The organism is Vibrio sp. T20, from assembly GCF_007858795.1.
GTDB lineage: Bacteria > Pseudomonadota > Gammaproteobacteria > Enterobacterales > Vibrionaceae > Vibrio > Vibrio satsumensis.
Genome location: NZ_VFEB01000252.1, coordinates 57,672 through 173,014 on the forward strand (window position 1 = coordinate 57,672; position 115,343 = coordinate 173,014).

The window sequence follows — 115,343 nt, forward strand, 5'->3', positions numbered from 1 at the left end:
CCAGCACCATGCTCATTTCATTAAGTTCACCAGACATGGTGACATCTAAAATCCAACTATCTCCTACGACCCCTCTGTGCTCACAGATGTATGAAGAATCGATAACGGTAAGGTCTCTTACAAATAGGTTCAAGTTGAACTCCTTAATACTTTAATGAGATACGGGAGGCTGAATAATGTTCAGCAGGCACTTCGTCTCATTGGTGTCTAGATAAAATAGGACGGGCAGGATGTTACAACGAGCTTATAAAGTCCACCTTTTTACACCCTCTTCCGATAAAAGAACAAACTACATACAATTTCCGCTAAAACATAGACCAGCCTGATGCGAATAGCCATAAACCGAGTGGGGGAGTGCCTGGCGCTTCACGACACATTTTGCTTTAGCCAAAGGCGCGGCGACACACCCGTAACATGTTGAAAGGCACGTGAGAATCCTGAGTAGCTGTTGTAACCCACTTCATCAGCGACCCAATTGATCGGCTTATTTTGCAATAACAGAGATTGAGCCACTGATACTCGCCACTTTTGCACATAATCTCCCGGCGTTTCACTCACTTCTCGTTTAAATGCTTCAATAAACTGAGTACGAGACATCGCGGCCAATGACGCCATTTCGGCAATCGAGTAATGACGAGCGGGTAATCGATGAATGGCCGTCACTACAAAAGCCAATCGAGGGTGTGCAAGAGCCGAGAAAACACCGCTATCAATTTTCTGTTGCTCAATAAGATGACGAAAAATCAAAGCCATCAAAGCGTCACTCAACTTGTCCATTAAGTACTGCTGCCCCGACGATTCTTGGCTCGACTCGTTAGATAACACTTCGATCACTGGCATTAAGTTAGGTGCGTCCACAAACGGAATCACTATCACATCAGGAAGCGCAGACAACAATGGGTTCATCTGTCCTGAGCGATACTCTACGTTCGCACATACGACCTCCGCGCCGTCTCCCACACCTTCAATCGCATGTGGTGTGCTATTCGGCAGATAAACAATACAAGGTTGCGACAGTTGCCTGTGTTCCGTGTGAGCACTAGACAAGCTCAACTCCCCCGCACTCAGTACATGAAGGTGCCCCTCTTTACCTTGTTGCGCGTTAAATGACGACACCCCACACAAGTTCCCTGAATAGAAAACGCCTGTACGTATCGAGAAGTGTTCCATTAATTGTGAAAGCAGATCCATGCACCCTCCGAACGATTCGCTTAGTTTTTAGTTCTTTTGTCCCTCTATAGACCGGACGAGTGAGCTAATTTATTTCATACAAGTTAACTAATACTGACAAGGAACTTGATATGTCACATTTGAAATCGACCAGCCAAAAAATCACTCTAATGACCGCGTTATTAGGTGCCAGCTTTTCCATCATGGCAGCCGACCTTGATATGAGCGTCGACAGCAATGACCTCGCGATTAAAGGTTATGACCCTGTTGCTTACTTTGCCAATGAAGGACCAGTAAAAGGTACATCAGAGTTCACAGCGACCTATAAGAATGCGATCTATAACTTTGCGAACAGTGAAAACAGAGATGAATTTCGAGCCAATCCAGAAGCCTATGCTCCTCAATATGGCGGTTACTGCGCATTTGGTGTGGCAATGGGTAAGAAGTTTGAAACTGACCCTCTCGCTTGGAAGGTGGAAGATGGGAAGTTGTACTTGAACTTAGACAAATCGGTTCAGAAACGCTGGTTAGAGAATACCCAAGAATTCATCCAAGATGCCGACAGCAATTGGACCACTATAAAAACGGTTGAAGCCTATAAGCTCTAGATAAATTGCCACTACCCTCCCTTCTATAAACGGAAGACCTCTGTCTTCCGCTTTTCCCAATATCAAATAACCATATTCAATACGCAGCATCTTACGACGCGAATCCAACCTATTTTTATTCTATAATCATGGAAGATAAGCTTTTCATTTCATGGAAGAATAATGATATTACCTAGGATTTTGGTACTTGGACTCTGTCTATTTTCAGCCCTCTCTTATGCGACTCCGTGGCAGTTCGTCAAAAGTGAAAATGGCATCACCATTCATAAGCGCAATCATGGGAATGGTCTTGTTGAAGTTCGAGCCCAAATGCAGGTCGAGACGAGCTACTCAGGTTTTCTCTTATTGTTGGAAGACAGCGATAACGTGCCGAATTGGATCGACAATGTGTCGCACAGTGAAGTATTAATGCAGATCTCTAGTAATGAGAATATCGTCTATACCCAGTTCAAAGCTCCTTGGCCAGCTCGTGACCGTGATATGGTGACGTATTCGAAATATGAAGTAGAAGACGGTCAATTCACCTTAACCATTAAAGATGCATCCAATTACTTGGCTAAAGAGTCTGGGTATATTCGAATCAACGAGGTCGATGCGCTTTGGGTTTTACAGCCTCTAACCAATGGCCTGACTCACATCACTTATACGGCATATGCGAATGCGGGCGGTATCCTGCCTGACTGGTTAATGAACCGCTTATCAGCTAATAACGCATTCAGTACCTTCAAAAAGCTTAAAGACCAGCTTCCAAAGTACCAAGGGCAACAGCACCCTAATCTCGACAAATAACTCAACATCAGGTTTGGCTGCAGTTGTAGAACGGTTAATTTCGTCTCGCTAGGTCACGCGCAAGAATCAATGCTAAACCAAAGATCTGAAGAAAGAGCGCGATATTTTTATAGAGGGTCATCTGCTCTTCAAGAGCTTGGAGGAGTTCAGATAAGGTTAGATTATCAAGGTAGAAGTCATCGATGCGTATGCGTTGCGATTGCTGAGCTTGGTTAATCAGCATCATGATCTGAGAAAGGTTTTCGACAGTAATCTCTGGAACTTCGCCACTGACCCACGCACCAAGCTGACCGCGCCTCGCTTCTTCTAATTCCGGCGTCACCGCCGAACTTGAAGAAGTACTAATATCCATGTGCAGCAACATAGATTCACGCTTACGTTCTAAGGTTTCAATCGTATTCCAAGCCAACTGAATCGAGTAGACATTGCCCTGTTGGCGCTCTCGATACTGGGCTTGTTCAACCACCATTTTGTCGAGCACTAGGCTCGACACAACAATGGCCAGAATATTCAGCACTAAACCTGTTAATACAATCATCCATGGTGGAGGGAGGCGTAGCGCCATGCTTGTCCTTACATAAGCTTATCAAACGGGAGATAAATCAAGTTTAGAACAACTAAAGACACCATGCTGGCAAAGGTCAAATACATGCCTTGCTTTCTTCCCTTCAGGCTACGAACAAGAATGCTTTTTCCATGAATAATACGACCAGCAACAAAAGCAATACCAATAACGTGAATCAGCCATACATTGGCGCCGTTGAACTCTAGCAACGCCATCAGTATCACGGTAATCGGAATATAGTCCATTGCGTTACTTTGAGCGGAACGAGCCACTTGTAACGATTCAACACCACCATCTGCGTGTGCTACTTGATTCTTTCTTCTTTGCTTAATCACTTCAATGGAAAGCCATAACATGACTAACGTAAGCAACGAAGCATATAACGCTGTAACCATTATCATTTCCTACTGGTTAGTTTATTCGGCGGACTACCTCAACGTATCTGTATTCAGAAAACAAGGAGCATTCACGCCCGCACATGTGTAAGAGATCTCTCACAACAAACGTAAGAGATTACAATCAAGCTTCGCAGAAAAATCCTAGATTACAAACCCAAGCCCTTGTTTTGTATGAGTCCGCACAGTTTTGCTTAGCTTTGCCTTCAGATTATTTACTTGAGGTAGATTGTCGGAGAAGCCTCCAGAGTGTTTAATATACATGTCGACAGGGAGTTGGCAGGAACAGGAAAAAGCCTAATGGATTAGGTATCTTCAGGACGAAGATTTGATGACTTCGGATGAGTTATCAGCAAGGAAGTTATACTCTAGGATAGAGTCACTTATCAGGATGATGAGTTAGTAAGGACACCGCTAGGACGGCGATGAATTGGATAGGTTAAAGGATTTAGCCAAGTCAAGGAACGATGCAGGGAGCATGCGTTACCTTATTGAAAAATAAGTAACAACGTTAGTAGCAGGATGGCTACGAAAAAGAACAGAACCCGTTTGGTGAAAGCCAAACGGGTTTTCCTTTTTCTAAAGCTTATAAAGATTCAGAAATCGGGCTATAGGATGATGTTCATCAAGAACATCGCGCCAAATGCGTTCAGTACCGAAATCGCGATCATCACTGGGATGTAACGACCTTCAGTTCCGATTGGCCCCATGATACGGCCCATGTATTGCACTTGAGAACCCATCAGGTAGATAGCTGGCGCCAAAATAGCAATGTGGTTGCCGTTCAAGATGCCTTGGTCAAACAACGTGATAACCACACCTACTGCGCCACCCATCGACATCCACGCGCCAATCAACACCGCTGCCGCTTCACCTGGTAAACCAAATACCGCCATGATTGGAGCAAATACGCTGCCCATCAGATCCAACGCGCCCGTAATCTGCAATGCCTTGATAATCACAAACGCCATCAGAACATTTGGCACGGTCGAGGTGGTCGCAATAACCCAGCCTTTCTTGGCACCTTCAACGAAAATATCAGTAACCATAGGTTTCTTTGCTTTAACTTCGCTCATTATGCTACTTCCTCTTCCAGTTTTTGTTCTTTGTCTGATTTTGGTTTGTCTTCTTTGCCTTCAGTAATATTTAGGTAAATGCGGAATAGGTTCGCGCCAACAAACTTGAAGATGAACATCACTGCCACAGCAAGACCAATTGACGAGGTTACTGCCAAAGAGCCATCCATCGCGGTTAGAGTGAACAACACGGCACCCGACGAGAAGAAGTTAACGATCGCGGCACCCGCGGTGAACTGGAACATCGTAAAGACATCGGTTTCACGCTTAGTTAAATGCCCTTCGTCTTTTAGCTGACGCGTCATCGCTGCACCCGCATCAGTACTTTGCAGAGAAGCAATCAATGCCAAGCCAGAGTTACCCGGAATACCCATCAGAGGGCGAAGTAGAGGTGTCAGCAGTTTGCGAGCCGCATCCAGCGCACCATAGTGCTCAAGTACGTTGATCATACCCAGTGCAAACATCACGGTCGGAATAAGTGTCAAAGCAAAAATGAAACCGTCGCGAGCACCACTACCACCTTTACCACGCAATGACGTCGTTGCCGCTTGAATACCATCAGCCGTTTCACTCACATCGTAAGCGACCTTACCGAATGAACCGTTGAGCGTTGTAAAATCGAACACTCCATACCATTCATTGGACTGCATTAAGCCTGAAAAGAACACAATCGCGAATGCGAGTGCGATATAGCTACCGATCGTGACTTTACGATCGGTTTTGGTTGGATTCGTCATAAGGACCTCTATACATCTCGTTTATGTGGAACAGAACACGTATAGATAGTGCAAACTAATGAGCAAAAGGTTAATGACCAAAATCAAATAGCGTATCGGTTTGAATAAAAGAAGCACAACAACATATAAAACTGTGACTTGGATTTAAAAGCAGGACCATACGCTAAATAAATTAGAATATTTCACATACAAAACTAAACAAACCTTGCTTCAACACCGCAACCAAAAACGCACACAATCAACACACAACTCTGGCTTCTAGTGAGAGTTTTTACCTAATCAGATCTCTGATAATGATGTAAGTGATCTCTTACATGGTGTTTTGTTTAATTTTAATTCAATTATAATACAGAGACTTAAAGAGTGAGTTCGCTTCCAAAGTGCAACCGTTTGCCCTTAGTTGATTGAGTTTTGAGCCTAGCGAAAACGGTGAGCCCGTTTATAAAGAATTTGAGCTTGATTCGAAATTTCAGCCCTCAGAGGTGCTATAGACTTCGCGCAGCCAATATTGAAGGAAAACGGTGATTACAATGGAAATGAGAACGCTTAAATATCAAGTAATGGGCAAGGGCATGTGGATCACTGCAACGGTATCTCGCGCAGTAGCGGACAAACTGGCGCTGGAATACCAATCCTACGGCTGGCCTGTTGAAGTATGTGCTGCAGAACAAACACTGACGTTTGATCTCAATGCTGCATAATATTGGCAATTTCGAATAAGCTCTATCGGCAGTGAATCCGGTAGGGCTTTTTCTTTAGGCTTTGAGTTCTCAAGACAGTAATTTTGAGCATGTAAGACCATATTTCGTTCACATCACAGTCTATTGCTTTCACTATAATCTATTGAATTATTAAGATATCTATCACACTCCACATGGTTATTTAGGTCTACGCTTTTACGCGTGTTAATAACTTATTAACTTTGGAGCGTAATTCATGTTAGGTATCCAGCTTCCTGCTGTTCTCTTTTTATTCTTCTTTTCTTCAGTAACAAGTGCGGCTACCTCTCAGTTAGGAGAGCCTCTCAAGCTAACTAACTCATTTGTCGGCTACCTATCACTGACCATTTTCGTTATCGCCTACATTGTGGTAATGATGGAAGAGTACCTAAAGCTCCGAAAATCCAAGCCAGTGCTACTTGCGGCTGGCCTGATTTGGATAATCATTGGTTTTACCTACCAAGAACACAACCTCGTTGAAGTCGCTAAACAAGCGCTCGAACACAACTTACTTGAATACGCCGAGCTATTACTTTTCCTACTCGTCGCTATGACTTACATCAGCGCCATGGAAGAGAGAAGACTGTTTGATGCGTTGCAAGCGTGGATGGTCGGCAAAGGCTTTAACTTCCGATCTCTGTTCTGGCTAACCGGTATTCTGGCCTTCTTTATCTCACCTATCGCAGACAACCTCACGACAGCTCTATTGATGTGTGCCGTGGTTCTGAAAGTCGCAGGATCCAACCCTAAATTCGTTAACTTGGCCTGTGTAAATATCGTAATAGCCGCTAACGCTGGCGGCGCATTCAGCCCATTCGGCGACATCACAACACTGATGGTGTGGCAAGCTGGTTATGTGAGCTTCAGTGAGTTCATTCCTTTATTTATTCCTTCAGTGATGAATTACCTCGTCCCTGCACTGATCATGTCTTACTTTGTTCCAACAACCCAACCCGATACGGTGCATCAACACGTTGAATTAAAACGTGGTGCAAGACGCATCGTGTTCTTGTTCATCATGACGATAGCCACTGCGGTTGCTTTCCATGCCGTACTCCACTTCCCTCCGGTCATGGGGATGATGATGGGGCTGGCGTATCTACAGTTCTTTGGGTATTTCTTGCGTAAGACCTTACCTAATTCACTGGCCAAGAAAAAAGCGGTGGCGATTGCCAATAATGATGAGGGGGCATTAAAGAGACTCGGTTCTGTTGTGCCATTTGATGTATTTCGAAGAGTGTCGCATGCCGAATGGGACACGCTGTTGTTCTTCTACGGTGTGGTGATGTGTGTCGGTGGTTTGAGTCTGCTTGGATACTTGGAACTTGCCTCTGGCGTGATGTATAGCCAATGGGATCCTATTTGGGCCAATATCATGGTGGGGATCTTATCTGCGATTGTCGACAACATTCCGGTGATGTTTGCCGTGTTATCCATGGAGCCGCAAATGTCGATGGGCAACTGGCTACTGATCACCTTAACTGCAGGCGTTGGCGGCAGCTTGTTATCTATTGGTAGTGCAGCAGGTGTCGCATTAATGGGAGCGGCACATGGTAAATACACCTTTTTTGGCCACTTGAAATGGATGCCAGTAATCATGATTGGATATGCCGTCAGTATCGCCGCCCACTTATGGCTAAATGGTGGGCTTTTCTAATTCGATGCTCCTTTCAAAGGTTGTTCAACACGTGTCCAGACGTTGCTTAACTGCATTGCTGGACACCGATTGCAGGTTAGCACCTCGCCTTCGTGTTGTATTCGCATTACCAGTCCAGAATCTGATCGGCTATTCGCTGAATTCAACTTAATGTTGAGCAAATCACCTTCGACACTATAGGTTCGAGTCACGGAATTATCCGTTGTTTGATAAGTCACTTGCCCAGATTCAAAAACTAGAAAACTGTCATTATCTGCGTTCTCATACATACCTTTGAACAGAACAAGCTGTGGTACTTCGAAGGGACGACTGGTATCGGTTAAACAACCGGCTAGCAATAGCGCGCTACTGCAGCCAATTATCAGAGAGTGATGGCTATTCATTTGGGCATCCTTGCCTAGAGAACATAGTCAAAGAATATGCAACCAAATCGACATTTTCCAGAAAGCGTTGATTTTAATGCAAAGTCACATTTTAAGAACCACTAGCCTTCACCATTGAGTAGTACGTGATCTTCAGCCAGCATCGCGACAGGCTCGTTGCCAAATCGCTTACTAGTCTTGATCTCTGCCCTCTATCACCAATAAGCGCTGTTTGCGTTCTACACCACCCGCATAACCCGTCAGCTTGCCATTTTTGCCAATCACACGGTGACACGGCACAATCACAGAAACCGGATTTTTACCATTCGCTAAGCCAACAGCACGAACGGCTTTCGGATTACCTATCGCATCAGCCAGTTGTGCATAGCTCCAAGTCTCTCCATAAGGAATGGTCGTCAGCGCCTGCCAAACCGACTGCTGAAATGGCGTGCCCTTGGCTGCGATAGGCACAGAAAATTGGATAGTTTCACCTGAGAAATAGCGATTAAGCTGCTCGATTGCCACTACAAAGATCGGAAAGCTATCATCTTGAACACCTAACTGTTCCGGCTTAGTGGTGTGTGTTTCAAACCACAGGCCTAGCAACCCTTGATCGTTCGCCTGTAAAGTCACGGTTCCCAATGGACTCTCATAATAAGTAAATCGGTTAGCCATAATATCTCCTAGCTTGGTATTTCAGATGTTTGTGGATTGCTGATGTTCGTGGATAGCTATTTCTATTAAGACTGATTCCAACAGTGGAACGTCGCGTAACTACCCCAAGGCGAAACACTCTCTATATTGATGGTGGGGCGATGCTCAATAAACTTCTTCACCACTAAATCGCCAACCAACAGATGGTTAGGCTCACTTAAACCACGAAGCAGTGCATATTGAATCGTCCAAGGCCCAATGCCTTTTAGCGCAATCCATTTAGAAGGATGCTCAGCTTCATTGTCGACCATGTATTCAGCAAAACGCTTTAAGGTCTCTTTGCGGCTTCCCGGCATTCTCAAGAAGCTCAAATCAGCCTTCGCTATCTGTTGCGGCATGGGAAAGCTAACCTCCTCATGTGCTTCAGAAAGCTCTTTGACCAATAAATTGAGCTGACCAATTGCAGCGGTTACCGAGACTTGCTGCCCCAAAATCGCTCTCACTCCGGCTTCCCAAGCACTCCACACGCCAGGAATACGGATACCACTCTTAGCGACCAAGTTAGGATCGATCGTCGCAAAGAAAGTCTCGACCTTTACAATATCGACATCAAGATCGAACATACGTCGGATATTCGTAATCAAACTTCTTAATTGGCTTATATCATCCAACTCAAACTCAATATCTAAGCGGTTCTCTTTGGCTAAAGTCGCCTTGAACCACCCCTTCGCTCCGTTCACATTCACCGTGCGCTTATAACAATCTTCGCCAACCTCTTCTAAGCCTTCAATCATTCTTCGTCGATAAAAACCCAACAAGTGCTTCCAGTCTAAAGGCCCATTAAAACCAAGCTGAATATGATTACTCAGTGTGTCACTTGGCTTCGTTCGTCGAATTTGGCTCGGCGAAAGCTGCAACTCTTTTTGGAAAGCATCGTTAAAGCGACGTGTGCTATTAAAGCCACTCGCAAAGCCGACATCAGTAATGCTCATACTGCTGGTATGTAGCAACTGTTTGGCGAACATCAATTGGCTATAAAGGCTGTACTGCTTGGGTGACACACCGATGTAATTGTTGAATAAGGTCCGTAAGTAACGATCGGAAATACCTAACCGCGTTGCAAGGTCAACGATAGATCTTGAATTCAGCGCGCCGTTATCAATCAACTGCATCGCACGTAAAAAAGTGGTTTCAACGCCCTTCCATGCCGGAGAGAAAGGCGCACTGTCTGGTCGGCAACGCAAACAAGGACGATACCCCGCTTTCAATGCTTGAGCTTGATGAGAAAAATATTCGACGTTTTCTTCTTTGGGCGGGCTTGCTGGGCAAATCGGACGACAAAAAATCCCTGTCGTTTTCACTGCTGTAAAAAACATACCATCAAAGCGAGCATCTCGCGCATATCGAGCCAAATGGCACTGCTCACTCGTTAAGGTACTATTGTGATGAATATTTTTCGACATTCTGTGCTCTTCCCATTTGCCATAGCTTTTGTTCCTATAACTAAAAGTTTACCGTGAACCAGCATCATCGCTAGCCACTTTCGGAAGCGAAGGTTAGATAAATCACAAAAAAGGGTTTTAATTTTATTCAATTCGACTAAATTTAATCTTGAGAAGAAATTCTTCTCACAACGTCAACGATAGGTACTTAGCACACCAAGATGCAGAGACCGATCGAATATAAAAAGGAAAAGGCTATGGTTCTACACACATGTCGTATTGTTTTATCAAACCAACAGGTTCTCACCAGTCAATCAGTCGAGCAATCTCTGAGCTTTCTTGAAGACAAAGCGGACAACGGGATTTCTATGATTGAGATTGACGCAACGGATGGCCACACAATCCATTCGTACATGTCACACTCTCTCGAAGAGTCTATTGAGAATCTAATGAACCTATAAGTGTGTTAACACTATAGAGCCTTTAAATAGGGCTAGGTATACCAGGCTTAAACGATTTTATTTGAATTAGAAACGATCTCTAATTCAAAAAAGAAGTACATCTCTGGTTTAAAACAAAAATGGCTCCCAACTATACAACTAGTTAGGAGCCATTTTTTTATCTCGTCAACAAAGCATATTGCTGGCTGCGCGTGCTATTACTCTGGCGTCTGTTCAGCGGCTTGTTGCAGCGTGTAAGCGGTCGATGGGTCAATCTCATTAACCAATTTCTCAACCTGCATGATCGCATCCACCGAGGTGCTGCTTTTGCGGTAGCTCAGATAAATTGGGCGATACCAGTCTTCAACCCCTTTCACCTTGTGCAGCTGACCCGAATCGATAAAAGGTTCGACTAGAGAAACCGGAAGATACGCACTACCGCCTTTCTCTAAAATGAAATCGAGGGCAATACGCGCTGTAGAGGTACGAAGATAAGGTGCCGGAACTTTAGGGTGACGTTCTGCGTGTTCTGAACCGAAGCGCGTTCCCCAATCAACATACACATATTTATGTTGGAATACCGATTCCAGATCATCTTGCTGTGTTGATACTAACACCAAAACCAAATCAGCCACTTTTTTACAGTTCAGCTCTTCCGCTTTGATCTGATCGAACGCGAACGCCATATCTAAAGTTCGTTCTAACAAGTTTCGGTTCAGTTGCTCGCGTCCCATCACCTCTGCCATAAAGCCGTAACCACCAAAAGAGTCGGTCACCACACTTAAACAGTTTTGTAGATACGCATCCCAAATATTCGGCGTGCCACCCAGCGTTAACTGCAAGGCTTTACCACTCTCTAACGACAGCTCAAATTTGGCTTGTTGTAGGGTGGACACCATCACTTCGGCATAACCAATCAAACGTTCACCGGAAGATGTGAGTTTAATGTTATTGCGATCACGAATGAAGAGTTGAGTATCAAAATAGCCTTCAAGCTGTTTGATCCGCGCACTCACCGCCGCTTGTGTTAAATACAAGTTTTCAGCTGCACGCCCAAAATGGCGCACCCTTGCAACCTCAAGAAAGGTTCTAAATACTTTCACATCCATCAAATACATCTCTGTAATAAATCTGCTAACTAGCCGATCTAGGATTGTTTATCGTAAAGGCAAAAACGTTTTGTTTCCTATTTTAGCCTTTTAACAATATTTTCGCGTGAACAATAAACACTAATTTCTATCTAACCACATTACTGAGGCTGATATGTCTGAGACCGAATTCCGACACGGAAAAAAACGTTTTTATGACACCATTAAATTCCCACGAGGGTTCGCTAAGTCGGGTGATTTTACTCTTTCAGAAGAGGAAATCCTAACCTTGTTTGGTGACACTATGCTTGCACTTGAAACTGGTGAACTAGCACCAATCAATGCAGAAGAAAAACACTTCATTAAAGTGTTATCTCACCCTCATAAGGCAAAGTCCAAGTTAGAGCGTGTTTGGTTGAAGTACATTCAACTGGCTCGTGGACGCCGTCGCTTTCATACCCTAAACGGCTGCAAACGCGGTGAAGTGCCTAGGGAAGAATACGAAAGTGAGTTAGTGTTAGAAGATTAGTAAAACCGCTCAAAGTGATTCCTCATCACTTTGGGCTTTTTTTGCCTTCGAACACACATCTTCATTGTAATTGATAAGTTTAGCCAAACTGTCCATTTTTACCAATATTTATATATAATTCATAGTGATAGCGTGAATAAAACACGGCTCTTTCTCAATATCCTAGGGATTCATCCCAATGATATTCATCGTTCTTTATCCCGCTCCCGTCTTTTATCACGATAGCACCTCATTGCCATCATTATTTTCTAGCCTCAACTATACTTTCAAAGCTTGTTAATACGCCGAAGTATATCAAAACCTCAATACCTATTAATACGTAGAAACACCGTCCCTTTCAGGCGCTGAATTAGATCAATATTGCTCTATATGACAAACGTATTAATCTTGTTTAACGTAACTAAATATCCATACAATAATTGTGCAATTTTGATAGTTCCAGTCACACATATGACGAAAAAAGCAAAAACTTGACCTAAAACAATAGCGGAACTCGACAACTTATTTTATAATGCGAATTAATGTTTCAGAACACTATAAAATTTTATTTCTAGGGGCAAAATCAATGAGACTTATTCCATTAAGCAACAAAGCAAAAGTAGGTAAATGGGCTGCTCGTCATATCGCAGATTCTATTAACAAATTCGCGCCAACTGCTGAGCGTCCATTTGTACTAGGTCTTCCTACTGGTAGCACACCTCTAACTACTTACGCTGAGCTAATTGAACTTTACAAAGCTGGCGAAGTTAGCTTCAAGCACGTTGTAACATTCAACATGGATGAGTACGTTGGTATCGACCCTAACCACCCAGAGTCTTACCGCACTTTCATGCACGAGAACTTCTTCAACCACGTTGATATCCAAGCAGAAAACATCAACCTGCTAGACGGTCAAGCTGAAGACATCGATGCGCACTGTGCAGCATACGAAGAGAAAATCCGTTCATACGGCAAAATCAACCTGTTCATGGGCGGCGTAGGCATCGACGGTCACATCGCATTCAACGAACCTGGTTCTTCTCTATCTTCACGCACTCGTATCAAAACGTTAACTGAAGACACTCGTATCGCGAACTCTCGTTTCTTCGATGGCGACATCAACCAAGTTCCTAAATACGCACTAACTATCGGTGTTGCTACTCTTCTAGATTCAGAAGAAGTAATGATCCTTTCTCTAGGCCACAACAAAGCTCAAGCGCTTCAAATGGCTATCGAAGGCTCTGTAAACCACATGTGGACTGTTACAGCTCTACAGATGCACCGTAAAGCGATCATCGTTGCTGATGAGCCAGCTCAACAAGAGCTAAAAGTTAAGACTCTACGTTACTTCCAAGAGCTAGAAGCTGAGAACATCCAAGACCTATAATCTCAGGTTTTGTTGAAACAAAAAGCCACATAATGTGGCTTTTTTTGTACCTGAAATTCGCGGTCAAGGTACAAAACTACCCAGCGATTAAAACAAAAGGTGCAGATAGTAATCGACATAAGAATCATCAATTCGTGTCATGCTTAGCTCGAAAGAAATAGTAGAGCTGGAGTGAATACAAAAAAGCGATTTCTCAAGCTAGAGAAACCGCCATCAATTTAAGTTTGGAATGAAACAAACGAGCAAATGCAAGATATGTATGTGAAGGCTCGACACAGTGAACGAAGAATAGAAAGCTAAGAACTCAGCGCGTTATCTCGGCACAAGGTAGTGATAATGTCAGTGATAGCTAAAACGATCGTCGACTTCACTTTTTGATTATGTCGCCCCAAAAACATTTCAAGCATTGGACCAGACATGGTCTCCACCATCTCCGCATCATATTCAATTGGCATAATACGCTGAATCGCGTGTACCTTATTAAGCTCAAATATAATGTCGACTTCTGTGAAACTGGTGTCGTCACCCTGTATTTTCGCCCACTCTTTCAAGGTAACGAAAACCTCTAAATCGTCATAAAGCTCTTTACTGATGACACCAAGCCCTAATAGTAGCTTAGCGCGAATCATAATCTCGCCTAACGGGCCACCGCTGTTAAGAAGAGGTTCTACAACAAACTTAATTGCAGTATCGTCTTTCTTGAAGATATTCTTTAATACGGCATCTACCGTGTCATCCAATGCATCGTAAGCAGCCATTAGGCAGGCGCCAGCACTCTCAGCTTCTGATAGGGCTTCAAGTAATTCAGTTTCATGGCTAGTTTGTATTGGCATAACGGCTCGGCAATAAGAAAGTGCCACCGGGGTGGCACTTTGATGATTTATCATTTCAATGCTAGATAAGCTTGTTCCGCTAGTTTAACAACTTCTGAGTCGATATTCAGCTCAGAATAATGCGCTAATGTCTCAGCAAAACCTTTTTCTGCGAACATTGCCTGAAGTTCAACCGCTTGAGGGTCATCTTCATTCTTATAGTGGAACGCAGCTGCGATCGCTTTTACAAGGTGCGCATTAGGAAGACCGTATTCTAGCGTACCGTTCAATGGCTTGACTAGACGATCTTGTGGGCTCAGCTTACGAATAGGCTGACGGCCAACACGGTCAACTTCATCACGTAGGAACGGGTTAGCAAAACGACCAAGAATTTTCTGGATGTATGCCGCGTGCGCTTCAGGATCAAAGCCGTAGCGCTTAATCAGAACAGCACCGCTTTCTTCCATCGTTGCTGTTACTTCAGCGCGGATTTTGTCGTCTTCGATAGCATCTTTGATTGTCTCGTGACCCGCAAGCACACCAAGGTATGCCGTTACCAAGTGACCTGTGTTCAGCGTGAACAGTTTACGCTCAACGAACGCCATTAGGTTATCAGTGCATTCCATACCAGGGATGTTTGGAATATCACCTTTGAATTGTGTTTGGTCTACGATCCACTCGCTGAACGTTTCAACCGTTACTGCAAGAGGGTCTGTTTCGCCCGCTTCTGCAGGTGGAACAATGCGGTCAACCGCAGAATCAACAAAGCCAATGTGCTCTTCAGTGAACGCTTTCATTTCATCAGAAAGGTGCTCTAGAACCGCTGCTTTTAGTTGGCTAGTACCGCGAACCATGTTCTCTGCCGCGATGATGTTCATTGGCGCCGTGTTGTTTGCTGCTGCACGCTTTTCGATACCTTGAGCAATAGATTTAGAAATGATTTTAAGAACCGTTGGGCCAACTGCTGTCGTCACAATGTCAGACTCAGCAATGCAATCTACCACAGCGCTTGTTGCTGAGTTTACTGCTGTCACGTTTTTAACGGTTTCAACAACGCACTCTTCACCAACAATCTTCACTGGGTATTCTTGGCGTTCAATTAACGCGTTAACAACCGTTTCATTTACGTCAGCAAAAGTAACCTTCATACCAGCGTCAGAAAGAAGTTTACCAATGAAACCACGACCGATATTACCTGCACCAAAATGTAACGCTTTCATAATTTTGACCTTATAAATATTTGAATCTAGATAGCTAACTGCTCAACAACATGCCTGATGATTAACTAGAGACATTAAGCAGTAAGCTATTCAGACTGAATCTTGTTAAGACAGATTTAGACCGAAAATGAGGCCAGTAGGGGGATACCGGCCTCCTTCACTTAGGAGCTTGACTAGAGCTTTTTAGTTTCCGTTGAGAATACGTAGAACATCAGCAGGGTTTGTTGTGTTCTGTAGGCATTCCACAGCGTCTTCATCATCAAGTGAATTGGTAATAGCCATCAGCACCATGTTGTGCTCATCGCCTTGTGCGGCAATACCGATAACCATCTTCGCGATATCGTCTTCATCTTCGCCCCACTGAATACCTTCAGGGTACTGACAGAATACGATGCCGGTTTTTTGTACGTACTGTTTTGCTTCGATTGTGCCGTGTGGTACTGCGATAGACTCACCTAGATAGGTAGACACAAGCTCTTCACGAGCAAACATGCCGTCTACGTATTCTGGAGATACGTTGCCCAGTTTGACCAGTTGCTCACCAGCGAACTTGATTGCGTCTTCTTTTTGAGTCGCTTTAAGGCCAAGGAAGATGCTGTCATTAGTCAGTGCAAGCTTGTTGCCTTCTTGTGCTGGAGCCGCTGCAGGAGCCGGAGCTTCTACTTTTGCTTCACCACTTTGAGCGTCGGTAAGCTCTGTAACTAGCTGGTCGTATACACCGCCGTCTAGGAAGTTGCTTAGAGACATGTGCATTGCACCTGGTACGGTGTTACGAGCACGGTCTGTTAAGTCTTTATGCGTGATAACAATTTGCGAATCAGCTGGTAGGTTGTTGATTGCGTAGTTGGTTACCGTGATATTTAGGCCCGCTGCATCTACTTTCTTACGCAGTAGACCAGCACCCATTGCACTTGAACCCATACCCGCATCACACGCTACGTATACTGCTTTCACGTCAGCTAGGTTGATGTCTGCACCCGTTGCTGCACCTTTAGAAGACGCTTTCATGTCTTTCATTTGCGCTGATGCTTTCTCTAGTGAATCTTCCTCATCATCTTGCGCTGATGTTTTAAGAAGGATTGACGCTACAACAAACGATACTGCCGTTGCTGCGATAACCGATAGAATCACGCCGATGTAAGAGCCTTTTGGTGTCATCAACAGAATCGCGAAGATAGAACCAGGAGACGCTGGAGAGATTAGGCCAGAGCTGAACATTACGTTAGTGAATACACCAGCCATACCACCTGCGATTACCGCTAGGATTAGACGTGGGTTCATTAGAACGTATGGGAAGTAAATTTCGTGGATACCACCTAGGAAGTGGATGATAGATGCACCCGCAGCAGATTGCTTCGCACTGCCTTTACCAAATACCATGTAAGCAAGTAGTAGACCTAGACCAGGACCTGGGTTCGCTTCAATTAGGAAGAAGATAGAACGACCGATCTCTTCAGACTGCTGAATACCTAGTGGAGAGAAAATACCATGGTTGATTGCATTGTTTAGGAATAGGATTTTCGCCGGTTCTACAAAGATAGAAGCAAGAGGTAGTGCACCCGCTTCAACCATCACGTTAACGCCAGCTGCTAAACCAGAAGACAGAACTTTCACAGCAGGACCAATCACGATGAACGCGATGATCGCGCAGATCATGCCGATGATACCAGCAGAGAAGTTGTTCACTAGCATTTCGAAACCACTCTTCACTTTACCGTGAATAGCTTCATCGAATTTCTTGATTGCGATACCACCTAGTGGACCTACAATCATTGCACCCATGAACATCGGGATGTCAGTACCAACGATAACACCCATTGTTGTGATGGCACCCACTACCGCACCACGGTCACCACCAACCATTTTACCACCGGTGTAACCAATCAATAGTGGCAGCAAGTAAGTAATCATAGGGCCAACCATTGATGCTAACGTTTCGTTAGGCCACCAACCTGTTGGGATGAATAGTGCTGTAATGAAACCCCACGCAATGAATGCGCCGATGTTTGGCATTACCATATTGGATAAGAAACGACCAAAATTTTGAACCTTGATCTTCGCTTCTGGTGATAACATAGGTAGAACCCCGTAGTGTATTGGTTGGTCAAATGACCGAAAATGTGTGCTCAAAAGTTGATTGAAATGTATCACAACATTTCCAAAATGCACCCCAAGCCAATTTTCGTGATAGCAATCACACACAAAAAACACTTAGGGGTTACTGGGAACGATTTAGATCACAAAAACGCCATGAATTAAAATTACAAAGCAAAATTAACGATAATAAATCTCATCTACACAAGATCTAGATCACACTTATGGATTCAACCATCAAAAATAATTAGTGATACGGATCACACTTAATGAAAGGCACACCTTAAAAACTATAAACCATGTATGAAAGAACGCCATTCCAAGTGTGTTTTCTATGCACCCAGATGAATTTATCTTGTTATTTTGTAATTTAATTACAAAAACAGATTAATGCCTGTTTTTCAAAATTCTGATTTTCCTAGCGCCCAAACTTCAAAATACATGAACAATGAAGGAGCGAAATTGCGTAAAATAGATGTGTTATTCTAGTAATCAGTTCCTTTGTAATTCCTATCCCAACGTTATCCAGTAGCCCAATAACGACTTAAGAGAAGACTATGTCAGACAAGATCTCCACATCGGCTCTCGCTAAACAGAGAGATATAGACGCTAAAACTCTATTCAGTGACCTAAAAACGGCCGGCTATATCGTACGTTCAGAAGACCGCTGGGTGCTGACCGAACGAGGGGAAAGCTTTGGTGGGGAATATGTCAAACACAAAAAGTTTGGTGTCTTCATTGTATGGCCAGAGAAACTGCTCATCGACTTGGACACCTTCTCAGGGCAAACACTAACCGCAACTCAGCTCGGCAATGCCTTTCAACTCAGCGCAAAGAAAATCAACTTACTGCTCAATGAGCTTGGTTGGATCACAAGAGAAGAAGACGGTTGGCACGTTACCTCGACAGGTTTAAAGGCCGGTGGTGAACAGAGAGAAGATAAAGCCACACAAAACTTATTCGTGGTGTGGCACGATTCATTGGTTCGCAATAAACGTTTGAAGCAGTCTGTTGTTGAATTCCTAGGGCATGATGCTGAAAGCCACTCGACCGATGTGTCATTCTCCAGTTTTCGTCAGAAATTCGAGGCGAAGCACCGAAGCTTAGATGGGCATTATGTTCGATCAAAGGGAGAGCTGATCATCGATAACTGGCTTTATATGGCAGGAGTGGTTCATGCGTACGAGCGACCGCTTCCGATATCAAAAGAAGTGATCAGCGATTTTTATCTACCAAGTGGCAAAGTGTACATCCAGTTTTGGGGAACCGATTCCGCGCCAATCGCCGAAGATAAACGTGAAACTACGAGAAAAATCTATGAAGAGCATGGTTTTGGCTTAATCGAAATCACGCCAGAAGATATCCCAAATCTAGACAGCGTACTTCCACCATTATTGCGTCAATATGGCATCAAGGCGTACTAAACGACTGAATCTAGACAATTCAAACCTATTAAGATCACACTTATCGAATCATTATGGACATTATTAACCATAGTGATTTGATATGTTCGCTATTTTTCCCGAGTAACTCTTCTATTATCTTACACCCATCGACTTGAGCTACCGCAGATACTCGATTTCTTGGGGCATGTTCGATAGCCATTTAAGCGTTCAGCCTTTTAGAGGCTGACTGTTCTAGAAACGACTTCTATAGAGATCTAGCCTAAATGCGTTATCCGTTTATTGTTGACGTTACCGAACATAAAACCCTACAACATTTATATTGATAGATATTAGGATTCAACATGACTCATCCAATCATTTCAGATCTAAACACTCGCTACACAGCTAAAAAATACGATGCAGAAAAGCGCATCTCTGCGGAAGACATGGAAGTAATCAAAGAAGCACTTCGTTTGTCAGCTTCTTCTATCAACTCTCAGCCTTGGAAATTCATCATCATTGAGAGCGACGAAGCAAAACAACGTTTCCACAACACTTTCGAGAACATGTTCCAGTTTAACCAACCACATGCGAAAGAAGCGTCACACACAATCCTGTTCGCTCACGATCCTAAGTACACTAAAGAGAAATTCGCGAAACGCGCAGATACGGAAGTAAGCTCTGGTCACCTACCTGCTGAAATGTATGAACAGTTTTTAGGTGCTTACGCATTCGCAGAAATGAACACTGACGAAACAGGTTTCAACGGTAACTGGACTAAATCTCAAGTGTACATTGCACTGGGTAACACACTGCACACACTTGCTCGCCTTGGTATCGCTTCAACTCCAATGGAAGGTGTAGACGCGGCTATGATCAGCGAAGAGTTTGCTGATGAGCTAGAAGGCCACGTTGTTGATGTAGCACTAGCTATCGGTTACCACAAAGACGGCGAAGACTACAACCACGGTAAACCAAAAGCGCGTTTAGCTCTTGATGAAGTCGTGACTACGCTTTAAAAACTAACAAATAAATTGCACTGCTTTATTTGGCCAGACTCTTGTCTGGCCTTTTTTATGCGCGTCTTTTGGCTATTAATCAGCATTGAAAACCACCCGAGTCAAATGGACACTTTAGAATCATATTAATCACAATGCCAAGGATGTCATAAAGACACAAAAACAAGCTCGAGAATTAAACAAACCATTCAAAAACAACACCTTAAAAACATGGCACGACTAGTGCAATGATGACCTTAGATATTTCAATAAGGTATTATCATTATGACTATTCACGTTAAATCAAATGTTCACTGGGTCGGCGTCCATGATTGGGAAACCGAACACTTCCATGGTAAGGAATACCACATGAACAAAGGTACTAGCTATAACTCGTACCTGATCCGTGAAGAGAGGACTGTACTTGTCGATACTGTCGATCATCGCTTTACAGAGCAATTCCTTGCAAACCTTGAGATGGAAATCGACATCAACGAGATCGACTACATCATTTGTCAGCATGCCGAAGAAGACCACTCAGGCGCACTCTCTGCGCTACTGGCTAAAATTCCGAATACACCGGTTTATTGTACTGAAGCTGGAGTGAACTCCATTGTTGGCCACCACCACCAACCAGACTGGAACTTCAGAACCGTAAAAACTGGTGACACTCTTGATGTCGGTAACGGAAAACAACTTATCTTCGTAGAGATGAAAATGCTGCACTGGCCAGACTCAATGGCGACTTACTTAACCAGTGATGAAATCCTGTTTAGTAACGACGCTTTCGGCCAGCACTACTGTGACGAGAACCTATTCAACGACCAACTAGACCAAGTTGAACTGCATGAACAGTGCCTGCGTTACTTCTCGAATATCCTGACGCCGTTTGCGCCGCTGGTTAAAGCAAAGATTGAAGAAGTGCTGAGCTTAGGCGTACCGATCGATGTGATTGCTACTTCTCACGGCTGTATTTGGCGCGACAACGCGACTCAAATCGTTGAGCAATATTACGAGTGGTCTAAGGCCTACAAAGAAGATCGTATTACCATTGTCTACGACACCATGTCGAACAACACTCGTATGATGGCTGATGCTATCGCAAAGGGTATCCGCAAAGGCAGCCCAGAAACGGCAATCAAAGTGTTCAATATTTCTAAGCACGATAAAAATGACATCCTTGCCAATGTCTTCCGCTCAAAAGGCGTGCTCGTTGGTTCATCGACCATGAACAATGTGATGATGCCGCAGATCGCAGCCTTACTTGAAGAGATACACGGATTACGCTTTGCAGGTAAAAGAGCAGCAGCCTTCGGGTCTTCAGGTTGGACTGGTGGCGCTGTAAAACGCATTGATGCTCGCCTACGTGAAGCGAACTTCGAGGTTAGTGCACCACAACACATCCACTGGAAACCAGACACAGATGCCCTTCGTCAATGCATTGATTACGGCATGACACTGGCCGAGGTTTGGCGTGTAGAAGCAGACGAAGTAAGCGCACCGAAACAAGTATCACGCAATGTAACACAGCTTGAAACCACACCTGCACCTGCAGAAAACACTGCCGAACTCAAAGACACGACAGAGCAGGAAACAGAAGTAGCTCAAGATAACTCAGTACACACGGCAGACTGCACGTGCTGGCGTTGTACAGTGTGTGAATGGGTATACGACCCACAATTAGGTGAACCGTACCAAGGTGTTGAACCAGGAACACCATGGGCACAAGTACCTGACGACTTCCTTTGCCCTGAGTGTCATTTAGGCAAAGAAGTATTTGTGGAGAAGTAACATGTCGAACATTGTGATTGTGGGTGGTGGTTTCGCTGCCCTACAAACTATCAAGATGGTACGTAAACTCGACCAAGATATCGCGATCACCATGATCACGGCGGACTCGGGGGTTGAGTACAGTAAGCCGAACCTTTCGCATGCGTTCAGTCGGGAACAAACGCCCGAAACACTCACCGTACATAATGCTCAGCAGTTAGCTGAGCAGTATAACGTGGTTATTAAAACTAAAGCGCTCGTTAGCGAAATAGATATCGAGCAACAGTATATTCGTGTCGATGGCCAACCAATCCACTACACAAAGTTAGTGTTAGCAACGGGGGCCACACCATTTATTCCACCAGCAAAAGGGCTAAAACGCAGCTCGACTATTACGCTCAATAGCCTGGAGGAGTTTGAGAAGCACAAAGCGCAGATCGATGATGCACAGCGTGTCGCTGTGATTGGTGGCGGCCTGATCGGAGTCGAGCTTGCCTTTGACCTCCAAACAGCAGGGAAAGATGTCACGATCATCGAGCCCGCGAGTTACTTGCTAAACAGTCTTGTGCCGCCTTTCGTTTCTCTCGAACTGGAAAGAGAGCTGACAAAAGCAGGAGTCACCGTTGAAACCGATTCTGCAGTGTGTAGAGCAACTTATCTGCCTGATGGCGTCAGGCTGCAAACCACCTCTTCTCGCTTGATACGAACTGATATCGTGATTGCAGCAGCAGGGCTAAGACCAAACATAGCTTTAGCAACACAAGCGGGAATAGATGTAAACAAAGGGATTGTGGTCGATACCACCATGAGAACTAGTGCCGAGAATGTGTATGCGATCGGTGACTGCGCCGAAATCGAAGGTCGTGTGATGGCTTATCTGCAGCCCGCTATTTTGTCTGCAAACGTATTGGCTAAGCAGCTGACTATAGGTAAAGGAGAACTCAAAGTGGGTGAAGCAAATCTCAGCTTGCCTCATATCATCACCAAGGTGAAAACACCGAGTTATCCTATTCAGCTGGCAGGGCGCAATATTCACACAGCTCAGAGCTGGGAAACTCGATTCGATCCTAAAGGCATTGTCGCCAAAGGCTTCAATGAAGATAACCAGTTGGTTGGATTCATTGTCACAGGAGAGCACATCAAGGCTGCATTTCCTTTACTAAAGGAGTTGCAAATAAGTTCACCAGCATAAGTACAAAGGTGTAAAAGCAGTCGACGCATTACATAGATCGGCTATATTCAACACAAAAATGCACATCAAATTCGGGAAAATTTGATGCTTATACTAGAGCAACTCGAGTATAAGCAAGCAATAAAAAAGCCAGTCAACAGACTGGCTTTCTTGTATTCATCTTAGTGCGATGAGCTTATCGCACTTAAGCAAAGGCGAACATTAACCGATAAACGAGATATACCCTTGCAGGATGATCAAGTTAACAATATCAATGAAGAACGCGCCAACAATTGGCACCACCATGAAGGCTTGTGGCGATGGTCCGTATCGATTCACCAAAGAGCCCATGTTCATTACCGCTGTTGGTGTTGCACCTAGGCCGAAACCACAGTGACCACCCGCCATAACCGCTGCGTCGTAGTTAGAACCCATTACTTTGAACGTCACAAAGTAAGAGAAGATACCTAACACAACCGCCTGAACCGCAAGGATAGCCAAGAACGGAATCGCAAGATCAAAGATGTTCCAAAGCTTAAGGCTCATTAGCGCCATTGCTAGGAATAGTGACAATGACACCGTACCAAGAATATCGACCGTTTCGCTGTCAGTCTTATGCAGCTTAGTCACTTCAAACACGTTAGTGATGAACACACCGATAAACAACGCGTAAACGAAGTCAGGAATCATCAACCAAGAAATTTCAAAAGTCGCCACCCACTGCTCTAGGTACCTCGCACCCGTGATACAGATAAGAAGGATGAACAACACTTCAATCACCTTCTTCGCCGTCACTTTGTCTTCTTCATACTCGTTGTAAGTAACAAGTTCAGGGAAGCGTTCGTGCGTTTGCGTGCCAGTGCCGTACTCAGATTCAAGCTGGTTTTTGTCAATCAGCTTTTGCGCCACTGGGCTACCGATAATACCACCGATGATCAAGCCAAAGGTCGCTGAAGCCATTGCGATTTCTAACGTATTTGCAATGCCAAACGTGTCTGCAAAAGTTTGAGACCAAGCCGCGCCTGTGCCATGGCCACCCGAAAGCGTGATAGAGCCAGCAATCAAACCCATCAAGGGTTCAAGGCCTAGTGCCGTTGCTAAGGTTACGCCTACACCGTTTTGGATAATGATGTAGACCGACGCCACCCCTAAAAATAGGAAGACTTTGGCACCACCTTTCATCAGCTGCGTGTAGTTAGCCGCAAGGCCGACCGTTGCAAAGAACATCAACATGAAGGTGTTCTGCAAGGGCAAAGAAAACTCAAGATCAAGGCCATTAAAGTGCAGGGCTGTAATAGCAAAAGCGACAATCAAGCCGCCGACAATGGGCTCTGGGATGTTGTACTTTTTGAGAACCGGAAGCTTTGCATTGACGAAATGACCTAGAAACAAAACACTAATCGCGATTAGGAAGGATTCTAGTGGTCCAATTGAAATTAATTGATTCATATAACCTCTATTTTTTTACGTTCTCATCTTCCTTAATGAGTCTAGTTTTATCTGTAATTATTTGTGCTGCTCTACCTATATTTATTGCAAACTGGAGAGAAATTGTGGATTAGAAAACGAACACATTACTGCGGTCGCTTAGTGCCATGTTAGTAGCACGTTAACTTTTATAGGAGATAAAAGGATTTGTGACAACAATCACCTCCAAAAAGTTAAAAACGGCGTGAGTATTTTTGCCGTTGATTCTGCTTTTTCAATACCTAAAAAAGCAAAAAGGAGCTATTGCTAGCTCCTCTTTCATCACCATCGCTGGTAATTAGAATTTTTTCGGTGCGTAACCAGTCATAACCTCAATGCGAAGCTCTTTACCGATCTTTGTCATTGGGTGAACAATTACAAGCCCTTTTACAGACTTCTTAAGTTTGCCCATATCCGCTTGCTCAGCCTTAGTAATCTCGCGGCTAAATGGCATATCAATCAGAGATTTACGCTCTTGATTCACATCGTAGCTTTCTTTGTGTTTAAGCTGGGCAATTTTCTTAGTTAGCTTCTTAATCTCTTCCTCGAACTGACGAACAACAGGACGATCATTACGAGTTTTAGCAGCATCTAACTTGTGGCGACACTTGTCTAGACGGTTGTTAATTTGTTGAAGTTCGTTTTTAACACTCATAATAATTTCCTAAGATTTAACAAGCCAATTCGGATTGGGGCGCGGAGTATAGCACAAGGGTTCTGTTGAACCGAAATTTATCTGTTAATTACCAACAAAACCGAATCACACGAACACCACTCATTCAGCTCACCTATTCTTTATGACGAATATCTAAACGGTTTTTTATTGATAGGATAGCGCCTACTTCAAAAATTGCAGTCCTCGATGCATCAAAATTCCGTCTAAACTTATACTCTAACGTAGTAACTAACTCAGGGTACACAGCTTGGGGTATCCACTCCTGCAACGACTCTGATTCGTAGCGTAATCACAAGGATAGCCGATGACATTATTGAAAAGAACATTGACCTGTAGCCTAGCCCTGAGTTCAATGTTTGCCGCAACTTATGCATCTAGTGAACAAACAGCCCAAAGTAACTTAATCGTCGAATACTTTGCACCGAAAAATGCCGAAGAAGAGCAGCTCAAACGCGAGATTCAAAGCAGTGGCGTTAATGACACCGTGATTGAACTATCAAGCCAACTCTTCATGTTTGAAAAGCCGTTAACCATTAAATATGGCGGGGAGGAAGGACCGCTCTACGATCCACAAACCCATCAAGTGCTGATCCCTTACCGCTTTTACGCTGAGTCACTCAATTACTTTGAGCAGAACCAATATGAAAAAGAGTATGGTAAATCTGCGCAAACCGGCGCTATTGATACCTTGCTACACACCCTGCTACACGAAGCTGGGCATGCTTATATTGAAGACCAAAAGATTGCCATCTTGGGCAAAGAGGAAGATGCGGTAGACAACCTAGCAACCATCCTATTACTTAACTATGTGGAACATGGCGCCGATGCCGCGATCAGCGCAGCAGACATGTTCGCTTTCGAGTCAGAAGACCGCCCGGAGTATTACGACTTAGGGGAATACATCGACGAGCACAGTTTCGATCTGCAGCGTTACTTCTCCACGTTATGCTTGGTGTATGGCAGCGACCCCGATGCTTATAAAAACTTGCTCGATGAAGTGGAAAACGACTATTTGAAAGATAGGAAAGAGTTCTGTGTCGAGCACTTTGACGTGATCAATGAAAATTGGCATCAGTATTTAAAAGAGAGTGACGATACTTAGATGCTTAGATGCTTAGAGGTTAGTGTCGAGAACGAGACAAAACGGCTTTGGCATCAAATTCCAAAGCCGTAACCCGATAGGTTGGCTTAAGTCTTACGTGTTAAGAGTTAAGAGTTAAGAGTTTAAACCCTAGACCTTCACTTTATATTTCAGATCTTGAGCTTCATCGCCCGTCATGCCTCGAAATCCCCAGCAGTGCGATGGCTGTTCCTTAATGGTGATTTCGATATCAATTGGAGAGATAGCTAACTGCTTCTCTATCTCAGAAAATATCTTCTTGATTAAGCGCTTTTTGGTGTTTACCGCCCGACCTTCCATCATGTTGATCTCAATGACGGTATAGGCTTCTGTTCTTCCTTCCGGGTAAAAGAAGTCATCTCGTTCCAATGGCACAAATCGATGTGCTCGCTTGTCATCGGGTAAACCCATCTCACTGTTCAAGCACTGCTGCAACACATTAGAGAGCTGCAACTTAATTGGATTTAAGCACTCTTTGATACCATAAATAACAATCATGACCATTCCTTTGATGCAATGTTAGGTATAGAAGAACGTCAGATAGAAGCATCGTCTTGCGACCACCCATTCGCTTACTATTTGTACACATATTACCTAATGACGCGTATGAGAAAAGGTAAAAACAATGAATTTATGAACAGGTGCAACAAAATACCTATCCCTTTGTAAACATAAGCCGAAGCGAATTGATCGAACACCACCCTCCCCGCGTATATCTTCTCAAATCACATTTGAACTAAGGAGTGCTATGTGCCGAATTCACCGAGGAAGACCACGCCGACAGACGCCGAACTAGAAACACCCATAGAGTCTTCTCTCGAGCTCGCTGTGTTTCCTCTCCCTATCTTCCTTCTCCCCGGAGGCAGACAAAGACTGCGCATTTTTGAGCCAAAGTATCTCGCGATGGTCGCTCACGCAGCGCAGAGCGATGGTTTCATTATCTCCACTCAAGACAACTCGAACCCTGATCATCTCAGTTCTTGGGGAACAAAGGTGAACATCGTCGACTTCAATATGTCGGATGACCAGATATTGGAAATTGATGTCGAAGGCGAAAAGTTGGTGCAACTTCATGACTCGTTTCGAGACAATGATGACTTAATTAAAAGCAAGTTCAGCTTGTTGCCCCACTGGCCAGCCCATGAATATCAAGTGCCAAACGTGTTTACCGCATTTTTGGTTCAGTTGTTTCGCGACCACGATTCGATAAGAACACTCTATCCCACTCCAGATTTCGAGAGTCCTCAATGGATCTGTGCACGATTGCTCGAAATGATGCCTATCCCATTGGAAAAGAAAACAGAATTTACTGAGCCTGCTAGTTTTCCGTCTCTAGTTCCTTTTTTGAATCAAATCATCACGGGGCAATAAGCATTTTTCTTCACTATAATTTTGTATAGTGGAAATTAATTTAAATTTAAGTGATCCCGACCTTCAACTTACACGTAGTGCCTCTCAAATTCGCATGATGGTTATTTACTATGCAAGTCGAAAGTAGAAGTTCAGGGAAAGGCAAGGAGCATGTCATTATCCCAGACAAAAAAACAACGACCGAATCCAAAGTTCCAGCAGAGCTTTCAAGCTGGTTGATCTTGGTTGGTACAGACAGAGACAAGCAGGCATTTACCTGTTTGTTCAAGTTCTTTGCTCCCAAGATAAAGCGTTTCGGAATTAGCAAGTTAGGTGGTGAAGCTGCTGCAAACGAGCTAGTTCAAGACACCATGACCAACGTTTGGAAGAAAGCTCATCTGTATAAAGAAGACAAAGGCGCTGCGACGACTTGGGTCTACACGGTCATGCGAAACGCTGCTTTTGATATGTTGCGCAAAGTAAAAGCAAAGGCTGAACAAACAATCGCAGACGACATCTGGCCTATCGACGCGATGGTTGCGGAATCTCAGAGTGATCAATTACCGTTTGGCGATCATTTGATGAGCCGACACGTAATGACCCAAATAGAGAAGCTGCCTCTGGCCCAGAAAACTATTGTCAAAGGTGTTTACTTTCAAGAGCTCTCTCAAGAGCAACTCGCTCAGCAACTTGGCGTCCCACTTGGAACCGTGAAATCACGTCTAAGACTTGCTTTAGCCAAACTTAAGGTTCATATGGGGGAACAAAGTCATGATTAAACATCACCCAAATGCTGAAATTTTGAAAGATTTTGTCGATGGCACGCTCGCAGACTCTGTTTCTTTGATTGTTTCTAGTCACGTAGAACTGTGTGAACACTGCCAACAGCAAGTTAAGCAGCTTACCGCTGAAGCGGCGAATAACGTATTCGACGCGGATTCAGTATTTTCAAGCGATGACCTAAATAGCTTCTCAATGGACGATATGGGCTTTGATTTCGACGCGATTGATCAAATCACTGCTGATTTATCTCAAGCAGTGGAAGTTGAGTCAAAGGTAGAACAAGTTACCGTTGCAGACACCACATTCACTATCCCTCGCGCTCTAAATTCAGTGGCGAGAAAAGACTGGATGAACCTAGGCAAAATTTCACGCGCAAGACTCGACTTTGATGACGAAGCACATCACACAAGTTTGCTGCATATCGATAAAGACGGACAAGTGCCTTGCCATACTCACAGAGGTTTCGAGATCACGCTTCTTTTAGAGGGTAGCTTCGAAGACGAGATGGGGGTCTACAACAAAGGCGACTTCATCTGGCTAGATGGCAATCATACTCACCAACCGGCTACTAAAGAAGGATGTGTGTGTTTAACGGTTTCAAGTGATGCCTTGTACTTCACTAAAGGCGTGAGTCAACTGTTCAATCCATTAGGTAAATACATTTATTAGATTGAGTACATTTACTTGACGCGTCAAGTTGGCTAGGTAGAAAAATAATAACCTAACTAAAGCAACGCGAAATAAGTAATAAACCACATAACATAAGAATAACGATGAGCAATGAACGTGAGGATTTGACCAATGGATAAGAAAATAAAAATAGGCATCAGTGCATGTGTCGCCGGTCATAAAGTTCGGTTCGATACCGGACACAAACGTTCTCGCTTCTGCACAGACGATCTTGCAGATTATGTAGAACTTGAGCCGGTATGCCCTGAAATGGGAGTTGGACTGCCAACGCCTCGCCCAACTATTCGTCAGACACGGATGTTAGACGATATCATTCACGTCTCCCGTCCAGACGGTTCTGGTGATGTAACCCAGGAGCTGATCGAATTCGGTCAAAACTACTCGAAGAACAACCAGCACATTGCTGGATTCATTGTTTGCCAAAAGAGCCCAACTTGCGGCATGGAGCGAGTGAAAGTGTACCACCACCATGGTCGCGGCTCTGAATCGACTGGCGTAGGCATGTTTACCCAACAAATTATGGACGCTAATCCGTTACTTCCCGTTGAAGAAAACGGCCGCCTTAACGATCCCATTTTGCGTGAAAACTTCATGACTCGAGTATTCACTTACCAAAAATGGCTCGATCTTGTGGATGAAGGTGTAACAAAGCACAAGCTGATCCTATTCCATAGTGCACACAAGTACTTGGTAATGTGTCACCACGTTGAGAGTTACAAAAGCTTAGGCAAACTGTTAGCGGGTAATGAGTTAGAGATTGACGAATTGGCGGCTCAATACATCGAAGGCTTGATGACGGCGTTATCGCATCACGCCAATAGAGGCAGTCACGCCAATACTCTGCATCACTTACAAGGTTACTTTAAGAAGCAATTGAGCAGCACGCACAAGCAAGAGCTCACCAATCAGATTGCATCATTTAGAGAGGGCGTAATTCCACTGCTAGTGCCCCTAACGTTGATAAACCACTACCTAATGGAATACCCAAACGAGTACTTGGAGTCACAGGTTTACCTAAACCCTCACCCACAAGAACTTAAACTGAGATACGGATATTGAGCAACATTCTATGGATAAGACGAGACCTGAGGATTCACGATAACCCAGCGCTCGTCGCGGCAGTTGAAAACGGCGTGTCTATCGCCGTTTTTATTTCAACACCACAGCAATGGCAGCAACACCACCTTGCACCAATCAAAGCCGATTTCATCTATCGTCACCTAAAACAGCTCGAATCCCAGCTCGCTAAGTTTGGGATTTCATTACTGCACCTCAAAGCCAGCGATTTTGATGACCAAGCCCGACAGCTCATCGAATTATACGAACAACTTGATGCGAAGTGCGTATATGCAAATTCAGAGCCTGAGGTAGATGAACAAACTCGCGATAAAAAGCTGATAACAAGCGGCCTAAACCTGAAGATAAGCGACTGTGACGTTATGCTGCCATTAGGTAGCGTGCTGAATAAACAGGGCGAAATGTTCAAAGTCTTTACGCCCTTTAAGAACGCGTGGCTAAAAGAAGTTCAGGCGAAAGGCATCACCTGTAGCCCTGCTCTTGTCGCACCCGCTAAGCTTCAACAAACACAGCGTCAACAAACTCAACGTTCACAAGAAGAGCTTTCTAACGACTTAAGAGCTTTAAGAATCTCCGCTGAGTATGATTTCGACTTTCCTCATGTTGATTCCAGCCGTTGGCCATTAAGCCAAGAAGTGCTGGGCAATGTGATACCTAACTTCCTAGCCAACAAGGTCAACAACTATGCGCGCCTGAGAGACATTCCCTCGGTCAAAGGCACGTCTGGTCTTTCGCCATATTTGGCTATCGGCGCAGTCAGCCCTCGTTGGTTAGCGATTCAATTGATTCAGCAACAGCCTGACTTATTATTTGATACTCAGTTGCCAGCCTTTTCTTGGCTCAATGAGTTGATTTGGCGAGATTTTTATAAGCATTTGATGTTCCATCATCCTAAACTGGTTAAAGGTGCGAACTTTCAACAGAAATACAACGGCTTAGATTGGTATCACGACAACCCGAGCTTCAAGGCGTGGTGCGAAGGAAAAACAGGCTACCCATTAGTTGATGCAGCGATGCGTCAATTGGTTGAGACAGGCTGGATGCACAACAGGCTCAGAATGGTGGTGGCAAGCTTCCTAACCAAGCACCTGCTGATCGATTGGCGTTGGGGCGAACGTTTCTTTATGTCGCACCTTATCGATGGTGATTTCAGCGCGAATAATGGCGGTTGGCAATGGGCTTCAAGTACTGGCTGTGATGCTCAACCCTACTTTCGAATTTTCAATCCGATCACACAGAGTGAAAAGTTTGATCCGAAAGGAATTTTTATTCGTAAGTACATACCAGAGCTGCAAAATATTCCTGACAAGCATGTGCATTTTCCACATGATTACATTGCAAAAAACGGAATTAACAGCGAATACTGGCAACCCATCGTTGAGCACAAAGAAGCACGATTGAGAGCCTTAGCCTTCTTCAAATAATTAGAGCGAATATTATGGATAACTCTCTATGGCTTGATAACTTTATCAACATGTATCGAGAACTCGGAACCGACAATTTCGACGTGCTTAAGACGGTTTATCACCCTGATATCGAATTCCAAGATCCGCTGCATCATGTCAGCGGAATTGCGTCGCTTACCCACTACTTCGAGAATCTCTACACTCAGGTAACGAGCTGTTACTTTCATATCGAACACACTTTCGAAGCGAACGACGAAGCTTCGGTTTACTGGACGATGCAATTTGCTCACAAGCAATTAAATGGGCAAAAGCCGATCGAAGTACAAGGACACAGTCATCTCAAGATGCTCGACGGTCAAGTGATCTACCACAGAGATTACCTCGACGTCGGTTCTATGTTGTACGAACACATTCCAGTACTGGGCTGCGCGATTAAATCCATCAAAAAGAGAGCGAGCAGATAATGCGTATTATGATTACAGGCGCGACTTCAGGTATCGGCCAATCACTCGCTATCGATTACGCTCAACAAGGGCATCAGGTGATTGCTTGTGGCCGTAACTCAGACAAGCTGCAAGCATTAGTTGATTCTCACGAGACAGACATCGTGCATTCATCAATTACACCGCTCTGTTTCGATCTGACCGATTACCACAACTTCCCAGAAATTGACCAAGACAAGCCGCTCGATCTACTGATTCTAAACGCGGGTGATTGTGAGTACATCGACGACCCAGTGAATTTTGATGCCGAGCTTTTCGAGCGCGTCATCAACATAAACTTAATTTCAATTGGCTACGCCCTTAAAGCCTGGTTAAAAAACATCAAGCCCGGCGGCCGTTTGGTTTTAGTAAGCTCCAGCGCCAGCTTTTTACCTTTGCCAAGAGCCGAGGCTTATGGCGCTTCAAAGGCAGCCCTCACCTACTTAGGCAGAACACTGTCGGTTGATCTGGCCGAGCACAATATTCATGTCTCAATTGTGCACCCAGGCTTTGTTGAAACGCCATTAACCGAGCGAAATACTTTCTCTATGCCTATGATTATTAGTAGTGAGGCCGCAACTCAGCGAATCGTAAATGGTATTGCTCAAGGAAAGAGTGAAATCGATTTCCCAAGACGATTCATCATGTTGATGAAGCTACTAAGAATGCTTCCAACTCCAGTTTGGCAAAAACTCGCTTCAAGGATGGTATAACAATGAAGAAAATCGCCATTATTGGGTCAGGTATCTCTGGACTCACTTGCGCACACATATTAGATAAGCACCACGATGTGACCGTATTCGAAAAAAACGATTATGTTGGGGGCCACACCGCCACCGTTGATATTGAACATCAAGGCTCGGCGTTTTCGATAGATACCGGTTTCATCGTATTCAATGATCGAACCTATCCAAATTTCAATCAGCTACTCGAACAACTCGGTGTTGAAAGGCAACCTACCGAGATGAGCTTTAGCGTTCACAACACAGCGACTAAGTTTGAATACAACGGCCACAGCATCAACACTCTGTTCGCTCAACGAAGTAATATTTTCAAACCTCAATTTTGGTCTTTGGTATCTGACATTCTCAAGTTCAACAAACTGTGTAAGGCTCAATTCGAAAGCAATAAGTTCACACCGGATGTTACCTTGGGCAGCTTCCTGCGCGACAATCAATTTTCCGATTTTTTCAGCCAGCACTACATCTTACCTATGGGCGCGGCAATTTGGTCGACAAGCTTAGAGGAGATGGAAGAATTTGAGCTTAAATTCTTCATTCAATTCTTCTACAACCACGGGCTACTCGACATCGCGAACCGTCCACAATGGTATGTGATTCCTAAAGGGTCGCGCTCTTACGTTGAAATTATCCTTTCACGTTTGAGTAAGCCTGTTGCACTGAATACATCGATTAAACAAGTCACTCGCCAAGAAACGAGTGTCACGGTTGAATTTGAAGATGGCAGCACACAAAACTTCGACGAAGTAATCTTTGCCTGTCACTCAGACCAAGCCTTACATCTGCTTGGTGATGCGACAGAGCAAGAGCAACAGGTACTGGGCGAGATCCCATACAGCCGCAATGAAGTGGTTCTGCACACCGATATTCGCTTATTACCAGACAGAAAACTGGCTTGGGCAAGCTGGAACTACATGTTGGATGGCGACAGTAAACGACCTGCCTGTGTGACTTACAACATGAACATTCTGCAAGGCATCGAAAGCCAAGACACCTTCTGCGTCACCTTGAATCAAAGCGAAGCCATCGACCCAGAGAAAATCATTCGCAGCTTTGTATATCACCACCCAGTATTGAACTCCAACACGGTCAACGCACAACAACAGCGAGATCGAATTTGCGGTAAACAGAATACGCATTTCGCAGGCGCGTATTGGTACAACGGGTTCCACGAAGATGGTGTTCATAGCGCGCTTGATGTGACCAAACGCTTCGGCTTAGATTTGAGTACGAGTTCGACATTATGAACACGCACACCATGACACCCGACATGGGGATCACATCCGAAAAGAGTGAAGAGCTCAGCGGTATCTATTGGGGTAATGTCAGACATCGCCGTTTTGGCGACATCACCCACGAGTTCAGTTATCAGCTTTATATGATGGGGTTAGATCTTGATGAACTGCCCCAAACCACAGCGCGCAGTGCTCTGTTCGGAACTCGATGGTATAACCCGATTCGCTTTGTCGAATCGGATTATCTCGCTGAAAAAAAAGAAAATGTCTCAACGGATGAACCAAAATCACTTAAGCAACGTATAGCTTCCAAAGTGCAACAACTTGATGGTGTTTGGTCTGACTCAAACCGTGTGACGATGCTGGCTCAGTGTCGCTGTTTAGGTATCTATTTCAGCCCAATCAACTGTTTCTTCTGTTATGACGAGACTGGAGATTGTAAGTACATGCTGGCTGAGGTGAGTAACACGCCTTGGCGAGAAAGACATTACTATCTCATCGACATGCACCAAGAATTAAAGGTAAAAAAAGAGTTTCACGTTTCGCCGTTCATGGACTTGAACATGACTTATTTTTGGAAGATTAAGCCACCAGCGAAACGCACGTTAGTCCACATCGAAAGCCGCCGAGACGACAAGCTTTTCGATGCGACACTAGCTCTGACAAAACAGTCAGTAACCAAGACAAACATTAGACGGACAGTATTCAAGATTCCGGCGATGACGATAAAAGTCGTGATGGGAATTTATTATCAGGCTCTCAAATTATTCCTGAAAAAAGTACCGTTTGTGGCGCATCCAGACTCAACATCTTAAGCGTCTTAACAGCAACTAAATAATAGAACTCGACCCAAGCTTGGGTTCGCTCCAACCAAGGGGCATAACCCAGCTTAATTAGCACAAAATATTAGAATGAGTTATCAGCGAGGTTTACATGGAACAGCTTGCCAAACAAAACAACAACATTGAACAACAAGCTAAAGCCGTTGCTGTTTCAAGCAACTGTAAATATCGAGCTTTAATCTTCAAGGTTTTAGAAAGCCTGCAATTCGCCACGCTTGAGATCATTGAGCGCGACCAACATTCGGTATTTGGTGATCGAGAAGCCGAATTGAAAGGTCGAATCGTGATTCATGACGCGACCTTTTTTAGAGATGTTGTCATCAACGGCAGTATCGGGGCATCCGAAGCCTACATTGATGGTAAATGGACTAGCCCGAATCTGACTCGTGTTATTCAGATCATGGCGCGCAACCAAGCGCAACTAGACGAGTTGGACGACAAAACACAGTGGATATCTCGCATCAAAAATCTGCTGTTACGCCGTAAGAATGCCAATACCGAGCAAGGATCTAAACGCAACATTCTGGCTCACTACGACATTGGTAACGAGCTGTATGAACGCTTCCTAGACAGTTCGATGCAATACTCATCCGCTATCTATAGCGAAGATGCACAAACCCTATCCAAAGCACAACAAAACAAGATGAAAACCATCTGCGAGCGTTTAGAACTTTCGGAATCGGATAGCGTGGTTGAGATAGGCACTGGCTGGGGTGGCTTAGCCATCTTCATGGCGCAACACTACGGTTGTCATGTCACTACAACCACAATCTCAGATGCCCAACACGCACTTGCAGAACAGAGAGTCAAAGCACTTGGCTTAACCGACAAAATCACCCTACTTAAAGAGGATTATCGCAACCTTGCAGGTAAGTATGACAAGTTGGTCTCTATCGAGATGATAGAAGCGGTCGGCCATGAATATCTACAAACCTTCTTTGAAAAATGTTCGTCGCTACTCAAACCTTCAGGCAAGATGCTGATTCAAGCAATTACGATTGCTGACAGCCGTTACGATAAATACCGTAAGGGCGTCGACTTTATTCAGAAGTACATCTTCCCAGGAGGCTGTTTACCCTCCGTTTCAGTCATGACACAACACCTTGCGACCAGTACCGACCTTGTGGTTCAAAAGATTGACGACATTGGCCTACACTACGCTCGAACGCTTAACGACTGGAACATCGCCTTTGAAAATAGCTGGGAAGAACTTGAGTCTCTCGGCTATTCAGAAGAGTTTAAGCGCTTGTGGATCTTCTACTTCTGCTACTGTGAAGGTGCTTTCTTAGAACGCGTGATCAGCACTCACCACGTTGTAGCCAGAAAACCTCGTTACTTTGGAGCAGAAGATGAAACGGTTTTGGATTATTAATCTCGTACTGTTTCAAGCGACCTGGGTTTGCAGCGCCTTCTTTACAGCGCAAGCCCCGTTCGTTACACCACTGATCGTGATTGTCCATTTCCTTCTTTCTCCGACTCGCAATAGCGATCTCAAAATCCTCTGTTTGTTACCTTTGGGGCTACTGCTCGATAGCTTGATGCTTCATTTTGGCGTGTTCGCTGTTGATCCTGATATCGCCAATCAAACCATATTCCCAGTGTGGCTTGTATGCCTGTGGGTCATGTTTTTAATCAGCTTCAATCACAGCCTAAATTGGCTTTTAAAATGCTCGAAAGTGATCTTGTTTGTCATAGGGTTCGTAGCAGGTACTAGTAGTTATTGGGGAGGCATCAAAGCAGGTGCCCTTCTGACTACTTGGCCAGATGCATCGGTAGTTGCTGCCCTTGCAATAAGCTGGGGGATTTTGTTGCCCTTACTGGTGGCCGCCTACTCCAACTTAGTACAACCTAAAATGGCATTATCGAGGTGACTTATGGCTTCTCCACGCAACCCGAGACAAACGTTCAAAACTGAGAGCGTTATTGTTCGCGCTCATCAACAACTAAAAAACAAACTCTTCGCCTTCATCACTTTATCGCTAATCCTTGCAGCGCTTCTATTTACCGGAAGCGCAAAAGCCTCAGCCATCGATGACTTAAATAAACGCGGCCAAGGCGAAATGAGTTACCTATTTTGGACACTCTACTCTGCTGAATTCTATGCCACACCAACCAATTCTGAGCGCGCACTCAAGCTTGAATATTACCGCGCTATCGATAGCAAAGACTTAGTCGATGCAACCGAAGATCAATGGAACAAGCTTGGCTACTCTAACAACAACATTCAACGTTGGTTGAAGCCGTTGTACGCGATGTGGCCAAACGTAGAAGCAGGAAGCACTCTCACGATTCGCGTAGCTGAAGATAATGTCAGCCGCTTTTACTTTGATGAGCAACCAATTGGGGTAATCCAAGACAAACAATTTGGTGAGGCCTTCTTAGCCATCTGGTTATCTGAAAACACATCCGAGCCCGGTCTTCGCAAACAACTATTAGGTTTAAATAAATGAATCCAAAAACAACAATGATAAAATTCGCTCTGACACTGCTTTCTCTCACTTGGCTAGCTGGATGTGGCTCTGCAAGTTTAAAAGATCACGTAGACACTACGCCAGAGCTCAAGCTTGAAACCTTTTTTAATGGCGAGCTAATGGCCTACGGCATTGTACTCGACCGCTCTGGTAACCTACTGCGCCGCTTTGATGCCAAACTTATCGCGACTTGGGACGGTGACAACGGAGAGATAAAAGAGTGGTTCTCTTTTGCTGATGGCGAGCGCTCAACTCGCGTTTGGAATCTGATAAAAACCGGTGAAAACACCTATTCAGGCACTGCCAATGATGTAGTGGGTACTGCCTATGGCGAGACCCAAGGTTCGGCTCTGTATTGGAAATATGACCTAGAAATCCAAGTAGACGGCAGCACTTATGAAGTCGTGTTAGATGATTGGATGTTCTTAATGGACGACAAACGACTCTTCAACAAAACTGAGATGTCTAAATTCGGCTTTAAGGTTGGAGAGGTCATCTTATATATCGAGAAAATCTGATCGCTCGAGCCTTAGCTTCACATGATTTAGTTAACCTCTAATTACAGCCCACAACGACATGTTGTGGGCTGTTTTGTTTGTTCCCGCGAATTGCATACCTGAAAGCTCAAGCCTCTGTGCTAAGATGCGCCACCAGCATACAAATGGGCTAGACTCATACTCAGCAGTTCCTGTTTGTTTCGCTTAGCGTAGATTCCCTACCATGATTAATTGAAAAGGCTTTAAAGCATGAGCAAGTTGACCTCAGCGGAGCGTAAAGCTCGCGACAATGAACGTTTCTCACAACGCGTAAACGACCGCAGAGAAAAGGGTGAAGACGTAGTTGCTTACGCACTGACCAACAAAAAAGCAGTGAAGTTCCTGACTAAGTCAGAGAAAAAGCGCCTTAACGAGATGAAAGCGACTCTACAAGAAGAGAAGCGAGTTAAAGAACAAGAAGAGCTAAACCGAATCGAAGACGCGTTCACTGTTAAACAGTTCGACGACGAATAATCACTTCTGATTGCTCAAAGCGTTGGCTCTATGCCGGCGCTTTTGCTTTCTGACGCTTCCCCCCTCTCAATACGCATTAATTTGCCCTTTCACCTCACTCATCTCTAATCTCAGCTTACCGAGCAGCCCATCAATCAAGCCATCGACCAACTTTAGCCATAGATCTCAGAAAAACTATCCTCAGCCCCTTACTATCTCGATTCAATTCTACAAATCTGAGACAGTATGATTTTAATTACCGGATCAAGCAGCGGTTTAGGCGCAGCGCTCGCGACACAATACGCTAACACTGCAACAGACGCTCAGCGTATAGCCATTACTGGTCGCAATGCACAACGTTTAGCAGAGGTAGCAAAAAACCTACCGGCGAATACCATTAGCCACGCGTGTGACCTTTGTGACCCACACTCCGTGAGCGAGATGCTTGATGCGTTGCCAGAAATGCCCAAGCTCGTGATTCACAGTGCTGGCAGTGGCTACTTCGGTAAGATAGAACAACAGGATCCTGCAGCCATCAGTGACATGCTGAAAAACAACATCGAATCGTCGATCTTTTTGGTTCGAGAACTGGTTCAGCGTTACAAAGATCAGCCCGTTACGATTGCTGTGGTGATGTCGACTGCCGCCCAAGGCGCTAAAGCAGAGGAGTCTACCTATTGCGCTGCTAAATGGGCCGTGAGAGGCTTCATCGAATCAGTAAGATTGGAGCTAAAAGGTTACCCGATGAAAATCGTTGCCGTCTATCCCGGCGGAATGGCGACCGAATTTTGGGGAACGAGTGGCAAAGCGATGGATACCTCTAGCTTTATGACCGCTCAAGAAGCCGCTCAAATGCTGCAACAGGCGTTAACCAGTACTGAGCATGGCTTTGTATCAGACATCACGATAAACCGCGGCTAGTGCTTAGACAGAGCGATAAAGAAATAGAGTCGCGAGACAATTATTTGTGAGGGTGAGCATGAAAGTGTGCGACAATGCTCGGCGTAAATTCATATTCAAGGTTTATTATGAAACTTCTAGTTCGTAACCTATCGCGCTCTACTTCTGAGCAAGACATCCGTGTGCTATTTTCTGAGTTTGGCTCAGTAAAAGAGTGCAGCCTAGTTTTAGACCAAGAAACTGGCGACTCAAAAGGCTTTGCTTTTGTTGAAATGCCAGAGCACGAAGAAGCGAAAGCGGCACTAAACAAGCTGAACATGACTAAGCTTGGCAAAAACACAATTCGTGTAAAAGTAGCGAACTCTTAATCGAGCAACGCTTCATAAGCCACATGGCTTAGCTTAACGGCAGCACAGATGATAAAGCCCGTAACGATATTCCGCTGAAAAACGCAATATCGTTACGGGCTTTTTGCTGCTCGCGATTCCCTTTCACAACATGACCGGCTTACTTAAGGCTCGTGTTTATAACCCTTCATGCTCATCAATCGCACGCCTTGCTTCTGCCATTGAACATCCTGACTCCATCACTAACTGAGCGACCGTCATCGAGGGTGTTGCTGCTAACAGCGAGGCCAAACACACCACAGGTTTAGGCAGTACTTTGTCTATCGCAATCGCTATCCAACCGTCTTTTTCGTGAGTGAGTAGGGTTTTAAATTCAATGAGTTGATGCTCTTGAGCCACCAATAACCAATTACGTGAACGACGAACTCGCTTCAACTGGCATCCACACTCAGTCGCATTCGCCATCACTTGGCTTTTATCACTCACACGATGTACAAAACTATTCAGTGGGACGCTAAACATAACTCTCTGCCAACCAATCTCTATCAATCATTGAAGCGCTAGTACTCGCAACTCAGCACTTCAATCCCAACTCAATAAAACAATGAGTAGGATTACACAGACACAAAAAAACCGCCAGTCATGCACTATGCAGACTCGCGGTTATTTTATTCTAATCGGCTCTTAAAGCAGTGCCGTTACACGCTCTGATTTCAATGCTTGTTGTGTACTATTGGATTTAACAGCAGCTTTTTGAATTACCTTTATCGCAACAATTTGAGTTCACCACAGAGCCTCGCTCAAAGCCATCAATCGCATCAGCCAGCGCAGTAAATGATTGCTCAATATTGTCACGTGAAGTAGCGATGTTCATTCGCATAAAATGATAGCTCTCAGCGCCAAACCAGCCGCCCGGCGTTAACCCCATTTTAGCTTGCTCAAACACCACGTTCTTTAACTCTTCTTCCGAGAAACCTAACTCAGAAAAATCAAACCATACTTGGTAAGTGCCTTGCGGTTGGAACACTTTCAATTGAGGAATACGCTGCTCAGCAAACTCAGAGATCCATTTCACCGTGTCTTGCAGATACACCAACATGCCGTCGAGCCACTCTTCACCTTTTTCAAAGGCGGCAATAGTCGCAAAGGTCGTCAAGGCATTGCCATGATCAAGATACATCGCCGCTACGTTGGCTTTAAACGCTTCAAATAGCTCATCATTGTTCGTGTACACATAGCCATTTGAGATGCTGTGCATACCGAAGGTTTTCGCCGGAGAGCCAATCAAGGTGATGACCTTGTCGTAATCAAAGCTGGTCAAGCTCGTGAAAGCGTGGCCTTCAAAGATAATGTCTGAGTGGATTTCATCACTGATGATCAACACATCATGACGCTTAGCAATCTCGATAACCTGTGTTACTTCCTGCTGCGTCCACACACGACCAGTTGGGTTATGTGGATTACAGAAAATCATCGTTTTTACTTTGTGGTCGATGATCTGCTGTTCCATACCATCGAAATCAATGCGGTAACCTTGCTCATCATTGATGAGTGGGCTCTTCACCACCTGACGATTTGCTTTATTCATCAAGTTAGAAAACTGGTGATACGCTGGCGTATGGATAAGCACACCATCACCTTCGTTGGTGAACTGGCGCAGTAGCAACGCGATACCAGAAAGCACACCCGGCACTTGCACAAACTTGTCCGCAGAAAGGTTTAAACCATGACGCTTTGAATACCATTGCGACAACGCTTCAAACACCTCCTGTTCATTAAATTCGTAAGAGTAAACACCGCGCTCAACCAGACGATTCAGCTCTTGAGTGATCGGCTCTGCTACCTGAAAATCCATATCGGCCACCCAATATGGGAATACATCGGTTGTGTTATAAATGTTCTGTAGCATCTGCGGTTTGCTTTTGATAAACGCATTTTCACCGTAGTTCGATGTACTCTTAAACGCTGTCATGGAGGTGTCCTCAAATAATTATTTCAGTCTTTTTTACAATCATTGGGATTGCATGAATGCCCTTAAGACGATGGCGAAATCAAAAAGACGACGCTTTGAGGAAATAATCTAAAAATAAAAACTAATCTCGTATCTCGACCTTTATCTCAGTCTTAACCGAATTCGCGATAAAGCAATTCTTGTGGGCCAAGTGATGCAGCTTATCGAGTTGAGCGCTGGTTGGAATCTTGCTACCAATAAACACTATCTTAGGGCGCAGAGTCACCTTAGTCACAGACGAACGACCTGATTCATCTTCTTCCAGCACACCTATCGCATCATCGACATAAGAGTCAATTACGTACTTCTGTTTTGCAGCAATGCCCAAAAACGTCAGCATATGACAGCTAGAAAGTGCCGCAATAAAGGCTTCTTCAGGGTCAACATTCGCTTCCACTGAAAACGGCAGTGGCACAACATGTGGAGAGGACGAAGCAGGTACAGTGACACCACCATCGAACTCCCACGTATGACTGCGACTGTATTGATTGTCGCTAAAGGCTTCATCTTGCGCTTTTTGCCAGCGAATGACTGCTCCGTATTCAGACATAACCCCTTCCCTTTTTAATGCTCAATAAATTAACGATCAGCTGGGTGATTAACACCGTCGTTGGTCACCACATCACCAATATCAAAAGGGTTCACCCCTTCCAAACAACCGATATTAAAACCATATTCGTTTGGGCTTGAGCGGCGTTGATGATGGGTATAGATACCGCAGTTCGAGCAGAAGTAATGCTTCGCGGTATTGGTGTTGAATTGATAAAGCTTGAGATGATCTTCACCTTTAAGGATCTTGATGCCATCAAGCGCAACAGAGCCAACAATCGCGCCTTTACGGCGACAGATAGAACAATCACATCTACGCGGCTTTTCGATTCCATTAGGCAAGCTGAGTTCTAATTCAACTGCGCCGCAGTGGCAGGTGGCTTTGTGAAAAGGTTGGATAACCGTGTTACCGACGACCTTCATTTCTCTCTCCAATCACGTCCTTATGTTGCAGATATCATAACCAGATCGACGATCTCTGTCCGTAAGCGGGCGCTGAGTTCGAGAGATCCGTCATGCGTAGGTAAGAGTCTACTCTTTACCTGATCTCTCGACCAAACCACTGAAGTTCTCAAGAAGATAATCTAAGAAGAGTCGGATACGCTTCGGCTGATATTTCTTGCTGATGTACACCACATTCAAGTCGGCGCTTGATACAGAAGTCGAGGTGTTAAAGTTTTTCATATAACCGTTGAGCAGAGTCACAAGGCGTTGGTTATTGATGTCGTCTTGCACATCCAGCACCGATTTAAGGGCGATACCCTCGCCTTTTAATGCCCAGTAGCGAATCACTTCACCATCATCTGAGAATCGCTTTGGTACAACGGTAATCGACTTCTTCATGTCGTGATCTTGAAAATGCCATGTTTTCAGTTCCTCATTGCTACGCAGCATCGCCAAGCAGTCGTGCTCGACCAAATCTTGTGGCGTCAACGGCGTTCCATGCTTGGCAAGATATTCAGGCGAGGCACACAGTACACGTCGGCTCGGAGATAAGCGTCTGGATATCAAACTGCTGTCGACCAATTCCCCATAGCGGATCACGATATCCATGCCAGATTCCGCAATGTTCGACAGGTTGTCGTTCAAATACAGGTAAGGAATCACATCTGGATACTGCTGACAAAACTCCGACAAGATTGGCAGGATGTACTGCTTGCCGATGTCTTTCGGTGCGGCGATCTTTAATGGGCCTTTGACCTCTTTGACGCCATTTTGAATCAGGTTTTCAGCCTCACTGACGTTATCCAATATCTCCAGACACGCCTTATGGTACAGCTCACCTGAGTCAGTTAAAGACACATGTCGCGTGCTTCGATTCAACAACTTCACACCATATCGTTCTTCAAGTGCCTGCAGCCTTGCTGTCATGGTCGCGGGTGATAAACCCAGTTCACGCCCAGCGGCCGCCAACCCTTGATGCTTCACAATACTGACGAACATCGCCATGTCTGAAAACTTGTCCATGCTATTCGTGCTCTCGCTCTATTGTTCATCTAAACCGAATAATGAATTTACATTCTAGCCAATTATCAAATTTAGTCGAACAAATATAATGGCAACCATCAGCAGAACACGCAGGAATTCAGACCATGAGCAACACACAAGCGAACCAAGAAAAGAGCACTTTCGTCATCATTGGTGGCACATCAGGTATCGGTAAAGCATTAGCAATGCAATTGAGAAACGAAGACAACACAGTACACATTGCCAGCCGACACACAGGCGTGGACATCAGCAATGAAAAATCGATTTGCGAATACTTTGAATCCATTGGTCCATTCGATCATTTAGTGGTGACAGCAGGTTCATCCGCTCCGGCAGGAAAAGTGACAGACGTTGCGATTGAAGACGCGAAAACGGCATTTGATACCAAATTTTGGGGCAGCTTAAGCGTAGCTAAACATGCTGCACGTTACATGAAGCCCAACAGCTCTATCACGCTCACCACAGGCATGTTGTCACGCAAAGTAGTCGCAGGCACTTACGTAAAAACAGCAATCAACGCTGCACTAGAAAGCGTCACTAAGGTGCTTGCGAAAGAACTCTCACCAATTCGAGTGAACGCCGTAAGTCCGGGTTTAACCATGACAACAGCCTACAAAAACATGGACGACACCGCTCGCTCAGCCATGTACGACAACGCAAAAAACAATTTACCTGCAGGCAAGGTGGGCGAAGCTTCAGAAATCGCAATGGGTTACCTGTTCGCGATTAATAACCCATACATGACTGGCTCAATCATCGACATCGATGGCGGTGCGCTGCTCGGCTAAAACACCTCGCAAAGGCACAAAGAACAATCGTTAGGACGTGTATCTAAACGTCCTAACAAACAAGAATTTACATAGGTAACTCATCATGAAACAAGAACAGATTCCATTCCAAGTTTGGATACTGACACTCGCGGCGTTCGCGATTGGCACGGCCGAATTTGTTATCGCAGGCATCCTTCCACAAATTGCGACTTCCCTTTCGATCACAGAAGGCCAAGCGGGCTACCTAATCAGTGCTTATGCGCTAGCTATCGTTATCGGCGGGCCAATCTTAACCATCTACCTTGCACGCTTTAACAAGAAGATGGTGCTGATTGGATTAATGGCGCTGTTCATTATTGGCAACGTGTTATCCGCCTTAGCGCCAAGCTATCCACTTCTACTGGCAAGCCGTGTTATCGCAGGCTTAGTGCAAGGTCCTTTCTATGGCATCGGTGCGGTAGTAGCGACTAATTTAGTATCTGAGAAAATGGCAGGTCGCGCCGTTGGTCAAATGTTCGCAGGCTTAACGCTGGCCAACGTTCTAGGGGTGCCTGCTGGTACGTGGGTGAGCTTGCAATTCGGTTGGCACACCACCTTCTTTACCGTGGCGACACTTGGCACAGTTGCGATGATTTCTATCCTGACATCCATCAAATCAACAGGTCACAGCGAAGCGAAAGACATCAAAACTCAGCTGTTGGCATTCAAAAACCCAATGCTTCTCATCAGCTTGGCGATCACCGCTTTTGCTTGGTCTGGCTTCATGACGCTTTACGGCTATCTTGCGCCTATCGCCATGCACATCACGGGTTACGGTCAAGAATCAGTAACTTGGATCTTAGTGATTGTTGGTGTTGGCTTAATCATCGGTAACACCTTGGGCGGACGCTCTTCTGACAAAGATTTAGGCAAAGCATCGATGTTTTGGGCTATCGCGATGATCGTTTCATTGGTAGTGGTTGGCCTTGTTGTAGACAACAAAATCCTATTCGTTGCAGCTGCATTTGTCTTTGGTATTGCATCATTTGCGAACGTTCCTGCTATGCAGCTTCGAGTAATGAACCATGGTGGCGAAGGCCAAGAACTAGCAGCAACCGCGAATATTTCAGCGTTTAACTTAGCCAATGCCTTCGGTGGTTTCCTTGGCGGCATGGTACTCGACAGCCAATTAGGCGCAGGAATGATTCCATTCGCAGCCGTTGTTGTCCCTGTTATTGGTTTGCTGCTTATTGCGAAGGCCAACAAAGCAGAAAAGCCACAGAGCAACTCGATCTTCAGCCCAGCGGAAAGTAAGTAATTCTGCTTATAGCTAAAACCAAAACCATTAAGACCACATGATTCCAACAAGGTAGATACCATGAACAAATTATTCGAAACATCAGAGCTCAAAGGCTTAGCACTGCAAAACCGTGTCGTTATGGCACCCATGACACGCGCTCGTACTAGCCAACCTGGAAACGTGCCAAACGATATGATGGCGACTTATTACCAACAACGAGCAAGTGCAGGGCTCATCATCACTGAAGCAACGCAGATATCCGACGACTCTCAAGGCTACTCATTCACTCCCGGCGTTTACACCGATGCACAAATCGAAGGTTGGAAGTCAGTAACAACAGACGCAAAAGAACAAGGTGCCGCGATATTCTGCCAGCTATGGCATGTCGGCCGCGTCTCTCACCCTACCTTTCAAAAGGGTGAACTACCGATTGCGCCGTCAGCTTTGGCGCCAATAGAAACTCAGGTGTGGATTTCCGATGAGAATGGTAACGGCAACATGGTCGATTGCATCCAACCAAGGGAGATGACCCAAGCAGACATCGATCGAGTGGTTCAAGATTTTGCGAACTCAGCAAAGAAAGCCATCGAAGCAGGCTTTAATGGTGTCGAGATCCACGGTGGTAATGGCTACCTGATTGACCAGTTCCTAAGAACCAACTCAAACAAGCGAACCGACAACTACGGTGGCAGCCGCGAGAACCGACTTCGCTTTCTAATTGAAGTAGTTGATGCCGTCATTGATGCGATTGGCGCGGACAAAGTGGGCGTACGTTTAGCCCCATTCATCACCTTCAAAGACATGAACTGCCCAGACATTGTGCCAACGATTTTAGAAGCTTCAAAGGCACTTCAAGATAGAGACGTTGCTTATCTGCACCTATCAGAAGCCGACTGGGATGATGCTCCAGTTATTCCTGAAAGCTTCCGAATTGAGCTAAGAGAATTATTCTCTAACACCATCATCGTTGCTGGCAGCTACACACCACAACGCGCCGAAGAAGTGTTAAGCAAAGGCTACGCGGATCTTGTCGCATTTGGTCGCCCATTCGTGGCCAACCCAGACCTCGTGTCACGCCTACAAAACGGCAGCGAGCTATCAGAACTCGACGGCGCGACCTTATTCGGCGGCAACGAAAAAGGCTACACCGATTATCCAGCTTTGTAGTGGATTTTGAATTGATAGAACAGCCTTAGATTTTCCTTCAGGCAAAAGAAAGGCTCGCATGACTAGTGCGAGCCTAATGCAGTTTAGGGGGTAAACCACAATCTGGTATTAATCTGGGACTAATTATTTAACTTATGAGCCATTATGCACTTGTGCGCATTGATATTCTATTTTTAAATGATTCACTGCAATTAATCAATCGATAAAAGTTAGCGTTTGGTCAATTTAAACCACATAAATAACAGTGATTTAGTGAGCAGCGTCTAGAAATTAATCTTAAATCCCATATAAATCAGATTTATAGACTTCTCATTTGCCAATAACCCTCACCATTGGTTGCGAGCTGATTGTGTAAATAATCGAGCGTGTCAGCCACCTTTCCAGTAATGCCTTGAGGCGGATTAAACAACAACAACCCACTGCCGATGAGTCGATCATCGCCCTTAGGATCGCGCAGTCGTAATTCCGATTTGATCGGGCTTGGTAACAAGCCATCTTTCACCGCTGTCGCGCAGTGATTCAAAATCAGTGAGCTTTTGTCATCGGTGTACAGCGGATACCAAATCAGCGCAGACACTTTCTCAGATTGCTGATAAGCCTTCACCAAGGCATCAATCACTGCGAGATATTCAGCATCAGTTTCATAGGGTGGGTCGATAACGATCAAGTGATGATTATCGTGCTTTGCCACGTCATCAGGTAGCGCTTTAAGCCCGTCGCCTGCGGTAATGGTGAGCTTACTTGAGACATCAAGATCGCGTTGCAACTTCTCAATATTGGCTTGCAATAAATCGGCTTCATCTTGCTGAATATCTGAAAAATAGAAGCTATCTTGGCTGCGGCCTTGTTGATAGGTAATGGCTGCCGAGCCGGGATACAGCGTGATAAGTTGATTAGGGTTGTAGTATTCCAGCACCGACATAAAAGAAGAAAATGACTCTGGCAAGTAAGCCTTATTTCGCCATAAGTACCCAACCCCTTCGGCAAACTCGCCCGCGTGATTACTTGGTGCAGTGGTTAGGTCGTAACACCCTGTGCCTGAGTGTGTGTCGATAACATTGAGGCGTGAGTGTTGCTGCATTAATGATTTAACAAGTGCACTCAATACTGGATGCTTAAGTGCATCCCCATGATCGCCTACATGACATTGATGTCGATATTCCATTCCCTTGCCTCATTTCTACTAACGTCATATAAACATACTTCATATCACACGCTGTTGCCTATTCAATCCATCGTTTTTTGAAATAGCCTCTCTTTTGACTAACTGTCTGACTCTTATAAAAAATAAAGCCCTTCGTCTTATTAAAAACGAAGGGCTTTACTGACGTTACTCACGAACTCGTGCTGTTAGCTAAGAAACACCTTAAGGGTACTCACCCTCAACTTCTACTGGTGCTTTCACTTGGTAGTGACAAGGCTGTAGGCCAAGTAACTTAGGCAGTGTGATGCCTACAGAAACTGAAGACCACGTACCGCTGACAATACCAACCACCAATGCAATAGCGAACCCTTGCAGTGCCGCGCCACCAAGTAGCCAAAGCGCTGATACAGTGATTAGCGTTGTACCTGAAGTCACCATGGTGCGTGAGAACGTCGCTTTAACTGATTCGTTAAGCAGGTTATCTGTATCACCGTTTGGATTACCACGCAGCATTTCACGTACACGGTCGGCAATGATGATCGAGTCATTCAATGAATAACCCAAAATCGCCAACACCGCTGCCAATACGGTCAGGTTGAACTCAAACTGAGTAAAAGCGAACAGACCCAAGATAAGCGTCACGTCATAGATTATCGCGGCAAGCGCACCCAGTGCCAAGCGCCATTCAAATCGAACACTCAGGTACAGCATGATCATTAGGAAACACACCAATACCGCCAAGCCACCTTGGTCAACCATGTCTTGACCCACTTGAGGGCCAACCACGCTGCTGTTAAGCACTTGTACTTGGTCGCTCACCGATGACAAAACATCCACTAGGTTAGGCTGAGGTGCATCCGTCAATTGGCTGTAACGCAGTGTCCAGCGGTCTTGTTCTGCCATACCAACCACTTGCACGTCTTGTTGGAAAGCGGCATCAAGTTTTGTTTTTAAATCGTCTTTAGTTACTTGGTCAGAAAGCTGAACTTCGGCCACCACACCGCCAGTAAAGTCCAAGCCCCAGTTGAAACCTTTCACTGCCACAAGCATCACAGAGCTCATGAACAGCACAATAGAAATCACAGACATCACCTTGCGAAGGCGAGTCATGTTTTTATCTGAAAGATAGCGGTCTGAAATAGTCATATTTGAAATACTCATGCTTAAATCCTTACATCATGGCGCTGGTCGCGCCCCCAAACCAAGTTGATGATTGCTCGTGAAGCAAAAATGCCCGTGAACATACTGGTTAGAAGACCTAAGCCCAGTGTCAGGGCGAAGCCCTGAATCGGTCCATTACCAATGGTATATAGAGCCACAGCAACGATCATGGTGGTGACGTTAGCATCGAAAATTGAAGAGAACGCGCTATCGAAACCACGGTCGATAGAGCTAGCAAAGCTGCGCCCTTCTTTCATCTTGTCTCGAATACGCTCGAAGATAAGCACGTTAGTGTCTACCGCCATACCGACGGTCAGTACTAAACCCGCAATACCTGGCAGGGTTAATACCGCACCCGGTAGCATCGCTATCAAACCAAATAGTGTGGTCATGTTGACGACCAATGCAGCGTTCGCAACCCAACCAAGGCGGCGGTACCATAGCGCCATAAACGTGAGAGTTAGACCAAGGCCAAGTGCCAAAGCAGCAAAGCCGTTAGTAACGTTTTCAGCACCCAGAGACGGGCCAATGGTACGCTCTTCAATGATGGTTACTGGCGCAGTCAACGAACCCGCACGAAGCAATAGAGCCAGCTCTTGAGCTTCAGCCATGCTGCCTGCACCTGTGATTCTAAAGCGGCTACCCAATTGAGACTGGATGTTCGCCACACTGATCACTTCACTGGTTTTCTCGCTGTTACCGGCTCTATCACGGCTGTACTCGCTGTACACGGTTGCCATTGGCTTGCCGATGTTATGACGAGAGAACTCAGACATCTTCTTACCGCCCGCTGAATCCAGCGTGATGTTTACTTCTGCGCTGCCCATCTCACCAATGCCACTACGAGCATCGATAATGTGTTCGCCGCTCAGTACCGCTTTGCGAGCAACAACGACACGGTTGCCATCTGTATCTTTTAGCGTTTGAGTGTTACGCGTCGCGTTATCGTAAACAGAGTAGAACGCCAATGATGCCGTTGCACCAATCACATCTTTCGCGGCTGCAGGGTCTTGGACACCCGGAAGTTCGATACGGATACGGCTTTCACCTTGGCGTTGAATCGATGCCTCAGTGATGCCGAGCTCTTCAATACGGCTGCGCATGATTTGCAGGTTTTGTTGAACCGTTAGGTTACGGAGCGTTCTTTGCTCTTCTTCAGACTGAGTTAACGTTAGCGATTTATCTGAACGGTCACGTTGCCATTGTGGGAACTCTTCACGAATCAGTTTTTGTGCTTTCTCGAAATCTGCATCAGTGCGGAAATTAAATTCAACTTGGTTGTTCACCACTTTACCGCGTGCATAACGCACTTGGCTGGTGATCTCGTCGACCACAGATTGCGCTTGTGCGTGGTAAACCGGTTCCATGTCCACTTCTAACAGGAACTGCACACCACCACGTAAATCAAGGCCTAACTGAATCGGCGCGAAGCCCATGTCAGTCAGCCATTTCGGTGCTGCAGGCTCCATCGCTAGCGCTACCGTTGCCTTGTCTAGAAGACGTTCGTTAAGCACTTCCTTGGCCTTCGCTTGCTGTTCTGCATCTTCTAAGATCACCACTAAACGTTTGTCTTTTTGAAAGGCTGATTTGGCTTGAATGCCCTCGCTAGCAAGGTATTGCGTCACTTGAGTGGCGTCGATGGTCTGCTCAGAGCGGTTACTGATTTGAACCGAGGCGTCCTCGCCAAACCAAGAAGGCAAAGCACTCAGAATCATGATGATGATGGTGGCGATAAGCACCACGTATTTCCACTTTGAGTAGTGGTTAATTTGTTTTCTTGGAATGCGTTTTTTCACAGTCAAGATCTCTTCTTTTTTACCAATCACCGTAAATACGTGCTCAAAAATAGCACCGAAAAAAAGCAGTGATCGAGCATTTTAACCAGCTGGGGTGACCAGTTATTTACTACGATTGGTATGTCTAATGTTTTGCGAACACAAGCGACGACTCGCTGCAACCAGAACAAACTGATTGAGTCATAGTGGGGCTAATAATTGTGTGTCGCTATATTTGTTAATTGGCGAGATCAACGGGCACAAGTGACCATCGATGCGACCAATTTAGGGTCAAACGATTAGCTAAGAAGTTCTCGGAAATGCGAGTATTGAATGTTGCCCTCTTTCCACCCAGAAAGCCGGGAGGACGGAGAACTCACAATGCTGGTCCAGTGCTGCTTGGAATCCAACAACGGTGTGTTGAAAAGCAGAGAAGCCAGCAATGAAGGGGGGGAGAAGTCGATCAGTAGATGATAAGCAGGCTCAAGATCGGCCACACTTTCTTGCTCATTGCTGAGCATGCGTCTGAAGTTTGCTGCTTGAAGGCTAGACTCAGTGTCGTGATAGTTGGAACTGTCACCAGAAGGCACTGTGCTAAACTGAGCCTTATCGCACTCTAAGTAGCTCGACGGATTATCCGTAGCGGCTTGTTTACACAGGTCATTCTGTGAAGATTGCTCTTGAGCCGAGTATATTTGAAATGGCTTAGAAGGAAACGAATAGCCGTTAGAATTCACTAAGCCAAAGCTCAGTAAAAACAACATTAAGACTAATCGGGTACCCAGTTTAAGCAATCTAATATCCAAACAACATTCTCGTAGATCGTCAATCTACAATACAAATGAAACGCTGTCTTGATTTAAAACATTTTTTTAGAAAATGATTCGATGCAACCGATTAAGCGTTCTCGCAATTTAGATTTACATAGATCTAAAACGACTTAACAACAGGTGATGGATAGATGTTATGAATAGCGAAAAACAAGAAAGCCAAGCGACACTCGCTTGGCTTTGAGTTATCTCTCTTTGTTGGTTTCAAGCTTTAAGCTTTAAGCTTTAAGCTTTAGGACGCATGATGTTCTTAACCTTACGGCTATTTTCACCAAAGATGCGTTGTACTAACTCATTCATCTCTTCTGCAGAGATTGATCTCGCCACTCGCTCAACTTGAGACAAAGCTTCGATATCGTAACCATGAAGTAGATAACGAGACACATACCACGCTTGGTCGATAGAGCTCATCTCGAGAGGCGTGAAGTCAGCTTCAAACTGTTTCACAACCGCTCGCATTTCCTCTTCAGAAACACCTTGTAGAAGATCTGAAATCACCTTATCAATCGCCACTTCCACTTTATCTACGTTCTCAGGCGCTATCATCGCACCGATGACCCATTCATGACTCAACTCGCTGTCTGCAGACGCCGAATACGTATAAGGCGAGTAATCCAAGCTCAACTCTTCGCGAATATAAGTATCTAAACGAGTCGCCAGCAGTCGTTCCAACAAGCTTTCCGTGAAGATATCTTTTGCCGTAAAGCCTTCTTCGGTTTCAGGCTCTGAGATGACTCGTAAGACGTACTCTGCGCTATCAACATTGTTGATGGCCAAATCAATGCGTGATTCTGATGGCTGTTTGAAAGCCACCTTAAAGTCAGGCACAACTGCTTTTTCCAATGGAATCGAAGCCAAATATTGCTGAACCAAAGGCTTCAATACGCTTGGGTCGATATCACCCACAATCACTAGCTGGTTATGTCTCATTTGACCAAACAGCTGCTGATGAAGATTACTGATATCTTCCACAGAAACCGCTTCAACACGCTCTTTATCTACAAAGTGGTGACGACTCTCCTGACGGTAGATATTCTGGTTTATTGCACGCTCAAACTGTCCAACAGGGCTGCTCAAGAAAGATTCTTGACCCTGTACAAACTCCTGCTTCACTGCCTCTAACTGCTCGGGAACAATTTTAGGCGCTGTGATGAAAGTATAAAGCGCAGCAAACGTATCTTTAAGCCCATCTTTTTTGATATTAAATTCAATACCATGACGAGTATTCCCAATGAAACTGTCAGCTCGAATATCTTCACGGTCAAAATACGCTAGAAGTTCAGAACCCGTAAACTCACCGACGCCACTTCGAGCGAAAGTCGGTAACGCAACCTCAACGGCGGGGTATAAGCTCGGATCCAACGCAGCTTTTCCACCGAGGCTCATGTACATCACGCCAACATCGTCACCTGCAACATAATCACGCAAATACCACATGTCGATACCATTGCTTAACGTCCACTTTTGGATGTATGGATCGATGGACATTTGTTCAGCAAGTACAACCTCGCCCTTCGAACTAGGAACAGCAAAGGCACTTACAGAAGCAATAGCGAGCGGCGGGGTTCCAGGCTCGCTGTAAGTCGCTTTTAAGCTATCTAGAGAGTTAACGACAGCTGTTCTATCTTCAGAATCGTCCATGCCAATAACAAGAAAGTAATCATCAGAGAGCAGATTCGTGATGTTGTCGTTGATCGCTTCCAGGCTTAAGTTAGCAATGAAAGCTTCCAAACTCGCTTGATAGTCTTTCTGTGATTGGACAATTCGCTCAGTTACAAGCGCACTCGCTTTGTAATTCGCGTGTTCAACGCTGTCCATTTTATCCCAATCATGCTCGATGTTATCCAGCAAGTCTTGGTAGTAGTGCTGCTCGCCGACGATATCCGTTTTCGACACGCCAAAGTCACGCAGTGATGCCAATGTAGAGAGTAACTCTTGTTGGATAACTTCACGACCACCAGCCGGAAACCCAACACTTATTGACGAATAGTTCAGAGAGCCCATTCGATAGCTATCAGACGCTATCCATTGAGTCGGCAACGCTGCATCATTGAATACTGCTTCGAGTCGCTGGCGAATGAGTTGTTGCGAGGTTTCATCTAACCAACGTTGATGCTGTTGATCATGATTTTCGATGCGATATAAACCGCGATTAAACGTCAGAGTGATGCTTGGTGCTTCTCTTCCTGCGTATTCAACATAATCATCTTCATTGAACGAGGTCACTTTCTGCTTCTCTGGTCTCGGCGTGTCACCACGCTCCCAACTAGAAAACTTTTCTTCTATGAGTGGAATCACGGTTTTGATGTCCACATCACCAGAAACGACCAGCTCGACTATTTGAGGTTGGTACCAAGTCTGATAAAAGTTAGTGATACCTTGAGGAGTGGCATTAACAATCGACGATTTAGTCCCTAATGCATCTTGAGATTCGTAAGGACCTCCTTCAATGAAGTGATCATAAAGTATCTCTCCAAATGACTTATCATCGAGGCGAGCCATACGAAACTCTCCAAGAACCACGCCTTTCTCTTTTTCAACTTCTGAACTTGATAGATCCAGACCATCACCAATGTCACGCATCCACGTTAGAGCAGACTGCAATTGGATGTTATCTGGCAAATCTAACTGGTAGACCGTCTCTTCATAAGAGGTGTAGGCATTAATATCTGCACCAAAGCTAGCGCCTGCATCTTCGAATAGACGAATCACATCATTTTCAGAGAAGTTCTTACTGCCATTGAATGCCATGTGTTCCAAGAAGTGCGCGTAGCCTTCTTGCTGATCAGTCTCTTGAATCGAACCCGCGTGAACGACTAGACGTACAGATACCGATGCTTCATGATCTGGATAAACATGATAGGTAAGGCCATTTTCTAGCTGGCCTGAAGTCCATGCAGGATCCGGCTGGATTAAGTTTTCGGTGGTTTTTGGTGTTGAGCTACAGCCAACCAAAGTTAGGCATAGAGCCGTCGCTAAATAATATGTTTTCATAACAACCTCTTAATGTCATTCATCGACAATATACAGATTGAGTTAACGATTATTATTTAATATTGAACCGGATGAGTATCTTTGTGATCTGGATCTTCATTTTATAAATTACCAAGTGATATGTAAGATCACTGTATTCATTTGAATTAGCGTTTTAATAAGAACCGATTACATCCCTTTAAGCTAGTTCTCTACATCCCCTTAAACAACGCTTGCGAAGCACGGCTGATCGGTAGTTTTTCCCCTGACACATAAGCCGACATCTGACCTGAGAGGCCTTTCTTCACCTTATCAATGGCGGAGACTTTCACCACCACCGAGCGGTGGATCTGCCAGAACTCATCAGGATTGAGTTGGGCGATCAGCTCTTTTAGTGACACGCGAAGAATAAACTCCTCTAGAGAGCCGCCTTGGCCTTTTTTGAATATCGAGACGTACTTGTCTTCTGCTTTGAAGTAAGCGACATCATCGACGGCGATTAGGTGAATGTCTTCCCCAACACTGGCTTTGAGCCACGTGAGATACTTTTTCTGCGATAGATAAGGAGGCTGAACTTGTTGTGAGGTCGATTGGGATAGCAGTTGAAGCTGAGCCATTAACGCCGTGATATCAGGTTGTTCGGGGAGGTTACCTATTTGCGATTGGTTACTCGACAGACGCGCTTGCACCTTCTGACAGGTAGCAAGTAGGCGCTCTTCATTGATTGGCTTAAGCAGGTAATCCATCGCATTGTGTTCAAAGGCTTTAACTGCGTATTCATCATAAGCCGTAATGAACACAATCAATGGCGGCGAATCTAGCTTGTTGAGTTGTTTCGCTAGTGAGATTCCATCCAGCTCAGGCATACGAATATCGAGAAACGCCACGTCGGGCTTAAGCTGCTGAATACTTTGCATCGCCTCCAAACCGTTTTGTGCCTTGCTGACGATCTCTAGCTCCGGCCAAACCTCAGCCAAGCTCTTGTCTAAGTGATGCCTTAACAGTGCTTCATCGTCTGCGATAATCGCCGTTACGCTCGGCTGTATTGCTGGGTTGTTCATGGTTAATCCTTTAAATTCACACTGTAAATCGTCTATTTTTCGTCACTGTTCTGTACTTTCTGGTGCGTAGTTCTAGACAACTGCGTCAGTCAGCGGTAACAAGATCGTCGACACTACCCCGCCCTCAGTTTGTTCAGTAATAGTTAGACTCGCCTTATCACCATAAAGGGTTTCGATTCTTTGACGAATATTGCTTAACCCAACACCGTGCCCCGTATTCGCAGAGGGCGTTTTCAACCCAGCACCACTGTCTGACACTTCAATCTTCAACTGTTCAGCTTGCTGGGTAATACGGATATTCACTTCGCCACCTGCGGCTTTTGGCTCAATACCGTGAGTTAATGCGTTCTCAACCAAGGGTTGAATTAAGAAGGGCGGAATCACTTGCTGATCGCTAATGTTGTTCGTTTCAATCGAGAAGGCTAAGCGCTCATCTAAACGAATTTTCTGGATGTTAAGATAAGCATCCAGCAAGTCGACCTCTTGTGCGATGGTCGATTGCTCAGTGCGGCTATTCTTCAAAGTCACACGCAACAAGTCGGTCAGTTTTTCGAGCATCAACTTGGCTTTCGCGCTGTCACTCTCAATCAATACATTGATGGTCGCAAGCGTGTTGAACAAGAAGTGCGGTTCAATTTGGCTCTGTAGTTGTTTAAGCTGACTCAGCACCACCACCTTCTCTTGATCGGCCTGACGGCGCTTGGCCACTTCTAATTCGTTATCGGCACGTAACTGCTGCTCTCGTGCGTAGAAATAGTAATAGCAAACCGAACAGAAGATCACACCAAGCAACACGACAGATTTAAGGTCCGAGATATTGGCCCCAAAATACCCGTTCAACCAATAGTGCGCGTTCAAGGTACCAAAGGTCATCGCGATCACCATTGATATACCCACTTCAAGCGTGCGGGATGTTCTCTTGAACAACTTAACCAAGATGAAAGAAGAACCCACCGCGCTGTAGCCAAAGCCAAAACTGATTGCTAGGTTAACCGTTAATCCGCCGCCCCAAATCGTATGGGTTGTAATCGCAATAAGAACACAAAATAGCGTGGTGAACGCAAAGCTTTTGATCCATGAAAACCGACTGTTTGAAGAAGTGTTCATTAAAATCGTCCTTTGATATTTATAAGAATCATATGACTATCGGGTAAGTTGGCGTAAGCAGAATCACTTTTACCGCCTAGAAAGCGTGCAGCAAGTTCCAATTCCAACGATGAATCACCATTATCTAACGCCTGATAGTTGAGCCACTGAGTAGCAATAAAACCACCGTCTTGTGGAGACAACATCACATCAAATGTTGGCGTGATATCTTCAAGCCAGCCATGTGTCGAATCCAAAGACCAGTGAAACATGATGTTGTGTTGAACCAAATTGGCGTGCTGATAACCTTGCGCGTAAGAGCCTGCCAACAATGCTGTCATCGGATTAACTGACAAAGGCTCGGCACTTTCTATTGCGCTTTGCCACTCAGAGTCACTCCACGCTCGGCTATCAAACCAGTATTCCAACACCACATTGTGGCCCGTGTCATTGGCCCATGTTAGTCCTGCTAACGCTTGATAAGCTTCGCCCTGCTCTTCAAGATAAACCGGTTTAAGCATTGAATCCGGCTGACTGTAGCCAAGGCTTTGTCGTTGATAGACCACCGAACCATGAAACTCCCATGCAAGGTTTAAGACCGAAACCAAACTCGCTCCAAGCAAGCCGTGGCGCACATCATCATAATAAGCGACCCACTGATACTCATGGTCACCCACTAGGTTGTAACGACGTAAGCCAAATCCTTGTTGCTGGTTCTGCTTTTCGAATTCATTTACGTCTTGAGAAGTCCATGACGAATCGCTGTAAAGCAGTGTCCATTCGCCCGTCATATCGAACAGTGACGCCGACGCAACACCCGCCCCCTCCTCAGCGACAATGCCTACTGGGTTTTGGCGATAAGGCTTGATGATGTCTAGCGGTCGGTAGCCATAACCCACGCCCCAATCGAGGCGAACCTTGCCGAGCGTCACATCGAGGTAGTGGTCACCGACTATAGAATTAGACACCTCAACACCACCTTGCCAAAACAACTCGCGCACGATGAATTCCGATTCAAAGCTCGCCTCTTGTCCTTGAGGATTGTTACTCAAAATATCGTTGGCTTTGACTGCAAACAGGCCAAGCCAATTGTTATAACCAACCTCAAGATCCAGTAAACCATTTAACGACTGGCGATTATCAGATGCTAAAGGAGTGAATGGTGACTCTCGTGATTCAATCGCTTCGGCACTGAGTTGCCAATCCCAAGCCAAGCTCAGCTCATCCGCTTGAATCGTGTTACTTACGCAAGACAAAGCAAGCAAAATAGCAGCTGAATACTTGATGTAAGGCTTACGACTAGAAGCTTTCATGGCATCCACCTAAAGCCCAGATACGCTATTACGCGATAAGTAAGCTGGGTTGTAGTATTTGTCTGCCAAGGCTTGTTCGCTTACTTCGCGGTACTCAATCACGGTCTTCTTACTTGGTTGAATCTTATCAAGTAAGGTCATTGACACTACACTCGGCAAGCCATCACGCACGCCTTCAGTAAACCACGCTTGCTTGGCTAGTTTTCCTGAACGCAAATACAAATCCGCTTTAACTGGAAATGCGCGCTCTGTCGTTAACCACAGATCGATGGATTGATAACTCGCGCCCTTAGTTTTTGCGGTGAGTTTTAAGTGATGGGTATCAAGCAGATCACCACTTGACACCTCAACCTGTTGTTCGACAACCCACTCACCTTGGTAATCTTCGCTCCAAGTGAGCGTTGAGATATCACCAACCGAAGCTTCACCAAGCAATTTTTGCATCGGGGTAATACGAATTGGACGACGAGATTTCGGCATCAATAACCAATAGTTGTCTTCTATCATCAGCATCTTTTGACCCGCCTCGACAGCCGACTTGAACACCACTAACGACTCTCGATTGGGTCTTGTGTAGACGTTGTACTCACGTGTTTTATCGAGTTGTTCGTCTTGATATAACGCCACCAGAGAAACCACTTTCGACGCCTGTTCGCTGTTCAAACGGTAGCTGTCTGCCTTGGCTATCATCTCGGTAACTTGCTGTGAATCGACTGCCCAGCTTGGTGTCGATACTAGAACCAAAGCTAAAACAGAGCCCAACGCGAAAGCCAAGGTATTGAATGAACGAGTTAATTTACACATAAACCAGCGCCTCCGTGATTGGCTTATTCACGCCTTTACGAGCAGAGAAATAAGCAGCCAGCAAACATATCATCAGCACACCTAACGTCGCGTAACCAACCAATTCTAATGAGAAGTAAATGTTGAGTGGGTAACCTTCGGTTCGACCCGGAGGTGGTGGCATTTGTATATCGACTACCAGTAACAACACCGACACCAAACCGCTCACTAGTGCGCCTATCGCACTGCCAATTACCGCCAGTAATCCCGCCTCTTTTAAGAAGCCTGCGACGATTTCAGAAGGGTAACAACCAAGAGCCGACAAGGTGCCAATTTCACGAGTGCGCTCCGTCACCGACATGGTCATGGTGTTAAACAGCGACACGAACACTACCAATGCCATCACCGCGCCCATAATGCCGAAGATCCGGTCATAAAGATCTTTAACCTTGGTGTAGAAAAACGCGCGATCTTGCCATGGGGTGATCTCTATTTCAGAACCTTGTTGAGCATCTTGCTTGTCCAAAGCCATTCGAATGCGTTGTTGAACCGTCGATGTCTTGTTGGTTTCAAAAAGGAATACCGACAAGGTACTAACTTTGTCTGAAGCTAAAAGCTCTTGAGCTGTCGTGATGTGTACGTACAACTGACGCTTATCCAACTCAGGCACGCCAGTCGAGTAAATGCCCTGCACCTTAAAATCAAAGGCATTCAATGCGCCATCACTGGTCGTCGCAAGCAATGTGACCCAATCACCAACGGCCACTTTGAGGTTACGAGCAAGGTCGGTTCCGAGCATCACTTGTGGCTCTTGGCTGTCGTATCTTGGTGATTTCACATCCGAGAGGGTTTGACCGCTGCGCACATCAAGGAACGGCCCTTTCATGTCGAACTCGCGCTCATTAACGCCCGTTCCCATGAAGATGGTCGACTTACTGCCGTTAGAAACCAAACCGCTGAAGTAGACTCTTGGCTGAACACCACGCGCGTCGCTGTCGCCAATAATGCTCTTGGTTAGCGCTTGAACGTTATCCAGACCATTGCTCAGCGGCATGTCTTCATCTTGCTCAAAATAACCCGGCGTGCTCAAGGTAAGGTGGCCAGTATCGCGCGCGGTCGATTCTCTCAAGGATTCGTAGGTGTAAAGCCCATAGCCTCCTGCCGACGTCAACGCAAATACGGCAATGGCGATGATCAATACAGAAAGCAGACTGCGGCGACCATTTCTTAATAGATTAAGCCACGCCAAACGCACCGAAGTTGGAAGTAAAAACGTGCTCATTCTTTGTGTTAACTTGCCCATAAGATCGCCTCCGTTGCTGTGATTTGTGGTGCCAGTTGGCCGTCGATAAGTTCAATCACTCGGTCGCAGCGCTGCGCCATTCTTGGGTCGTGCGTTGCGACAATAAAGGTAGTGCCCATTTCGTGGCCAAGCTCTTTCATAATGTCGATCACAAGGTTTGCGGTATGACTGTCTAAGCTCGCGGTCGGCTCATCGGCAATCACTAAGCTTGGGTTGTGGATCAGTGCTCTGGCTATCGCGACACGTTGTTGCTGACCGCCTGAAAGGTTGTCTGGGCGGTGATGAACGTAATCTCCTAGCCCAACACGCTCTAACATCTCTTGCGCTCTGGTCTGCTGTTCTTGTTTCGAACATTGGTTCAACATCAATGGATAAGCGACGTTTTCAAGCGCAGTCATTACAGGAACCAGATTGAAGCGCTGAAATACAAAACCCAGTGACCCGCGACGAAAACGCGCAGCGGCAATTTGCTCAGTCGGATACGCTTTACCATCAATGTTTATCTCGCCTTGATAGTCCATATCCAACAAACCAAGAATGTTCAACAGCGTGCTTTTCCCTGACCCAGAAGGGCCACACAACGCCACCATTTCACCGCGTTGGATGTGTCCATCGACCCCGCTTAATGCATCAACACGTTGACCGCCAGTCACATACGCTTTGCCGATACCTTTAAATTCAATCATTTCATTGTCCTCTGATTACCCATCATTCTTTAGCGTTCGCTGCTGTTACTTTGCTTTCGCTATTAGGGCCTTCGCAGTCATAGTTTCGATATTGCCAGCATCGGCGGTTTCCATTTGTTCTAGCCACACCTGTGCTTGCTCGAAGTCTTCAGCACGAATCGAAGCGGTAATTGCGTAGCGATAAATCCATGAAGTTGCAGAGAAGTGCTGTTGCTGAAAGTCCTCTTCAGTGAGTAACGAAAGGAACAGGTCATAACCGCGATCAAAGTGATTAAACATGTCTGGTAGAGAGGTGTAAGTCACCGCAGCCATAGCGCGAGTTAGGTACGAATCTGGTAGCCCTTGAACACGAGGTTGCTCATGAATCGGTTGGTCTTCGTCTTTAAGCAGAACCAGTGATTTATCGATGGTCGATAAACCCTTTTCCACATGCTTCATCTTATTCCAAGGTAAGAACGCATCACGCCCCATTAAGGTTTCTGTGCTTCCTAAGTAGACCAAGGTCAGTGGCGTCGCACCGTCTTGTTGCAGCGTGTCATTCAGGCGCTCGTAAGCCACCTCAACCAAATCTTCATTGCCTTGCGCCGCTTGGTTGTAAATATCAAGCACGTCTGAACTCGGGTTCGCTAAAGCTAACGACGGAGCAAACGAAACAAGCGCAATCAGTAATGAACGCTTAAACAAAGAAGTGGTAGAGCCTGAATTTAATGAGTGTGAAGTAGTCATGATTTCTAATCCCTTTCAAATGTTGACGTTGAAAGGTTAACCACAAACTGTCACGCCGTTTTATCAATGCGACGAATGGTAATAATAAGGAGTGAATGGCTTGGAGAGGGTGTGAGTGGGAAACAAAAAGCACGAGTGGTGACGTTTTCAGCCCTAGTACCAATCAAAAATCACGAAGAATCGTCCTAATTAATTTAGAAGGTTACAAACTCAAAAGAGCCTGTAACCTTTTTAAGTGACAGCTATCTGGATTTGTTCTGATTTTAATTTTTATTCGTGAGTCATCTTTGTAGCAAGTGCAAAGCGATTCCAAGCATTAATCATGATTACTTGCATCATAGATTGTGCGAGTAACTCTTCTCCTAATAAGCTTAGACACTGCTGATAAGTCGTATCCGAAACACCCGAATTTGAAATCAGCGTCATTTCGTCCGTTAGGCTCAAAATTGCTCGCTCCGTTTCATTAAACAGTGGTGACTCCTGCCATGCTGACAGAGCAAACAATTTCTGCTGTGAGATATCACTCTTCAACGCTTCAGTTGTGTGCATTTGGATACAGTAAGCACATTTATTGATGATTGACGCTCTGATTTTGATCATTTCTTTTAGTTCGCTAGATAACTTAACATCAGATAAATAGCCTTCGATAGACAGCATTGCGCTTAAAGCATCAGGTTGAACTTGTGCAATATCGATACGTTTTAACATTTTGGCACCTAGATTTAGTTAATGAATGTCGCTATTAATGCGACAACGTTATTGTGCACCATTCGAAATATAAGCAGAATACACATATTATACGAATCAGTTATGCACAAAATGCAAAGGTGAGCATGTGTTAGAGCTAATCAAAATATTTGACCAAGTCGTGGAGTCTGGAAGTTTTTCTCAAGCAGGTAGAGCCTTGAATATGGCTCCATCTTCTGTAGCAAGAAATATAGATAGCCTCGAAAGTAAGATTAAAACTTCACTTTTTAAACGCAGTACACGACAGCTAATGCTGACTGAAGAAGGCCAGTATTTTTACCAACAGTCGGCCAAGATCTTACAAGATAGCAATAGACTGTTAGAAGAAATGCAAGGTAATCAAGGCACTCCAGAAGGGGTAGTACGAATTTCAGTTTTTGAAAGCTTTGGTAATCTGTGCCTTACTCCATTAATTCCAGAGTTCCTTGAGCGATACCCTAAAATACAAGTTGAGTTAGAACTAGATAACAACGTGGTCGATTTAAACAGTGAAAATATTGATGTGGCTATCCGTATTGGCACACCACAAGACAGTCGACTCAAGGCTCGTCATCTACTGACAAATAACGCGTCATTGGTCGCAGCCCCGTCGTATACTGAAAAGTATGGAACTATCGATAAACCCGAAGAGTTGCAAGATCACAACTGTTTGTTGATAAGTCATGAACGGCAAAAAAACTATTGGTACTTTAAGAAAAATGCAGTTAACAAAAAAGTGTTAGTGACAGGCAATTTGATATCAAAAGGCGGCTCACCTCTTTTACATGCTGCGCTAAGCGGAGTTGGCGTTCTTTTACTATCTGACTGGATGCTACAACCGTACTTGGAAAATGGACAGTTAACGGAGTTACTCCCTCACTGGACATCAATGCACAGTGAGCAAGGGAGTGGTGAAATATTCGCAATATATAAAAACACTCAATACCCAAGACCTCATATCCGTTTGTTTATTGATTTTTTAATTGAAAAGCTAGAGCCTTTGAAGAGCGTCCATCCAAACAGAAGTCTAAGTGATTAATAATAGTTCTGCGTTAGAGATAAGTGTCACCTCTGAATACAAAAAGCGCTCCAAAGTAAATTGGAGCGTTTTAACGACTTTTAAAAAGGGGATTACTTAATCACGCCACATACAATGCGTGCACCACCACCGCCAAGCTTAGCTGGATGGTCAGAGTGGTTGTCACCGCCTGCGTGGATCATCAAGGCTCTGCCTTTTACGTCATCCAATGTAACTCTTGGCGCCATCACTGGCTGGTCGGCTACTCCATTAGCATTAACGTAAAGCGGTGGTAAATCGCCAAGGTGATTATCATCCGTCCAAGGGAAACCATGTTTACCCGTTTCCTCTGGATCATAATGTCCTCCTGCAGCTCCACCGAGTATGGTTTTGCCATCCTTTGTGATGCTATCGCATGAACCATTCGCGTGCACATGAAAGCCATGCGTACCAGCTGGTAAGCCTTTCAATTCTGGTGTAAAGACAGCTCCGTAATCACTTGAGCTTATCATCACTGTTCCGGCTGACTGACCAGAGCCAAGATCGATCATTTCAACACTCACCGCTTCAGCGAAAACAGAAGAAGAAATAAGGGTGAGTGCAGCAAGCCATGTTGTTTTGTTCATATCATTACGTCCTTTTATTGTTATTAGTACTCTTCATTCAGTACTTAAGGGATTTTAGTACATTAGATTGACCATAGATTTCAGCAAATTCTTTCAGATTAAGCCCTGCTTTATTACGCAGTTCTGGGGCACACTCCGCTTGGTACAAATCTTTCGCTATACCAATTTCACGTTTTATAAGTGCTCCCATCAAAGCTGTGTTACCGCGCTTATCTTGCAAACACGCATTCGCCCCAGAATCGAGTAGCAAGCGGACGGTTTCTCTATTTCCTTGATAAGCCGCAACCATGAGTGCTGTGTAACTTTGGTTATTACGTTGATCAATAGGGAAACCTTGCGAAACAAATGCATCGACCACTTCATTATTGCCGATGCGTGCGGCATCAAAGAACAGCCCAACCAGAGATTGGTACTCCTCTTCCAGTTGGTTATCTGCAGCCAATAAGCTGAACGATAAACTCAAAGAAAAAACAATGGAACTAAGCAAAAATACGATTTTCATTTATTCCCCCTCACTAACATAATTAGAGAATGGCCTACAGGAGTCCTGATTTTCGGGCAGAAAAGAGCAGATAAATCTCCCGTAGGCCAAAACTTTACGCCTTACAGTACTGCCTAGTCGTTCACTTGGGAGCGTTTTTTGACTTGTGAGATACTGGTGTCAGTTGCTTTAGCCAAACGCGTTCCATACTCTTTATCTGCACGATAGAAGTAGCTCACCATGATTTCCTTAACTTCTTTATCCATAACCTTATTTAGGTCACCTGCTAAGTTTGTAATCAAGTCACTTTTATCTTGTTCACTCATGCTGCGGTACTGCACACCCGCTTGATAGAAGTTTCGTGGATTACTGATCGCTTTTTGTTGCACCGTACCAACAAGTTTGGTTTCTACGGCTTTGAATTGAGCATCTTCTGCCAACTCTAGCTTTCGGCTTGGCTCATAGTTAACAGCACCATGGCTTAGTGATGCATTATTACTCAAACCATTTTGGTTATGGCTGCTCACTGGCGCTAACGGTCGGTTAACGGGTAGTTGGAACAGGTTAGCGCCCAAGCGATAAAGCTGTGTATCGGCGTAAGCAAACAAGCGACCTTGCAGCAAACGGTCTTCCGATGGCTCGATGCCAGGAATTAGATTCGAAGGCGCAAATGCCGCCTGTTCGGTGTCTAAAAAGAAATTTTCTGGTAGACGATTCAGCGTCATAGTGCCGACTTTTTGATCTGGCACATTCAGCCATACTTTGGTTGCATCGAGTCCGTTGTAGTCAAGTTTTCTCAATGCCTCAGGAGACAATACCTTCACGTAAAGGTCCCATTTAGGGTAATTCCCTAAGCCAATTTCAGCATAAAGGTCATTGGTAAGATGGTTGAACTCTTTACCTTGTATCTCAGTGACTTGATCTGGGCGAAGGCTTTTAACGCCTTGCTGACTCTTCCATTGGAACTTCACATAGTTCACGTCGCCTTGCTTATTGATCCACTTATAAGCATGAACCCCAAAGCCATCCATGGTGCGATAGCTCGCAGGCGTACCTAAATTGCTGTACACCCAAGTCAACATGTTGGTCGCACCCGGCTCACTGCTAAAGAAGTCGAAGAATCGGTTTGGATCCTGAACGTTGGTGACTGGAGACGGTTTTAGAGAGTGCACCATATCCGGAAACTTAATCGAATCACGAATAAAGAACACAGGCAGATTATTCCCTACCAGATCCCAATTACCCTGTTCAGTATAAAATTTGGTGGCAAAACCGCGTGGGTCGCGAAGTGTTTCTGGCGATCCTTTAGAGTGAATAACGGTCGAAAAACGAACGAAAACAGGAGTCACCTTACCTTTATTGGTAAAAGGGTCAGAAACCGTTAAATCACTAAAATTACCAGAAGCGACAAATTCACCATGTGCGCCCGTACCACGAGCATGAACAACACGCTCAGGAATACGTTCTCTGGCAAAACGCTGCAATTTTTGGATCAGATGGACGTCTTGCAGCAATACACTGCCATTCTCACCTGCTGTTATGGAATTTTGGTTATCACCTACTGGTGCACCGTTGTCTCTGGTCAGGGTTTGAGCCTGTAGAGACGTGCTGGCTAAGCCAACTGAAATTAATAAAAAGCTTTTTGACATCTGCATGGTTGCTCTCCAATGCGTGCTAACCATTAAACCAGTCGAGTGGTTAATGGATATTCAAAAGCTCTTTTCTGCCCACCAAGAATATAACTTCAATGTTTACATTTGTTTAATGGGAAATAACGATAGATTCAATAGGTGAAAACGATGGAACGATTAAGTTTTGATTAGGATGAGAGAACACAGACCTTCAACTGTGAGTATCAAAACCAACGCTTCATTTATATTTCTATACGACTAAACAAAAATAGCCGCTAATCAGCAGCTATTTTTAGTTATCTAAACGAAGCTTCAATTACTTCTGTCTTGCTACTTCTTCGTCTCTTCAACTACAGCTTTCATCAATACTGATGTATCCATGCGGCCTTGTCCTTCAGCAGACAGTGCCTTGTAGGCGTTGTTGGTTTTTTCCGTCAAAGGAAGTTGGATACCTTGGCGTTCTGCTTCATCTAGACAGAAGCCTAAGTCTTTGATCATCCAATCAATGGCGAAGCCAAAATCGAACTTGTCTTGCGCCATTGTGGTCGCGCGGTTTTCCATCTGCCATGAACCTGCTGCGCCGTTTTTAAGGCAATCAACCAGAGTTGGGATATCCAAACCTGATTTTTCAGCAAGTACTAAGCCTTCAGATAAACCGTTCAATACACCCGCGATGCAGATCTGATTAACCATTTTTGCGCGTTGGCCTTGGCCGACTTTACCCATCAGAACCGACGACTTACCGTAAGCTTCAAACACAGGTTGAAGGTCGTTGAAAAGCGCTTGTTCGCCGCCACACATGATGGTTAACACGCCGTTTTCTGCGCCCGCTTGACCACCAGACACTGGTGCATCCATAAAGCGAATACCTGCTTGCTTCGCAGCCACTTCAAGCTCTTCAGACAGAACTGCCGACGTTGTGGTGTGATCGACAAGAATTGCGTTTGGCTTCATCGCTGCCAATGCGCCTGTTTCGCTGGTTGTCATGCTGCGAACGTCGTCATCGTTACCCACACACACCAATACCACGTCAGCTTCCGCTACACATTCAGCCACAGATTCTGCCGCTTTACCTTGGTGTTTATCAGCCCAGTCTAGCGCTTTGCTGTGAGTGCGGTTAAATACCGTTACTTCAAAACCGGCTTTGACTAGGTGGCCTGCCATTGGGAAGCCCATAACGCCTAGCCCGATAAAACTTACTTTCATTTCTTTCTCCTTTTATTTGACCAAGTCATCGCTATGAAAAGATCGAACACTCTCAATCAATGCATCAATAAGCAAGGTCAAAGCCTTTGGCTGATATTTTCTTTCTTTGTACACTAAATACGCTTGGCGATCACCCCGATGATACTCAGGGAGCACTTGAACTAGATTCATCTTTGGGGATACATGACGAAAAGGCAATGAGGCAAGCCCCAAGCCTTTTTGCGCCGCGGCCGCCACTGCATGAATATCGTTAACGATGAACTTAGGTTTTATCGTGATCATCTGCTCTAATCGGTCAGATTTGTAGAGCGGCATATCAAACACATCATCGACGTTAATCCAGTCTTGAAGCTCTAAATCATCCGGCTTTTCAATTATCTCACGTGAATCTAAGTATTCTCGACTCGCGAAAAACCCATGTTTAGCTTTAAAAAGTGGCCGAGCAATCATGCCTTCCATATCCGAGATCTTAAACGTGATCAGTAAATCACGATCGGTCTGTGGAACAAGCTGCTGTTGGCTCAAGGTAAGGTCGAGCTGAACGTTCGGATATTGAGTGAGGAATTGTTCTACCGTCGACCGTAGAAAGCCACTATAGAAGTTATGAGGCACTGCGAGCTTTATCTTGCCTTGGATAGCATCACGCTCTTCCAACAAACTATTAAAGCCTTGGTGGATAGACTCCATGCCACTGCTCAGTGCAGCAAAGGCCGCCTCACCGTCTTTAGTGGCCACCAGCTCACGACCTTTCTTTTCCAAAAGTCGGATATTAAGGCGATCTTCCAATGCGGTTAACCGACGCGACATTGTCGACACAGGCAGTTGCAGCCGTTTCGAAGCCGATAACAAAGAGCCCTCTTCAACCACTGCACAGAATAAGAACAGATCATCAATGTTTCCAAATATGGAATTCATACTTCTATATGTGCCTATTTTTCTCATTAATGGATAGATATAACCTTATCCCATCAACAACAGAAAATCACGGGAGAAACACAGTATGAACAACAAACAATTTTGGGTAACCGCGATTTTATCCTCACTCACCATGGCGACGATCATGTCTGGATTAATTTCTGGCTACAAAATGGGGTTTAGCCACGAATGGCCGCCAATCTGGCTACAAAGCTTCTTCCTTGCTTGGCCGTGTGCCATCGTGCTCAACCTCACCGTGCTTCCTTTGATTAGAAAACTATCAGCATGGATTTGTCGCCCGGGAACGCTTTGCTAATTTATAGATCATGGAACGATGATCAAGGGAAGAAGGGGGTAATACGACTGACAATACTATCTTTAGAAACATACACACCATTTTGCAATACACTCCTCTAACCTTTTAGCTAGACCCATAAAAAAACCGAGCACTAGGCTCGGTTTTTTATAACTGTTGTTACTGTAAAGATTACAGCTCAGCGTTGTGGTAAACCTGCTGAACATCATCACAGTCGTCAAGCATGTCTAAGAACTTCTGGAACTTCTCAGAATCTTCTTCAGCTACTGGTGTAGTTGTTTGAGGAACGAAAGTGATTTCCTCAACGTCTAGAGTTAGCTCTGGGAACGCAGTGTTTAGTGCAGTCTTCGTTTTGAAGAACTCAGTCGTTGGAGCGAATACAGTGATTACACCGTCTTCTAGCTCAACGTCAGTCACGTCTACGTCTTCCATCATAAGCGTTTCTAGGATGATCTCGTCATCTTCGCCTTTGAACTGGAATACAGCTTGGTGAGCGAACATGTGAGAAACAGTACCTTCAACACCGATTTTCGCGCCAGTTTTAACGAAACATTGGCGAACGTCTTGGAAAGTACGGTTGCCGTTGTCAGTTAGACAGTCAACGATCACGCTTGTGCCACCTGGGCCAAAACCTTCGTAACGAGCAGGTTGGAAGTCTTCACCGCCGCCGCCGTTCGCTTTATCGATCGCTTTGTCGATAACGTGAGCTGGTACTTGGTCTTTCTTCGCTTTAGCAATCAGGTGCTTAAGAGGTAGGTTCATGTCTGGGTCAGAGCTGCCGTTCTTAGCCAGTACGTAAATCTCTTTACCGTATTTAGAATAAACTTTAATTTTTGCGCCTGCAGTTTTCGCCATTGAGGCCTTGCGCACTTCAAAACTTCTTCCCATCGGGATCTTCTCTCTGATTCAATTAACGGTGCAAATTCTAGCAAATTACTGTGTCATTTCAATTCTACAGCATTGCTGGGCAAGGTTTGTCTGCGTTTATGCGACACCCATTACCCGTTTGTATTTTTCTACAGACTGTTCAAACCACACCTTTTCATCTGGGTCACCTAGCTTCATTGCTTCTTCAACAATAGCTTCAGGGCCACATTTCGCTTGCTTCAGTTTCCATACAAGAAACGATGCTTGCTTATCCAGTTCGATTTTATTTTTCTCGCTGGGTGGAAGGAGTGAAAGGTTGATAGACATTATTAGCCTTCGTCTGTAATACACTTGGCCGAGAAATATATCATAGAGCAGGCTCATAAAACCAATACTATGAGTAACAGAAAGGGTTTATGAGACAAGAAACCAAGCAAGTCACTGATGCAGGTCAAGCTAGTTTGAGAGAACTTATGTCCCTTGATGTGAAAGTATCACTTATTCAACTCATACTATGAGCCGTTTAAGCCATTATTCGACTCACCGAATGAGCCGAATAATAAGGTAATTGCATCGCAAGGGCTGTAGAAAGCTTCTCAGCCCAAAAAGACTATTCACTCACCGCTAACACATCACAACGTGAGGCGCAGATGAAATCATTTTTGTGCAGGCCTTTGATTGAATGACTCCACCAAGTGACGGTGACTTTACCCCACTCCAATAAGATCGAAGGGTGGTGGAATTCTTCTTCTGCCAACTCTGACACTTTGTTGCTGAATGCCCATGCTTGTTTGTAGTTCTTAAACTTGAACACCTTCTCAAGCTGCGGGATGCCGTCTCTTTCGATGATCTGCCAATCAGACAACTCCAACAGTAAAGATTGTTGCTCATCTTTACTGAGTGCAATCGCATCGATACTGCAGGCTTCGCATTTTTGTTCATTCAACATGTGTGGGTTCCTTAGGTTCAAAAAGTGGTGGTAGTAATCCCGCTTCAATCGCGAGATCAGCTTGCTGTAATAGATTTTCCTGACTGATTTCAAATAGCTCAGATAGCTCATCGAGCACATAGTATTTCGGCTGCATGATGTCGATGCGATAAGGCGTTCTTAAAACCGTTTGCAGATCGAACCGTTCGCGAACGGCCAAATCCCCTCCCAACGCATACATAGTTTCCGCTGGAGACGAAAGAATGCCACCGCCATAGATTTTCAGTTGTTGGCCTTCTTTTACTAAACCGAACTCGACCGTAAACCAATACAAACGGGCAAGATAAGCGCGCTGTTTGGATGTCGCCGCTTGGCCTAGTTTTCCATAATGCTCAGTGAATGCTGCGAAATCAGCATTAGTGAGCATGGCACAGTGGCCGAAAATTTCATGAAAGAAATCAGGCTCTTGTAAGTAATCGAACTCGTCTCGCGTTCTCAAAAATGTCGCAACGGGGAATTTCTTATTGGCGAGCAAATCAAAGAAACGGTCGAAATCAATTAACGCCGGAACAGGCTGAACCTGCCAACCTGTTGTTTCCATTAGCACTTTGTTTATCTCTGGAAGCTGGGGAACTCTGTCTAATGGCAGATCCAGCAGGGTCAAACCGTGCAAATAGGCATCACAAGCGCGATCACTAATGACGTCCAGTTGCCTTTTCACCAAGTCGTGCCAAATGGCATCTTCTTCGAGGCTCCACTCAACCCATCCCTCTTGGCTCACGGGCTTAGAATGATATTGAGTCATTACACACCTCCTTTCGAATGTCTCACTTTAAGCCTATCTCCACTCCTTATATCCGCCAATTTGAGCGATTTTTCGAAACAGGCGGGCGTGTAACATTTTATTTACACAATTCCACCAAATGCTTATTTTGCTGAACTTTTGACTTTGTAAAACCTAAATACCAGACTGAAAACGTTAACTTTTTGTTAAAGGTAAAGGAATGCACGAAAGCAATAAGCCCATTTGGCAGCCAAGCGCGCAGCGTATAGACGATGCCAACTTAACCCGATTTATCGATAGCCTTGAACAATCTGGGTTAAACCTAGATAGGGACGTAAAAAGCTACACGGAATTCCATCAATGGTCTGTGGATCAGCCGGAATCGTTTTGGCAAAACGTATGGCAGTTCTGTGGAATGGTTGGTTCGCAAGACTCTATTAATAAAGTAGAAAGCGAAACCATCAAAACTCAAGGTGAGAGCCGTTGGCAGCAGCCGAAATCAAATCGTGATGGGGTGTGGTTTCCCAATGCTCAAGTTAACTACGCCGAAAACTTGCTGCATTCATCAAAAACGTTGCCAAACGAGCTTGCGATTTGGTTTGAGAATGAACGTGGCGAGCAACAAAGCTACACATGGCAAACCCTTTGTGAGGAAGTCTCTAATGTTCAACAGTGGCTCCTGGATTGTGGCGTGGAGCAAGGTGATGTAGTTGCCGCTTATACCCCTTATCTGCCACAAACCGTGGTCGCAATGCTAGCGACCACCAGCTTGGGGGCGATTTGGACATCAACCTCACCTGACTTTGGCGTCGAGAGTGTAATTGAGCGATTTGGCCAAGTGAAACCCAAAGTGTTGTTCACCTGTGATGGTTACACCTTCAATGGCAAAACGTTCGATATGACGGACAAGAACCGTGAAATCATCGAACACTTAAACGAATTGAAACAGGTGTGTGAGATCGGTTATTTGAAACCGAGTAATGACTTAGAGAAGAGCGATTTAGAGAAGAACAACGTTGAACATGCTGTGTCGACCCGAAGCTGGCACAGCATCATCAATAATTATCAGCCACAACCTGTGCGATTTACTCGTGTCGGCTTCAATGAACCACTGTTTGTGCTCTACTCTTCCGGTACGACAGGCAAGCCAAAGTGTATTGTGCATTCGGTTGGTGGCACTACCATCAATCACCTAAAAGAGCATCAGCTTCATTGCGATATTAAACCGAGAGATCGCGTGTTCTACTACACCACTTGTGGTTGGATGATGTGGAACTGGCACGTCTCTGCACTCGCGAGCGGTGCCTGTTTGGTGATCTTTGATGGTAGCCCGGTTTATCCGCAATCCAATATACTGTGGGACTTGGCACAGCGCGCGAATGTGTCGCTGTTCGGTACCTCAGCCAAGTACCTAGAAGCGATTGAGAAGGCGGAACTCTCACCCATCGACAGCTATTCTCTGCCTCAATTAAGAACACTGTGCTCGACGGGCTCTGTGCTCTACCCTGAGCAGTTCGATTACGTCTACAAACACATCAAACAAGATCTGCATTTAGCGTCCATTTCTGGCGGCACGGATATTTGTGGCTGCTTTGTTTTAGGTAACCCTATCTCACCTGTGTATCGCGGTGAGTGCCAACAAGCAGGGCTTGGAGTCGACATCAAGGTGTTCAATTCGTCGGGTCATAAGGTAAATCACGAACGTGGCGAATTAGTGTGTACAAACTCACTACCCAACTTCCCCGCAGGCTTTTGGAATGACACCGGAGAGCGCTATCACAGCACTTATTGGGATAGATTCGATAATGTGTGGCATCACGGGGACGAAGTCGCACAGAGCGTGCATGGCGGCTATCTGTTCTACGGGCGAGGCGACACCACACTCAACCCTGGTGGCGTGCGAATTGGTACCGCTGAAATCTATCAACAAGTGAACACCATTGAGGGCATCATAGACTCCATCGCAGTCGGTAAAGATGTCGACCGCAATGAGCAGATATGGCTGTTCGTTCAACTACAGCAAGGTGTAGATCTAGATGAAACGTTATTAGCAACCATCAAGAGTAAGCTCAAATCCTCTTGTTCACCAAGGCACGTGCCAAGCCAGATATTTGCGATCAGCGATGTGCCAAAAACGCGCTCAGGAAAACTGGTGGAGTTGGCGGTAAAACAGGTGATTAATGGCAAGAGTGTAGAAAACCTCGGTGCCATTGCTAACGCCGAGGTTTTGGAAGAGATAAAACGCGTTGTTTCGCCTTAGTATTTAGACCAAGAACGTGGCGAGCTATCTCCAATTTTCACTTGGCTGTCAGATAACATCTGGAGTAAAGGCAGCCGATTGAAAACCGAATCGAAGCCACTCTTTGAGCTCGTAACCCCTCGCCTCAGTTTGACCCCTTACCTTTTCTAAAGTTCTTAATGAGATCTGAACGTCATATTTAAAACAAAAATGTTAAATTATTCATTTTTTGGGCTGAGATAATATTCACTAAAGACGAATCATTTATACAAAAAAAGAGTCCACCACTGGATTGTATCCCAGCTTATGGATATTTAATCGAATTATAATAATTTCCGTTTCCACAGCTCTATTTCTAGTAAAATGATAATTTGATAGCTATCACATTTAGAACGATTATTTTCCAATACTATCTCGGCATGTTAATTACTTAAGAGTAATTAAAAACCTAGTCATTGTTATTAATAAGCTTGAATTTAATTAGAAACAAGTGGTTAATCCCTACGTAAAATAAAATCATTATTAAATGATCGGAGACATTATCATGCGGATAGTATTAGCTTTAGGCGGTAACGCTCTTTTAGCAAGAGGCCAAGCATTAACGGCCGAGAACCAACGTGAAAATATAATCAAATCAGCGGCGAGTATTGCTGCAATCGCACGCGAGCATGAGATTGTTATCGTTCATGGTAATGGCCCACAAGTAGGTTTGTTGATGGAACAAAACGCGGCTTATAGCGAATATTCGCCAGAGACTACCCCATACCCAATGGATGTACTCGGCTCTCAAACATGTGGCATGGTGGGCTACATGTTACAACAAGAGCTAAGAAACATTGACCCTGAATTAGACGTAGCGACGCTAGTCACGCAAACTGAAGTATGCAAAAAAGACCCTGCGTTTGCTAACCCGACTAAATTTGTTGGCCCTGTATATACAAAGCAACGAGCTAAAGAATTAATGGCTCAAAGCACAATGCAGTTTAAAGCTGATGGCGAGTACTACCGACGCGTTGTGCCTTCTCCTATGCCAAAAAGCATTGTTGAAATTCAGCAAATTGAAACTCTTCTAGATACAGAAAACCTTGTTATCGCTTGTGGCGGCGGCGGTGTTCCCGTGAGTATTGAACAGGGTAAGAGTACTGGTGTAGAGTGCGTAATTGACAAAGATCTTACAGCTGAATTACTGGCTGAAAAAATCCATGCCGACTTATTTATTATCTTAACCGATGGCTCGATTTTCCGTAACTATGGTAAAGAAGACCAAGCAGAAATGAAGCAAGCAACGCCTGCTGGTTTAGCAGAATTTTCGTTCCCTGCTGGTTCTATGGGGCCAAAAATTGATGCCGTTTGTAAATTCGTTGAAGCTGGATTAGGTAATGCGGCGATTGGTTCATTATTTGATTTAGATAAAATAATCACCAATGAAGCTGGTACTCTGATTACGAAAGGTGAAGGTATTGTTTATTACTAATATTCTCGAATGAGAATCACCACCAATATAAAAACCTTTGATTAAAGCCTCTTATTTAATAACGAGGCTTTTTTCTTATAAACATATTAGTGCTAAACGGGATAAATATTCATACACTTACTGAATTTAATATATTTAATTAACATTATAAAAACGAGTTTTGTGCTCCACATTTGGCAGTTTTGAGTACTAAAAGAATAACTTTCCATACCTGTATTTATTCAATAATAGCTAATATTTAATTTTGGAAACCGCTTCTTTCAAGAAACGGTTTTGGTAGTGTAAGGGACGAGTATTTTCGTTTACATCAGTTATTCTACATGGACTCGTTCGCATCCGCTTGGTTCTCTGGCATCGCCTCAATAAAAGCGGGTAACTGGTTACACGCTTCGACAATCGAGTTAATCAGCGGATAAGGCGACATATCAACATCAAAGCGCAGCGCATTGTAAACTTGCGGCACTAAGCAAATATCAACGATACAGGGTGAATCCGTGAGACTATATACCGAGTCGCCGTGCACTTTTCTGTGCTTCGCCAGCTTCTCTTCTAAAGCATGGAAACCCTGGCTCATCCAATGATGAAGCCAATCCATTTTCGCCTCTTGTTCACACGACAATTCTCGCTCCAAATACTGCAACACACGCAGATTGTTCAGAGGGTGAATTTCCATCGCAATATCCTGAGCCATCGCCAGCGCTTGGTAACGTAGTGGTGTTTGCTCAGGGATCAACAAGGTGTCAGGGCTGCTCTCACACAAATAAGTCTCGTCCAAGTATTGTAAGATTGTCAGCGACTGATTAAGTTGAACATCGCCATCCATCAGCACAGGCACCAATTCACTGGCATTGAGCTCACGATATTGTGGATCATGCTGCTCGCCGCCATTACGCACCAAATGCACCGATTTCGACTCATAGCTAAGTTGCTTTAGATTCAACCCAATGCGCACTCGATAGGCTGCCGAAGAGCGCCAATAACCATAGAGTGTGATCTTCTTGTTCATAAAGAGCCCTTGTCCATACTATTCATCTCTGTCGCTTTACTCTTGTCGCTATCACTAGCGTGGTCGATATTGACTGACTTTTTGGTCAATTGCGCCAAAGATCGAGTCACCAGCGGCATCGAACATCTCTAGACGAATCGAATCACCAAACGACATGAATTGAGTCGACGGCTTACCATCACGAATCGTCTCTATCATGCGTACTTCAGCAATGCACGAGTAACCTACACCACCTTCCGCAATTGAGGTGCCGTGGTCAGTGCCTTGCTTATTCGATACCGTGCCAGAGCCAATGATCGCACCAGCCGACAGTGGACGAGTCTTCGCAGCATGGACAATCAGCTCCGCGAAATTGAAGGTCATATCCACACCGGTATTCGGACAACCAAAAGGCGTGTCATTGTAGGTTGAAGTCAGTGGCAGGTGCACCTTACTGCCTTTCCACTGTTCACCTAGCTCATCGGGCGTAACGGCAACCGGAGAGAATGCTGAAGAGGGTTTAGATTGGAAGAAACCAAAGCCCTTGGCAAGCTCGGCCGGAATCAAACCACGCAGCGACACATCATTCACCAACATTAGCAGACGAATCGAATCATGCGCTTGCTTGGCGCTGGCCCCCATTGGCACATCTCCGGTGACAACCGCGACTTCACCCTCGAAGTCGATTCCCCATTCGTCACTGGCAAATTCAATATTGTCACGTGGGCCAATAAAGGCATCTGAGCCACCTTGATACATAAGCGGATCAACCCAGAAGCTTTCTGGCATTTCAGCACCACGAGCCTTACGCACCAGCTCAACGTGGTTTACATACGCGCTGCCATCTGCCCATTGATAAGCGCGTGGCAGAGGCGATTCACAATATTGAGGCGCAAACACTTCACTGCCCATCACATGGCCAGTGTTAAGCGACTTGTATAACTCTTTTAACTGAGGTGCAACGCTGTCCCAGTTATCCAGAGCGACTTGCATCGTTGGCGCCAGATGCATCGCGTGGAAAATCTCCGTCGCTGGCACGCACTGTTTAAGATCTTTACTCACGACCATCAACAGACCATCGCGAGTACCATTTTTCTTGGTTGCTAATTTCATCCTTGTTGCCCCTTACTTCTCTTGCCAACTGTAGACATATTCTTTGTTCTCAACGCTATCGAGCTCATCAGAGAACTGCAGTGCGTGGCGGGTATCAATCATCACAGCCACTTCGTCGGTGAACTTTTTCTTATAAGCTTGCCCAGCCTTAAAGGCTTTCGGGTGAGGTCCATGAGTGAAGCCCGCAGGGTGGAAAGTCACCATGCCCGCTTCAATATTGTCACGACTAAAAAAGTCTCCAGCGTGATAGAAAAGCACTTCGTCGTAGTCATCATTGTTGTGGTAGAACGGCACTTTAAGCGCACCGGGGTCGCTCTCTATCGGGCGCGGCACAAAGGTACACACCACAAAGCCTGCGCCAACAAAGGTGGTGTGTGCAGACGGTGGCAAATGGTAGCGATGTGACATCAGCGGTCTGATATCGCGCCAGTTCACTTTCACTACCGCCAAGTCACCATGCCAGCCAACCGCGTCTAAAGGATTGAACGGATAAGTGATCACGCTAACTTTATCGTGGCGTTTCACCTGAACTTGGGTTTGATCTTCTGAATACTGAGCGCGGAATTGATCGTTGATCGATGGAATTTCAAGAACCGCCGGATCAAACACCGCGTGATTGCCGACCATGCCTTTTTCTGGCAATGAGTAAGCCGCGTCGGTGTTCTCAATCATCAGGATGAACATTGGTTCGCTTGGCTCCAAGCGCCAATTGGTCGAGCGCGGGATCATCACGTAATCCCCTTCACTCACCTCTAAATGACCATAATCGCAATAGAGATCAGCGCTGCCTTGGTGAATGAACAGTAGCTCATCGCCATCGGAGTTACGTACCAAGAAATCCATCTTCTCATCCATGCGCCATACGCGAATTTTGCAGTCCGCGTTGTGCAAAAGATGAGGCACAGCCCAAGGGGTTATCTGACTGGCTTTTTCCACCAGCGTAAAATCAAAAGCGCGAGGGCGTAAGTCGCCCTCCCACTCTGACCAACCTGTTGGCGCATGTTGGTGATGAAAGTGAGCCGCAGGGCCGAAGAATCCACTTCGACCCGCCTCCCGCTCATAGATAGCCTCTTCGGGGAAGTCGGCATGCGCTTGTTTAGAGCACACACCCTCCCGATGAGGAAACGAGATCCATTTATGCATCGTCTAATACTCCTCGACGAATCTGGTCCTCTTCGATCGATTCAAACAGCGCCTTGAAGTTGCCTTCACCAAAGCCTTCATTGCCTTTACGCTGAATGATTTCAAAGAACACAGGCCCAATTACCGTCTGTGTGAAAATTTGCAGCAAGATGCCGTCTTTCGTCGGTGCACCATCAATCAGAACACGCAGATCACGCAGCAGATCAGTGTCTTCTCCGTGGCCTTTAACGCGCTCATCGACTTTCTCGTAGTAGGTGTCTGGCGTTGGCATAAAGTCCATGCCGCGATCACGCAGAGTTTTCACTGTTTTGTAGATGTCATCTGTCGCAAGTGCGATATGTTGAATGCCTTCACCGTTATATTCGCGGATGAACTCTTCGATTTGTGATTTGTCGTCTGAAGACTCATTGATAGGGATACGGATTTTGCCACACGGGGAGGTCATTGCTCGGCTCACAAGACCTGTCAGCTTACCTTCAATATCGAAGTATCGGATCTCGCGGAAGTTACCGATACGCTCATAAAAACCAGACCACAGGTCCATATTGCCTTGTTTCACGTTGTGCGTAAGGTGATCGATCTCGTAGAGGCCTACATCAGCTTTCGCCATGCGCTCTTCCGCATCATCATAGAATCGGAAATCAACATCATAGATGCTCTGCTTGCCGTAACGATCTACGAAATAAAGCAGACTTTCACCGATACCATAAATGGCAGGAATGCTCAGCTCCATTGGCCCGATTTCTGTCTTGTACTCTTCACCACCACCGTTAGACGCCTGCGTCATTGCCGTGGTTGCATCGTTAACGCGAAACGCCATGCCACACACCGATGGGCCGTGAACTTTAGCGAACGCTTCAGCTTGGCTGTGTGGTTGTTCATTGACGATAAAGTTGATGTCACCTTGTCGATAAAGCCAAGCCTCTTTTGAACGGTGCTTAGCTATCTCGGCAAAACCCAGTGACACAAACAGCGCTTTAAGTTGCTCAATTCCCTTGTGGTCGACAGCTGTGTATTCAACAAACTCGAATCCATCCGTACCAAGCGGGTTGTATGACTCCACCATGAACTTTCTCCTTGTACCTATCGGTCTTGTGTTACGTTTTTTGTGAAATGATTGTTTGTTTTTTGTCCTTAACTAAATTTGGCCCACAAGCCGACAGATTGGAATGGATAGAGAGAAATGGACAATCACGCTAAAAACCCGTCAATTTGTAAAATATTTGTTACACGCAAGCTCTATTCACTAGAAAGTGAGCGCTATCAAGGGGTTGAAAGATGGTGGTTTGATTTACAGGCAAGCAAGAGATGTTATTGAATTGTTACATTCAAGCTTTTATGAGCTAAGGTGATAAGTCGAACATTAGACTGATGAGGCAAAAAAGCCGCAGTAGTCAGCGGCTTGATAAGTTCTAAAACGAAGCTAATTCGAATATAGGGTTCGCGTTAATCCCAGTTCAGGATCGACCAATTCGGTTGATCAGCCAGTGCTTTCAAACGCGGGCATGGGTTCACTAAATACGCGAAATCAGCGTGTTCACACAAAGGTAAGTCGTTGATTGAATCGGTATAAAAGTGAATGTCTGAATAGTTAGTTTCTTGATTGTCTAACCACTCTTTCAAACGGGTAACTTTACCTTCACGATAGCTTGGCACACCTAATATTTGAGACGTAAAGCGGCCTTGGTTTTCGACCAAATCGATACCGAGTGCATTCTCGATACCAATCTTGCGCCCCACGGCTTCTACTAAAAAAGTGACGCTCGCTGAGATGATCAACATGTCGATATCGTCACGCTCAAGCTGCTCTATTAATGGTTTCGACTGTTTGAACTGCTTAGGTAAAATATACTGCTCAACACACTCTTCCACCAAAGCGCTGACTTGCTCAGTCGGCATATCAGACAGTGGCTCCATAGCAAACTCAAGGTAGTCTTCCATGTTCAGCTTACCTTCCGAATATAGCCCCATTAAGCGTTGGTCTTCTTCAATAAAGTTCGGTGCTGTAGCAATGCCCTGTTCAACCAAGAACTCATTCCAGAGCATCGCTGCATCGGCATTGATCAGCGTTTCGTCCATATCAAATACATACAAAGGTTTGAACATCTTAGGCTCTCACTGGTTGAATTTCGTTAAGGTTAAACAGGAGTTCAAGTTGGCTGCCATTTGCCAATAATCGTTCAGAAGAACGGTTCAGCAGGTCGACCGTCAGCTCACACTCGTCGACATCCACTTGGTAGCGAATCACATTGCCCAACAGTTGGTGGTTACGAATAGTGCCAGTTTTCGGCGCAGAGATATGTTCGCCATATTGTCGACCTTGCTCTTTAACGTAGATAGATTCAGGTCGAATCGCCACCTTCCACTCGGTTTCAATATTAAACAGCTGCTTAGCCTTGTTCGCTTGTACCAAGTTGTAGTGTCCCATGAACCCTGCCACAAACTCATTAGCTGGTTGAGTGTAGATCTCTTCAGGTGTGCCGGCTTGGACGATCTCGCCTTTATTCATCAGGAAGATACGGTCAGACATGATCATCGCTTCTTCTTGATCATGAGTCACGAAGATCGTGGTCAGATTCATCTCTTTTTGGATGTCTCGGATCTGTTGGCGCAGATGTTTACGGATCTTCGCATCCAGCGCTGAAAGTGGTTCATCAAGCAATAAAATACGCGGCTTGACCACCAAGGCTCTGGCCAATGCCACACGCTGACGCTGGCCACCTGATAATTGATGCGGGTAGAACTTCTCTTTGCCCGATAAGTCCACCAGCCCAATCACTTTCGCCACTTCACGCTTAATCTCGTCAGCGGCCAGCTTTTTCATTTTAAGGCCAAACGCAATGTTGCCCTCAACCGTCATATTCGGGAACAGCGCATAAGATTGAAACACCATGCCGATGCCACGCTCTTGCGGCACTTGGTGAGTGATCTCTTCACCATTCACCCAAATCTCGCCACCATCGACCGGATTCAAGCCTGCTAAGCTACGCAGTAGCGTTGATTTACCACAGCCGCTTGGGCCAAGTAACGTGATGAATTCCCCCTTCTCGATGGAGAATTCAATGTCTTCAAATACTGTGTTGTCACCAAAACGCTTGGTGAGGTTTTTCGCATTTACATAGCTCATTATTTGGTTCCTTGGCTGAAACGACTTGCCAACCAAGTCAGTAAGAAAATAAACAGGAAGTACGTCATCACAAGGGCTGACGTGAAGTGACCGCTGGTTTGACGCATGTTGTATAAGTAAATCTGTAGTGTCTCGTAACGTGTCCCCACCAAGATGTTGGCAAACACGAACTCGCCAAGTAGGAACGAGAACGACAAGAACAGCGATGCCATTAAGCCTTTTTTAAGGTTTGGCAAAATAATCAACAAGAACGCCTTAGTAGTGCTTGCACCAAGCAGGTGAGCCGCGTCCATCAAGTCATGTAGGTTGATTGCTTCAAAGCTGTTGGCAATCGCGCGATACATGAATGGCAGCGCGATGGTGAAGTAAGTACCAATCAGAATCCATGGTGTGCCTATCAAAGCAATTTCGCTATCGGCATACAGCTGAAGCAAACCCACCGACGACACCACTGGCGGTACTGCGAATGGCAATAAGATCATGATATTCATGACCTTGTCGAGTTTCGGGAAATAGTAAAACACCACGAAAATCGCAGGCAGAATCAACACTACACTCAGTGATAATGCTGCTATACAAATAAACAGTGAACGGCCAAAGGCTTGTAAGAAGCGAGGATCCGTCAGCAGGTTGATGTACCAATCCAAAGTAAAGCCATCAGGCAGGATCGTGGCGCCCCAACGCGACGAGATCGAGTAGATGAAGGTTGCTAAGATCGGGATCATCATGATGCCAACGATCGAATAGACCACAGTTTTATGAAAGTGAGTATTTGTGGTGTTCATTACTTTCTCTTCCCTGCGTAGCTTTTGCTGATCAGCCATTGGTTAATCACAGTGATAAAGGCCAGCATCGCCATCAGAATCACGGAAATTGCAGCGGCTAGGTTAGGTTCTAGGAACAAGTCGCCAGATACCAAGCTCGCGATTCGAATCGTAATCACGTTGTAGTTGCCCGAAGTCAACGCATACACGCTTGCATAGGCGCCAATCGCATTGGCAATCAAGATAATGAAGGTGCCAAATAAAGCAGGGGAAAGCACAGGAAGCGCAACTTTGGTCCAGTATTGCCAGGTTTTCGCACCAAGCAGCGCTGAGGCGGCTTGCCAGTCATCGCTAAGGGCATCAAACGCTGGATACAGCAACAGCACCGCCAATGGGATCTGGAAGTAGATGTAAATTGCTAGCAAACCCCACTTGCCGTACAAGTCGAAGTCTCCCAGCAATCCGTACTGCTTGAGCAATAAGGTGATCGCACCGTTTGTGCCTAATATGATGATGAAGGCGAACGACAGAGGCACCCCAGAGAAGTTGCTGCTCATGTTGGTGAAAGCAATCACTGCGTCGCGGATTTTAGAGTCGACACGGCGCAATGAAGAAACGAGCAGAGTCGCAATCGCCAAACCAAAGATACTCGACCAAATTGACAGCCATAAACTGTTGCCAAAGGCCTGCATCATGAAGGCTGAATCGAAGACTTCAGAGTAGTTTTCTAAGGAAAGCTCATCGTCGTAGAAGAAGCTGTTGATCAGCACCCAAACCATAGGAGCCAGTTGGAACAGGTAGAAAAACAGGGCGAAAGGCGCAAGCCACAAAGCGGGCTTGAAGCGTTTGAACCAAGATTTGGTTTGAGGTTTCAGTGCAGAGCCATCGCTCTGCGTGATTACAGAACTGCTCATAGGGCCAACAATTCCTGAGTGTAAGATTTATCGTGTTCAAGGTTGAGTAGCTGACACACACTGCCGCAAATATCAGTCTGTTTCACTGAACATGCTTGGTGTGTGAACTTATCGCCAATCACAAAGAATGGCACTTCACGTTCTTCAGGCAGAATGCCGCCGTGCGATAAGTCATTGTTCATGCCGTGGTCACTGGTGATGATCACCTGATAACCATCGTCCACCCATTTCTCAAGGTAGTTCGACAGGTAGATATCGGCGCCACGTGCACTATTACGGTATTGGCGAGAGTCCAACCCGTGCTTGTGGCCCATGTCGTCAATGTTCATTGGATGAATCAGCAAGAAGTCCGGCTGATGGGTGACACGCAAATGCTCAGCATCCAAGAACAAGGCTTCATCTGGGTAGTGGTCCCAATGATAGAAACAGCCATGTTGAATGTTCATGGTTTCGTCGTTGGTAAAGCGGTCACGCACCGCATCAAAGGGGGCTCGGTTATACAGCTCGCTCACCCAGTGATACGCCGCGGCAGCCGTCACTTTGCCCTGCGATTTGGCCAAGCTAAAAATCGATTCGTGATTCGATAAACGCACGATTTGGTTGTTGACAATGCCACTCTCAACGGGGCGAACTCCGGTTAAGATGCACTCATACAGTGGACGTGACATGGACGGCAGCTCGCACTGCATTGGGTAAAGCGTGGCACGAAGTTTGTTTTTCTGCGTGCTCTGCGAAGTGATCTTTTTATTCTGCAAATCGCCCTGCTTTTCATGCATATCACTCAGTTCTAGAAGACCGTTCAGGTAGCCCATGCAATCACGGGCTACCTGATAATTCAGTCCATCTAGAACAACAAGGATAACCTTATTGCTCATGGTCTATTCTCTGTTGCTTGTTTTGAATATGGATTACTGCTGATGAATCAAGACGCTTTCTTGCCATTGGCGCGGCAGACGACGTGCTGATTTTTCCCATGCTGAGAAATCAGTGACTGGATGAACGTTGCTGTATTGCTCGTTCGAGATCAGCTTGTCTTGTACTGATTGAGGAAGCGTCACGTTACTGCGGATTGGGCGCGCGTAACCTTCTGCTAGGTTGATCTGGCCTTGGTCACTGAAGATGTATTCACGAGCCAGCTTCGCGGCATTCGGGTTTTTCGCGTATTTATTGATGATGGTGGTGTAACCAGAGATCACTGAACCATCTTGTGGAATATTTACAGTAAAGCGCTCACGGTCAATCTTGTCGCGGTAGTTCAGTGCGTTGAAATCCCACATGATCGCGACTTCCACTTCACCTTTTTCAAGGTTCGCAATGCTTGGATCTGTGTAAGATAGACGGCCTTGCTTCGCTAGTTCACCAAAGAACTTAATCGCCGGTTTTAGGTTCGACTCGTCACCGCCATTCGCAAATGCCGCCGCTAGAATCGCGTTGTTAGCTTGTGCTGCGACACCTACGTCACCAACAGTAACTTTGTAATCGCCTTCGAGTAGGTCACTCCAAGATTTTGGGGCGTCTTTGACAAGATTGTTGTTTGAGATGAACGAGATAGTGCCCGTATAAGCCAGAGCCCAGTGACCATCTTTGTCTTTCGCCCAGTCCGGAATATCATTCCAAGTACTTGGCTTGTATGGCTGAGTCACGTCTTTCTTCACCGCAACACGTGCAAAGGCGAAGCCAACGTCACCGATATCTGCGGTTGCATTTCTTTTCTCTGCTTCAAATTTCGAGATCTCTTGTGCTGAGCTCATGTCTGTATCCTGATGCTTCAAACCGTAGTTCGCTTTCAGATCAGCCCATGTGCCTTTCCAGTTTGCCCAACTGTCTGGCATGCCCACACTGTAAACCGCACCCTCTTTTTGAGCGGCTTCAATCAGTGACTCAAGATCAGTATCCTTCGCCATCGCTGGCATTGAAAGTGTTGCCGTTATTAATGTTGCGCCAATCAGTTTGGCTGGCGATACAGTTGAACGGCTAAGCAAAGTTTTCATTGTCTCTATCCCTCTGGACTAGGTCAGTAAGTTCGTTTTGTATGCTATCGCCAGAGTGTGACGCTTTCGCGCAACTTATTTGACAGTTAGGGTGCATTTTCATGGCAGTTCTATTTCACTCATATGACAGTAAGCCTTTGTTTACTGTCACATTCCTGTTAAATCCATGGTTTACCTTATTGAGCACACGAACTTATGGACTAGATCAGTAATGAGAACATTGGCAACAGCGCAATCAGGGACACAGCTAGGTAGAATTAAGGCGAGCATCAGAGAACAACTTCAATCGGGTATCTTCACCGAGGGGCAAAAACTGCCATCCGAACGAGAGCTCAGCGAACTGTTTTCCACCACTCGAATCACGCTCAAAGATGCATTGGTGTCGTTAGAAACTGAAGGTCTAATATACCGAGAGGAGCGCCGAGGCTGGTATGTGTCACCCGAACGTATTCGCTACAATCCATTATCTCGTTCTCACTTTCATCAAATGATTCGCGAACAAGATCGCATTGCAGAAACACGACTGCTGAGCACTCGCACAGAGATGGCGGCTGGCGACTACGCCAAAGCATTAGAGATAGAGCAGATAACGCCAATACACGTGATTGAGCGATTACGCTTTATTGATGGTAGAGCGGTACTGTTCGTTGAAAACGTACTGAAAGCACCGCTATTTGAGAAAGTATTGTCGGAAAATCTCACCATGTCGCTGACGGGAATCTACCGAGAAAAATACGGCTACGAGACCAAACGATCGCGCTTTGATGTCATTCCCACTTCCGCTCCTGCGCATGTCGCTAAGGCGTTAAACCTAGCTGAAGGTCAGCCAGTGCTGAAGATCTGCCGTGTAAACTACAAACAAGATGGCGAGCTAATGGACTGTGAATTGGAATACTGGCGACCAGATTCTGTGGTGATCCACATTGATAGCATCGGGTAACGCCGTATGGCTTAGGTCTCGCAATAAGGGAGGAAGTAAAGCTAGCATATACAAAAACTCCGACGGATTAGGTCGGAGTTTTTAGGTTTAACAATCGGATATAATGGCGCACAGACTAAACAATCTTCTGTTCACCTTCTCCCGCTAACTCGCTCTTATCCGACAAAAAACTCGCTACGATCTCTCTCAGTTTGCCTTGGTTAACCGGTTTAGGTAAAAACTCATCCATGCCCACATCAAAGCACAAATGCTTATCCCTTTGCACTACATTGGCTGTCAGCGCTACGATTGGGATATGTTTCGACGTCCCCTCTTCGAGTGCTCGGATCTGTTTGGTTGCTTCAAAACCATCAAGAACCGGCATCTGACAATCCATAAATATCATCACATATTCATTGTATTTGAATTTATCGACTCCAACTTTACCGTTGTCGGCAATGTCGACTTCAAACCCGATCTTCTTAAGCATCATCTTGGCCACTTGTTGATTCACTCTCGAATCTTCCACAACTAAGACTTTGCCACTAAAAGAGGTTGTGACCGCCGCAGGTTTTGGTTCTTCTTTTAAAGCCGTTTTCTCTGGTTGTGCTGGCTTAGCAACAGTCGCAGGTTTGGTGACTGGTACCGGTTCATTGTCTTTAAACGCTACCTCGCCTCGATTTGGATAGGTGAAGGTTGAAGTATCAGCGGCTCTCGCAAGCACCTCACTGATGGTCCACTTAAGTTGATTGTCTTGATAAGGGCGAGCGATGTAAGCGACAAAGCCGACTTGTTTCGCGCGAACTTCATCTTGCTTTCTTGGGTCGGCGGAGATCATCACTAACTTAGGACACTCGCTACCAAAGCGCTCGACCAAGCTTCTTGCCAGTTGGAAGCCATCAACCGACGGCATCACTTTATCAATCAGCACTAAATCGTATGGCGATGACTTAGCCACAGACTCTGAAACCAAATCTAACGCTTGGTTTGCCGTTTCACAGCACTGAGACTTAACGCCGAAGGATTGAAGCTGTGTAGACGTTATACGCATGTTCAGCTGGCTATCATCCACTAGCAAAACCGAAACCTTAGTGAAATCGATATTGCTTTCGTCGGCTTCTAAACATGGGTCAAAGTCAGCCGTAAAATAGAATGTACTGCCCTTACCTTCAACACTGGTTAGTTCAAGCTTACTGCCCATCAATGTCACTATCTTCTCGCATATTGTTAGACCAAGCCCAGTGCCTCCGTAAATACGCGTGGTACTGCCGTCGGCTTGTTGAAACTTATCAAATACCGATTGCTGTTTGTCTTCTGCAATACCGATGCCGCTGTCGACAACCTCGAACTTCACTCTGAGTTTTTGCTCAGGCTCAACCACTTCTTCCAAACGAAGCGAGAGCGTGACATGACCATGCTCAGTAAATTTAATTGCGTTGCCGACTAAGTTATTTAGGACTTGTCTTAGTTGAGTACCATCACCGATCACCATGGTTGGGATCTTAGGGTCGATCGCCAATTGAAATCGAAGTCCTTTCTGTTCCGCTTTTACTCGGAAGGTTGACTCAACGTCGGCCGCAATGCCCATCATTTTCATCGGCTCTTGCTGAAGCTCTAGTCGCCCCGCTTCAATCTTCGAATAATCGAGAATGTCATTAATCAGGTCTAGCAGGGTAAGTGAAGAGGTGTTGAGCATATTGACATACTCTTTCTGCTCTTTCTGCATATCCATTTCAGAAAGCAGAGACGACAGCCCGATAATCCCATTCATTGGGGTACGGATCTCGTGGCTCATGTTAGCCAGGAATTCACTTTTGTTACGGTTAGCCACCTCGGCGATATCTTTGGCTTTTTCCAGTTCTTGGTACTGTTGACGAATGCGTTCAATTGACTGGTTGTAACTGCTTTCTAGCGTCGAGATCTCATCTTTGTAAGTCGAATCGGTTGGTGTTAAAAAACGCGGTTTGTTGTCTTCTACTCGTTGCTGATTGATCTGGGAAGACATGGTCATTAAACGCTTCACAACGAGGCGATACACTATCGTTAGACACACCAGAGACAACAAGAAGATTTTAACGGCTTCGAAGGCGAGTAGTAATAGTACGCGTTCTTCAAAGTCATTGAGGATCATGCTCAAATCAGATTGCACCGTGAGCGTCGCCAATGGGAAATCTGTCCCCGCCATTTGGTGAACCATTTCCCAAGACTGAGAATAAGACTGACCTTCAGTCTTTTTACCTAATTCTAGAATTTTTTCATCAGGGCTTTCGATAAGAAGATAGCTAACTGAGGGGAGGCGAGAGATGCCTTCAGCTTGCACAAGCAACTGCTCTCGATCTTCAACCCACAAACTCGCTGTTAAGCCAGAAAGATAGCCAGCCTTAACCTGTTCGATCTGAGAACTAATAAAAGAAACTCGACTTTGATACTCTACATACAACCCGAGACCTGTCACTATAACTGTGAATAAGGTACTAATTGCTATGATAGTCCCGATCAACTGTCGGGAGAGTCCAATATAGCGTTTTCCTTTTTTCACCATACACAAATTACCATTATTGTTATCCTAGCAAACTACAATTACTCAACTAGTATAATAGTAGTCATTCATCAAATAACTAGGGAAGGTTATGAAAAAACATCTTATCGTTGCATCCATAGTCAGTTTGTTTTCAAGCAGTTATGCTCTTGCAAGCGAACCTCTTCACTACTACATTATTGCGAGCCAAGCGCAACCTTTTCAGATCGAAACTGACGGGTCATCTCACAGAGGAATGGTTTCTGATATCGTTGAAGCGGTATTCGATGACAGCCAGTATGAGATCAAGTACCACACCTACCCATTTAATCGAATGATCGACAAACTCGATGCGAGAGAGAACCCAAACTGGGTAACCTACGGCAGCCCAAGTTGGGGAAATATCCAATCTGTTAACCTGTCTGAAGATCCGATTTACAATGTAAAACATGTGCTACTCAGCAGCGGTAAGAAGCCGTTTGAGTTTAATACAATCGACGATCTAGACGGAAAAGCAGTGGTATTGCTGGTGGGGTTTGAATATCCGAACCTAGAGCCATACATCAAACAAGGTAAGCTCAACGAGATTCGAGTTAAGGATTACAGCGCGGCTTTTCGAGTCCTGAACCGTGCACCTGGTGATACAGTGTTTGTTGAAATGGAATCACGAATCAAATACAACCTAAACGAGCAGAAGCTGAGTATTGATGACTACCAGATGCAAGAGTTCGGTTCAGTCATTAATAACTACCCTATCCATTTAGCGTTCGACCCTGAGATGGACCCTAAACTGCAAACCTTCATTAACCAACGTCTGGACCAGATGAAAGACGATGGGCAGCTCAACGACATTGTACAAAGCTATCTATAGCATTTGGCTAGCGCTCACTTGATTAGCTAATAGCCCATGAATGACTTCGTGACACGTTTTTGTACTTTTGGTCAACCTAGTGACTAACAATGACAAAGGCCGCTCTGTAAGCTTACAGGGCGGCCTTTTAATTTATTAGTGAAGGCTTAACAAACGTATCACTAGAACTCGAGTCAATTCATTTAATGCGCAGCAATCAAATGCAGTTGCTGAGTACGAAGCTCTTGACGCACTGCCATCAAAATCTCACCGAGGTGGTTTTCACCAGTTCCATCGCCCCCATCTCCCCAAAAGTGATCTTTATGAGAGTGCTCTTTAATCACTGAATCGCCTGTCCCCGTCAGGAACAGAGCAAATTGTGGGTTCTGTCTGAACTTCTCGGTCACAATGAATCGCATCACTTCAACACGAATGTCATACCAATCTTTTCGAACTTGGTCTTCATAGTCACGACTTAAAGAGAACGCTTCAGCAGGGGTACTGGCTTCCAAAATGGTATTGCGTAATGCTTCAGAAGCAAACTTCATCGCTTGATAATAATGTTCGCTGGTTGCCCAAACTTGATCACCTACCTTGATGGGACAAGCCGCAAAATTTGACAGGTATCCGTTCGGATCTTCAGGTTCATAAAACAGCACTTCTTTAGCTTGTGCCACAGAATTAGACATAGCCTCTCCTTACCAACGACATCACATATTTTTGCTTTAACTTTAAAATTAGTGGCGTTGCATATTACTGTCAAACAACTTAGTTCAAGAGTATGCCATGTGCGTGTTTTTCATCTAAAGAACGTAATATCAAAAGGGATCAGCTAAGCGAAGCAAAGATCTAAAGAATCAAAATGTTGATTTAATCTAGATAGGAATTATGAAAAAGCACTTATAAATCAAAGGGTGGCATGGTGCCACCCTTCTAAATGCAATGGGGATTATTAGTGAATAAGACCTAGCTCCCTCGCTTCTTCCAGACTCAAACCGCTTTCTCTAATTTCTCTTAGAGCCTCGATACGACGACGAGCTTCAGCAGACTTCATTTTCTTTTCTGGTTTGAAAGATACTTCTTCTTCAGCATCCCACTTGTTTGCAATATTTGTCATTTCATCATGGTTGATAGAATTAATGGACATGTTTTCCTCCGAAAAGCACCATGTAATGGACAGGTAATCTGTAGCAAATGCTATTTCGCTTGTTAAGAAAATCTGTACTGAAATGTGATGATTCCGACGCTTCACAAACCTAATTAATAAATGCCTCATTTAAACTTTGCCAAAGGCATTTTCTGCAATTACATTTAAAAGATTCCCCATAAGAAATGTGGTTTGATCCAACTCTCATTTTCCCCTCTTCCAATTCTTCTTTTCCGCTGAAAATTCGTGAAATAACCCAAGATAAATTTCGAGGCACTTCATTCTTTTTGTGCTGATCGCTTTCACTAAATTCAACACATGCTAATGATAATAGTTATCAATATCATAACTGAGTATTTATCATGTCTGTGGGAATTTCAGATACACCACTTCTCGAAGTGAAGAATTTATGTGTCGACTACATCACCGATGACGGTGATTTCAACGCGGTCAAATCCGTCAGCTTTAGCATAGGCCAAGGTGAGATTTTTGGCTTAGCCGGAGAATCTGGCTGTGGCAAAAGTACCATCGCATTTGCCATTAACCGCCTTCATAAGCCGCCCGCGTTCATATCCGGAGGCCAAATACTCTTTGGTGGACAAGATCTGCTGAGCTTGTCAGACAGCCATTTGAATACCTTGCGCTGGAGCGAGATCGCTATGGTTTTTCAAAGTGCGATGAATTCACTCAACCCTGTATTAACCATCGAAGAACAATTTGCTGATGTGCTACGCCACCATAAAGGTATGAGCAATGAACAAGCCAAAGATCGCGCAGAGAAGTTACTCGACCTGGTCAACATTCCGCGCAACCGACTCACGGAATACCCTCACCAATTCAGTGGCGGCATGCGTCAACGTTTGGTGATTGCTATTGCCCTCGCCCTCAACCCTAAGCTGATCATCATGGATGAGCCGACAACGGCTTTAGATGTGGTTGTCCAGCGTGAAATTCTGCAGCAGATACATCAACTCAGAGAGGAGTTTGGTTTCTCGATACTCTTCATAACCCACGACTTAGCATTAATGAGCCAACTGTGTGATCGCATTGCCATCATGCGCCATGGCCAAATCGTTGAAGTCAATCAAGCCTACGAGATTCGCAACAATCCGCAGCACTCCTACACCCAAAAGCTATGGAGTTCTTTCCCTAATATTCACGAACATGCTCACGCGACAGCGTGCTAGGAGAGCTCTATGTCACAACCAATTTTTCAAGTAAAAAACCTCGTCAAAGAGTTCACTGTTGGCGGTGGATTTGGCAAAGAAGAGATATTCAGAGCGCTGCACGGCGTGAGCTTTGACCTATATGCAGGAAGAACGCTAGCACTGGTTGGCGAGTCCGGTTGCGGGAAAAGCACCTGCGCGAGGCTGATGACTAAGGTTTACCCTGCGACAGAGGGAGAGATTTTGTTCAACGGCAGAGACATCTCTACGCTCAAGAGCCGCAAAGACATCTTGGATTACCGCAGCCGTGTTCAAATGGTGTTTCAGGACCCGTTTGGCTCACTCAATCCCACTCACACCATAGAGCACCACTTAACGCGCCCGCTTAAGATTCATAAGCAAGTCGCCAATAAAGCGGCTCTAGAAGAACGCCTTAAAGAGTTACTCACGCTGGTGGAGTTGCCCGTCGAAACGCTCGCGAAATACCCTCACGAGCTCAGTGGAGGCCAAAGACAGCGAGTTAACCTAGCCAGAGCGCTTGCGGTTGGGGCTGAAGTCATTCTTGCTGATGAACCAACCTCGATGTTGGATGTTTCAATTCGACTTGGCGTGCTCAATCTCATGCAAAAAATGAAGAAAGAGCTTGGGATAGGCTTCTTATACATTACCCACGACCTTGCGACCGCACACTACATCGCAGAAGAAACAGCGGTGATGTACAAAGGGCAGATCGTTGAATGGGGATCAACCCAGTCGATCTTAACGAATCCGCAGCACCCATATACCAAGCTGTTGATCTCAGCGGTGCCGGATCCTGATCTGCCGTTTGGCGAACTCGTAAAAAATGAGCCAAACTATTCCATAGACGCAGATCGTATTCGAGAGCAGAGCAGCGAAATACAGCATGAAATCAAGCAAGTCGCTGATAATCATTTTGTAAAACAATGGGATAACGTTGCATGAATGAACTAGACACTTGGTTAGAGCGAATCGGAGATTGGTACAAAGACCGAAAGCATGATCAAGTGGAACGGTTGGAACCTTTGATCTTAACGCCTCCAGATGCACTCTGGGGGCCTTTGATCACGGATGAACAAAGCAAAGGCATCGCATGTTGGCTAGACGGATGTCTGAGAATCTTTACTTTCTATCGCCACCTCGCTGACTTATCGAATCCGAAGTTGGCTTCACAGAAGGCCATCAACTCAAGCCATCAAGAAAAGGCCTACCAATACCTGATGTTTGCCTATAGCAAGCTGCAAGCCGTGTCATGTGACCCAAAATCAGAACCAGCCTTACAAGAGTGGTGCATACAACGGCTACAACACTTGTGTGTATTGGCTTTGGAGTTTACGAACCAACAGCAAAAACCACGTTGGAAAGCAGAGTCAGAGAAATTGATCGAATCACATGTACGCTTTATGACAACCCATCCCCGAAACGATGATCAAGGTAGTATTCAACGCCACCTCCACTGATCAAGTCCTTCTCGATCAAACATCAAATCAAAATCTCATCAAAGTTAGATCCGTAGAAAGCATGATCTAGCCTTGATCATGCTTCGGAGTTTAATTCTATAAGCTATTGAATTTTAATGATTCACTGAATTTCAGGCAAAAAAAAAGCGAGTCCCTTAGGAACTCGCAAAAATCTATTCAGTATGATGTAACAAAATATGAGCCAATCTATTAATCATAAGAAAGGACAAAGGTTGTCTATTCGGAATAAATAATAATCAACTGGGTGCGTTACTTTGTCATCACTTTGTCAGCGTTAGGTGCGATTTTAATCAGTATCTAATATGTTCAAAACTATCCATTCATCAACGGTAAATACAGGCTTATCGCTACAGGATAATGACTAGTGGCCAATCGCCATTTCATCGAGCGCAAGGAACACGTTTTCGTCAAGGTGACCTTCGTGAACCTGTTTACACACTTTACGACGCACAGCTAAACCAGAGATCAAACGTTCAATGGACAAGTGTCGATTGCTGGTGCTATCACGGTCGTTGTAAAGCTCAATCAAACGACTCAATGTTTCGTATGGAATAACGTCTTCCCCTACTCTCAACCAATCAAGCTTCTCAATGAGCTCTGAGCACTCTTCTTTGATTGAGGCATGTGAGTGCCCTGTCATTGCGGATAAAGCCGTTATACTGCGTTCTAGAGCCTCTGCAGAGGTATATTTAGAGAGAGTAATCATGATCTCGTCAGCGTTGATCTCAACAGAATGTTTACGTTGCTTAACTCGACGTCCCAATTTACCTCTTGGCGACGGTGCTTTACGCTGAATTGGCTCAAACTCACCGTCGATAATCTCAGACAACTCTTCCAGCTTCTGCTTAGACACCATCTCGTTACGAAGTGGATTCGGCAGCGTTGGCGCCATATTACGCTTACCGGCGTTGGTAGTACGCGCTCTTGAATATCGTAATACTTCTTCCACATTACATTTGATATCTACTTGATAATCCGTCGTTTTGCCTTTTTCGATCAACGCGGTGATCGTCAAGTGATAACCCCAAAGGTTAACCAGAAAAGTATCTTCTTGATCGCTGGCCTCACCAAGCTTTCTAAGCTCACGGATCAGATCCATTGAGAAACGACGCCAATCGATGTTACGCGCCAACTTCTGGTTAAGCTCGCTGAGCAACATGCAATCTGAATGACGGCGTGCCATACGGCTTCTAAAGTACGAATACATTTGGAAGACCAAGGTATGTTGTTTCAGAATTTCTGGCGGAAATAGGAAGAAATAATCACGCGTCAGTAGCTCTTCGTAGAAAGAAGGCTCCCAAACCAGGATGTATAGGTTCGGTTTAATGCGAATTTCGCCGTCAGAGCCCTCTGTAGGAGCCTCTTCCGATGCGGTAATGGTTCTAGCTAAGAATCGGAAACGATCACTCTTAAAGCCCTCTGGCATGTTCTCACTAAGCCAACGGCCAGTAAGCTCATGCAGTTGGAAATCCGTAAACTCGATACGGTCAATACTGTCGCGGATCGAATCACGTGCTGGACCACTGTCTTTCTTGCCACGTAAAGACAAAATATCAGTGATGTAGAGTGGAGTTTTGTTCGGCGTGTGCTTCGCGTCTAGATGGTAATCATCTTGATGATGATCATGATATTGAACCGTGAGTGTGAATAACGCGAATAGCGTCATCAGATCGTCAACTGTCATGATATTTTTAGAAGATCGTGTCTCGATCACAGCTCGAGTGCCAGAGATCGAGACCATGGATTTTTGATAGCTCTTGCGAGTTCTAGGTGGCGCTAACGCTTGATCAATAATCCCCGCCCAATTGGTTGGCGAAACAATGAATTGATCCGCTTCATCTTTCATCGTTGGGGGAGTATTAAGTCCATGCTCATTGAGTAAGCGTTTGTTTACTTTGGTTTGAGCTAGTGCTTTAGAACGCTTCTGCTTTTCATTTTGCTTCACGCTTTCTGTCACCAAGCTGGTGGCACCCAGTACCGATATCAATTGGTTTGGGTTCACAAAGCGGTGCAGCATGGTTTTACCAGCAAGGCCTTCTTCGAAGCGAACGGGGATTTGTTTGAACAATCCAATATTTACTGCGGCTCTTAGCCTTTGCTGTAAGGCCGCGCGAGTGACTTGACCATCGGTTGATTCAATAATCTCGGTGGTTGAAACGTATCCGTCTTTGCTGCTAAACCCACGAAGTGAAATTAGGTTAAGAAGCTCAACTATGCTTTTGGTGACACCTTTGAAGTGTTGATATTGTTCTATCCATTCAACGGCTGTTTCAGATACCTCAAATAAATGACCATCTTTGTGGCTTCGTGCCTTAATTAACAATTTCTCTTCTGGTTTCATTTTTGATCCGTATCACACTAACCGTAATTTCACTATAGTTCCTGAATGATAAAGAAAGAATGATCATAAATAAAGAGAATTTATTGGCTTTTAAATAACTGATCTTTTTGATTAATATGATCTTAAATGATTAAGTGATCTAATGATCTGGACGTAAACTTGCGCTTAAGTTGCTGAATTTAAAATATAAAAAAAAAACCGTTTGGAAAGCATGATCATAAAGAATCCGAAACTATGATCATTAAACAGAAGAAAGCATGATCACAAAGCATCAGAACGATGATCATTAAGCCATTGTAAGCATGATCATTATTGGTTCGAAAGCATGATCATTATACTTGTACAGCTTATCCACAGTCCATAATTGAACATGGTCTGTTGAGTCACTTCTAACTCGTCAATGTGGATAGTTTTAATGGCTTATCTATCGGAACAATGATCAAGTAAGTGCTCTTTTCTATCGTTCCCACCCTATTACGTACAAAATTTGTTCTGAAGTTAGTGTTAACGGCTGGCTCGGATGTCATTAAAGCGGACGTGCATTATCTAGGAAGCATGATCACGAAATTGTCATGTTTCTGTATTCTGAGTCTGTGCAGATTGAATTTCCAAGCAATGAGGCCTTATAGGCCTTGAATCCCCATTGCAAAAGCATTTGTCCGTAACTTAGCTCCTAAATTATATGCTTCCGGAACTCTATTTACTTGATCATTTTTCCGGAAGTTGATCATTTCGAACAGTCACTCGTGCGGATCAATATTGCTGAGTTTACACCTTGATCATGCTTCGTAATGATGCCTTATCAATTCTCTTACGTGTGATGTATTCCATGATCATTCTTCCGTGTTAGGTACAACTTTCTTTTATCTAGTGACGCTTCACCTCGTCGTGGTTTGGTATTTGCGATGCTATTTTTGGGTTTTGACTACTTCTCGGTTGAAAAGCTCACAATTTCGAATGCAAATCACATGAACCGTAATCTACGGTCGTATTTCAATCGTTCCGAAGGTTTTTTGATGGAATTGCATTTACATTGTAAATAAGTGATGCTGTAACATTTCAAATGTAAGCCAGAAATAGCATGGTTATACATAACAAAAACGGTCATTTTTTGTGTTTGTCTTAGCCGTTGTTTCATCAAACTGTAAAAATACAGTCTATTTTATGTGATTTTACTCATAAATGTATGTTCATGTTTTTGTTGTGTTTGTTGTTAATCGCTGTACAATTTGTACTTAGTTAATCATTACGGAAACTGGCAATGAAAAGAGAACAAACGATTGAAAAGCTCTATCAGCTGGCCGAACAAACTCAACAAGTTCAGGCTGACCGAATTGAGATTATTCTGGAAGAGCGAAGTGATGAACATTTCCCTCCAATGTCTAAAGCTATGATGGAGACTCGTTCTGGCTTAACTCGTCGAAAATTGGATGAGGCGATTACCAAGCTTGAAGCGGATGGTCACCAGTTCACAAAGAACAACGCCAATCATTACTCGATTTCATTGACTGAAGCTCACATGCTGATGGACGCGGCGGAAGTGCCAAAGTTCCACCAACGCAAACAGCATGCAGACAACAAACCTTGGATTATCAACGTACAAAACCAGAAGGGCGGTACCGGTAAATCAATGACAGCGGTTCACCTAGCGGCTTGTTTGTCTCTGAATTTAGACAAGCGCTACCGCATTTGTCTGATTGATTTGGATCCACAGGGTTCATTACGTCTGTTCTTAAACCCACAAATCAGTGGTGCAGAGCACGACAGTATTTATTCTGCCGTTGATATCATGTTGGACAACGTGCCTGAAGGCCAAGAAGTTGACCTAGAGTTTCTTCGCAAAAACGTACTCTTGCCAACTCAGTATCCAAACCTAAAGACAATCTCTGCATTCCCAGAAGATGCGATGTTTAACGCTGAAGCGTGGCAAAGCCTGTCTCAAGATCAGTCACTTGATATCGTTCGTCTTCTGAAAGAGAAGCTTATCGACAAAATCGCCGATGATTTTGATGTGATTATGATTGATACCGGCCCACACGTAGATCCACTAGTGTGGAACGCAATGTACGCGTCGAACGCTCTTCTGATTCCATGTGCTGCAAAGCGTTTGGATTGGGCTTCAACGGTTAACTTCTTCCAGCACTTACCAACGGTGTACGAGATGTTCCCGGACGATTGGAAAGGGCTTGAGTTTGTTCGCCTTATGCCAACCATGTTCGAAGATGACAACAAGAAACAGGTTTCGGTTCTCACTGAAATGAACTACCTGCTGAATGACCAAGTTATGATGGCGACGATTCCAAGAAGCCGTGCTTTTGAAACCTGCGCCGATACCTACAGCACGGTTTTCGATCTCACGGTTAGCGACTTCGAAGGTGGTAAGAAAACTCTGGCTGTCGCTCAAGACGCAGTACAAAAAAGTGCTCTAGAATTAGAGCGTGTATTACACAGCAACTGGCCTTCACTTAATCAGGGATAACAACAATGGCAATTAAAACATCTGACTTAAATGCAAAGCTATTTGGTAAAGCAAACAAACGTCGTGTAGCAACGCCTCAAGAAGCGCAAACTGCTGCTAAAGAACAGGCTCAAGTGATTGAACTTTCAGTTGCGGGCGAAGAGTTGGTTTCATTTGAATTGGTTCGAATTCCTGCTTCTGAAGTGGCAACTCGAACGGTTGTTTTTGAAGAGAATGCACGTGAGCAATCTTTCTTAAATGAACATGCGCTTTCAGACGTACTGACTACGTTAAAAGAACGCGGCCAGCAATACCCAGCAGTTGGTCGTAAGAACAAAGACGGCAAGATTGAAGTTCTCGACGGTAGCCGTCGTCGTATGTCATGTATTTTGGCCGACAAAGAGTTCCTTATCTACGTTGCCGAAAACATTAACGGCGAACACGCTAAGTTCTTATCTGATGTTGCAAACGCTCACAAACCACTTTCTCTGTATGAGAAGGGCAAAGAGATGCAAGCGAAGCTAGATAAAGGCGAAGCTGAAGATCAAAAAGCACTCGCGAAAATGTTCCAGTGCAGTGAAGCTTTGGTGAGTGGCGCATTAAAAGCGGCGGCTTTGCCACTTGAATTGCTACAAGCTTACCCAAATGTGAGTGACCTTGGTCGTCCAACGATTGTTAAACTACACAAACAATTTGGTGGCCTAACGAGCGAACAGCAACAAACACTACTGACTAAGTGTGATGCTTCAGAAGGTTTTGTATGGCAGCGTAGTGAAGCTCAAGGCGTAACTCGCTTGACCAAAGACGTTACCGAAACCTTAGAAGGTTGGATTCTTGAACTGGCACCTGCACCAGCGAAGAAAGCGTCTCCAAAAGTAGAGCTAATTAAAGGCCGCGCTTCATACAGCCGCAAAGGTTCAAATTTAGCGTTGAACCTTAAGAAAATTGATGATGCGACAATGGAAGAAATCCTCGCTTTCGTACAATCGAAGCTCGACTAAGTCGACGACTTTTCATTACTACTCTAAAGCCGCTTTATGCGGCTTTTTATTTGGCTGTGATAAACTGTGTTTAGATGAATCTGGACGCTAACTATGACAAACCCAACCAACACTTTTCTGCATACACTCTCTAATATTGCTCAACATAACGATCACCGTTACGGCGTGGTCTTTGATGGTGATTTTGATTGGCAAAACTCTGCTGTTTTTACCTTCCTTCAAGACTCACAAACTCCTAGGATCTTCCAGATTGGCGGTACTCCATTTGAAGGTGTGATTCATGCTCCAGTAAAAAAAGGTCAACAACTGCTTGGTCGTGAGTGCCAAGTTCTTGTTTGTGATTTTAGAGAGCAGTTCGATGCAAATGGTTTTAGCGCCGCGCTGGGTTCATTAGTAGGTGGCGGGCTGTTGTTGGTGTTGCCGCCAAAAGTTGATGACTCTAAAAATAGCGCGAGCTTTGGTCAACGTTGGTTAAAGCTACATTTTGATAAACTATTTTCTGTTTCGCAAAGTGACGAACAGGCGGGTGTGATTGAAGCGGTTAATTCGCTTCCTCAAAAACTTAATGACGACAATTTGACTGACCGATTTGAACAGCAAAAAACGGCGATTGAGTTGGTTAAGAAAGTCGTCACGGGACATCGAAAACGCCCACTGATTTTAACTGCAGACCGAGGACGAGGTAAGAGCTCAACTCTGGGTATTGCAGCTGCTCAGCTTTTGGCAGAGCGACAGGGCTTAAATATTATTGTTACCGCTCCGTCTTTGAAAGCGATTGAGCCCGTATTTTCTCATGCGTTACAGCGACTCGATACGTGTGAAGTAATTAACGCGACTCACATTGGTTATCAAGGTGGAAGTTTAAGATTTGTCGCGCCAGATGAATTACTTAAATCTAAGCCTGATTGCGATCTGTTGTTGGTTGATGAAGCCGCTGCCATTCCAATCCCAATGCTTAAATCTATGGTCGGTAGTTATCATCGCATGGTTTTTTCAACCACAGTTCATGGTTACGAAGGCAGTGGACGAGGTTTTGGAATTAAGTTTGAAGCTTGGCTTGCTGAGCACCGCCCTGGATGGAAGGGTTACAAGCTTGAACAACCCATACGCTGGAGTAACAACGACCCACTCGAGCGTTGGCTATTTGATTGTTTCCTTCTTGGTGATGATGTGTCTCCGAGTGCATCAGCGGTTGATGAGTCGGAAGAACTTTCTGATGGTGCATTCAATCAACTTTGCTTGGTTGAGTTGTCAAAAGCAGACTGTTTTATTAATCCTCAAAAACTCCAACAATGTTTTTCTCTTTTAGTCGAAGCTCATTACCAGACGTCTCCTAATGATTTAATGCAATACCTCAACAATCCAGCAATCCGTTTGTACGCAGCTTGGCAGCAAGATGAATGCTTAGGTTGTATGTTGGTGACGGAAGAGGGCGGTTTAGATCAAGAGTTGATTGCACAAGTTCAAGTTGGAAAACGTCGCCCGCAAGGTCACCTAGCTCCAGTCCTTTTAGCTAACCAGCTCGGTTCTGTTGAAGCGGCAACTAGCCGTTGTCTTCGAGTGATGCGCATTGCTGTCTCGATACGCCGTCAAGGTTTAGGTATTGGCCGTTGGATGTTAGAGCGGTTATCTGAGGAAGCTGTACAGACAGAGCAAGCAGATTATTTGGCGACAAGCTTTGGCGCGACCAGCGAATTAATTTCGTTTTGGAATAGTAGTGAATTCGAAGCTGTGCATATCGGCCATCAGCGAGATCAGGCGAGTGGCTGTCACTCGGTTCTTATGGTTAAGGCGCTTAACTCATCCGCTCAAAGCTGGCTGAAACAAATTCAAAATCATTTCGAGCATAGTTTCTGTTTTCTTGTTTCTGGTTCTTTGGCTTCCCTTGAAACCGATATGGTGCGCGTACTGCTGCCAAACAGTCTACAAGCCGTTAGCGAGTTTGAAATTCAGTTAGTCAGAAGTTATGTGAATGGCGGCAACAGTTATGATGCGATTAGCTTCAGTGTATTGAATTTGATTTTGCACAGTAACGCTCGAGAAGCCAGTATTTCTGACTTACTTATCGCAAAGGTGGTCCAGCAGAAAGAGTGGGTTGCCTGTGTCGAACAGTTTAATCTCGTTGGCCGTAAACAAGCAGAGATTCAGTTTCGTAAAGATGTCGATGCTTTGTTAGCAAATTTACAGTGTAAATAGACAGACCATCATTTTAATAAACTTACCGCTACGAACTAGATTTACAGTGTAAATTAGAATCTTGGATTTACACTGTAAACTGAAGCACAATATTTAAATCTGTTGTACCCGCATTACCTGTTTTATCCTTTCTGTTTTATCTCTCCATGACAGCCTCTAATCTTTCAAACCTATTCGCCTTTACTATTTGGCCCAACCTTGAATCAACATTTAATCGCACGAAATATTTTGGAAAATTCACCAATGTATTTGTAAAGGTGAAGCCGATCATAAAATGTGTCAGTCTTATTTATGAGTCATGTTTGCAGAATCGAAAGTAAGTGATGTGACGCTGATTATTCCAATAATGTGATTCTAAGCGCAGAACGAATTATATAGACTGAATAACAACTGAGTCATTAGGGATACTCAATTCGAATGTGGGATAACATCGTTACATTGTCGGAAGACAAGCAACAAGTGATGGCATGTCTGCCTACTGGGTTTGTGGTCGACACAAGCTTTGATAATAAGACACTGCCACCAACCTTGGAAGCTTTGAATGCATCAAACTATTTTCTTTTCGAAGAAGAGGTTTTGCGTTTCGTCACTCTAGCTAAAGAAGGTAAAGGTGAAGCTTATGAAGGAATCTTGATTGCCGAAGTTCGAAATGCCAGTGTTACGGTCGAACTGTCGGATGATGAGATGCTCGCGAGTCTTGTAGTCACTGGTCCATATAATGGACGTCCACTGCGTGGCAGCGACATCATCCATTGTTTATCCCAAGCTCAAATAACAAAAGGAATTAATAAGTTAGCGCTCAGAAAAGTTCTGATGATGAGTAGCAAACTTAAGCCTGGCGAAAAGTTTATTCAGCCAGTCGCTAAGGGGACACAACCAGTAAAGGGTAAAGACGCTAAGTTTGCCGCCTTGGTTGAAGACATTACTCGCCAAGTCTTGAAGCCTCGTAGTAAAGACGAAGGCAAGATCGATATGCGAGACTTGGGACAAACCATTACCGTTGGCCAAAATGACCACTTAATGAAACGTACTCCCGCAACCAAAGGTATCGCTGGCTTTACCGTCCAAGGTCGAATTATCCCTCCTCTTCCCGGACAAGATAGTTTAATTAAGCCTGGCAAAGGCACCTATATCTCCCCTGACGACCCTAACTTACTACTCGCCTCATATCCTGGACTACCCATCATTAAAGATCGAACCATTGAAGTGGATGATGCCTTGTGTGTTAGTAACGTAGATGTCTCAACTGGGCACGTTAAATTCAAAGGCAATGTATTTGTTTCTGGCAACATCGAACCGGGAATGATCGTCAAAGCGACCGGTAGTGTTACGGTTGGTGGCTTTATCGAATCGGCAGAAGTTCAAGCTCAGGGTGATATCAAAGTCGCCAAAGGGATTATCGGCCATACGACCAAAGAGGGCGAGGCAAAAAGTTGTAAGGTATTTAGCAAAGGCTCTATCACAGCAAGCTACGCACAGAATGCCGAGCTACAAACGGCCAACGATCTTCGACTTGGTGTACACAGCATGGGAAACGAAATTCGTTGTGGTAATAATCTTATTGTGATGGATACCATGAAGAAGCATGGTACGCTCAGCGGTGGTGAAGCCAAAGTCGGTGGAAAAGTAGAATGTGTATTCTTAGGTGTTGAGGGAGATACCGTAACCAAGGTGCATGGTTTTGCCCGCTACGACGGCTACCGACAAAAGATAGCCGAGCTAAAAGAAATCTATAAACACGCTCAAGAGCAAACCATGGATGTGATTCGCCAAGAGCTCGAATTTAAGAAGCGACCAAAAGCGGAGAGAAGCGAAGAGCAAGCGTTGGAAATTGATCAGCAACGAGAAAAGAACAACCTTGCGATTGAAAATACTAAGTCGCAGTTAGATACACTCGAAGCTGAGTTTGAAACTAACCTTGTCGAGTCGACCGTCGAGGCACACGAAAAGGTGTATACCCGAGTGACGATTCAGTTTGGTGATGAGACGGTCACGACTAAGCGAACTCACGGCGGCAGTGTTTTCTCATTCAATCAATACGAGATTCAATGTTCATTCAAGATGGAACAAGAAGATATCTCATTGTGATTGAAAGACTCTCAAACTGAACGATTCTGACTAGATCGGTTTTAACCGTATTCTATATATTCGAATAAACAAAAAGGGGGAGCTGATGCTCCCCCTTTGCTTTTTACTGATATTGCTTTAGTTAGATTCTTTAAGTCACATGAGCGCTTTAACTTGCAGCTCTTACCTTACCTTGCTTCAAGTCTGATAGAACTTGCGCTTTTGGTCCGTCGGCAATAATGCTGCCTTTCTCCATCACTATCACTCTGTCTACAATGTCCAACATCGACGTTTTATGTGTAATCAGAATTAACGTCTCACTTGGTAGCAATTGGTTAAGCTGGTGCTTGATGTGCATCTCTGAGCGATTATCCATGGCACTGGTCGGCTCATCCATCAATAACACCGGAGGGCGGCCTAGGAAGGCTCTAGCAATAGCAATCGACTGGCGTTGACCACCAGACAGCAAACCACCGCCTTCGCCCACTTGTCGTTCTAAGCCTGCTGGATCTTGCTGAGTAAAAGCGGTAACACCTGCACGGTTCGCTGCATCCATTACATCACGGTCATCGACCAATGGACGACCCAAAGTAATGTTGTCTCTTACTGAGCCGTAGAACAGGTTACTGTCTTGCGGAACACAGCCTATATTGCGTCGTACGTCGACATGATGCAGTTGCTCCATGTCGGTGTCATCAATGCGAACATGGCCTTCTGTAGGCTTGTACAGGCCCATAATCAGGCGCTCTAGAGTTGTTTTACCTGAACCAATTCGGCCTATGATCGCCACCTTTTCACCAGGTTTAATATGCAGCGTTAAGTCTCTGATAGAAGCGACTGGCGAGTCAGGGTAGTGGAACGTCACTTTGTCTAACACGATATGACCTTGAATAATCGGGCGGTGAATGTAGCGTTTGCCTTCTTCTTGTTCATCAGGCATCGACATTACTTGTTCAATCAGAGTCATCGACGACTTCGCTTGGTTGTAACGTGTAGAAAGCAAAGACAGTTGAACAAGAGGGCCAATAGCTCGGCCGCTCAGCATGGTTGCAGCAATCAAGCCACCCATCGTAAGCTCGCCTTCCGCTATTAGGTACACACCAAAGATGATCATACCTACATTAGTACTTTGCTGAACAAAGCCGGCGGTGTTTTGGATGCTGTCGGTAATACGACGACTTTTGATATTCCAATTCGCCATGTGAGCAACCGCTTCTTCCCAACGGAATTGGAACTGACTTTGCGCACTGAACAGTTTAACGGTTTCTAAACCAGCTAAACTCTCAATTAAGTTCGCGTACTTTTGAGAAGCAAGACGCGAGCCTTCTTCAATAGTACGACGCAGTGGCCCTTGGATTAACAGTGCATAGATGATCAGAATGACCACGCCGACAACAGGAACAAATACAAGGTTTCCGGCCATTAACCAAATGAGCGCTAAGAACATCAGTGCGAAGGGCAGGTCGATTAACGAGCCGATGGTTGCAGAGGTAAAGAACTCACGGATTGATTCGAACTCTTGCAAGTTTTTGGCAAAAGCACCGACAGAAGCAGGTTTTGCTTCCATACGAATGCCCAGAACTTTGCTGAACAGTTTGGATGAAATGAGGATATCGGATTTCTTACCGGCAACATCAATGAAGTAGCTTCGCATCAATTTGAGCAGCAAATCGAATAGGAACACCACAAAGATACCACTGGCTAGCACCCACAAGGTTTCAAAGGCGAGGTTCGGTACAACTTTGTCATACACCAAACGTGTGAACATGGGCGCGGCAATCGCGAAGATGTTGATTAAAATGGAGGCAATCAACACATCTCGGTAGATGTTTTTCGATTCCCAAATGGTGCTCCAAAACCAGTGACCTTTACGGGTTTTTAGAACCTCTGGTGAACGTTCATCATAACGGAACTGTTTTTTTACCAAGAAGTAGCGGCCGATGAATTGTTCTTTCAGCTCTTCGACAGGAATGATGATTGGCACCATTCCGCTTTCCGCTGTAATGATTTCCGCTTCTTGTTTTTCTAAATCGATACTGTTGAGAACGCACGCTTCGCCCTGTTTAAGCAGTAAAACCGCAGGCAGTATCAGGTGAGGGATCTTTTCTAAGTCGGAACGGTTTTCTTTCGCCACTAATCCCGCTCGCTCCGCAGAACGAGGGAATAGGAAAGGGGTTAGCTTTCCATCAGATAGTGGTAGCCCATTGATCAACGCTTCGGGCGAGTTAGCTAGCCCGTAATACCGGCTAACGTAGATCAGTGAGTTCAATAGTGGATCTTGCATGTGATATAACCCTTACAACTATTTATCAACAATGAAGCCTTGGAACACTTCTACGTAGTTATCAGACAGGATATCCAGCTGAGTCTGAGTTTCTATTCGAGACGCGATGGTGGTGACGCCTAGGTTGTGAGCGGTTCTAGAGATCGACGTTAAGGTGAACTTCTGTTTTTCGTCATCAAGGTTATGTGTGAATAGGTAATCTAGCTTCACATAGCTTGGGCGGTATTCGTTGATGTAATCCAGAGATTGGAAATTACGTCCGTAGTTATCGACACCAAACACCGCTTGGGCGTTGCGAATGGTGTTACACAACAGTGCCGTGTAGTGCGGAACGTTGATGAAACAGTTTTCAGGAATCTCAAAGTGCAATAGGTGAGCGATTGAAGCGTTTTGTTCAAGTGTTTTACCAATCCAGCGAATGAAGCTTGGTTGAGAAATACTGCTTGGTGAGATGTTGATAGCAACAGGGCTCGTTACTTCTTTTGTATTAAGCTTTTCAATCATCTTCTCGATAACGTATTGGTCGAGAATGTGGCTCATTTCAAGCTGTTCTAGTGCGTATAAGTACTGGTTGGCACCGTAACGTACGCCATCTTTTTCAATCGCAGAGAACACCTCTTGGTGATAGGTTTTGCCAAAGGCATTGTTTGCAGCTTGAAGACGGAAGGTAATGAGGTCGTTGATGATCGCTTCTTCGACCAACATGCGCCATTGTTGTTTGCCCATAACAGCGCCGTGATCGTCTGCAGTTACGTAGCCGTAAGAAAGCTCTCGGTTCGCCTTGGCACTTGAAAGAGCGTTATCCACCAGCGACATGATTTCAGTACTGGTCTTACGCTTGTTGCTGTAGGTCACACCCAGAGCAATATGTGGATTTGCAGTGCCTGTTGGGTCTGAACCTAGGCTTTGTATACAGTTTACGATGCTGCTCGCGACAAGTTTAAGTTCGCTCTCATCAATGTTTGGCATAATGAAGCCGAACTCGTCACTAGAAATGCGGGCGATAGTGATATCAGGTGATGAAATTGAAGCTTGCAGCTGCTCAGCTAGCTGATGAACCAAGGCATCACCCTCTTGATAGCCTTTTTCATCGTACTCTTCACTAATAAACTCGGCTTTAAGTACCGCTAAACCACCTAAGCTGGACTCTTCTAACCACTGAGTTAACTGAGACATATAGTAAGCACGGTTACCTAGCTGAGATACTGGGTCGATATACGCTCTTTCACGTAACTTTTGAGCTTCTTTCGCTTGGTTCTTAAATGCCAGTTCAACTTGAGTCGACATGTGGTTGATACCATCGACAACTAAAGTTAGATCTTTTGTCTTCGGACGAGCCAGTGGTTCGCCAAACTGATTTTTAGCGATCTGATCCATTTTAGTAATGATCAACGAGAGCGGACGTAAGGCACGTTTGAGGATCCAAGATATAGACACTAAACCTAACAAGAAGATCGTGCCAAAGATGGTTAATAAGCGGATGAATGCTTGCCAAAGTTGGTCGTAGGCCGGGCCTGGGTGGCTCACAATCTCAACCTCTGCTAGCTGCATCCAGCCACTGGTGATTACGCGGCGGTCATGAACAGGCTCAAACAAGTTAAGGTTGGTAAACCACTGTGGTACGCCGGTTGGCTTTACAGGGTATGAGCGAAGAATGTCTTCACCGCTGTCAAGAAAGATCAATCGAACGACGGAGTAAGAGCTGCCATCAAACAGGGCGTTGATAACAGACTCCACTGCCACCTTATCCTTTTCTTCTAGGTAAGGGGCGAGAGCCAGTCCAACAGTATTAATGGTATTACTTACCTCAGAGCGTTGCTGCTCTTCTAAGTATCCACGGGTGGTATTGAATTCGATCATAAAAACTGACGTCATCAGCAGTATGAATACCGCAACCATCCCGACCACAAGCTGTTTATATAAAGTCATTGTACCTACTCATCGTAATTGATAATGGGTTTGTTTAGTTTTAGATTGCGCTCACGAGAACGTAGGTCGTTCCATAAGCTCAGTCTTGATGATTTCCCTGCTAACTTACCGCTGCCTGCTGCCGACTTGATCAGCCAAAGGTTTTTACCATTGAAACTGTATATCGGTCGCAGATCTCCGCGCTTAGAACCGCGTTTTATTTCAGGGTTTAAGTTGTCTAAAATTAGTGGCTCTGCACTGGGTGTTGAGTAGTAAGCCAACACCATGTGGAATTGGTTTAACTCAAGTGCTTTTACGTACACTAATCGTAATTTCTTATCTGGGACGCCCAGTTCAAGCAAAGAGAAGTATTTTGCGATAGTAAAATCTTCACAGTCACCGGCGTTACTGCCTAGAAACTCCAGTGGTGTTGCCCAGTAGTCGTTTTTTCCCCACAGTATGTTGTCATCGACAAAGTACATTTGGTTGAAGAATCGATTTACCGAATCTAACTTCTCTTTTTCACTTAACCCTTCGTATGACGTCATATTTGAGCGCCATGTTGCTACTCGTTTTCCTGCTCTTTCCCCGTAGGTTGCAGTAACCGCGTCTATCCATCGTTGGTCGCTCTTATTGAGCGCCATAGAGGTAAAAGAGGTGAGGACCAGCAGCAATAGAGAAATCCGAGATCTCATAGCCTCTGCTCTCGTCTGTTTGCTGTGTATTGAAAGGCGTCATCAAGCATCAAACGTCCTTACTCTTTTAGTGCGTTGTTTTGAGCGCTTAATAGTGGCTTCAACATGTACTCCAGCACGGTTCTTTTACCCGTGATGATATCGACAGAGGCGGTCATACCCGGAATGATTGGCAACTCTTCGTTCTGTCCAAAATTGTGTTTTTCGGTGCGCACGCGCACGATGTAGAAGCTGTTACCTTCTTCATCTTGAGTGGTATCGGCACTGATGTGCTCTAACACGCCTTCTAGACCACCGTATTTAGTGAAGTCATAGGCACTGAATTTAACGATGGCAGTCAATTCTGGGCGTAGGAACGCGATATCTTGCGGGGCGATTTTGGCTTCAACCAATAGAGAGTCTTCGGTCGGTACAATTTCAACGATATCCATACCCGGTTGGATAACACCACCGACAGTATTAATACCAAGTGTTTTTACGGTGCCAGTTACCGGAGAAACCACCACAGTACGGTTTACTCGGTCTTCAAGGCCAACCGCCGATTCGGTCATTGCAGAGAGCTTATCTTGTGCTTGGTTGAGTTTTTCTTGTTGTTCTGAGCGGAAGTTCAGTGCGGCATCAATACGGCTGAGCATAGCTTCTTTGATTGCCGAGCGTAGAAGAGGTATTTTGAGTTCGCTTGAGGTCATTTCTCGGCGAGTGTCGTTGACCTGTCTTTGAAGCTTGAGCAACTCAATTCTTGGTACCACCCCTTCATCGGCAAGAGGTTTGGTGATATCCAGTTCTTGGCGAGCAAACTTGTAGCTTTGTTTTAGGTTACGAACACGTGCTTTAATTTCGATAAGGTCTTGCTGTTTCTGCTCAACTTGTTGATCAAAAACGGAAAGTTGGTTTTTTAGATTATTAAGATCCTGACGATATTCTGCTTTCTGGCGATTCACCAGTTTTGGTTGAAGCTCGTAAAATTTTGGAGGGAAAGCCAGTTTACCGTAGTCGAGTAAGACACTTTTTTTCCACTCTGCTACAGAGAAATCTTCGTCGATAACAACACTGGTTAATGAGGCTGAAAGCATTAAGACGCTGGCGGTTAAGTTGGCCACTTGTTGCTCACGTTCGCGAAAATCCGAGCGAAAACGAGTGTCATCGATTAACAGTAGCTGTTGCCCTTTTTGAACGCGTTGACCTTCTTTAACCAAGATCTCTTTAACCAATCCCCCTTCAAGGTTTTGCACCACTTGGATTTGAGAGGAAGGGATCACTTTGCCTTGGCCAACAGTGACTTTGTCGATCTCAGCCCAAGCAGACCACCCAATAGCAGCAACAAAAAACAGAACGATTACCCACAACATAATACGCGCACTGGTGGGCGTATTGAGGAGCAGTGCCGCTGTTTTATCATCGACATACTCAAGCTCGGTCTCGTTCAATTTGCTGAAATTTTTCTGACTCATAACAGTCCTTGTTCGCTAAATAAAAGTGCAAGCCTATTGAGTGTATTCTTACTTCTGATAAATGTTAAGATTTTGTTCCTTTAAATCTTTGAATTTATATATTTTTTAAGACTTATCGGTTTTTGAAATCGGTTTTATCGAGCTGGTGCTTTCTTAGTTTGTCATACAGTGTTTTTCGCGACACCTGCAGCTCTTGTTGTACTTCTTTTAAACGACCTTGATGGCGATGTAGTGCCTCAATCAAGATAATTTGTTCAAAGCTATCGGTACGTTGGTTTAACGATAGTTGTTGTACCTCAATGCTCACATCAAGTTCATTTTCGTCGCTCTGCTCATTAGTATCGCTATCGAGTGATGGCTGTTTGATTTGAGTCAGCACTCTGAGTTCGGCATGTTGGCGAAGCTGACGAATGTTCTCTGTCCAATGAGTCGCGATGAGTCGTTGAATCTCTTTTTCTGTAATGACGGGCGGAGGTAGTTGATATCGACTTGCTGCACCACGAGCAAAGTGCTTAAACAAAGAGCCAATATCTTCGGTTCGTTGCGCCAAGGTGAGTAAATCAAATCGGCGGAACTCACTTATAATTGTAGTAGGAACTATTGTGCTTGCGATAATGATACAAGTTGCATTGGTCTTGCATGAGTTTTCACGAAGTAGAGTCGGTTTTAGATTGGCGAACCACAGCCATTGATCCTGAGTTAATGCTTCTGTCTCATGGATATAGAGTGTTCCACCTTGATGCTTCAAAAACAGTTGCAAAACAAATTGATGAAATGTCGCTTCGTCACTGCGAGGCAAATTAAATGCTGCGACAGGGCAAAGCTCCGCAGTTTGATGACTGTGTAGATCATGGGTGTATTGTGCTGTGACCCTTTTCCCCGTTCCTAAATCACCAACAAATAATAAAAGTGGGTTGGTTTTGGTATCTAGGGTGATCAACTCTCGGCGTAATGCCTGCATTGATGGTGATTGACCAATCAGTTTTGGGCCAACTTGATTTTGCATTGCCAACTCTTTACGCAATAGGTTGTTCTCTTCAACCAGTGCGAGTTTATCCGCGGCTTTCTTAACGGCAGTGAGTAGGGCATCGACCACAAATGGCTTTTCCAGAAAGTCATAAGCGCCGGCTTTCATCGCAGATACCGCTGTTTGTACGTCACCATGCCCGGTAAGTACGATGACCTGAAAATGAGGATTTTGGCTCAGTAATTTTTGCGTTAATTGAATGCCATCCATCACCGGCATGTGAATATCGGTGATGACAATTCCGGCTTGCGACGTATCTATTTTCTTTAATGCCTCAATAGCGTTGGGAAAGCAGACGATATCGATGCCTTCAATGAGCATGGCTTGTTCTACTGAGTCGCGAATCGCAGGTTCATCGTCGACAAAATAGAGTTTAGGCATAGAGTGCAAAAGTCGAGTCCTTAGCAGTATGTGAAATTCGTTTTCTAATCAATGTTAACAACGGCGCGTTAGCTTTTATCGTTATATAACGGGATGTTTAGCGAGAATACCATGCCTGAAGGCTCTAACCGGTTTACGCTGATCGTGCCGTGATACGCTTCAATAATCCGTTTCGATATTGAAAGCCCTAACCCTAAGCCTTCCGGTTTAGTCGTAAAAAACGGGTCGAACAGCTGTTCTAGTTTGTCATCCTGCATGCCAATTCCGTTGTCCCAAATGATCAGCTGACAAGAGTTATGATGCAGTTGCCATTCGATGCCTATTTGTGGGTTAGCCTGTTGGTCAACGTTTTCCAGGTTTTGTTGCTCCTGCAAGATTTTCTGTTCAAGAACTTGCTGTTGAAGCGCTTGAATCGCGTTGTGAATCAGATTGACCAGTACTTGCTCAAGTTCGGTTGGATGAATCGCAATGTTGATGTCATCGGGCACCGTGCTTAACCTAAGTGTAATGCCTTGCTTTATCATCAGCGCACTGAGAATACTGGTGGCATTGTTGACCGCTTGGTGCAGGTTGGCCACATGATGTTCTTGTTTAGTGACTTTGCGAGTAAAGACTTTGAGTCGCGCGATGATGTCGGTAATGGTGTTGTTGAGGCCAATCATTTTCTCAAGATTGTTCTTCACCAAATCGGTTCGTTCCATCTCAAGTAGTTTTAAGCTGTTCTCACTGTAGGTTCGCAGCGCTGCAAGTGGTTGGTTGATTTCGTGGTTAATGCTGGCTGACAGCTCACCGAGTACCGCTAGTTTCGCGGTTTGTGTCAGCTCTTGTTCTGTCTGTTTCAACTTCAACTGCGACTCTTGGTATTGAAAGATGGTTTGTTGCAGCTGTTGATTGGATTGCTTCAAGTAGTGAGTACGTTTATCAACGGTTTGCTCTAGGTTTTGGTTGAGTCGGGTCAATGCCACTTTCGCGAGATAAGTCTGGCGCCACGACCAAGCGATGAGCATCACCAAGCTGTAAATCACCACGAAGATGACATCGATCTGCAAGACCTTAATAAGCTCAGCTCTGGTCTCTTTTAGGGCGACGACTTGGTACTGGTTGTTGCTGACCGTTGCAGGGTAAAGATTAAAAGTCCCGAGTTTAAATAATTGGTTAGCGGTGAGTTCTTTTCGGATTTCGTTTGATTGAAGGTTGCTAGATCGATTTGTATTAGGTTGATTGGCGTTGCTAGCTTCTGACTGAGAGCTTGAAGAACGAAAGGCTTCGATGATCGAAATTTTGCTCTGACCGTATTGGCGTTGAAGTGCGATATCTGTTTGTTGCTGCTGAGTTAATGGCAACAATGAATGGTAAAGCCACGGAGCTTGGCTTGATAGAAACACCACTTGGTTAGAGTCGAGTACCACGATCTCAAAGTCATCGCTGGTGAGGATGTTTTCAAGGTTCTCTAAGCTTACTTTTACGGTGATCACCCCGACAATATCACTTTCTAGATACAACGGTGACGATAAAAAGTAACCGCGTACATTAGATCGGGCACCCAGCGCGACATAGTGCGTGTTATTGCCTTGAATTGCAGAAGCAAAATAGGGACGAAACGAGAAATTTTGACCAACAAAGGTACGTGGCTTTTGGTAATTACTTGATGCGATCACAGTCCCGCTTGGGTCATGAATATAGATGGTGTCGGCCTGGCTTTGATTCGACCACTCAAACAGCAATTGATTGAGCTGCGCAGCGGAAATTTTGTCTGCTTTTGGTGAGGAGTCAAAATAAGAGAGTAGGCGCGTGTCATGACTGAGTAAATCAGGGATCTGTTTGAATTTATCCAGTTCAGAATCGATTTGTAGATTGGCTTTATTAGCTGCTTCATTGAGTTGCTGAGTGACGATTTTTTCTTGGAATTGACCGGCCAAAAAATGAGTAGCAGTCAGTCCTGCAGCTCCCAATAGCAATGAGAATAAAACAAAGGGAGTCATTAGGTTAGGCAGTATTTTGGTCACTCGGTTCTCAGCTTGTCATCGGTTTGTGTAAAGATTATCAATATGATGGAGAGAGTACCGAGATCTTGTTAACACAGAGCATCTTCAGTGAGACAAAACTATGACTGAGACTTGTGTTTCAAAGGATTACAGCGCAAAATCACAAAAAAATTGAAAGGAGCAACCAAATGGAACTGACAGATATTCGTCGCGAATACGCTAAGGGTGGATTGAGACGCAAAGACTTGGCCGCAGACCCGATTGAGCAATTCAATCTATGGCTAGAGCAAGCCATTGAAGCGAAGTTGACGGACCCTACTGCCATGACAGTTGCTACGGTTGATGAAAATGGTCAGCCATTCCAACGAATTGTTCTGCTGAAGAATGTTGATAAAGACGGTTTCGTTTTTTACACCAACCTAGGTAGCCGTAAAGCGCACCAGCTTCAGCACAACAGCAAAATCAGTTTGCACTTCCCTTGGCATCCACTTGAGCGACAAGTTCATATTACGGGCACGGCTGAAAAGCTGACAGCTATGGAAAATATGAAGTATTTCTCGTCACGTCCAAAAGAGAGCCAGTTGGCCGCGATTGCAAGTAAGCAGAGTAGCCGCATCTCAGCGCGTGGGATTCTAGAAGGTAAGTATCTAGAGCTTAAACAGAAGTTTGCCAAAGGCGAGATTCCTGTGCCTTCTTTCTGGGGTGGCTTTCGCGTACGTGTGGATAGCATTGAGTTTTGGCAGGGTGGCGAACACCGCTTGCACGACCGTTTCTTGTTCTCACGCCAAGATGACAGCTGGGATATTGATCGACTAGCGCCTTAGGTTGCTTGATCGCTTAGCTGCTTAATAGATCCAAAAGTGCCGTTGATGATACTTATCTAATCAACGGCATTTTTTTGTCTGCACTCTTGTCAAACCAATAACCAACTGGCCTTCAATTACTTAACTAGTCACTGTGCAGAACAACGGAGATCTGTTTTTTGAGCAGAGTTTCTGGGATCACTGAGCCTAACCCCGAGTCCAATGCATATTCAATCAATTGGCTTTTACTGCGAGCGTCGAATTTCTGCTTCAATCTCGCGACATGACCTTCGACCGTTTTGATTGAAATGTTTAACGTAGACGCTATGTATTGAGGTTTTTTTCCGTAAAGCAGTAAGAACAGCACTTCTGATTCTCTAGAGGTCAGCCGCTTTTGCAGCTTAGACACACGCGGCTCTGATCCCGCAAGTGATGCTTGATTACCTTTCGCTCCTGTTGCCTGACAAACCCAATGACCGACCTCTAAGATTGCAGTATCAGTGAGCTCTTGCCCATAGAAGATAGTGCCTTGGACATTGTCATTATCATCAAGCCAAGGGGTTTTGGTAAAAATATGGGCATGCCAGCGTCCGTCTGGATAAGGGTGAATATCGAGGATCTTAAGGGTGCTGTGTGTATTCATCACATGTTTGTCTTGGGCTCTGAAATCCTGTGCACATTCAATAGTTTGACTGGGCATATCGAAGTCGGTCAAGCCAGTACAAGTCTCATCGGGTTTTAAGCCAATTAACTGGTTGTAAGCAAGATTGGCGTACACAAAGACCGAGTCAGTATCTTTGCAGCCCCAGCAGCCTGGAAGTTGTTCGAATAAAGAACGATGTATGGAGTTGAGTGGTTCGGGCAATTTTTTATCTCGTAAGCTGAGGTATGGTAATGATATCAGTTTCTTATAGTGCTGCAATGGCAATTAGAGTTTGTAGTCCGTGCGAAAAATAAGGGGTGAATGACAGTTAAACGGATTGCTGACGAACTACTTCAATTACGTAGGATGGGTAGGCATAAAGAGTGATAAATAGGCAAAAAAAAGCCAGCCTGAAGAGGGGCTGGCTAAAGACAAGATATGCCTTGTCGACATGTAGAAGATTTTCAGTCTAATTTACGAGGGTCAGGTAAATTAAACTGAGGTATCAATTTGATACCCAGAGTGACTTACTACTCTATCGACGAATCTACTCCTAGGAATGCTAATGCATAAGGGGGGAATTCCCCTATAAATGCTGCTCAATGTGAGAATTGAGAACCTAGAGTAAATATTTCAAAATTTCAGAACCTAATGGAGAGCTTACAGCTCTCGCAATACTCGGAATCCTAGGTAGTTGGCTGCGGTTGAAGGTGCAACGTTCAGTTCGTTATACACTTTCGCTTCTTCTGGAGAGAAGCTCCACGCGCCACCCTTCGCTAGGCCTTTCTGAATGGTTGTCCATTCCCATACATTACCCACCATGTCGTAGAAACCAGTAGGGGTTGGTAAGAATGACTTAACCGGGGAGGTGCTTACGTTTGACCAAGGTGTGCCTGCCCAACCTGTATTGGCTTTGCCAGAGCTGAATTCGTTGCCCCACCAGAAATTGGTGTTTTGGCCAGCTCTTGCTGCGGCTTCCCACTCTTGTGGCGTTGGTAAACGGTAAGTGAAACCTGTGTTTTTAGACAA

The 115,343-nt window shown here is 45.0% G+C and carries 110 protein-coding genes and 1 pseudogene (2 of these 111 cut by a window edge); 46 read left to right on the forward strand and 65 right to left on the reverse strand.

The genetic code is table 11. The features are described from left to right. Together FTW16_RS22965 and FTW16_RS22970 are read right to left on the reverse strand one after the other, a co-directional pair. Positions 1-133, reverse strand: the beginning of a protein-coding gene (locus tag FTW16_RS22965; protein WP_146492584.1) for a 6-pyruvoyl trahydropterin synthase family protein. It extends 746 nt beyond the left edge of the window; the window shows 133 of its 879 coding nt (coding positions 1-133); the start codon lies at positions 131-133; its stop codon lies off the left edge, out of view. Between the two features lie 233 nt (positions 134-366). Continuing rightward, positions 367-1,191 (reverse strand): AraC family transcriptional regulator, encoded by an 825-nt coding sequence (locus FTW16_RS22970; RefSeq protein WP_146492586.1) that lies wholly within the window; start codon positions 1,189-1,191, stop codon positions 367-369. Between the two features lie 110 nt (positions 1,192-1,301). On the opposite strand from FTW16_RS22970, the gene FTW16_RS22975 reads away from it, so the two are divergent. Next, the gene (locus tag FTW16_RS22975) at positions 1,302-1,778 is read left to right on the forward strand and encodes a YHS domain-containing (seleno)protein (RefSeq protein ID WP_146492588.1); all 477 of its coding nucleotides are present in this window, start codon (positions 1,302-1,304) and stop codon (positions 1,776-1,778) included. A 162-nt stretch (positions 1,779-1,940) separates the two neighbouring features. Then, on the forward strand, positions 1,941-2,567 hold the full coding sequence (locus tag FTW16_RS22980; RefSeq protein ID WP_146492590.1) for an START domain-containing protein: 627 nt from the start codon (positions 1,941-1,943) through the stop codon (positions 2,565-2,567). A 34-nt stretch (positions 2,568-2,601) separates the two neighbouring features. Here the strand turns inward: FTW16_RS22980 and FTW16_RS22985 are convergent, their stop codons facing one another. From FTW16_RS22985 to FTW16_RS23000, 4 genes are all read right to left on the reverse strand, one after another. Further along, positions 2,602-3,132 (reverse strand): DNA mismatch repair protein, encoded by a 531-nt coding sequence (locus FTW16_RS22985; RefSeq protein ID WP_146492591.1) that lies wholly within the window; start codon positions 3,130-3,132, stop codon positions 2,602-2,604. Between the two features lie 8 nt (positions 3,133-3,140). Next, a complete protein-coding gene (locus FTW16_RS22990; protein ID WP_146492593.1) occupies positions 3,141-3,527 on the reverse strand; it encodes an MAPEG family protein in 387 nt (128 codons plus the stop codon). Positions 3,528-4,135: 608 nt separating this feature from the next. Next, on the reverse strand, positions 4,136-4,603 hold the full coding sequence (locus tag FTW16_RS22995; protein ID WP_004737023.1) for a YjiG family protein: 468 nt from the start codon (positions 4,601-4,603) through the stop codon (positions 4,136-4,138). Then, positions 4,603-5,340: a nucleoside recognition domain-containing protein gene (locus tag FTW16_RS23000; protein ID WP_048610036.1), complete on the reverse strand. Its 738-nt coding sequence runs from the start codon at positions 5,338-5,340 to the stop codon at positions 4,603-4,605. The genes FTW16_RS22995 and FTW16_RS23000 overlap by 1 nt, the downstream gene beginning before the upstream one ends. Positions 5,341-5,870: 530 nt before the next feature. Here FTW16_RS23000 and FTW16_RS23005 point away from each other — a divergent pair. Together FTW16_RS23005 and nhaD are read left to right on the forward strand one after the other, a co-directional pair. Then, positions 5,871-6,041 carry a hypothetical protein gene (locus FTW16_RS23005; protein WP_167373185.1) on the forward strand — a complete coding sequence of 57 codons (171 nt, stop codon included), beginning with the start codon at positions 5,871-5,873 and terminating at the stop codon, positions 6,039-6,041. A 235-nt stretch (positions 6,042-6,276) separates the two neighbouring features. Beyond that, positions 6,277-7,716 carry a sodium:proton antiporter NhaD gene (nhaD, locus tag FTW16_RS23010; RefSeq protein ID WP_146492594.1) on the forward strand — a complete coding sequence of 480 codons (1,440 nt, stop codon included), beginning with the start codon at positions 6,277-6,279 and terminating at the stop codon, positions 7,714-7,716. On the opposite strand, the gene FTW16_RS23015 is transcribed toward nhaD, so the two are convergent. The 3 genes from FTW16_RS23015 to FTW16_RS23025 form a co-directional block, all read right to left on the reverse strand. Beyond that, positions 7,713-8,099 (reverse strand): hypothetical protein, encoded by a 387-nt coding sequence (locus FTW16_RS23015; protein WP_086714579.1) that lies wholly within the window; start codon positions 8,097-8,099, stop codon positions 7,713-7,715. The genes nhaD and FTW16_RS23015 overlap by 4 nt on opposite strands. 171 nt (positions 8,100-8,270) lie before the next feature. After that, positions 8,271-8,753 carry a methylated-DNA--[protein]-cysteine S-methyltransferase gene (locus FTW16_RS23020; RefSeq protein ID WP_146492596.1) on the reverse strand — a complete coding sequence of 161 codons (483 nt, stop codon included), beginning with the start codon at positions 8,751-8,753 and terminating at the stop codon, positions 8,271-8,273. A gap of 65 nt (positions 8,754-8,818) precedes the next feature. Next, complete coding sequence (locus FTW16_RS23025) at positions 8,819-10,195, reverse strand: AlkA N-terminal domain-containing protein (protein ID WP_146492598.1); 1,377 nt, start codon at positions 10,193-10,195, stop codon at positions 8,819-8,821. Between the two features lie 236 nt (positions 10,196-10,431). Here FTW16_RS23025 and FTW16_RS23030 point away from each other — a divergent pair, with 236 nt between their 5' ends. Next, the gene (locus FTW16_RS23030; protein ID WP_146492599.1) at positions 10,432-10,635 is read left to right on the forward strand and encodes a hypothetical protein; all 204 of its coding nucleotides are present in this window, start codon (positions 10,432-10,434) and stop codon (positions 10,633-10,635) included. A 197-nt stretch (positions 10,636-10,832) separates the two neighbouring features. Here FTW16_RS23030 and FTW16_RS23035 read toward each other — a convergent pair whose 3' ends face one another. After that, a complete protein-coding gene (locus FTW16_RS23035) occupies positions 10,833-11,723 on the reverse strand; it encodes a LysR family transcriptional regulator (protein ID WP_017630336.1) in 891 nt (296 codons plus the stop codon). 154 nt (positions 11,724-11,877) lie between these two features. Between FTW16_RS23035 and FTW16_RS23040 the strand changes: the two genes are divergently transcribed. Both FTW16_RS23040 and nagB read left to right on the forward strand, forming a co-directional pair. Further along, positions 11,878-12,231 (forward strand): DUF413 domain-containing protein, encoded by a 354-nt coding sequence (locus tag FTW16_RS23040; protein ID WP_019819999.1) that lies wholly within the window; start codon positions 11,878-11,880, stop codon positions 12,229-12,231. A gap of 565 nt (positions 12,232-12,796) precedes the next feature. Beyond that, positions 12,797-13,597, forward strand: a complete 801-nt coding sequence (nagB, locus tag FTW16_RS23045) for a glucosamine-6-phosphate deaminase (protein WP_008216780.1) — start codon at positions 12,797-12,799, stop codon at positions 13,595-13,597. Positions 13,598-13,893: 296 nt separating this feature from the next. On the opposite strand, the gene FTW16_RS23050 is transcribed toward nagB, so the two are convergent. The 3 genes from FTW16_RS23050 to FTW16_RS23060 form a co-directional block, all read right to left on the reverse strand. Then, positions 13,894-14,430 (reverse strand): MltR family transcriptional regulator, encoded by a 537-nt coding sequence (locus tag FTW16_RS23050; RefSeq protein WP_222433371.1) that lies wholly within the window; start codon positions 14,428-14,430, stop codon positions 13,894-13,896. 50 nt (positions 14,431-14,480) lie between these two features. Continuing rightward, on the reverse strand, positions 14,481-15,629 hold the full coding sequence (locus tag FTW16_RS23055) for a mannitol-1-phosphate 5-dehydrogenase (RefSeq protein WP_146492603.1): 1,149 nt from the start codon (positions 15,627-15,629) through the stop codon (positions 14,481-14,483). A gap of 183 nt (positions 15,630-15,812) precedes the next feature. Next, positions 15,813-17,705 (reverse strand): PTS mannitol transporter subunit IICBA, encoded by a 1,893-nt coding sequence (locus FTW16_RS23060; protein WP_146492605.1) that lies wholly within the window; start codon positions 17,703-17,705, stop codon positions 15,813-15,815. 575 nt (positions 17,706-18,280) lie between these two features. On the opposite strand from FTW16_RS23060, the gene FTW16_RS23065 reads away from it, so the two are divergent. The 4 genes from FTW16_RS23065 (at position 18,281) to norW (ending at position 23,068) form a co-directional block, all read left to right on the forward strand. Beyond that, on the forward strand, positions 18,281-19,147 hold the full coding sequence (locus tag FTW16_RS23065; protein WP_146492607.1) for a glycerol kinase: 867 nt from the start codon (positions 18,281-18,283) through the stop codon (positions 19,145-19,147). Positions 19,148-19,470: 323 nt separating this feature from the next. Then, the gene (locus FTW16_RS23070; protein ID WP_123285028.1) at positions 19,471-20,127 is read left to right on the forward strand and encodes an NAD(P)H-dependent oxidoreductase; all 657 of its coding nucleotides are present in this window, start codon (positions 19,471-19,473) and stop codon (positions 20,125-20,127) included. Between the two features lie 264 nt (positions 20,128-20,391). Then, positions 20,392-21,897: an anaerobic nitric oxide reductase flavorubredoxin gene (gene norV, locus FTW16_RS23075; protein ID WP_146492609.1), complete on the forward strand. Its 1,506-nt coding sequence runs from the start codon at positions 20,392-20,394 to the stop codon at positions 21,895-21,897. Position 21,898: 1 nt separating this feature from the next. Further along, positions 21,899-23,068: an NADH:flavorubredoxin reductase NorW gene (gene norW / locus FTW16_RS23080; RefSeq protein ID WP_146492611.1), complete on the forward strand. Its 1,170-nt coding sequence runs from the start codon at positions 21,899-21,901 to the stop codon at positions 23,066-23,068. Between the two features lie 201 nt (positions 23,069-23,269). Here norW and gltS read toward each other — a convergent pair whose 3' ends face one another. Further along, the gene (gene gltS, locus FTW16_RS23085; RefSeq protein ID WP_146492613.1) at positions 23,270-24,496 is read right to left on the reverse strand and encodes a sodium/glutamate symporter; all 1,227 of its coding nucleotides are present in this window, start codon (positions 24,494-24,496) and stop codon (positions 23,270-23,272) included. Between the two features lie 316 nt (positions 24,497-24,812). Further along, positions 24,813-25,169 (reverse strand): YibL family ribosome-associated protein, encoded by a 357-nt coding sequence (locus FTW16_RS23090; protein WP_060980886.1) that lies wholly within the window; start codon positions 25,167-25,169, stop codon positions 24,813-24,815. Positions 25,170-25,494: 325 nt separating this feature from the next. On the opposite strand from FTW16_RS23090, the gene FTW16_RS23095 reads away from it, so the two are divergent. Then, positions 25,495-26,292, forward strand: a complete 798-nt coding sequence (locus FTW16_RS23095; protein WP_146492615.1) for a DUF4344 domain-containing metallopeptidase — start codon at positions 25,495-25,497, stop codon at positions 26,290-26,292. A gap of 129 nt (positions 26,293-26,421) precedes the next feature. On the opposite strand, the gene FTW16_RS23100 is transcribed toward FTW16_RS23095, so the two are convergent. Then, a complete protein-coding gene (locus tag FTW16_RS23100) occupies positions 26,422-26,808 on the reverse strand; it encodes a tautomerase family protein (RefSeq protein WP_017070218.1) in 387 nt (128 codons plus the stop codon). A gap of 252 nt (positions 26,809-27,060) precedes the next feature. Between FTW16_RS23100 and FTW16_RS23105 the strand changes: the two genes are divergently transcribed. The 16 genes from FTW16_RS23105 (at position 27,061) to FTW16_RS23180 (ending at position 39,643) form a co-directional block, all read left to right on the forward strand. Next, positions 27,061-27,681, forward strand: a complete 621-nt coding sequence (locus FTW16_RS23105; RefSeq protein ID WP_146492617.1) for an LON peptidase substrate-binding domain-containing protein — start codon at positions 27,061-27,063, stop codon at positions 27,679-27,681. A gap of 110 nt (positions 27,682-27,791) precedes the next feature. Then, positions 27,792-28,439: a sigma-70 family RNA polymerase sigma factor gene (locus tag FTW16_RS23110; RefSeq protein WP_086714594.1), complete on the forward strand. Its 648-nt coding sequence runs from the start codon at positions 27,792-27,794 to the stop codon at positions 28,437-28,439. Continuing rightward, a complete protein-coding gene (locus FTW16_RS23115; RefSeq protein WP_146492618.1) occupies positions 28,432-29,112 on the forward strand; it encodes a ChrR family anti-sigma-E factor in 681 nt (226 codons plus the stop codon). Before FTW16_RS23110 ends, FTW16_RS23115 begins: the two co-directional genes overlap by 8 nt. Positions 29,113-29,244: 132 nt before the next feature. After that, positions 29,245-30,192, forward strand: a complete 948-nt coding sequence (locus tag FTW16_RS23120) for a YbgA family protein (protein WP_146492619.1) — start codon at positions 29,245-29,247, stop codon at positions 30,190-30,192. Next, positions 30,189-31,634 (forward strand): deoxyribodipyrimidine photo-lyase, encoded by a 1,446-nt coding sequence (phrB, locus tag FTW16_RS23125; protein ID WP_146492620.1) that lies wholly within the window; start codon positions 30,189-30,191, stop codon positions 31,632-31,634. The genes FTW16_RS23120 and phrB overlap by 4 nt, the downstream gene beginning before the upstream one ends. Positions 31,635-31,648: 14 nt before the next feature. Further along, positions 31,649-32,080 carry a nuclear transport factor 2 family protein gene (locus tag FTW16_RS23130; RefSeq protein WP_146492621.1) on the forward strand — a complete coding sequence of 144 codons (432 nt, stop codon included), beginning with the start codon at positions 31,649-31,651 and terminating at the stop codon, positions 32,078-32,080. After that, a complete protein-coding gene (locus FTW16_RS23135; RefSeq protein WP_146492622.1) occupies positions 32,080-32,811 on the forward strand; it encodes an SDR family NAD(P)-dependent oxidoreductase in 732 nt (243 codons plus the stop codon). Before FTW16_RS23130 ends, FTW16_RS23135 begins: the two co-directional genes overlap by 1 nt. Positions 32,812-32,813: 2 nt before the next feature. Beyond that, positions 32,814-34,085, forward strand: coding sequence for an NAD(P)/FAD-dependent oxidoreductase (locus FTW16_RS23140; protein ID WP_146492623.1), 1,272 nt, complete (start codon positions 32,814-32,816; stop codon positions 34,083-34,085). After that, the gene (locus tag FTW16_RS23145; RefSeq protein ID WP_146492624.1) at positions 34,082-34,888 is read left to right on the forward strand and encodes a DUF1365 domain-containing protein; all 807 of its coding nucleotides are present in this window, start codon (positions 34,082-34,084) and stop codon (positions 34,886-34,888) included. Before FTW16_RS23140 ends, FTW16_RS23145 begins: the two co-directional genes overlap by 4 nt. A gap of 118 nt (positions 34,889-35,006) precedes the next feature. After that, entirely contained in the window at positions 35,007-36,287 is a 1,281-nt protein-coding gene (locus FTW16_RS23150; RefSeq protein WP_146492625.1) for an SAM-dependent methyltransferase, read from the forward strand. Then, positions 36,265-36,786 carry a DUF2878 domain-containing protein gene (locus FTW16_RS23155; protein WP_146492626.1) on the forward strand — a complete coding sequence of 174 codons (522 nt, stop codon included), beginning with the start codon at positions 36,265-36,267 and terminating at the stop codon, positions 36,784-36,786. The genes FTW16_RS23150 and FTW16_RS23155 overlap by 23 nt, the downstream gene beginning before the upstream one ends. A 3-nt stretch (positions 36,787-36,789) precedes the next feature. Continuing rightward, positions 36,790-37,365 carry a chalcone isomerase family protein gene (locus FTW16_RS23160; protein WP_146492627.1) on the forward strand — a complete coding sequence of 192 codons (576 nt, stop codon included), beginning with the start codon at positions 36,790-36,792 and terminating at the stop codon, positions 37,363-37,365. Continuing rightward, positions 37,362-37,904: a DUF3833 domain-containing protein gene (locus FTW16_RS23165; protein ID WP_146492628.1), complete on the forward strand. Its 543-nt coding sequence runs from the start codon at positions 37,362-37,364 to the stop codon at positions 37,902-37,904. Before FTW16_RS23160 ends, FTW16_RS23165 begins: the two co-directional genes overlap by 4 nt. A gap of 228 nt (positions 37,905-38,132) precedes the next feature. Continuing rightward, entirely contained in the window at positions 38,133-38,396 is a 264-nt protein-coding gene (locus tag FTW16_RS23170; RefSeq protein ID WP_048660586.1) for a hypothetical protein, read from the forward strand. Positions 38,397-38,621: 225 nt separating this feature from the next. Further along, positions 38,622-39,296, forward strand: a complete 675-nt coding sequence (locus FTW16_RS23175; protein ID WP_146492629.1) for an SDR family NAD(P)-dependent oxidoreductase — start codon at positions 38,622-38,624, stop codon at positions 39,294-39,296. A 107-nt stretch (positions 39,297-39,403) separates the two neighbouring features. Beyond that, positions 39,404-39,643, forward strand: coding sequence for an RNA recognition motif domain-containing protein (locus tag FTW16_RS23180; RefSeq protein WP_017057644.1), 240 nt, complete (start codon positions 39,404-39,406; stop codon positions 39,641-39,643). 156 nt (positions 39,644-39,799) lie between these two features. Here FTW16_RS23180 and FTW16_RS23185 read toward each other — a convergent pair whose 3' ends face one another. From FTW16_RS23185 to FTW16_RS23205, 5 genes are all read right to left on the reverse strand, one after another. Further along, positions 39,800-40,144 carry a ribosome recycling factor family protein gene (locus FTW16_RS23185; RefSeq protein ID WP_146492630.1) on the reverse strand — a complete coding sequence of 115 codons (345 nt, stop codon included), beginning with the start codon at positions 40,142-40,144 and terminating at the stop codon, positions 39,800-39,802. A 217-nt stretch (positions 40,145-40,361) separates the two neighbouring features. After that, positions 40,362-41,594 (reverse strand): MalY/PatB family protein, encoded by a 1,233-nt coding sequence (locus FTW16_RS23190; RefSeq protein WP_146492631.1) that lies wholly within the window; start codon positions 41,592-41,594, stop codon positions 40,362-40,364. A gap of 121 nt (positions 41,595-41,715) precedes the next feature. After that, positions 41,716-42,183 (reverse strand): OsmC family protein, encoded by a 468-nt coding sequence (locus tag FTW16_RS23195; protein ID WP_146492632.1) that lies wholly within the window; start codon positions 42,181-42,183, stop codon positions 41,716-41,718. A 29-nt stretch (positions 42,184-42,212) separates the two neighbouring features. After that, positions 42,213-42,605: a GFA family protein gene (locus FTW16_RS23200; RefSeq protein WP_146492633.1), complete on the reverse strand. Its 393-nt coding sequence runs from the start codon at positions 42,603-42,605 to the stop codon at positions 42,213-42,215. A gap of 108 nt (positions 42,606-42,713) precedes the next feature. Continuing rightward, positions 42,714-43,649 carry a LysR family transcriptional regulator gene (locus tag FTW16_RS23205; protein WP_146492634.1) on the reverse strand — a complete coding sequence of 312 codons (936 nt, stop codon included), beginning with the start codon at positions 43,647-43,649 and terminating at the stop codon, positions 42,714-42,716. Between the two features lie 125 nt (positions 43,650-43,774). Here FTW16_RS23205 and FTW16_RS23210 point away from each other — a divergent pair, with 125 nt between their 5' ends. From FTW16_RS23210 to FTW16_RS23220, 3 genes are all read left to right on the forward strand, one after another. Then, positions 43,775-44,458 carry an SDR family oxidoreductase gene (locus FTW16_RS23210; RefSeq protein WP_146492635.1) on the forward strand — a complete coding sequence of 228 codons (684 nt, stop codon included), beginning with the start codon at positions 43,775-43,777 and terminating at the stop codon, positions 44,456-44,458. An 85-nt stretch (positions 44,459-44,543) separates the two neighbouring features. Further along, positions 44,544-45,737, forward strand: a complete 1,194-nt coding sequence (locus tag FTW16_RS23215; protein ID WP_146492636.1) for an MFS transporter — start codon at positions 44,544-44,546, stop codon at positions 45,735-45,737. A 60-nt stretch (positions 45,738-45,797) separates the two neighbouring features. Continuing rightward, complete coding sequence (locus tag FTW16_RS23220) at positions 45,798-46,886, forward strand: alkene reductase (RefSeq protein ID WP_146492637.1); 1,089 nt, start codon at positions 45,798-45,800, stop codon at positions 46,884-46,886. 298 nt (positions 46,887-47,184) lie between these two features. Here FTW16_RS23220 and rlmJ read toward each other — a convergent pair whose 3' ends face one another. The 13 genes from rlmJ to FTW16_RS23285 all read right to left on the reverse strand — a co-directional run bounded on the left by rlmJ (position 47,185) and on the right by FTW16_RS23285 (position 62,435). After that, positions 47,185-48,051, reverse strand: coding sequence for a 23S rRNA (adenine(2030)-N(6))-methyltransferase RlmJ (gene rlmJ / locus FTW16_RS23225; protein WP_146492638.1), 867 nt, complete (start codon positions 48,049-48,051; stop codon positions 47,185-47,187). A gap of 201 nt (positions 48,052-48,252) precedes the next feature. Then, positions 48,253-49,191 (reverse strand): protein translocase subunit SecF, encoded by a 939-nt coding sequence (gene secF, locus FTW16_RS23230; protein ID WP_146492639.1) that lies wholly within the window; start codon positions 49,189-49,191, stop codon positions 48,253-48,255. Positions 49,192-49,193: 2 nt separating this feature from the next. Further along, positions 49,194-50,993, reverse strand: coding sequence for a protein translocase subunit SecD (gene secD, locus FTW16_RS23235; RefSeq protein WP_146492640.1), 1,800 nt, complete (start codon positions 50,991-50,993; stop codon positions 49,194-49,196). Between the two features lie 272 nt (positions 50,994-51,265). Next, positions 51,266-51,730 (reverse strand): hypothetical protein, encoded by a 465-nt coding sequence (locus tag FTW16_RS23240; protein WP_146492691.1) that lies wholly within the window; start codon positions 51,728-51,730, stop codon positions 51,266-51,268. Between the two features lie 291 nt (positions 51,731-52,021). Next, positions 52,022-54,790 carry a M16 family metallopeptidase gene (locus FTW16_RS23245; RefSeq protein WP_146492641.1) on the reverse strand — a complete coding sequence of 923 codons (2,769 nt, stop codon included), beginning with the start codon at positions 54,788-54,790 and terminating at the stop codon, positions 52,022-52,024. Positions 54,791-54,981: 191 nt separating this feature from the next. After that, positions 54,982-55,830, reverse strand: coding sequence for a LytR/AlgR family response regulator transcription factor (locus tag FTW16_RS23250; RefSeq protein WP_146492642.1), 849 nt, complete (start codon positions 55,828-55,830; stop codon positions 54,982-54,984). Between the two features lie 72 nt (positions 55,831-55,902). After that, positions 55,903-56,937 carry a sensor histidine kinase gene (locus tag FTW16_RS23255; RefSeq protein ID WP_146492643.1) on the reverse strand — a complete coding sequence of 345 codons (1,035 nt, stop codon included), beginning with the start codon at positions 56,935-56,937 and terminating at the stop codon, positions 55,903-55,905. After that, a complete protein-coding gene (locus FTW16_RS23260) occupies positions 56,937-58,229 on the reverse strand; it encodes a hypothetical protein (RefSeq protein WP_146492644.1) in 1,293 nt (430 codons plus the stop codon). Before FTW16_RS23260 ends, FTW16_RS23255 begins: the two co-directional genes overlap by 1 nt. A 9-nt stretch (positions 58,230-58,238) precedes the next feature. Then, positions 58,239-59,033 (reverse strand): outer membrane lipoprotein-sorting protein, encoded by a 795-nt coding sequence (locus FTW16_RS23265; protein WP_057622713.1) that lies wholly within the window; start codon positions 59,031-59,033, stop codon positions 58,239-58,241. Further along, positions 59,026-60,315 (reverse strand): ABC transporter permease, encoded by a 1,290-nt coding sequence (locus FTW16_RS23270; RefSeq protein WP_146492645.1) that lies wholly within the window; start codon positions 60,313-60,315, stop codon positions 59,026-59,028. Before FTW16_RS23270 ends, FTW16_RS23265 begins: the two co-directional genes overlap by 8 nt. Next, positions 60,303-61,001, reverse strand: a complete 699-nt coding sequence (locus tag FTW16_RS23275; protein WP_146492646.1) for an ABC transporter ATP-binding protein — start codon at positions 60,999-61,001, stop codon at positions 60,303-60,305. The genes FTW16_RS23270 and FTW16_RS23275 overlap by 13 nt, the downstream gene beginning before the upstream one ends. A gap of 45 nt (positions 61,002-61,046) precedes the next feature. Next, positions 61,047-61,727: a hypothetical protein gene (locus FTW16_RS23280; protein WP_146492647.1), complete on the reverse strand. Its 681-nt coding sequence runs from the start codon at positions 61,725-61,727 to the stop codon at positions 61,047-61,049. 270 nt (positions 61,728-61,997) lie between these two features. Next, positions 61,998-62,435: a carboxymuconolactone decarboxylase family protein gene (locus FTW16_RS23285; RefSeq protein WP_146492648.1), complete on the reverse strand. Its 438-nt coding sequence runs from the start codon at positions 62,433-62,435 to the stop codon at positions 61,998-62,000. Positions 62,436-62,562: 127 nt separating this feature from the next. On the opposite strand from FTW16_RS23285, the gene FTW16_RS23290 reads away from it, so the two are divergent. Continuing rightward, complete coding sequence (locus tag FTW16_RS23290; protein WP_146492649.1) at positions 62,563-63,492, forward strand: LysR family transcriptional regulator; 930 nt, start codon at positions 62,563-62,565, stop codon at positions 63,490-63,492. A 92-nt stretch (positions 63,493-63,584) separates the two neighbouring features. Here FTW16_RS23290 and sodC read toward each other — a convergent pair whose 3' ends face one another. The 5 genes from sodC to FTW16_RS23315 form a co-directional block, all read right to left on the reverse strand. Then, entirely contained in the window at positions 63,585-64,097 is a 513-nt protein-coding gene (gene sodC / locus FTW16_RS23295) for a superoxide dismutase family protein (RefSeq protein WP_123311851.1), read from the reverse strand. Positions 64,098-64,134: 37 nt separating this feature from the next. Next, on the reverse strand, positions 64,135-64,599 hold the full coding sequence (locus tag FTW16_RS23300; protein ID WP_146492650.1) for an ankyrin repeat domain-containing protein: 465 nt from the start codon (positions 64,597-64,599) through the stop codon (positions 64,135-64,137). 113 nt (positions 64,600-64,712) lie between these two features. Beyond that, positions 64,713-66,233, reverse strand: coding sequence for a catalase (locus FTW16_RS23305; RefSeq protein WP_186728106.1), 1,521 nt, complete (start codon positions 66,231-66,233; stop codon positions 64,713-64,715). Between the two features lie 306 nt (positions 66,234-66,539). Next, positions 66,540-67,415 (reverse strand): NAD(P)-dependent oxidoreductase, encoded by an 876-nt coding sequence (locus FTW16_RS23310; RefSeq protein ID WP_017070192.1) that lies wholly within the window; start codon positions 67,413-67,415, stop codon positions 66,540-66,542. Between the two features lie 12 nt (positions 67,416-67,427). Then, entirely contained in the window at positions 67,428-68,330 is a 903-nt protein-coding gene (locus tag FTW16_RS23315; RefSeq protein ID WP_146492652.1) for a LysR family transcriptional regulator, read from the reverse strand. An 85-nt stretch (positions 68,331-68,415) separates the two neighbouring features. On the opposite strand from FTW16_RS23315, the gene FTW16_RS23320 reads away from it, so the two are divergent. After that, positions 68,416-68,646, forward strand: a complete 231-nt coding sequence (locus tag FTW16_RS23320) for a DUF2798 domain-containing protein (protein WP_146492653.1) — start codon at positions 68,416-68,418, stop codon at positions 68,644-68,646. A 171-nt stretch (positions 68,647-68,817) separates the two neighbouring features. On the opposite strand, the gene FTW16_RS23325 is transcribed toward FTW16_RS23320, so the two are convergent. The 4 genes from FTW16_RS23325 to phhA all read right to left on the reverse strand — a co-directional run bounded on the left by FTW16_RS23325 (position 68,818) and on the right by phhA (position 71,246). Further along, entirely contained in the window at positions 68,818-69,534 is a 717-nt protein-coding gene (locus FTW16_RS23325; protein ID WP_017057670.1) for a YebC/PmpR family DNA-binding transcriptional regulator, read from the reverse strand. 96 nt (positions 69,535-69,630) lie between these two features. Beyond that, entirely contained in the window at positions 69,631-69,840 is a 210-nt protein-coding gene (locus tag FTW16_RS23330) for a DUF3283 family protein (RefSeq protein WP_008216860.1), read from the reverse strand. 283 nt (positions 69,841-70,123) lie between these two features. Then, positions 70,124-70,462: a 4a-hydroxytetrahydrobiopterin dehydratase gene (locus FTW16_RS23335; RefSeq protein ID WP_146492654.1), complete on the reverse strand. Its 339-nt coding sequence runs from the start codon at positions 70,460-70,462 to the stop codon at positions 70,124-70,126. Then, a complete protein-coding gene (gene phhA / locus FTW16_RS23340; protein ID WP_146492655.1) occupies positions 70,452-71,246 on the reverse strand; it encodes a phenylalanine 4-monooxygenase in 795 nt (264 codons plus the stop codon). The genes FTW16_RS23335 and phhA overlap by 11 nt, the downstream gene beginning before the upstream one ends. A gap of 199 nt (positions 71,247-71,445) precedes the next feature. Here phhA and FTW16_RS23345 point away from each other — a divergent pair, with 199 nt between their 5' ends. Further along, the gene (locus FTW16_RS23345) at positions 71,446-73,485 is read left to right on the forward strand and encodes an acetoacetate--CoA ligase (RefSeq protein WP_146492656.1); all 2,040 of its coding nucleotides are present in this window, start codon (positions 71,446-71,448) and stop codon (positions 73,483-73,485) included. Between the two features lie 523 nt (positions 73,486-74,008). Beyond that, a complete protein-coding gene (locus FTW16_RS23355; RefSeq protein ID WP_146492657.1) occupies positions 74,009-74,938 on the forward strand; it encodes a carbamate kinase in 930 nt (309 codons plus the stop codon). A gap of 316 nt (positions 74,939-75,254) precedes the next feature. On the opposite strand, the gene maiA is transcribed toward FTW16_RS23355, so the two are convergent. The 4 genes from maiA to hppD are packed head-to-tail and all read right to left on the reverse strand — an operon-like array spanning position 75,255 to position 79,245. Continuing rightward, positions 75,255-75,944, reverse strand: a complete 690-nt coding sequence (gene maiA / locus FTW16_RS23360) for a maleylacetoacetate isomerase (protein ID WP_146492658.1) — start codon at positions 75,942-75,944, stop codon at positions 75,255-75,257. Positions 75,945-75,998: 54 nt separating this feature from the next. Continuing rightward, positions 75,999-77,036, reverse strand: coding sequence for a fumarylacetoacetate hydrolase family protein (locus tag FTW16_RS23365; RefSeq protein ID WP_146492659.1), 1,038 nt, complete (start codon positions 77,034-77,036; stop codon positions 75,999-76,001). A 12-nt stretch (positions 77,037-77,048) separates the two neighbouring features. Then, positions 77,049-78,179: a homogentisate 1,2-dioxygenase gene (locus tag FTW16_RS23370; protein ID WP_146492660.1), complete on the reverse strand. Its 1,131-nt coding sequence runs from the start codon at positions 78,177-78,179 to the stop codon at positions 77,049-77,051. Next, complete coding sequence (gene hppD, locus FTW16_RS23375) at positions 78,172-79,245, reverse strand: 4-hydroxyphenylpyruvate dioxygenase (protein ID WP_146492661.1); 1,074 nt, start codon at positions 79,243-79,245, stop codon at positions 78,172-78,174. The genes FTW16_RS23370 and hppD overlap by 8 nt, the downstream gene beginning before the upstream one ends. A 103-nt stretch (positions 79,246-79,348) precedes the next feature. Between hppD and FTW16_RS24860 the strand changes: the two are divergent. Beyond that, a pseudogene (locus FTW16_RS24860) lies at positions 79,349-79,531 on the forward strand (hypothetical protein). Positions 79,532-79,625: 94 nt separating this feature from the next. Here the strand turns inward: FTW16_RS24860 and FTW16_RS23385 are convergent. Genes FTW16_RS23385 through FTW16_RS23410 form a run of 6 tightly spaced genes read right to left on the reverse strand, consistent with a single transcriptional unit; the run spans position 79,626 to position 84,975 of the window. Next, positions 79,626-80,285, reverse strand: a complete 660-nt coding sequence (locus FTW16_RS23385) for an HAD family hydrolase (protein WP_146492662.1) — start codon at positions 80,283-80,285, stop codon at positions 79,626-79,628. A gap of 1 nt (position 80,286) precedes the next feature. After that, complete coding sequence (locus FTW16_RS23390; RefSeq protein ID WP_128163087.1) at positions 80,287-81,306, reverse strand: ABC transporter ATP-binding protein; 1,020 nt, start codon at positions 81,304-81,306, stop codon at positions 80,287-80,289. Beyond that, positions 81,306-82,091 (reverse strand): ABC transporter permease, encoded by a 786-nt coding sequence (locus tag FTW16_RS23395; RefSeq protein WP_146492663.1) that lies wholly within the window; start codon positions 82,089-82,091, stop codon positions 81,306-81,308. The genes FTW16_RS23390 and FTW16_RS23395 overlap by 1 nt, the downstream gene beginning before the upstream one ends. Further along, positions 82,091-82,984 (reverse strand): ABC transporter permease, encoded by an 894-nt coding sequence (locus tag FTW16_RS23400; protein WP_146492664.1) that lies wholly within the window; start codon positions 82,982-82,984, stop codon positions 82,091-82,093. Before FTW16_RS23400 ends, FTW16_RS23395 begins: the two co-directional genes overlap by 1 nt. After that, positions 82,981-83,859, reverse strand: coding sequence for an alkaline phosphatase family protein (locus FTW16_RS23405; RefSeq protein WP_146492665.1), 879 nt, complete (start codon positions 83,857-83,859; stop codon positions 82,981-82,983). Before FTW16_RS23405 ends, FTW16_RS23400 begins: the two co-directional genes overlap by 4 nt. Before the next feature lie 33 nt (positions 83,860-83,892). Then, complete coding sequence (locus FTW16_RS23410) at positions 83,893-84,975, reverse strand: ABC transporter substrate-binding protein (protein ID WP_146492666.1); 1,083 nt, start codon at positions 84,973-84,975, stop codon at positions 83,893-83,895. 211 nt (positions 84,976-85,186) lie between these two features. Between FTW16_RS23410 and FTW16_RS23415 the strand changes: the two genes are divergently transcribed. Beyond that, positions 85,187-85,915 (forward strand): UTRA domain-containing protein, encoded by a 729-nt coding sequence (locus tag FTW16_RS23415; protein ID WP_146492667.1) that lies wholly within the window; start codon positions 85,187-85,189, stop codon positions 85,913-85,915. Between the two features lie 115 nt (positions 85,916-86,030). On the opposite strand, the gene FTW16_RS23420 is transcribed toward FTW16_RS23415, so the two are convergent. Then, positions 86,031-88,436 carry a response regulator gene (locus tag FTW16_RS23420; protein ID WP_146492668.1) on the reverse strand — a complete coding sequence of 802 codons (2,406 nt, stop codon included), beginning with the start codon at positions 88,434-88,436 and terminating at the stop codon, positions 86,031-86,033. A gap of 88 nt (positions 88,437-88,524) precedes the next feature. On the opposite strand from FTW16_RS23420, the gene FTW16_RS23425 reads away from it, so the two are divergent. Further along, positions 88,525-89,283 (forward strand): substrate-binding periplasmic protein, encoded by a 759-nt coding sequence (locus FTW16_RS23425; protein ID WP_146492669.1) that lies wholly within the window; start codon positions 88,525-88,527, stop codon positions 89,281-89,283. Positions 89,284-89,465: 182 nt separating this feature from the next. Here FTW16_RS23425 and FTW16_RS23430 read toward each other — a convergent pair whose 3' ends face one another. Together FTW16_RS23430 and FTW16_RS23435 are read right to left on the reverse strand one after the other, a co-directional pair. Next, positions 89,466-89,951: an NADAR family protein gene (locus FTW16_RS23430; protein ID WP_146492670.1), complete on the reverse strand. Its 486-nt coding sequence runs from the start codon at positions 89,949-89,951 to the stop codon at positions 89,466-89,468. A gap of 263 nt (positions 89,952-90,214) precedes the next feature. Next, positions 90,215-90,409, reverse strand: coding sequence for a PA3496 family putative envelope integrity protein (locus FTW16_RS23435; RefSeq protein ID WP_004736928.1), 195 nt, complete (start codon positions 90,407-90,409; stop codon positions 90,215-90,217). Positions 90,410-90,771: 362 nt separating this feature from the next. On the opposite strand from FTW16_RS23435, the gene FTW16_RS23440 reads away from it, so the two are divergent. From FTW16_RS23440 to FTW16_RS23450, 3 genes are read left to right on the forward strand one after another with little or no spacing between them, the layout of a single operon-like run. After that, complete coding sequence (locus tag FTW16_RS23440; protein WP_146492671.1) at positions 90,772-91,596, forward strand: ABC transporter ATP-binding protein; 825 nt, start codon at positions 90,772-90,774, stop codon at positions 91,594-91,596. 9 nt (positions 91,597-91,605) lie between these two features. After that, positions 91,606-92,538, forward strand: a complete 933-nt coding sequence (locus FTW16_RS23445) for an ATP-binding cassette domain-containing protein (RefSeq protein ID WP_146492672.1) — start codon at positions 91,606-91,608, stop codon at positions 92,536-92,538. Further along, complete coding sequence (locus tag FTW16_RS23450) at positions 92,535-93,053, forward strand: transcriptional regulator (protein ID WP_146492673.1); 519 nt, start codon at positions 92,535-92,537, stop codon at positions 93,051-93,053. The genes FTW16_RS23445 and FTW16_RS23450 overlap by 4 nt, the downstream gene beginning before the upstream one ends. Positions 93,054-93,435: 382 nt before the next feature. On the opposite strand, the gene FTW16_RS23455 is transcribed toward FTW16_RS23450, so the two are convergent. Continuing rightward, positions 93,436-95,415 (reverse strand): replication initiator protein RctB domain-containing protein, encoded by a 1,980-nt coding sequence (locus FTW16_RS23455; RefSeq protein ID WP_146492674.1) that lies wholly within the window; start codon positions 95,413-95,415, stop codon positions 93,436-93,438. 1,261 nt (positions 95,416-96,676) lie between these two features. On the opposite strand from FTW16_RS23455, the gene FTW16_RS23460 reads away from it, so the two are divergent. The 4 genes from FTW16_RS23460 to FTW16_RS23475 all read left to right on the forward strand — a co-directional run bounded on the left by FTW16_RS23460 (position 96,677) and on the right by FTW16_RS23475 (position 103,158). Beyond that, positions 96,677-97,894: a ParA family protein gene (locus FTW16_RS23460; protein WP_146492675.1), complete on the forward strand. Its 1,218-nt coding sequence runs from the start codon at positions 96,677-96,679 to the stop codon at positions 97,892-97,894. 5 nt (positions 97,895-97,899) lie between these two features. Continuing rightward, entirely contained in the window at positions 97,900-98,874 is a 975-nt protein-coding gene (locus FTW16_RS23465) for a ParB/RepB/Spo0J family partition protein (protein WP_146492676.1), read from the forward strand. A gap of 93 nt (positions 98,875-98,967) precedes the next feature. Further along, positions 98,968-101,070 carry a tRNA(Met) cytidine acetyltransferase TmcA gene (locus tag FTW16_RS23470; RefSeq protein WP_146492677.1) on the forward strand — a complete coding sequence of 701 codons (2,103 nt, stop codon included), beginning with the start codon at positions 98,968-98,970 and terminating at the stop codon, positions 101,068-101,070. Positions 101,071-101,487: 417 nt separating this feature from the next. Then, positions 101,488-103,158, forward strand: coding sequence for a DUF342 domain-containing protein (locus FTW16_RS23475; RefSeq protein WP_146492678.1), 1,671 nt, complete (start codon positions 101,488-101,490; stop codon positions 103,156-103,158). Positions 103,159-103,306: 148 nt separating this feature from the next. Here the strand turns inward: FTW16_RS23475 and FTW16_RS23480 are convergent, their stop codons facing one another. The 6 genes from FTW16_RS23480 to FTW16_RS23505 form a co-directional block, all read right to left on the reverse strand. Beyond that, positions 103,307-105,421 carry a type I secretion system permease/ATPase gene (locus FTW16_RS23480; RefSeq protein ID WP_146492679.1) on the reverse strand — a complete coding sequence of 705 codons (2,115 nt, stop codon included), beginning with the start codon at positions 105,419-105,421 and terminating at the stop codon, positions 103,307-103,309. Between the two features lie 18 nt (positions 105,422-105,439). Then, a complete protein-coding gene (locus tag FTW16_RS23485) occupies positions 105,440-107,350 on the reverse strand; it encodes a LapD/MoxY N-terminal periplasmic domain-containing protein (protein ID WP_146492680.1) in 1,911 nt (636 codons plus the stop codon). A 5-nt stretch (positions 107,351-107,355) separates the two neighbouring features. Further along, positions 107,356-108,024: a transglutaminase-like cysteine peptidase gene (locus FTW16_RS23490; protein WP_186728107.1), complete on the reverse strand. Its 669-nt coding sequence runs from the start codon at positions 108,022-108,024 to the stop codon at positions 107,356-107,358. Positions 108,025-108,083: 59 nt separating this feature from the next. Beyond that, complete coding sequence (locus tag FTW16_RS23495) at positions 108,084-109,475, reverse strand: HlyD family type I secretion periplasmic adaptor subunit (protein WP_146492681.1); 1,392 nt, start codon at positions 109,473-109,475, stop codon at positions 108,084-108,086. Between the two features lie 112 nt (positions 109,476-109,587). Then, the gene (locus FTW16_RS23500) at positions 109,588-110,883 is read right to left on the reverse strand and encodes a sigma-54-dependent transcriptional regulator (RefSeq protein ID WP_146492693.1); all 1,296 of its coding nucleotides are present in this window, start codon (positions 110,881-110,883) and stop codon (positions 109,588-109,590) included. A gap of 68 nt (positions 110,884-110,951) precedes the next feature. Continuing rightward, a complete protein-coding gene (locus FTW16_RS23505) occupies positions 110,952-112,889 on the reverse strand; it encodes an ATP-binding protein (protein ID WP_146492682.1) in 1,938 nt (645 codons plus the stop codon). A gap of 167 nt (positions 112,890-113,056) precedes the next feature. Between FTW16_RS23505 and pdxH the strand changes: the two genes are divergently transcribed. Continuing rightward, complete coding sequence (pdxH, locus tag FTW16_RS23510) at positions 113,057-113,692, forward strand: pyridoxamine 5'-phosphate oxidase (RefSeq protein WP_061015981.1); 636 nt, start codon at positions 113,057-113,059, stop codon at positions 113,690-113,692. Positions 113,693-113,816: 124 nt separating this feature from the next. On the opposite strand, the gene FTW16_RS23515 is transcribed toward pdxH, so the two are convergent. Then, complete coding sequence (locus FTW16_RS23515; protein ID WP_146492683.1) at positions 113,817-114,599, reverse strand: helix-turn-helix transcriptional regulator; 783 nt, start codon at positions 114,597-114,599, stop codon at positions 113,817-113,819. Positions 114,600-114,974: 375 nt separating this feature from the next. Continuing rightward, positions 114,975-115,343 carry the end of a formylglycine-generating enzyme family protein gene (locus FTW16_RS23520; protein WP_146492684.1) on the reverse strand. It continues 1,461 nt past the right edge of the window, so only the last 369 of its 1,830 coding nucleotides appear in the window; its start codon lies off the right edge, out of view — the gene reads right to left on this strand; its stop codon occupies positions 114,975-114,977.

Excerpts from the sequence above, each read along its gene's own strand:
- FTW16_RS22970 (WP_146492586.1), bottom strand. The coding sequence starts at position 1,191 with ATGGATCTGCTTTCACAATTAATGGAACACTTCTCGATACGTACAGGC.
- FTW16_RS22975 (WP_146492588.1), top strand. The coding sequence starts at position 1,302 with ATGTCACATTTGAAATCGACCAGCCAAAAAATCACTCTAATGACCGCG.
- FTW16_RS22980 (WP_146492590.1), top strand. The coding sequence starts at position 1,941 with ATGATATTACCTAGGATTTTGGTACTTGGACTCTGTCTATTTTCAGCC.
- FTW16_RS22985 (WP_146492591.1), bottom strand. The coding sequence starts at position 3,132 with ATGGCGCTACGCCTCCCTCCACCATGGATGATTGTATTAACAGGTTTA.
- FTW16_RS22990 (WP_146492593.1), bottom strand. The coding sequence starts at position 3,527 with ATGGTTACAGCGTTATATGCTTCGTTGCTTACGTTAGTCATGTTATGG.
- FTW16_RS22995 (WP_004737023.1), bottom strand. The coding sequence starts at position 4,603 with ATGAGCGAAGTTAAAGCAAAGAAACCTATGGTTACTGATATTTTCGTT.
- FTW16_RS23000 (WP_048610036.1), bottom strand. The coding sequence starts at position 5,340 with ATGACGAATCCAACCAAAACCGATCGTAAAGTCACGATCGGTAGCTAT.
- FTW16_RS23005 (WP_167373185.1), top strand. The coding sequence starts at position 5,871 with ATGGAAATGAGAACGCTTAAATATCAAGTAATGGGCAAGGGCATGTGG.
- nhaD (WP_146492594.1), top strand. The coding sequence starts at position 6,277 with ATGTTAGGTATCCAGCTTCCTGCTGTTCTCTTTTTATTCTTCTTTTCT.
- FTW16_RS23015 (WP_086714579.1), bottom strand. The coding sequence starts at position 8,099 with ATGAATAGCCATCACTCTCTGATAATTGGCTGCAGTAGCGCGCTATTG.
- FTW16_RS23020 (WP_146492596.1), bottom strand. The coding sequence starts at position 8,753 with ATGGCTAACCGATTTACTTATTATGAGAGTCCATTGGGAACCGTGACT.
- FTW16_RS23025 (WP_146492598.1), bottom strand. The coding sequence starts at position 10,195 with ATGTCGAAAAATATTCATCACAATAGTACCTTAACGAGTGAGCAGTGC.
- FTW16_RS23030 (WP_146492599.1), top strand. The coding sequence starts at position 10,432 with ATGGTTCTACACACATGTCGTATTGTTTTATCAAACCAACAGGTTCTC.
- FTW16_RS23035 (WP_017630336.1), bottom strand. The coding sequence starts at position 11,723 with ATGGATGTGAAAGTATTTAGAACCTTTCTTGAGGTTGCAAGGGTGCGC.
- FTW16_RS23040 (WP_019819999.1), top strand. The coding sequence starts at position 11,878 with ATGTCTGAGACCGAATTCCGACACGGAAAAAAACGTTTTTATGACACC.
- nagB (WP_008216780.1), top strand. The coding sequence starts at position 12,797 with ATGAGACTTATTCCATTAAGCAACAAAGCAAAAGTAGGTAAATGGGCT.
- FTW16_RS23050 (WP_222433371.1), bottom strand. The coding sequence starts at position 14,430 with ATGCCAATACAAACTAGCCATGAAACTGAATTACTTGAAGCCCTATCA.
- FTW16_RS23055 (WP_146492603.1), bottom strand. The coding sequence starts at position 15,629 with ATGAAAGCGTTACATTTTGGTGCAGGTAATATCGGTCGTGGTTTCATT.
- FTW16_RS23060 (WP_146492605.1), bottom strand. The coding sequence starts at position 17,705 with ATGTTATCACCAGAAGCGAAGATCAAGGTTCAAAATTTTGGTCGTTTC.
- FTW16_RS23065 (WP_146492607.1), top strand. The coding sequence starts at position 18,281 with ATGTCAGACAAGATCTCCACATCGGCTCTCGCTAAACAGAGAGATATA.
- FTW16_RS23070 (WP_123285028.1), top strand. The coding sequence starts at position 19,471 with ATGACTCATCCAATCATTTCAGATCTAAACACTCGCTACACAGCTAAA.
- norV (WP_146492609.1), top strand. The coding sequence starts at position 20,392 with ATGACTATTCACGTTAAATCAAATGTTCACTGGGTCGGCGTCCATGAT.
- norW (WP_146492611.1), top strand. The coding sequence starts at position 21,899 with ATGTCGAACATTGTGATTGTGGGTGGTGGTTTCGCTGCCCTACAAACT.
- gltS (WP_146492613.1), bottom strand. The coding sequence starts at position 24,496 with ATGAATCAATTAATTTCAATTGGACCACTAGAATCCTTCCTAATCGCG.
- FTW16_RS23090 (WP_060980886.1), bottom strand. The coding sequence starts at position 25,169 with ATGAGTGTTAAAAACGAACTTCAACAAATTAACAACCGTCTAGACAAG.
- FTW16_RS23095 (WP_146492615.1), top strand. The coding sequence starts at position 25,495 with ATGACATTATTGAAAAGAACATTGACCTGTAGCCTAGCCCTGAGTTCA.
- FTW16_RS23100 (WP_017070218.1), bottom strand. The coding sequence starts at position 26,808 with ATGATTGTTATTTATGGTATCAAAGAGTGCTTAAATCCAATTAAGTTG.
- FTW16_RS23110 (WP_086714594.1), top strand. The coding sequence starts at position 27,792 with ATGCAAGTCGAAAGTAGAAGTTCAGGGAAAGGCAAGGAGCATGTCATT.
- FTW16_RS23115 (WP_146492618.1), top strand. The coding sequence starts at position 28,432 with ATGATTAAACATCACCCAAATGCTGAAATTTTGAAAGATTTTGTCGAT.
- FTW16_RS23120 (WP_146492619.1), top strand. The coding sequence starts at position 29,245 with ATGGATAAGAAAATAAAAATAGGCATCAGTGCATGTGTCGCCGGTCAT.
- FTW16_RS23130 (WP_146492621.1), top strand. The coding sequence starts at position 31,649 with ATGGATAACTCTCTATGGCTTGATAACTTTATCAACATGTATCGAGAA.
- FTW16_RS23135 (WP_146492622.1), top strand. The coding sequence starts at position 32,080 with ATGCGTATTATGATTACAGGCGCGACTTCAGGTATCGGCCAATCACTC.
- FTW16_RS23140 (WP_146492623.1), top strand. The coding sequence starts at position 32,814 with ATGAAGAAAATCGCCATTATTGGGTCAGGTATCTCTGGACTCACTTGC.
- FTW16_RS23145 (WP_146492624.1), top strand. The coding sequence starts at position 34,082 with ATGAACACGCACACCATGACACCCGACATGGGGATCACATCCGAAAAG.
- FTW16_RS23150 (WP_146492625.1), top strand. The coding sequence starts at position 35,007 with ATGGAACAGCTTGCCAAACAAAACAACAACATTGAACAACAAGCTAAA.
- FTW16_RS23155 (WP_146492626.1), top strand. The coding sequence starts at position 36,265 with ATGAAACGGTTTTGGATTATTAATCTCGTACTGTTTCAAGCGACCTGG.
- FTW16_RS23160 (WP_146492627.1), top strand. The coding sequence starts at position 36,790 with ATGGCTTCTCCACGCAACCCGAGACAAACGTTCAAAACTGAGAGCGTT.
- FTW16_RS23165 (WP_146492628.1), top strand. The coding sequence starts at position 37,362 with ATGAATCCAAAAACAACAATGATAAAATTCGCTCTGACACTGCTTTCT.
- FTW16_RS23170 (WP_048660586.1), top strand. The coding sequence starts at position 38,133 with ATGAGCAAGTTGACCTCAGCGGAGCGTAAAGCTCGCGACAATGAACGT.
- FTW16_RS23175 (WP_146492629.1), top strand. The coding sequence starts at position 38,622 with ATGATTTTAATTACCGGATCAAGCAGCGGTTTAGGCGCAGCGCTCGCG.
- FTW16_RS23180 (WP_017057644.1), top strand. The coding sequence starts at position 39,404 with ATGAAACTTCTAGTTCGTAACCTATCGCGCTCTACTTCTGAGCAAGAC.
- FTW16_RS23185 (WP_146492630.1), bottom strand. The coding sequence starts at position 40,144 with ATGTTTAGCGTCCCACTGAATAGTTTTGTACATCGTGTGAGTGATAAA.
- FTW16_RS23190 (WP_146492631.1), bottom strand. The coding sequence starts at position 41,594 with ATGACAGCGTTTAAGAGTACATCGAACTACGGTGAAAATGCGTTTATC.
- FTW16_RS23195 (WP_146492632.1), bottom strand. The coding sequence starts at position 42,183 with ATGTCTGAATACGGAGCAGTCATTCGCTGGCAAAAAGCGCAAGATGAA.
- FTW16_RS23200 (WP_146492633.1), bottom strand. The coding sequence starts at position 42,605 with ATGAAGGTCGTCGGTAACACGGTTATCCAACCTTTTCACAAAGCCACC.
- FTW16_RS23205 (WP_146492634.1), bottom strand. The coding sequence starts at position 43,649 with ATGGACAAGTTTTCAGACATGGCGATGTTCGTCAGTATTGTGAAGCAT.
- FTW16_RS23210 (WP_146492635.1), top strand. The coding sequence starts at position 43,775 with ATGAGCAACACACAAGCGAACCAAGAAAAGAGCACTTTCGTCATCATT.
- FTW16_RS23215 (WP_146492636.1), top strand. The coding sequence starts at position 44,544 with ATGAAACAAGAACAGATTCCATTCCAAGTTTGGATACTGACACTCGCG.
- FTW16_RS23220 (WP_146492637.1), top strand. The coding sequence starts at position 45,798 with ATGAACAAATTATTCGAAACATCAGAGCTCAAAGGCTTAGCACTGCAA.
- rlmJ (WP_146492638.1), bottom strand. The coding sequence starts at position 48,051 with ATGGAATATCGACATCAATGTCATGTAGGCGATCATGGGGATGCACTT.
- secF (WP_146492639.1), bottom strand. The coding sequence starts at position 49,191 with ATGAGTATTTCAAATATGACTATTTCAGACCGCTATCTTTCAGATAAA.
- FTW16_RS23240 (WP_146492691.1), bottom strand. The coding sequence starts at position 51,730 with ATGTTGTTTTTACTGAGCTTTGGCTTAGTGAATTCTAACGGCTATTCG.
- FTW16_RS23245 (WP_146492641.1), bottom strand. The coding sequence starts at position 54,790 with ATGAAAACATATTATTTAGCGACGGCTCTATGCCTAACTTTGGTTGGC.
- FTW16_RS23250 (WP_146492642.1), bottom strand. The coding sequence starts at position 55,830 with ATGAACAACCCAGCAATACAGCCGAGCGTAACGGCGATTATCGCAGAC.
- FTW16_RS23255 (WP_146492643.1), bottom strand. The coding sequence starts at position 56,937 with ATGAACACTTCTTCAAACAGTCGGTTTTCATGGATCAAAAGCTTTGCG.
- FTW16_RS23260 (WP_146492644.1), bottom strand. The coding sequence starts at position 58,229 with ATGAAAGCTTCTAGTCGTAAGCCTTACATCAAGTATTCAGCTGCTATT.
- FTW16_RS23265 (WP_057622713.1), bottom strand. The coding sequence starts at position 59,033 with ATGTGTAAATTAACTCGTTCATTCAATACCTTGGCTTTCGCGTTGGGC.
- FTW16_RS23270 (WP_146492645.1), bottom strand. The coding sequence starts at position 60,315 with ATGGGCAAGTTAACACAAAGAATGAGCACGTTTTTACTTCCAACTTCG.
- FTW16_RS23275 (WP_146492646.1), bottom strand. The coding sequence starts at position 61,001 with ATGATTGAATTTAAAGGTATCGGCAAAGCGTATGTGACTGGCGGTCAA.
- FTW16_RS23280 (WP_146492647.1), bottom strand. The coding sequence starts at position 61,727 with ATGACTACTTCACACTCATTAAATTCAGGCTCTACCACTTCTTTGTTT.
- FTW16_RS23285 (WP_146492648.1), bottom strand. The coding sequence starts at position 62,435 with ATGTTAAAACGTATCGATATTGCACAAGTTCAACCTGATGCTTTAAGC.
- sodC (WP_123311851.1), bottom strand. The coding sequence starts at position 64,097 with ATGAACAAAACAACATGGCTTGCTGCACTCACCCTTATTTCTTCTTCT.
- FTW16_RS23300 (WP_146492650.1), bottom strand. The coding sequence starts at position 64,599 with ATGAAAATCGTATTTTTGCTTAGTTCCATTGTTTTTTCTTTGAGTTTA.
- FTW16_RS23305 (WP_186728106.1), bottom strand. The coding sequence starts at position 66,233 with ATGCAGATGTCAAAAAGCTTTTTATTAATTTCAGTTGGCTTAGCCAGC.
- FTW16_RS23310 (WP_017070192.1), bottom strand. The coding sequence starts at position 67,415 with ATGAAAGTAAGTTTTATCGGGCTAGGCGTTATGGGCTTCCCAATGGCA.
- FTW16_RS23315 (WP_146492652.1), bottom strand. The coding sequence starts at position 68,330 with ATGAATTCCATATTTGGAAACATTGATGATCTGTTCTTATTCTGTGCA.
- FTW16_RS23320 (WP_146492653.1), top strand. The coding sequence starts at position 68,416 with ATGAACAACAAACAATTTTGGGTAACCGCGATTTTATCCTCACTCACC.
- FTW16_RS23325 (WP_017057670.1), bottom strand. The coding sequence starts at position 69,534 with ATGGGAAGAAGTTTTGAAGTGCGCAAGGCCTCAATGGCGAAAACTGCA.
- FTW16_RS23330 (WP_008216860.1), bottom strand. The coding sequence starts at position 69,840 with ATGTCTATCAACCTTTCACTCCTTCCACCCAGCGAGAAAAATAAAATC.
- FTW16_RS23335 (WP_146492654.1), bottom strand. The coding sequence starts at position 70,462 with ATGTTGAATGAACAAAAATGCGAAGCCTGCAGTATCGATGCGATTGCA.
- phhA (WP_146492655.1), bottom strand. The coding sequence starts at position 71,246 with ATGACTCAATATCATTCTAAGCCCGTGAGCCAAGAGGGATGGGTTGAG.
- FTW16_RS23345 (WP_146492656.1), top strand. The coding sequence starts at position 71,446 with ATGCACGAAAGCAATAAGCCCATTTGGCAGCCAAGCGCGCAGCGTATA.
- FTW16_RS23355 (WP_146492657.1), top strand. The coding sequence starts at position 74,009 with ATGCGGATAGTATTAGCTTTAGGCGGTAACGCTCTTTTAGCAAGAGGC.
- maiA (WP_146492658.1), bottom strand. The coding sequence starts at position 75,944 with ATGAACAAGAAGATCACACTCTATGGTTATTGGCGCTCTTCGGCAGCC.
- FTW16_RS23365 (WP_146492659.1), bottom strand. The coding sequence starts at position 77,036 with ATGAAATTAGCAACCAAGAAAAATGGTACTCGCGATGGTCTGTTGATG.
- FTW16_RS23370 (WP_146492660.1), bottom strand. The coding sequence starts at position 78,179 with ATGCATAAATGGATCTCGTTTCCTCATCGGGAGGGTGTGTGCTCTAAA.
- hppD (WP_146492661.1), bottom strand. The coding sequence starts at position 79,245 with ATGGTGGAGTCATACAACCCGCTTGGTACGGATGGATTCGAGTTTGTT.
- FTW16_RS23385 (WP_146492662.1), bottom strand. The coding sequence starts at position 80,285 with ATGTTCAAACCTTTGTATGTATTTGATATGGACGAAACGCTGATCAAT.
- FTW16_RS23390 (WP_128163087.1), bottom strand. The coding sequence starts at position 81,306 with ATGAGCTATGTAAATGCGAAAAACCTCACCAAGCGTTTTGGTGACAAC.
- FTW16_RS23395 (WP_146492663.1), bottom strand. The coding sequence starts at position 82,091 with ATGAACACCACAAATACTCACTTTCATAAAACTGTGGTCTATTCGATC.
- FTW16_RS23400 (WP_146492664.1), bottom strand. The coding sequence starts at position 82,984 with ATGAGCAGTTCTGTAATCACGCAGAGCGATGGCTCTGCACTGAAACCT.
- FTW16_RS23405 (WP_146492665.1), bottom strand. The coding sequence starts at position 83,859 with ATGAGCAATAAGGTTATCCTTGTTGTTCTAGATGGACTGAATTATCAG.
- FTW16_RS23410 (WP_146492666.1), bottom strand. The coding sequence starts at position 84,975 with ATGAAAACTTTGCTTAGCCGTTCAACTGTATCGCCAGCCAAACTGATT.
- FTW16_RS23415 (WP_146492667.1), top strand. The coding sequence starts at position 85,187 with ATGAGAACATTGGCAACAGCGCAATCAGGGACACAGCTAGGTAGAATT.
- FTW16_RS23420 (WP_146492668.1), bottom strand. The coding sequence starts at position 88,436 with ATGGTGAAAAAAGGAAAACGCTATATTGGACTCTCCCGACAGTTGATC.
- FTW16_RS23425 (WP_146492669.1), top strand. The coding sequence starts at position 88,525 with ATGAAAAAACATCTTATCGTTGCATCCATAGTCAGTTTGTTTTCAAGC.
- FTW16_RS23430 (WP_146492670.1), bottom strand. The coding sequence starts at position 89,951 with ATGTCTAATTCTGTGGCACAAGCTAAAGAAGTGCTGTTTTATGAACCT.
- FTW16_RS23435 (WP_004736928.1), bottom strand. The coding sequence starts at position 90,409 with ATGTCCATTAATTCTATCAACCATGATGAAATGACAAATATTGCAAAC.
- FTW16_RS23440 (WP_146492671.1), top strand. The coding sequence starts at position 90,772 with ATGTCTGTGGGAATTTCAGATACACCACTTCTCGAAGTGAAGAATTTA.
- FTW16_RS23445 (WP_146492672.1), top strand. The coding sequence starts at position 91,606 with ATGTCACAACCAATTTTTCAAGTAAAAAACCTCGTCAAAGAGTTCACT.
- FTW16_RS23450 (WP_146492673.1), top strand. The coding sequence starts at position 92,535 with ATGAATGAACTAGACACTTGGTTAGAGCGAATCGGAGATTGGTACAAA.
- FTW16_RS23455 (WP_146492674.1), bottom strand. The coding sequence starts at position 95,415 with ATGAAACCAGAAGAGAAATTGTTAATTAAGGCACGAAGCCACAAAGAT.
- FTW16_RS23460 (WP_146492675.1), top strand. The coding sequence starts at position 96,677 with ATGAAAAGAGAACAAACGATTGAAAAGCTCTATCAGCTGGCCGAACAA.
- FTW16_RS23465 (WP_146492676.1), top strand. The coding sequence starts at position 97,900 with ATGGCAATTAAAACATCTGACTTAAATGCAAAGCTATTTGGTAAAGCA.
- FTW16_RS23470 (WP_146492677.1), top strand. The coding sequence starts at position 98,968 with ATGACAAACCCAACCAACACTTTTCTGCATACACTCTCTAATATTGCT.
- FTW16_RS23475 (WP_146492678.1), top strand. The coding sequence starts at position 101,488 with ATGTGGGATAACATCGTTACATTGTCGGAAGACAAGCAACAAGTGATG.
- FTW16_RS23480 (WP_146492679.1), bottom strand. The coding sequence starts at position 105,421 with ATGCAAGATCCACTATTGAACTCACTGATCTACGTTAGCCGGTATTAC.
- FTW16_RS23485 (WP_146492680.1), bottom strand. The coding sequence starts at position 107,350 with ATGACTTTATATAAACAGCTTGTGGTCGGGATGGTTGCGGTATTCATA.
- FTW16_RS23490 (WP_186728107.1), bottom strand. The coding sequence starts at position 108,024 with ATGAGATCTCGGATTTCTCTATTGCTGCTGGTCCTCACCTCTTTTACC.
- FTW16_RS23495 (WP_146492681.1), bottom strand. The coding sequence starts at position 109,475 with ATGAGTCAGAAAAATTTCAGCAAATTGAACGAGACCGAGCTTGAGTAT.
- FTW16_RS23500 (WP_146492693.1), bottom strand. The coding sequence starts at position 110,883 with ATGCCTAAACTCTATTTTGTCGACGATGAACCTGCGATTCGCGACTCA.
- pdxH (WP_061015981.1), top strand. The coding sequence starts at position 113,057 with ATGGAACTGACAGATATTCGTCGCGAATACGCTAAGGGTGGATTGAGA.